Annotated in this window: 102 protein-coding genes and 1 pseudogene (2 of these 103 cut by a window edge); 23 read left to right on the top strand and 80 right to left on the bottom strand. The window is 45.9% G+C overall.

What is annotated here, in order from left to right; genetic code table 11:
* The 3 genes in view from NSB28_RS06875 to NSB28_RS06865 are tightly spaced (at most 60 nt apart) and all read left to right on the top strand, a layout consistent with a single transcriptional unit that may run on beyond the window.
* Positions 1–225: the 3' portion of a LytR/AlgR family response regulator transcription factor gene (locus NSB28_RS06875; RefSeq protein WP_109626180.1), read on the top strand. 510 nt of this gene lie to the left of the window's left edge; the window shows 225 of its 735 coding nt (coding positions 511–735); its start codon lies beyond the left edge, outside the window; its stop codon occupies positions 223–225.
* Between the two features lie 60 nt (positions 226–285).
* Positions 286–561: a type II toxin-antitoxin system prevent-host-death family antitoxin gene (locus tag NSB28_RS06870; protein ID WP_109626179.1), complete on the top strand. Its 276-nt coding sequence runs from the start codon at positions 286–288 to the stop codon at positions 559–561.
* A complete protein-coding gene (locus NSB28_RS06865) occupies positions 554–862 on the top strand; it encodes a type II toxin-antitoxin system RelE/ParE family toxin (RefSeq protein ID WP_109626178.1) in 309 nt (102 codons plus the stop codon). The genes NSB28_RS06870 and NSB28_RS06865 overlap by 8 nt, the downstream gene beginning before the upstream one ends.
* A 135-nt stretch (positions 863–997) precedes the next feature.
* On the opposite strand, the gene ppdK is transcribed toward NSB28_RS06865, so the two are convergent.
* The 16 genes from ppdK to NSB28_RS06785 form a co-directional block, all read right to left on the bottom strand.
* Positions 998–3622: a pyruvate, phosphate dikinase gene (gene ppdK / locus NSB28_RS06860; protein ID WP_109626177.1), complete on the bottom strand. Its 2625-nt coding sequence runs from the start codon at positions 3620–3622 to the stop codon at positions 998–1000.
* A 255-nt stretch (positions 3623–3877) separates the two neighbouring features.
* A complete protein-coding gene (locus NSB28_RS06855) occupies positions 3878–4810 on the bottom strand; it encodes a CAP domain-containing protein (protein ID WP_109626176.1) in 933 nt (310 codons plus the stop codon).
* 151 nt (positions 4811–4961) lie between these two features.
* A complete protein-coding gene (locus NSB28_RS06850; RefSeq protein ID WP_109626175.1) occupies positions 4962–5750 on the bottom strand; it encodes a zinc dependent phospholipase C family protein in 789 nt (262 codons plus the stop codon).
* A 29-nt stretch (positions 5751–5779) separates the two neighbouring features.
* On the bottom strand, positions 5780–6349 hold the full coding sequence (gene scpB, locus NSB28_RS06845) for an SMC-Scp complex subunit ScpB (protein WP_109626174.1): 570 nt from the start codon (positions 6347–6349) through the stop codon (positions 5780–5782).
* A 29-nt stretch (positions 6350–6378) separates the two neighbouring features.
* Entirely contained in the window at positions 6379–7128 is a 750-nt protein-coding gene (locus NSB28_RS06840; RefSeq protein ID WP_109626173.1) for a segregation and condensation protein A, read from the bottom strand.
* Positions 7129–7171: 43 nt separating this feature from the next.
* Positions 7172–7972, bottom strand: a complete 801-nt coding sequence (locus tag NSB28_RS06835; RefSeq protein ID WP_109626172.1) for a metallophosphoesterase — start codon at positions 7970–7972, stop codon at positions 7172–7174.
* Between the two features lie 58 nt (positions 7973–8030).
* The gene (locus NSB28_RS06830) at positions 8031–9200 is read right to left on the bottom strand and encodes a D-alanyl-D-alanine carboxypeptidase family protein (protein ID WP_109626171.1); all 1170 of its coding nucleotides are present in this window, start codon (positions 9198–9200) and stop codon (positions 8031–8033) included.
* Positions 9201–9282: 82 nt separating this feature from the next.
* Complete coding sequence (locus NSB28_RS06825) at positions 9283–9879, bottom strand: putative ABC transporter permease (RefSeq protein ID WP_109626364.1); 597 nt, start codon at positions 9877–9879, stop codon at positions 9283–9285.
* Positions 9880–10067: 188 nt separating this feature from the next.
* Complete coding sequence (gene cls, locus NSB28_RS06820; protein ID WP_109626170.1) at positions 10068–11603, bottom strand: cardiolipin synthase; 1536 nt, start codon at positions 11601–11603, stop codon at positions 10068–10070.
* A gap of 104 nt (positions 11604–11707) precedes the next feature.
* Positions 11708–11884, bottom strand: a complete 177-nt coding sequence (gene rpsU / locus NSB28_RS06815; protein ID WP_006864570.1) for a 30S ribosomal protein S21 — start codon at positions 11882–11884, stop codon at positions 11708–11710.
* Between the two features lie 140 nt (positions 11885–12024).
* On the bottom strand, positions 12025–14664 hold the full coding sequence (gene alaS, locus NSB28_RS06810) for an alanine--tRNA ligase (RefSeq protein WP_109626169.1): 2640 nt from the start codon (positions 14662–14664) through the stop codon (positions 12025–12027).
* Positions 14665–14718: 54 nt separating this feature from the next.
* Positions 14719–14865, bottom strand: a complete 147-nt coding sequence (locus NSB28_RS06805) for a hypothetical protein (RefSeq protein WP_257497602.1) — start codon at positions 14863–14865, stop codon at positions 14719–14721.
* Between the two features lie 20 nt (positions 14866–14885).
* Positions 14886–16118, bottom strand: coding sequence for a tyrosine--tRNA ligase (tyrS, locus tag NSB28_RS06800; protein WP_109626168.1), 1233 nt, complete (start codon positions 16116–16118; stop codon positions 14886–14888).
* A 492-nt stretch (positions 16119–16610) separates the two neighbouring features.
* Complete coding sequence (gene rnhA, locus NSB28_RS06795) at positions 16611–17084, bottom strand: ribonuclease HI (RefSeq protein WP_109626167.1); 474 nt, start codon at positions 17082–17084, stop codon at positions 16611–16613.
* Positions 17085–17094: 10 nt separating this feature from the next.
* Positions 17095–18783, bottom strand: a complete 1689-nt coding sequence (locus NSB28_RS06790; RefSeq protein WP_187374280.1) for a MutS-related protein — start codon at positions 18781–18783, stop codon at positions 17095–17097.
* Between the two features lie 199 nt (positions 18784–18982).
* A complete protein-coding gene (locus tag NSB28_RS06785; protein ID WP_109626165.1) occupies positions 18983–20020 on the bottom strand; it encodes a 3-deoxy-7-phosphoheptulonate synthase in 1038 nt (345 codons plus the stop codon).
* Between the two features lie 227 nt (positions 20021–20247).
* Between NSB28_RS06785 and NSB28_RS06780 the strand changes: the two genes are divergently transcribed.
* On the top strand, positions 20248–20706 hold the full coding sequence (locus NSB28_RS06780) for a precorrin-2 dehydrogenase/sirohydrochlorin ferrochelatase family protein (protein WP_243134882.1): 459 nt from the start codon (positions 20248–20250) through the stop codon (positions 20704–20706).
* Between the two features lie 52 nt (positions 20707–20758).
* Here NSB28_RS06780 and NSB28_RS06775 read toward each other — a convergent pair whose 3' ends face one another.
* The 4 genes and pseudogenes from NSB28_RS06775 to NSB28_RS06760 all read right to left on the bottom strand — a co-directional run bounded on the left by NSB28_RS06775 (position 20759) and on the right by NSB28_RS06760 (position 24654).
* A complete protein-coding gene (locus tag NSB28_RS06775; RefSeq protein WP_109626164.1) occupies positions 20759–22261 on the bottom strand; it encodes a sugar ABC transporter ATP-binding protein in 1503 nt (500 codons plus the stop codon).
* A gap of 45 nt (positions 22262–22306) precedes the next feature.
* Positions 22307–22924 (bottom strand): annotated as a pseudogene (locus tag NSB28_RS06770) (sugar ABC transporter substrate-binding protein); the annotation flags it as partial.
* A 100-nt stretch (positions 22925–23024) separates the two neighbouring features.
* A complete protein-coding gene (locus tag NSB28_RS06765) occupies positions 23025–24278 on the bottom strand; it encodes a uroporphyrinogen decarboxylase family protein (protein WP_109626162.1) in 1254 nt (417 codons plus the stop codon).
* Between the two features lie 52 nt (positions 24279–24330).
* Positions 24331–24654: an L-rhamnose mutarotase gene (locus NSB28_RS06760; protein ID WP_109626161.1), complete on the bottom strand. Its 324-nt coding sequence runs from the start codon at positions 24652–24654 to the stop codon at positions 24331–24333.
* Positions 24655–24843: 189 nt separating this feature from the next.
* Between NSB28_RS06760 and NSB28_RS06755 the strand changes: the two genes are divergently transcribed.
* On the top strand, positions 24844–27129 hold the full coding sequence (locus NSB28_RS06755) for an extracellular solute-binding protein (RefSeq protein WP_109626160.1): 2286 nt from the start codon (positions 24844–24846) through the stop codon (positions 27127–27129).
* Positions 27130–27872: 743 nt separating this feature from the next.
* On the opposite strand, the gene NSB28_RS06750 is transcribed toward NSB28_RS06755, so the two are convergent.
* The 5 genes from NSB28_RS06750 to NSB28_RS06730 all read right to left on the bottom strand — a co-directional run bounded on the left by NSB28_RS06750 (position 27873) and on the right by NSB28_RS06730 (position 34656).
* Positions 27873–28205 carry a type II toxin-antitoxin system RelE/ParE family toxin gene (locus NSB28_RS06750; RefSeq protein WP_109626158.1) on the bottom strand — a complete coding sequence of 111 codons (333 nt, stop codon included), beginning with the start codon at positions 28203–28205 and terminating at the stop codon, positions 27873–27875.
* Positions 28195–28350, bottom strand: a complete 156-nt coding sequence (locus tag NSB28_RS06745) for a hypothetical protein (RefSeq protein WP_257497599.1) — start codon at positions 28348–28350, stop codon at positions 28195–28197. Before NSB28_RS06745 ends, NSB28_RS06750 begins: the two co-directional genes overlap by 11 nt.
* 242 nt (positions 28351–28592) lie before the next feature.
* Complete coding sequence (gene xerD, locus NSB28_RS06740; protein WP_109626156.1) at positions 28593–29477, bottom strand: site-specific tyrosine recombinase XerD; 885 nt, start codon at positions 29475–29477, stop codon at positions 28593–28595.
* 331 nt (positions 29478–29808) lie between these two features.
* The gene (locus NSB28_RS06735; protein WP_109626155.1) at positions 29809–30402 is read right to left on the bottom strand and encodes a stage II sporulation protein M; all 594 of its coding nucleotides are present in this window, start codon (positions 30400–30402) and stop codon (positions 29809–29811) included.
* 87 nt (positions 30403–30489) lie between these two features.
* The gene (locus NSB28_RS06730) at positions 30490–34656 is read right to left on the bottom strand and encodes a DEAD/DEAH box helicase (protein WP_109626154.1); all 4167 of its coding nucleotides are present in this window, start codon (positions 34654–34656) and stop codon (positions 30490–30492) included.
* Positions 34657–34770: 114 nt separating this feature from the next.
* Here NSB28_RS06730 and NSB28_RS06725 point away from each other — a divergent pair, with 114 nt between their 5' ends.
* Complete coding sequence (locus tag NSB28_RS06725) at positions 34771–35406, top strand: DUF3298 and DUF4163 domain-containing protein (protein ID WP_109626153.1); 636 nt, start codon at positions 34771–34773, stop codon at positions 35404–35406.
* A gap of 127 nt (positions 35407–35533) precedes the next feature.
* On the opposite strand, the gene rny is transcribed toward NSB28_RS06725, so the two are convergent.
* The 11 genes from rny to NSB28_RS06670 form a co-directional block, all read right to left on the bottom strand.
* Positions 35534–37051, bottom strand: coding sequence for a ribonuclease Y (gene rny, locus NSB28_RS06720; protein ID WP_392391506.1), 1518 nt, complete (start codon positions 37049–37051; stop codon positions 35534–35536).
* 174 nt (positions 37052–37225) lie between these two features.
* Positions 37226–37846, bottom strand: a complete 621-nt coding sequence (locus NSB28_RS06715) for a regulatory protein RecX (RefSeq protein WP_109626151.1) — start codon at positions 37844–37846, stop codon at positions 37226–37228.
* Positions 37843–38991, bottom strand: a complete 1149-nt coding sequence (gene recA / locus NSB28_RS06710; RefSeq protein WP_187374279.1) for a recombinase RecA — start codon at positions 38989–38991, stop codon at positions 37843–37845. The genes NSB28_RS06715 and recA overlap by 4 nt, the downstream gene beginning before the upstream one ends.
* Before the next feature lie 350 nt (positions 38992–39341).
* Positions 39342–40661: an LCP family protein gene (locus NSB28_RS06705; RefSeq protein WP_109626150.1), complete on the bottom strand. Its 1320-nt coding sequence runs from the start codon at positions 40659–40661 to the stop codon at positions 39342–39344.
* Positions 40662–40691: 30 nt separating this feature from the next.
* Entirely contained in the window at positions 40692–41357 is a 666-nt protein-coding gene (locus NSB28_RS06700; protein ID WP_109626149.1) for an acyltransferase, read from the bottom strand.
* Between the two features lies 1 nt (position 41358).
* On the bottom strand, positions 41359–43371 hold the full coding sequence (locus NSB28_RS06695) for a DNA topoisomerase (protein WP_109626148.1): 2013 nt from the start codon (positions 43369–43371) through the stop codon (positions 41359–41361).
* A gap of 152 nt (positions 43372–43523) precedes the next feature.
* Positions 43524–44609, bottom strand: a complete 1086-nt coding sequence (gene asd / locus NSB28_RS06690) for an aspartate-semialdehyde dehydrogenase (RefSeq protein ID WP_109626147.1) — start codon at positions 44607–44609, stop codon at positions 43524–43526.
* A 138-nt stretch (positions 44610–44747) separates the two neighbouring features.
* Positions 44748–46127, bottom strand: coding sequence for an argininosuccinate lyase (argH, locus tag NSB28_RS06685; protein ID WP_109626146.1), 1380 nt, complete (start codon positions 46125–46127; stop codon positions 44748–44750).
* A gap of 73 nt (positions 46128–46200) precedes the next feature.
* Positions 46201–46860, bottom strand: coding sequence for a DUF3786 domain-containing protein (locus NSB28_RS06680; RefSeq protein ID WP_109626145.1), 660 nt, complete (start codon positions 46858–46860; stop codon positions 46201–46203).
* A complete protein-coding gene (locus NSB28_RS06675; RefSeq protein WP_109626144.1) occupies positions 46829–47482 on the bottom strand; it encodes an epoxyqueuosine reductase QueH in 654 nt (217 codons plus the stop codon). The genes NSB28_RS06680 and NSB28_RS06675 overlap by 32 nt, the downstream gene beginning before the upstream one ends.
* Positions 47475–48512, bottom strand: a complete 1038-nt coding sequence (locus NSB28_RS06670) for a LacI family DNA-binding transcriptional regulator (RefSeq protein WP_257497629.1) — start codon at positions 48510–48512, stop codon at positions 47475–47477. The genes NSB28_RS06675 and NSB28_RS06670 overlap by 8 nt, the downstream gene beginning before the upstream one ends.
* Before the next feature lie 187 nt (positions 48513–48699).
* On the opposite strand from NSB28_RS06670, the gene NSB28_RS06665 reads away from it, so the two are divergent.
* Entirely contained in the window at positions 48700–49695 is a 996-nt protein-coding gene (locus tag NSB28_RS06665; RefSeq protein WP_109626142.1) for a glycosyltransferase family 2 protein, read from the top strand.
* 94 nt (positions 49696–49789) lie between these two features.
* On the top strand, positions 49790–50596 hold the full coding sequence (locus NSB28_RS06660) for a LytTR family transcriptional regulator DNA-binding domain-containing protein (RefSeq protein ID WP_257497598.1): 807 nt from the start codon (positions 49790–49792) through the stop codon (positions 50594–50596).
* 8 nt (positions 50597–50604) lie between these two features.
* Here NSB28_RS06660 and NSB28_RS06655 read toward each other — a convergent pair whose 3' ends face one another.
* From NSB28_RS06655 to NSB28_RS06585, 15 genes are all read right to left on the bottom strand, one after another.
* Entirely contained in the window at positions 50605–52311 is a 1707-nt protein-coding gene (locus NSB28_RS06655) for a hypothetical protein (RefSeq protein WP_109626140.1), read from the bottom strand.
* A gap of 10 nt (positions 52312–52321) precedes the next feature.
* Positions 52322–53737 carry a radical SAM/SPASM domain-containing protein gene (locus NSB28_RS06650; RefSeq protein WP_109626139.1) on the bottom strand — a complete coding sequence of 472 codons (1416 nt, stop codon included), beginning with the start codon at positions 53735–53737 and terminating at the stop codon, positions 52322–52324.
* 30 nt (positions 53738–53767) lie between these two features.
* Entirely contained in the window at positions 53768–56515 is a 2748-nt protein-coding gene (locus tag NSB28_RS06645; RefSeq protein WP_109626138.1) for a DUF4135 domain-containing protein, read from the bottom strand.
* A gap of 71 nt (positions 56516–56586) precedes the next feature.
* Positions 56587–56889, bottom strand: a complete 303-nt coding sequence (locus NSB28_RS06640; RefSeq protein ID WP_109626137.1) for a hypothetical protein — start codon at positions 56887–56889, stop codon at positions 56587–56589.
* 98 nt (positions 56890–56987) lie between these two features.
* Positions 56988–59201: an NHLP bacteriocin export ABC transporter permease/ATPase subunit gene (locus tag NSB28_RS06635; protein WP_109626136.1), complete on the bottom strand. Its 2214-nt coding sequence runs from the start codon at positions 59199–59201 to the stop codon at positions 56988–56990.
* 11 nt (positions 59202–59212) lie between these two features.
* A complete protein-coding gene (locus NSB28_RS06630) occupies positions 59213–61390 on the bottom strand; it encodes an NHLP family bacteriocin export ABC transporter peptidase/permease/ATPase subunit (protein WP_109626135.1) in 2178 nt (725 codons plus the stop codon).
* A 9-nt stretch (positions 61391–61399) separates the two neighbouring features.
* Positions 61400–61873: a hypothetical protein gene (locus NSB28_RS06625; RefSeq protein ID WP_109626134.1), complete on the bottom strand. Its 474-nt coding sequence runs from the start codon at positions 61871–61873 to the stop codon at positions 61400–61402.
* A 364-nt stretch (positions 61874–62237) separates the two neighbouring features.
* The gene (locus NSB28_RS06620; protein ID WP_109626133.1) at positions 62238–62471 is read right to left on the bottom strand and encodes a DUF2624 family protein; all 234 of its coding nucleotides are present in this window, start codon (positions 62469–62471) and stop codon (positions 62238–62240) included.
* Positions 62472–62489: 18 nt separating this feature from the next.
* A complete protein-coding gene (locus tag NSB28_RS06615) occupies positions 62490–63596 on the bottom strand; it encodes a tetratricopeptide repeat-containing glycosyltransferase (RefSeq protein WP_109626132.1) in 1107 nt (368 codons plus the stop codon).
* A 30-nt stretch (positions 63597–63626) separates the two neighbouring features.
* Positions 63627–64034 carry an ATP-binding protein gene (locus tag NSB28_RS06610; RefSeq protein WP_109626131.1) on the bottom strand — a complete coding sequence of 136 codons (408 nt, stop codon included), beginning with the start codon at positions 64032–64034 and terminating at the stop codon, positions 63627–63629.
* On the bottom strand, positions 64034–65677 hold the full coding sequence (locus tag NSB28_RS06605; protein WP_109626130.1) for a PP2C family protein-serine/threonine phosphatase: 1644 nt from the start codon (positions 65675–65677) through the stop codon (positions 64034–64036). Before NSB28_RS06605 ends, NSB28_RS06610 begins: the two co-directional genes overlap by 1 nt.
* A complete protein-coding gene (locus tag NSB28_RS06600; protein WP_187374276.1) occupies positions 65677–67395 on the bottom strand; it encodes an MATE family efflux transporter in 1719 nt (572 codons plus the stop codon). The genes NSB28_RS06605 and NSB28_RS06600 overlap by 1 nt, the downstream gene beginning before the upstream one ends.
* Positions 67385–69013 carry a phosphatidylglycerol lysyltransferase domain-containing protein gene (locus tag NSB28_RS06595; RefSeq protein WP_109626128.1) on the bottom strand — a complete coding sequence of 543 codons (1629 nt, stop codon included), beginning with the start codon at positions 69011–69013 and terminating at the stop codon, positions 67385–67387. Before NSB28_RS06595 ends, NSB28_RS06600 begins: the two co-directional genes overlap by 11 nt.
* Before the next feature lie 13 nt (positions 69014–69026).
* Positions 69027–69323 carry an STAS domain-containing protein gene (locus tag NSB28_RS06590; protein ID WP_109626127.1) on the bottom strand — a complete coding sequence of 99 codons (297 nt, stop codon included), beginning with the start codon at positions 69321–69323 and terminating at the stop codon, positions 69027–69029.
* A gap of 338 nt (positions 69324–69661) precedes the next feature.
* Entirely contained in the window at positions 69662–70468 is an 807-nt protein-coding gene (locus NSB28_RS06585) for a LytTR family transcriptional regulator (RefSeq protein ID WP_109626126.1), read from the bottom strand.
* 175 nt (positions 70469–70643) lie between these two features.
* On the opposite strand from NSB28_RS06585, the gene NSB28_RS06580 reads away from it, so the two are divergent.
* Both NSB28_RS06580 and NSB28_RS06575 read left to right on the top strand, forming a co-directional pair.
* Positions 70644–71411, top strand: coding sequence for an ABC transporter ATP-binding protein (locus NSB28_RS06580; protein ID WP_109626125.1), 768 nt, complete (start codon positions 70644–70646; stop codon positions 71409–71411).
* On the top strand, positions 71404–72204 hold the full coding sequence (locus NSB28_RS06575) for an ABC transporter permease (RefSeq protein ID WP_109626124.1): 801 nt from the start codon (positions 71404–71406) through the stop codon (positions 72202–72204). The genes NSB28_RS06580 and NSB28_RS06575 overlap by 8 nt, the downstream gene beginning before the upstream one ends.
* 86 nt (positions 72205–72290) lie before the next feature.
* Here NSB28_RS06575 and NSB28_RS06570 read toward each other — a convergent pair whose 3' ends face one another.
* The 3 genes from NSB28_RS06570 to NSB28_RS06560 form a co-directional block, all read right to left on the bottom strand.
* Positions 72291–73211 (bottom strand): YhfC family glutamic-type intramembrane protease, encoded by a 921-nt coding sequence (locus tag NSB28_RS06570; protein ID WP_187374275.1) that lies wholly within the window; start codon positions 73209–73211, stop codon positions 72291–72293.
* Positions 73212–73968: 757 nt separating this feature from the next.
* Positions 73969–75597, bottom strand: a complete 1629-nt coding sequence (locus NSB28_RS06565) for a Na/Pi cotransporter family protein (RefSeq protein WP_109626122.1) — start codon at positions 75595–75597, stop codon at positions 73969–73971.
* Positions 75598–75641: 44 nt separating this feature from the next.
* Positions 75642–76094: a hypothetical protein gene (locus NSB28_RS06560; protein WP_148410456.1), complete on the bottom strand. Its 453-nt coding sequence runs from the start codon at positions 76092–76094 to the stop codon at positions 75642–75644.
* A gap of 101 nt (positions 76095–76195) precedes the next feature.
* On the opposite strand from NSB28_RS06560, the gene NSB28_RS06555 reads away from it, so the two are divergent.
* From NSB28_RS06555 to NSB28_RS06535, 5 genes are all read left to right on the top strand, one after another.
* Complete coding sequence (locus NSB28_RS06555; protein WP_109626120.1) at positions 76196–76381, top strand: hypothetical protein; 186 nt, start codon at positions 76196–76198, stop codon at positions 76379–76381.
* Positions 76382–76422: 41 nt separating this feature from the next.
* Entirely contained in the window at positions 76423–76935 is a 513-nt protein-coding gene (locus tag NSB28_RS06550; RefSeq protein WP_109626119.1) for a ferritin, read from the top strand.
* Positions 76936–76942: 7 nt separating this feature from the next.
* Positions 76943–77143, top strand: a complete 201-nt coding sequence (locus tag NSB28_RS06545; protein ID WP_109626118.1) for a (2Fe-2S)-binding protein — start codon at positions 76943–76945, stop codon at positions 77141–77143.
* 164 nt (positions 77144–77307) lie between these two features.
* Entirely contained in the window at positions 77308–77538 is a 231-nt protein-coding gene (locus tag NSB28_RS06540; protein ID WP_109626117.1) for a helix-turn-helix transcriptional regulator, read from the top strand.
* A 93-nt stretch (positions 77539–77631) separates the two neighbouring features.
* Entirely contained in the window at positions 77632–77961 is a 330-nt protein-coding gene (locus NSB28_RS06535; RefSeq protein WP_109626116.1) for a hypothetical protein, read from the top strand.
* Between the two features lie 399 nt (positions 77962–78360).
* On the opposite strand, the gene yicI is transcribed toward NSB28_RS06535, so the two are convergent.
* A complete protein-coding gene (gene yicI, locus NSB28_RS06530; RefSeq protein ID WP_109626115.1) occupies positions 78361–80691 on the bottom strand; it encodes an alpha-xylosidase in 2331 nt (776 codons plus the stop codon).
* Positions 80692–80865: 174 nt separating this feature from the next.
* Entirely contained in the window at positions 80866–81054 is a 189-nt protein-coding gene (locus NSB28_RS06525; protein WP_109626114.1) for a polysaccharide deacetylase family protein, read from the bottom strand.
* Between NSB28_RS06525 and NSB28_RS25080 the strand changes: the two genes are divergently transcribed.
* Positions 81036–81398 carry a helix-turn-helix transcriptional regulator gene (locus NSB28_RS25080; protein WP_109626113.1) on the top strand — a complete coding sequence of 121 codons (363 nt, stop codon included), beginning with the start codon at positions 81036–81038 and terminating at the stop codon, positions 81396–81398. The two genes, NSB28_RS06525 and NSB28_RS25080, sit on opposite strands and share 19 nt — an antisense overlap.
* On the opposite strand, the gene NSB28_RS06520 is transcribed toward NSB28_RS25080, so the two are convergent.
* Positions 81362–82354, bottom strand: a complete 993-nt coding sequence (locus NSB28_RS06520) for an AraC family transcriptional regulator (protein ID WP_109626112.1) — start codon at positions 82352–82354, stop codon at positions 81362–81364. The genes NSB28_RS25080 and NSB28_RS06520 overlap by 37 nt on opposite strands.
* A 159-nt stretch (positions 82355–82513) precedes the next feature.
* Here NSB28_RS06520 and NSB28_RS06515 point away from each other — a divergent pair, with 159 nt between their 5' ends.
* The gene (locus NSB28_RS06515; protein ID WP_109626111.1) at positions 82514–85615 is read left to right on the top strand and encodes a glycosyl hydrolase; all 3102 of its coding nucleotides are present in this window, start codon (positions 82514–82516) and stop codon (positions 85613–85615) included.
* 239 nt (positions 85616–85854) lie between these two features.
* A complete protein-coding gene (locus NSB28_RS06510) occupies positions 85855–86187 on the top strand; it encodes a hypothetical protein (RefSeq protein ID WP_109626110.1) in 333 nt (110 codons plus the stop codon).
* Positions 86188–86229: 42 nt separating this feature from the next.
* On the opposite strand, the gene NSB28_RS06505 is transcribed toward NSB28_RS06510, so the two are convergent.
* A complete protein-coding gene (locus tag NSB28_RS06505; RefSeq protein ID WP_330665351.1) occupies positions 86230–87033 on the bottom strand; it encodes an AAA family ATPase in 804 nt (267 codons plus the stop codon).
* Between the two features lie 141 nt (positions 87034–87174).
* Positions 87175–89151, bottom strand: a complete 1977-nt coding sequence (locus NSB28_RS06500) for a glycoside hydrolase family 127 protein (RefSeq protein WP_109626108.1) — start codon at positions 89149–89151, stop codon at positions 87175–87177.
* A 175-nt stretch (positions 89152–89326) separates the two neighbouring features.
* On the opposite strand from NSB28_RS06500, the gene NSB28_RS06495 reads away from it, so the two are divergent.
* Entirely contained in the window at positions 89327–90136 is an 810-nt protein-coding gene (locus NSB28_RS06495) for an AraC family transcriptional regulator (RefSeq protein ID WP_109626107.1), read from the top strand.
* A 3-nt stretch (positions 90137–90139) separates the two neighbouring features.
* On the opposite strand, the gene NSB28_RS06490 is transcribed toward NSB28_RS06495, so the two are convergent.
* Both NSB28_RS06490 and NSB28_RS06485 read right to left on the bottom strand, forming a co-directional pair.
* Positions 90140–90574: a GNAT family N-acetyltransferase gene (locus NSB28_RS06490; protein WP_109626106.1), complete on the bottom strand. Its 435-nt coding sequence runs from the start codon at positions 90572–90574 to the stop codon at positions 90140–90142.
* A 168-nt stretch (positions 90575–90742) separates the two neighbouring features.
* Positions 90743–92692: a right-handed parallel beta-helix repeat-containing protein gene (locus NSB28_RS06485; protein ID WP_109626104.1), complete on the bottom strand. Its 1950-nt coding sequence runs from the start codon at positions 92690–92692 to the stop codon at positions 90743–90745.
* 219 nt (positions 92693–92911) lie between these two features.
* Between NSB28_RS06485 and NSB28_RS06480 the strand changes: the two genes are divergently transcribed.
* A complete protein-coding gene (locus NSB28_RS06480) occupies positions 92912–93799 on the top strand; it encodes a helix-turn-helix domain-containing protein (RefSeq protein WP_109626103.1) in 888 nt (295 codons plus the stop codon).
* Between the two features lie 14 nt (positions 93800–93813).
* On the opposite strand, the gene NSB28_RS06475 is transcribed toward NSB28_RS06480, so the two are convergent.
* The 6 genes from NSB28_RS06475 to NSB28_RS06450 all read right to left on the bottom strand — a co-directional run bounded on the left by NSB28_RS06475 (position 93814) and on the right by NSB28_RS06450 (position 99269).
* Positions 93814–94362 carry a DUF2812 domain-containing protein gene (locus tag NSB28_RS06475; RefSeq protein ID WP_109626102.1) on the bottom strand — a complete coding sequence of 183 codons (549 nt, stop codon included), beginning with the start codon at positions 94360–94362 and terminating at the stop codon, positions 93814–93816.
* 1 nt (position 94363) lies between these two features.
* Entirely contained in the window at positions 94364–94678 is a 315-nt protein-coding gene (locus NSB28_RS06470) for a PadR family transcriptional regulator (RefSeq protein WP_109626101.1), read from the bottom strand.
* 143 nt (positions 94679–94821) lie between these two features.
* Positions 94822–95679: a DUF6179 domain-containing protein gene (locus NSB28_RS06465; RefSeq protein ID WP_109626100.1), complete on the bottom strand. Its 858-nt coding sequence runs from the start codon at positions 95677–95679 to the stop codon at positions 94822–94824.
* A gap of 13 nt (positions 95680–95692) precedes the next feature.
* Entirely contained in the window at positions 95693–96262 is a 570-nt protein-coding gene (locus NSB28_RS06460; RefSeq protein WP_109626099.1) for a DUF6323 family protein, read from the bottom strand.
* Positions 96263–96505: 243 nt separating this feature from the next.
* Positions 96506–97939, bottom strand: coding sequence for an MATE family efflux transporter (locus tag NSB28_RS06455; protein ID WP_109626098.1), 1434 nt, complete (start codon positions 97937–97939; stop codon positions 96506–96508).
* 175 nt (positions 97940–98114) lie between these two features.
* Positions 98115–99269, bottom strand: coding sequence for a Gfo/Idh/MocA family protein (locus NSB28_RS06450; RefSeq protein ID WP_243134881.1), 1155 nt, complete (start codon positions 99267–99269; stop codon positions 98115–98117).
* Between the two features lie 142 nt (positions 99270–99411).
* Here NSB28_RS06450 and NSB28_RS06445 point away from each other — a divergent pair, with 142 nt between their 5' ends.
* Entirely contained in the window at positions 99412–100275 is an 864-nt protein-coding gene (locus NSB28_RS06445; protein ID WP_109626097.1) for a helix-turn-helix domain-containing protein, read from the top strand.
* A gap of 21 nt (positions 100276–100296) precedes the next feature.
* Here NSB28_RS06445 and NSB28_RS06440 read toward each other — a convergent pair whose 3' ends face one another.
* The 3 genes from NSB28_RS06440 to NSB28_RS06430 are packed head-to-tail and all read right to left on the bottom strand — an operon-like array spanning position 100297 to position 103082.
* Positions 100297–101298 (bottom strand): asparaginase, encoded by a 1002-nt coding sequence (locus tag NSB28_RS06440; RefSeq protein ID WP_109626096.1) that lies wholly within the window; start codon positions 101296–101298, stop codon positions 100297–100299.
* Positions 101299–101329: 31 nt separating this feature from the next.
* Positions 101330–101584 (bottom strand): DUF6171 family protein, encoded by a 255-nt coding sequence (locus NSB28_RS06435; RefSeq protein ID WP_109626095.1) that lies wholly within the window; start codon positions 101582–101584, stop codon positions 101330–101332.
* A gap of 10 nt (positions 101585–101594) precedes the next feature.
* Positions 101595–103082 (bottom strand): alpha-N-arabinofuranosidase, encoded by a 1488-nt coding sequence (locus tag NSB28_RS06430; RefSeq protein ID WP_109626094.1) that lies wholly within the window; start codon positions 103080–103082, stop codon positions 101595–101597.
* Positions 103083–103489: 407 nt separating this feature from the next.
* Here NSB28_RS06430 and NSB28_RS06425 point away from each other — a divergent pair, with 407 nt between their 5' ends.
* A complete protein-coding gene (locus tag NSB28_RS06425; RefSeq protein WP_109626360.1) occupies positions 103490–104410 on the top strand; it encodes an ArsR/SmtB family transcription factor in 921 nt (306 codons plus the stop codon).
* Between the two features lie 24 nt (positions 104411–104434).
* A complete protein-coding gene (locus tag NSB28_RS06420; RefSeq protein WP_109626093.1) occupies positions 104435–105523 on the top strand; it encodes an NADH:flavin oxidoreductase in 1089 nt (362 codons plus the stop codon).
* Between the two features lie 84 nt (positions 105524–105607).
* Here the strand turns inward: NSB28_RS06420 and NSB28_RS06415 are convergent, their stop codons facing one another.
* From NSB28_RS06415 to NSB28_RS06370, 10 genes are all read right to left on the bottom strand, one after another.
* Positions 105608–108193 carry an ABC transporter permease gene (locus NSB28_RS06415; RefSeq protein WP_109626092.1) on the bottom strand — a complete coding sequence of 862 codons (2586 nt, stop codon included), beginning with the start codon at positions 108191–108193 and terminating at the stop codon, positions 105608–105610.
* The gene (locus NSB28_RS06410) at positions 108190–108873 is read right to left on the bottom strand and encodes an ABC transporter ATP-binding protein (protein WP_109626091.1); all 684 of its coding nucleotides are present in this window, start codon (positions 108871–108873) and stop codon (positions 108190–108192) included. The genes NSB28_RS06415 and NSB28_RS06410 overlap by 4 nt, the downstream gene beginning before the upstream one ends.
* Before the next feature lie 123 nt (positions 108874–108996).
* Positions 108997–109998 (bottom strand): sensor histidine kinase, encoded by a 1002-nt coding sequence (locus NSB28_RS06405; protein WP_109626090.1) that lies wholly within the window; start codon positions 109996–109998, stop codon positions 108997–108999.
* Positions 109988–110737, bottom strand: a complete 750-nt coding sequence (locus tag NSB28_RS06400; protein ID WP_330665350.1) for a response regulator transcription factor — start codon at positions 110735–110737, stop codon at positions 109988–109990. The genes NSB28_RS06405 and NSB28_RS06400 overlap by 11 nt, the downstream gene beginning before the upstream one ends.
* Positions 110685–111035: a DUF1622 domain-containing protein gene (locus tag NSB28_RS06395; protein WP_109626359.1), complete on the bottom strand. Its 351-nt coding sequence runs from the start codon at positions 111033–111035 to the stop codon at positions 110685–110687. Before NSB28_RS06395 ends, NSB28_RS06400 begins: the two co-directional genes overlap by 53 nt.
* Before the next feature lie 42 nt (positions 111036–111077).
* The gene (locus NSB28_RS06390) at positions 111078–112076 is read right to left on the bottom strand and encodes a 2-hydroxyacid dehydrogenase (protein ID WP_109626088.1); all 999 of its coding nucleotides are present in this window, start codon (positions 112074–112076) and stop codon (positions 111078–111080) included.
* A 131-nt stretch (positions 112077–112207) separates the two neighbouring features.
* Entirely contained in the window at positions 112208–112465 is a 258-nt protein-coding gene (locus NSB28_RS06385; RefSeq protein WP_109626087.1) for a hypothetical protein, read from the bottom strand.
* A gap of 129 nt (positions 112466–112594) precedes the next feature.
* A complete protein-coding gene (locus NSB28_RS06380; RefSeq protein ID WP_109626086.1) occupies positions 112595–113209 on the bottom strand; it encodes a recombinase family protein in 615 nt (204 codons plus the stop codon).
* Positions 113210–113293: 84 nt separating this feature from the next.
* Positions 113294–115300 (bottom strand): ABC transporter permease, encoded by a 2007-nt coding sequence (locus NSB28_RS06375; RefSeq protein ID WP_109626085.1) that lies wholly within the window; start codon positions 115298–115300, stop codon positions 113294–113296.
* Positions 115293–115343: the 3' portion of an ABC transporter ATP-binding protein gene (locus NSB28_RS06370; protein ID WP_109626084.1), read on the bottom strand. The gene runs 717 nt beyond the window's last position; 51 of the gene's 768 nt are visible here — the last part of the coding sequence; its start codon lies beyond the right edge, outside the window — the gene reads right to left on this strand; it ends in the stop codon at positions 115293–115295. The genes NSB28_RS06375 and NSB28_RS06370 overlap by 8 nt, the downstream gene beginning before the upstream one ends.

Genomic DNA, 115343 nt, shown 5'->3' with positions numbered 1-115343 from the left:
ACCACAGGGGATTTTCTGGAGCTGACAGGCTGCGACTCACGTTTTCTCTCTGTCAACAAGGGAATCATTCTGAATGCCGACTATATAAGCAAAGTCGAAAACAACTGCTGCATCCTGGAAAATGGTGATAAATTTTCAATCCGCATAAGGAACCGGCTGCAGATAGAGCAGGCTGTGAGGGACTATAATTTCAGGAAGATCCGCGGCACGCAGAAACAATATTAAGTTGATATTTTCTCAAAATAACGATATAATATTGATAGAACTTTTAAGGAGGTGTTACTTATGCCAATGATCAGACCAAGCAGCGATCTGCGGAACAAATACAATGAAATCTCTGAATTTTGCAACCAATATCAGGAACCTGTTTTCATCACCAAAAACGGCAGCGGAGATTTGGTTGTCATGACTAATGAACTATATGAACGGTTATGCGGAAAATCCGACCTGCACCGGCTTCTGGATGAAGGTTTGGCAACTGTAAATACAGGACATGGAAGACCCGCCTCTGAGGTTTTTTCTGATTTAGAAAAAAAATTGGAGTTCTCTGCTGATGTATAGCGTAATCATAGATTCCAAAGCCGGCCGAGACCTTGAAGATATCATTATCTACATCACAGAAACCTTAAAGGCACCAGATGCAGCCAGAAACCTGTATCATAAGATTAAACAGGAAATCTTAAATCTGGAACTCATGCCCTATCGCTGCCCTCTAATCGCAGAGCCGCCATATTCCCAGATTGGTGTCCGGAAATTGTTTGTAGAAAACTACATTGCTTTCTTTGTGGTGGATGAAGCCGCACATGAAGTTCATATTTTTCGTATCCTTTATAACCACCGGGAATGGCACGATCTATTATAGCAGCAAAAGGAACTTAGGACATTTATCCCCTCGACAGCCGCCAGGGTCATGTAAGCTTGACTTTGGCTTGTATAAATCCTAAAAATAGGCCCTGTACAAAAGTACAAGGCCTATTAGTTTTTTACCTATTTAGAATTATTTATTATTCAAAGCTGCCTGAGCTGCTGCCAGTCTTGCGATCGGCACACGGAACGGTGAGCAGGATACGTAGTTTAATCCTACCTTGTGGCAGAATTCTACGGATGAAGGATCTCCGCCGTGCTCTCCACAGATACCCATCTTCAGGTTCGGGTTTGTCTTGCGGCCTTTTTCAGCTGCCATCTTAACTAACTGTCCAACACCATCCTGATCAAGTTTTGCGAATGGATCAGATTCGTAGATCTTGTTAGTATAGTAAGAATTCAGGAATTTTCCGGCATCATCACGGGAGAATCCGAATGTCATCTGTGTCAGGTCATTTGTACCGAATGAGAAGAATTCTGCTTCTTCAGCAATCTCATCTGCTGTCAGTGCTGCACGAGGAATCTCGATCATTGTACCAACATGGTAGTTGATATATTCACCTTTTTCTCTCATTACATCTTCTGCAGTAGCGATAACTACTTCTTTAACGAATTTCAGCTCTTTCTTCTCTCCTACTAACGGAATCATGATTTCAGGAACGATATCGTATCCCATCTCATCTTTAACTTCGATAGCTGCTTCGATGACAGCTCTTGTCTGCATCTTGGCAATTTCAGGATAAGTTACAGCAAGACGGCATCCACGATGTCCCATCATCGGGTTGAACTCGTGAAGGTCATCACATTTAGCCTGTACTTCTTCGTAGGTAAGTCCCATATCTTCAGCCAGAGCTTTGATATCTTCCGGATCTGTAGGAACAAACTCATGAAGAGGCGGATCCAGATAACGTACAGTCATAGGACGTCCTCTGAGGGCTTTGTACATAGCCTTGAAGTCTGCCTTCTGGAACGGGATCAGTTCATTTAATGCTGCCTCCCTGGCTTCTACTGAATCAGAAAGAATCATTTTACGGATCTTCGGAATACGGTCAGGATCGAAGAACATATGCTCTGTACGGCAAAGTCCGATACCTTCTGCTCCCAGTTTAACAGCGTTCTCTGTATCAGCCGGTGTGTCTGCATTTGTACGAACCTGCAGTTTACGGAACTGGTCAGCCCAGCGCATGATACGTCCGAAGTTTCCGCCTACAGCTGCTTCTTCTGTAGCGATATCACCTTTGTAGATCTTACCTGTTGTACCATCAAGTGAGATATAATCTCCCTCGTGGAATGTATATCCGCCAAGCTCGAATACTTTATCTTCTTCGCTGATCTTGATCTCTCCGCATCCTGATACACAGCATGTTCCCATACCACGTGCAACTACGGCTGCATGAGATGTCATACCACCGCGGACTGTCAGGATACCTTCTGCTGCATGCATACCTTCAATATCTTCAGGAGATGTCTCAAGGCGGACAAGGATTACTCTCTCGCCTGCTTCATGTGCATTCTTTGCATCATCAGCTGTGAAGTAAACTTTACCTGCTGCTGCTCCCGGAGATGCCGGAAGAGCGGAACCGATAACTTCACCTGCTTTAAGCGCTGCTGCATTGAAAGTAGGATGCAGTAACTGATCAAGTGATTTTGCTTCAATACGGCAAACTGCTTCTTCCGGTGTGATCATTCCTTCGTCTACCAGGTCACAGGCGATCTGGATAGCAGCAGGTGCTGTTCTCTTTCCGTTACGTGTCTGTAAGAAGTACAGTTTACCTTCCTGGATGGTGAATTCCATATCCTGCATATCGCGGTAATGGTTTTCCAGTTTCATAGCCAGGCTCATGAACTGTTTGTAGCATTCCGGCATATCTTCTGCCAGTTTTGTGATAGGCTGCGGTGTACGTACACCGGCAACAACGTCTTCACCCTGGGCATTGATCAGGTATTCGCCATAAATACCCTTCTCACCTGTGGATGGGTTACGTGTAAATGCAACACCTGTTCCTGATGTCTCACCCATGTTACCAAATACCATTGTCTGAACGTTAACAGCTGTTCCCCAGTCTCCAGGGATATCATTCATACGGCGGTATACGATAGCACGTGGGTTGTCCCATGAACGGAACACGGCCTTAACAGCTTCCATAAGCTGGATCTTCGGATCCTGCGGGAATTCCTGTCCGCCCATAGCTTCTGTATAAACTGCTTTAAATCTCTTAACGAGTTCTTTTAAATCATCTGTTGTAAGGTCTGTGTCAAATTTAACACCTTTAGCTTCTTTTACTTCGTCAATGATCTTTTCGAAGAAAGACTTCGGAACTTCCATAACAACATCTGAGAACATCTGGATAAATCTTCTGTAAGAATCGTAAGCAAATCTTGCATTCCCGGTTTTCTTAGCGAAACCTTCAACAGAAACGTCATTCAGACCCAGATTCAGGATTGTATCCATCATACCCGGCATAGAAGCTCTAGCACCGGAACGAACGGAAACCAGAAGCGGATTTTCTGTATCACCAAACATCCTGCCGTTCTCTTCCTCTAACCAATTGATAGCCTCGAAGATCTGTCCCTGAATTTCCTGGCTGATCTTTTTGCCATTGTCATAGTAATTTGTGCAGGCTTCTGTTGTTACAGTAAATCCCTGTGGGATCGGCAGACCTAAGTTAGTCATTTCTGCCAGGTTAGCACCTTTTCCTCCAAGGAGGTTCCTCATTGCTGCATTGCCTTCCTTGAATAAGTAAACCCATTTTGCCATTTTACCAATTCCTCCTAAAATGTATTTGTTTATGTTAGTGCAGGAGAAAATCCCCTACAAAACAACCGCATCTGCGAAATACTCGCACAGTTCTATTTTAACCATAATTTCTGCACTCGTCAAGTTATTGTTGCCGTCGAAATGTATTTTTTTGTATACCCTTTTATACATTTTTAAAAAGACAGGGATGCTGCAAAATGCAGCATCCCCCAAAAAACAGCTATTATCCGCAGCCTCCGACGTATCCAAACAGATTTATGATGTAAATATCTGTGTCCAGTAATTAACTCCTCCGGCGTTCTGATAATATCCCACACCGATGGATGTATAATTCTTATTCAGGATATTTGCCCTGTGCCCCTCACTGTTCATCCAGCCTTTCATAACTTCCTCCGGCGTCTTCTGCCCCCAGGCAATATTTTCTCCTGACATTCTGTATGAGATACCTTTGTCATCAAGCGCTGTGGAGAAACTTCTTCCATCCGGTCTTGTATGTGAGAAGGAAATCTCAGTCTCAACCGCTCTTACCTGGGCGGCGGCAGATATGTCCACTCTCAGTTCCAGATCTCCCAGGCCGTTTTTCCTGCGCTCTTCGTTTACAAGCCTGCCGACTTCCCTGGCAAACTCTGACAGTTCTGACTGAGAAGAATCCGTATCAGGTGTCTCCGGCGATTCTGTATCTGGCGTCTCCGGCTTTTCTGTATCAGGTATCTCCGGCAGGTCTGTGTCCGGTGTCTCCGGCTTCTCTGTATCCGGCGCCTCCGGCAGCTCCGTGTCCGGTGTCTCCGGCTTTTCTGTATCAGGTATCTCCGGCAGGTCTGTGTCCGGCGTCTCCGGTTTTTCTGTATCAGGCGTCCCCGGCTTCTCTGTATCCGGAGCCTCCGGCAGCTCTGTATCCGGTGTCTCTGGCTTTTCTGTGTCCGGTGTTTCAGGCCTCTCCGGTTTCTGGGGCAGGCATGGTATCTGGATGACCGGGCAGTCAACACCTCCCAGATCATCACATTTAATGCCCAGAGATTCAAGCTGTTTTCTGACTTCCGCCGGGCTTCCGGCAACTACCTTTATCTGTCCGTTTGCAAGTCCGTTTAACTGGCTGTAGTTTCCGGCTGTATCAGCAGCCTGGGCATTCAGCGGCAGGATTCCTGCCAGAGTCAGAGACAGCATTGCAAGTACTGTTTTTGTTTTCATGTGTATCTCCTTTCATCTGCTTTATCAATCACGCTGTTACTTATGTAAATATTTACATTTTTGTTACGCAATTAATAAGTTTTTGTTACGTCAAAATCATAACACAGAATCCCGGAGCATGATACAAGTAAATAATGGCAGACCTGCGGGCTTACAGATAATTTCTGTCAAATCTGCAGTTCAGATAGCTCTCATCTTCTATCGTTTCATAAAAATCTTCAATCACTGTAACCGTTTCCGGAATAGCCAGCCTGATGAGCCTGAGCAGCTCTGCCGATCCCTCCATGCAGCGTTTGCTCCTCTTTTTCATCATGACCCTTCCGGATACCAGCTCTTCCGCATTCACCGCACGTGAGACTGTCAGAAGCACTTTCCGTTTGAAGGGATTCGGGCATACTGTAAGTGCTGTGTAGAAATGCATGGACCTGATCGCCTTAACGATCTGCCCTTCATCCAGCCCCTCAAAAGACTCCACGATCACCCTGACACACTCCTTCTGGGGTGAAAGCGCCTTTGCGGGACAGTACCGGAAGGGATTAAAGCCGTGACGCTCCATCAGGAAGCGGTCCAGGTCTGTCTCCAGCTCGTCATGGCCCGCCCCTGTCTCCTTCATATATTCTTCAATATAGGGATGGCAGGTGCTGTCCAGCATATAGTGGCAGATAAATCCAGTCAGATAAGACAGCAGTTCTTCATCCCTGTCTTTTAAGTACCTGGCCTTGCCTTTTCTGAAAAACTCCGCTGCTGCCGCCTCATGCATGGCATGTCCTCTTTCATTGACCTCGTTCTTTTCAAAAGGCCTGTAATAAAACAGCAGGTCCGGGCCGTGCAGGCCGATCAAAAAAGCCATCTTATGCCCGGCTATTACCTGCTTAATCTCTTCTGGAAGCTTCTGATAAACTGCTTTTCCAAACGCATCGTGTGTATATGTCGTCGGCATAGAACACCTTCTCCTTATCTTACTCGATATTATATATTCAGCTTAAGCTGCACTTCCTCTTCCGCCTCAGCCTTAAAATCTTCCAGCTGCACAGGGCTGACAGACGGCAGTTCCTCTAATGACTGGACCCCGAAATGCCTCAGGAATTCTTCCGTAGTTCCAAACATGATAGGCCTTCCCGGTGCATCAAGTCTGCCCAGCTCTTTCACAAGATTATATTCCACCAGCTTATTCACTGCATGGTCGCTCTTTACCCCTCTTATCTTTTCAATCTCCAGCTTAGTTATAGGCTGTTTATATGCAATGATGGACAGCGTCTCCATAAGTACTTCCGAGAGCGCCATCTTCTTCGGCTGTTTCGCCACTCTGATCAGATATTCATACATCTCGCTTTTGGTACACATCTGAAAGGCATTCTCCAGCTCGATGATTTTTATTCCTCTCTCCTCAGACTGATATTTATCCATCATATTATGTATGATCTTTTTTGTGGTCTCCGCATCCAGTTCTATTGCTTTGGCAATCTTCTCCACCTCTACGGAATCACCCATGGTAAACAATACAGCCTCTATTGCCGCCTCTGCATTTTTAATGTCCACATCTGTTCCTCACTTTAAACTTTTGTCTTTTATAACCCTTCTGCTGCAGTTATAAAAATATCTCCGAATATTTCTTCCTGATGAATGAGGATCGATCCTTCCTTCATCAGTTCCAGTATGACAAGAAATGTGATCACCACCTGCATTTTGCTGCACTGGGTCTCTAAAAGCTCTCTGAAATTACATTTTCGGGCATCTTTTATGTAAGTCCTGACATCTTCCATCTTTTCATCCATGTTGACCTCTTCTTTTTCCAAAGTACCAAATTTACTTCGTATAGGGTCTATTCTGGACTCCTGCTTTTTCATGATAGTTTTAAAGACAGAGTGCAGCTTTGACAGGGTCAGGCCGTCAAGGAGCTCGTCAATATCCACCACGGGCCTGTATTTCGCCACCTCTTCAGGTATGGTGGGTACCTTATACATTGTAAAGGCCGCATCTTCCTCCCTGTCCTTAAGCTCATAAGACATGAACTTATAGAGCTTATACTCCAGAAGCTTTTCTACAAGCTCCTGGCGCGGGTCTTCCTCTTCGCCCTCCTCATTGACCTCCTTGGGCAGGAGCATCTTGGACTTGATATCAATCAGCGTAGCGGCCATCACCAGGAATTCACTCATGATATTTAAGTCCTGCCGCTTCATCTCCTGTATATATTCCAGGTATTGATTGGTAATCTCCACAATAGGAATGTCATAAATATTTACTTTGTTCTTATCAATCAAATGCAGAAGAAGATCCAGCGGACCCTCAAATACCTGCAGTTTAACGGGAATTCCCATGCTCATAACCTCTGTCTTCCGTGCCTTTTATCATGTTTTTCCGTCAATCTTTTATCGTCACTGTCACCAGCTCCGGAGGATTATTGATCCTCATCTTTATGGAGTGCATTCCCAGACCTGAACTGACTACAAGCCAGTGCCTCTCTTTCTCATACAGGCCTCTGTCATACTTGGGAAACAGTTCAAACTGAGGGCTGACGATTCCTCCAAACTTTGGAAGGCGGATGAAGCCCCCATGAAGATGGCCCGATAGAGTCAGATCAGCTCCCCAGTCTGCATATGTCAGAAAATGCATGGGGTTGTGGGCAATCAGTATATTGTAAGCATCCGGGTCCGGCCTGCCTATGGTATTCTCCATCTCCCCCACAGAGAGCTGTGCCCTGCTGTGCCTTGTATAGAAACGCCTGTGCAGCTCATATCCATAAATGACTGCCGGCATTCCTTTTATCTTCAGGCTCAGCTTTTCATCCTCCAGGAGGATCACCCCAGCCTTTCTCAGAGAATGGGCATAATACTGGTAAACCCCCTGATATTTTTTTGTATACATTCGAAGGGATGACTCATGGTTCCCATTAGCATAGTAGACCGGATATTTCCAGGCCAGCCTCTGCATAAACTCCAGGACAGGCGTTACCTCAACCTTTTTAGCCGCTGTGAGCATATCCCCTGCAACCACTATCATATCCGGCATGATCGCGTCTATCGTTCTGAGCAGCCTTGAATTGTTCTTACCGTAGGACTGTCCATGAAGGTCGCTCAGCATTACCATGCGGATAGGACTTGTTGGGCCCGGCACCCTCCCGTCCAGGTTTACTTCATAATTTGTTATCTGAAAATTCTTCATATGTTCTCATCCCGTCTTTTTTTACTAGCGCTATACTGGAAAGTATATCACATTTTTATTATGTTGAAAAGCACTGGAATTTATCCCAGGCCTTCTTTAAATAGTCAAGATATCCTGCCTTGTCAACTGCTTCTTCAAAAATAATATCGACTGTGCCTATTTCTTTGCCGTCCAGCATATAGACAGCTTTTCCCGCCGCAGCTCCTTTTTCCACAGGGGCATTTATCTCCTCGTTCATCCTGATCTCTTTAGTGATAGCTGACAGGTCCGCCCCATTTGTATCCAGATACCTGAATTCCCCGGCAAAACGGCAGGCTGCATCCTCCTTCACGCCTTTAGATATCTGTACATTTGGGAGCTTCTCCTCATTGGCATCAGTATACAGTGCACATTTTCCGAACCCATAGCTGAGCAGAGTAGCTGCATTGTTAAATCTGGTCTTAGAATCCGGGGCGGCCATGATCACACTTATCATCTCTATGCCGTCCCTCTCGGCCACGGCTGAAAGACAGAATTTGGCAATACTGGTGCTGCCCGTCTTCAGCCCTTTACAGCCATCATAGCTGCGCAGCAGTTTATTTGTGTTTGTCAGCCCGAATTCACTGCTGCCCTTATTCGTCACATGTGTTATGTTCTCCATCCAGATAGTGGAATAATCAAATACCTGGGGGAATTTTGTGATCAGCTCTCTTGACATGAGCGCTATGTCCCTGGCAGTCGTATAGTGGTCTGTTGACTCTGTAAGCCCGCAGCAGTCCACAAAATGCGTATTGTTCATTCCAAGCTCTTTTGCCCTCTGGTTCATCCTTCTAACGAATTCTTCCTCTGTACCGCCTATCTTCTCTGCCATAGCCACAGCTGCGTCATTTCCTGATGAAATGATGATACATTTCAGCATAGTGTCCACTGTCTGTTTCTCTCCCTCTTCAAGGAATACCTGCGATCCTCCCATGGACTTTGCATGGGCGCTTGTCACCACCTCATCCTCCAGCTTCAGCTTCCCGCTTTCTATAGCTTCGAAAACAAGCAGGACTGTCATGATCTTCGTGACACTGGCAGGGCTTCGCTTCTCATCTGCTGCTTTTTCATAAAGCACAGTCCCCGTAGAGGCTTCCATAAGGATTGCCGCCGGGGATTCAATCTCCGGGCCGTCCTCCGCCGCACTTACCGGTATGGAAATCTGAAGAAGCAGGATACAGGCCAGACACACTGACAAAATTTTTTTCATAAAAACGCTCCTGACTCTATTATCTATTTAAATATAATAAAATCAGGAGCACTTTATTCCTTTTTTCTTTGCAACTGTAAATTTAGTTTCGGCAGAAACTTACAAATTTATTCTTTATCCTTCTGGCCTTATCCGGTACCTCGGGAAATTTCGCCTTGCACAGATGGACAGTAAAATCCACCAGATAATACACCATCAATACGCCCCCCAGAATACAGCCCGTCTGGTAGGGATACAGGTCAGACAGGAACATAACGAACTTATGCAGGAAAGTAAATAATATTAATACATAAAATCCCCAGGCAACTGAACTCTCCAGACAGAGTATCCCCTTATAGTTAAAGGGCTTCTCTGAATAGTCCCACCACACTTCACCAAAAACTGCCATCATCACCTTAGCCACCAGGAATTCCCAGGCCGTGGCCATGATGCCCCCTGCCAGGTAGAGCAGCACAAGGTTGTCCGCCAATGGCCTCAGCAGAAAATAAGCGATCAAAGCGCCAAATCCATAGATCGGACAGATAGGTCCGAATATAAATCCTCTGTTTACAAACCTGCGTCCGCATATGGACATATAAATAGTCTCAACAATCCAACCAAGTATACTGTAAATAAAAAACCACTGTACGATATGATAGACATCCGTACCAGTCCCAAAAAATGCCAAATCCCACGGCATGTCTTTTTCCTCCCTCATAATCCTCTTTAATCTACGCAGACAGTGAGTCTGCCGCAGCAGTCAAATGCATGTTACAAATGCATACCGCAATCTTACCATATACTTGCCAAATTATCCAGCCAGTTTGAAAACCTTAAAGGAATGTTAAATTATTTTTAATAACTATTTCCGATAAAACTGAAAAATCCCTAGAGCAGAGGTGCAAACAGCCTCAGAATGCTCTGCAGCGTCCTGACGGGCAGCGGCCTGCCAAGGCAGAATTCTTTTGTGATTTCCCTGCTCTTAGCCATGGTTTTTATGACGTCCTCTTTTACCTGCATCACAGCTTTCGTCCTGTACATCCAGACTCCGCACTCAAAATGCAGGTAGAGGCTTCTGTAATCCATGTTGATCGTTCCCACCACCGCAGTCTCATCGTCGCAGACAAAGGATTTTGCGTGGAGGAATCCGGGCACATACTCATATATCCTCACTCCCGCATCCAGAAGCTGTTCATAGTAGGACTGGGTCAGAAGGAAGACCATCTTCTTGTCAGGTATCCCGGGAGTCACTATCCTCACATCCACCCCGTTCTTGGCTGCCAGGCAGAGGGCTGTCATCATCTCATTATCAATGATCAGATAAGGTGTGAAAATATACAGGTAGCGCTTCGCCAGGCTTATCATATTCAGGTATACATTCTCACCCACAACCTCCTCGTCCAGAGGTGTGTCCCCATAGGGCTGGCAGAAGCCGTCGCCCTCAAAGGGCTCCGGATGCCAGACATGGGGCATGTAAGCAGCAGCGTCATCTTCCATTCTTGTAATCACATTCCACATTTCAATGAACATGACAGTGAAGCTGGCCACGGCCTCACCCCTGAGGCGCACCCCTGTGTCTTTCCAGTGGCCAAACCTCTTTTTCCTGTTGATATATTCATCCGCCAGGTTTATCCCTCCTGTAAAGCCTGTGTGCCCATCGATGACTGTGATCTTCCTGTGGTCCCTGTTATTCAGTATTACAGACATGATCGGCCTGAAGGGATTAAACGCGGCGCATTTGATCCCCCGCTTCTGGAGGCTTTTGTAAAATTGAGGAGGAAGGGTATTGACACATCCCATATCATCATAAACAAGTCTGACATCAACTCCCTGCTTTGCCTTTTCCTCCAGGATCTTTAGAACAGTATTCCACATCTCTCCCTGGTCAATAATAAAATACTCCATAAATATAAAATGCTCCGCCTTGTGAAGCTCTTCAACAAGGCTGGCAAATAATTCCTCACCGATAGGAAAATACTCCGCAGTTGTCCCCTCGCATACAGGAAAGCCGGCATAATCCCTGATATACCTGGAATGATTGGAGATCCTCAGGTCTTCCTCCTCTAAATGATTTCTCACTCCTTTATTCTCCTGCAGGAGCCCTCTTGTCCTCATAGCCTGTCTGGCCAGCTGGATCTGCATGTTCTTCGCGATCCTGGATTCCCCGAAGACAAAATAGATCACGGCTCCAAATACAGGCAGTGAAAGAATGAGTATCGTCCAGGCCAGCTTGTAGGAAGGGTTGATCCTCTTATTGACAAGCCACAGCACCATAAGAAGCGCCACAGCAGTCATCAGAAAGGAAAGTACCTTGAACTTCTCACCAAGAAATACCATCATCCAAACAAGAGCTGTCACCTGCAGGACAATTGCCATGCCCACATAAAACAATCTGCTGAATATTATTTTTAATATCTTTTTCATAATTCCCTTTTATCCTGCAGGGATCCCGTGTCATAAAACGAAATGCCTGCAATACGAAAAAAACCCCTGGTCCAGCTAAGGACCAAGGATTTCAACTGCACAGTTTAGTTAAATTTACGTTTACGAGCAGCTTCAGATTTTTTCTTACGTCTTACACTTGGTTTTTCGTAATGTTCTCTTTTACGAATCTCCTGCTGAATACCAGCCTTTGCGCAGTTTCTTTTGAAACGGCGTAAAGCGCTATCCAAAGTCTCGTTTTCTTTTACGATTACATTTGACATAGTCTCACACCTAACCTCCCTCCAGTTGTAGATTGTGCATAATACAACTGTATGGGTATTTTTATTGCACTAGTAAGTATTATAGCATATTTTCGCGCTACGTCAACAGTTTTTTCGCAGCTTTTCACAAATTTTTTAAATTATTTGATCTGGCCTTCCAAAAGTACTGCTGCCTCTTTGAGGGCATCCCCGATCTTTTCCGGATTCCGTCCTCCGGCCTGGGCCATGTTCGGCCTTCCGCCGCCGCCTCCGCCGACAATTGCAGCCATCCCTTTAATAAGATTTCCGGCATGTGCGCCCTTTTTCATAGCTCCCTCAGTAACCATGGCAAGAAGGTTTACCTTTCCGCCTGTACTGCTTGCCAGCACAACTACTCCGTCTCCCAGCTTCTCTTTTAACTGGTCTCCCAGATCACGGAGCCCGTTCATATCTACATCCTCAGCCTTTACTGCCAGAAGCTTAACGCCCTTCACCTCTGTCACCTGGTCCATTACATTGCCCAGGGAATCAGCAGCCATCCTGCTCTTTAAGGATTCATTCTCACTGCTCAGAGCCTTCACCTCCGCCTGAAGATGCCTGATTTTTTCAGATACATCCCCGGGAACAGACTTTAACAGGGCTGCAGCCTGCATCAGCTTTTCTTCAATATCTCTGTAATATGCAAATACCCCGTCTCCTGTGAGGGCTTCAATACGGCGCACTCCTGCAGCCACACCAGCCTCTGAGACGATCTTAAATGCTGTGATCACTCCTGTATTGGATACATGTGTTCCGCCGCAGAGCTCTTTTGAAAAATCTCCCATAGAAACAACGCGCACGCTGTCGCCATATTTCTCTCCAAACAGTGCCATAGCACCGCTCTTTTTGGCTTCCTCAATACCCATTACCTCTGTGATAACAGGAAGAGATGCCTGGATCTCCTGATTTACCAGATCTTCCACACGGCTGATCTCTTCAGACGTCATAGGTGCAAAATGGGCAAAGTCAAAACGGAGCCTGTCAGGAGCCACCAGTGAGCCTTTCTGCTCTACATGTGTACCCAGAACTGTTTTAAGAGCTTTCTGGAGAAGATGGGTAGCGCTGTGGTTTTTACATGTGTTCAGTCTGCTCTTGGAATCAACTGAAAGTGTCACTGGATCCCCTGTCCTGAACATCCCTTTTTCCACATAGCCCACGTGGCCGTATTTGCCGCCCAGAAGCTTGATCGTATCTTCCACGACAAATACAGAATCACCTGCCGTGATGACGCCCTTATCGCCTTCCTGGCCGCCCATAGTAGCATAGAAGGGCGTCCTGTTTACAAACACTGTGCCGTGTTCACCATCTGAAAGTGCTTCCGTTATCTCTTTTTCTGTTGTGAGGACAGTTATCTCTGATTCCCCAGTGAGAGAATCATAGCCTGCAAACTCAGTTGTGACAGACGGGTCGATCTCATCATAAACCGTAGCGTCAGCCCCCATGTAGTTTGTCACTTCCCTGGCTTTCCTGGCCTTGTTCCTCTGCTCTTCCATGGCCTCTTTGAAGCCTTCCTCATCTATCTTGTAACCTTTTTCTTCAAGGATCTCTTTAGTAAGGTCAAGAGGGAATCCATATGTGTCATACAGAGTAAATGCTTCCCTGCCGTCCAGCATATCGCTGCCCTTTTCCTTCATATCAGCTTCCAGGCCTGCCAGGATCTCAAGGCCCTGGTCGATTGTTTTATTAAACTTCTCTTCTTCCTGTGAAAGTACTTTGGCGATAAAATCCTTCTTCTCTTCCAGCTCCGGATATCCGTCTTTGGAGCCTTCGATCACAGTGGCGCTCAGGCCTGAGAGAAAGCTTCCCTTTATGCCAAGCAGACGCCCGTGGCGGGCAGCGCGGCGTATAAGCCTTCTGAGTACATACCCGCGTCCTTCATTTGTGGGCATGATGCCGTCAGAGATCATAAATGTGGCAGAGCGGATATGGTCCGTGATAAGCCTGATGGACACATCCTTGTCCTGGTTTTCCTTATAAATGACTCCTGCAATCTCGCATACCTTGTTGCGCAGAGCCTGGATGGTGTCTACATCAAAAATGGAGTCCACATCCTGGACAACTACTGCCAGACGCTCCAGCCCCATACCTGTATCTATATTTTTCTGCTTCAGCTCTTCATAATGTCCTTCGCCGTCATTTTCAAACTGGGTAAATACATCATTCCAGACCTCCATATAACGGTCACAGTCGCATCCCACAGTACATCCTTCTTTTCCGCATCCGTACTTCTCACCACGGTCATAGTATACTTCAGAACATGGCCCGCAGGGTCCTGCACCGTGCTCCCAGAAATTATCTTCCTTCCCAAAACGGAAGATCCTCTCTGCCGGGATGCCGATCTCCTTGTTCCAGATCTCAAATGCATCGTCATCCTCCAGATAAACAGACGGATAGAGCCTGTCAGGGTCAAGTCCGACTACCTCTGTAAGGAATTCCCATGACCACTTCAGGGCTTCTTTCTTAAAATAATCTCCAAACGAAAAGTTTCCCAGCATTTCAAAGAATGTGCCGTGGCGCGCAGTCTTCCCTACATTCTCAATGTCACCTGTACGGATACACTTCTGGCATGTCACCACTCTTTTGCTGGGCGGGATCTCAGCCCCTGTAAAATATGGTTTTAATGGAGCCATGCCGGCATTTATCAGCAGCAGGCTCTTATCATTATGCGGCACAAGAGAAAAACTCTTAAGTGCCAGATGTCCTTTGCTCTCGAAGAATTCCAAAAACATTCTCCTAAGTTCGTTTACACCGTATTTCTTCACAATTATCCTCCTGACGGCAGCCCCCCTGTTCAGGGAGGCTGCTTTTGTTATTCATTATGACTCTTCTTTTTCCGCCTGTCCTGCCGCATCTGCGCTCTTTCTGTCACGCAGGTACTTTCCAAGGCGGATACCCCCAAATGCAACTCCTGCCATTATAACAGCCTTGATCAGAGTCTGCACAAATACAACCCAAAATTCCATGTGAATACCTCCTTGCAAAATCAGTTTGCCTTAACCTGATGATACCCTTTTTTGCCTTTTTTAATCAGGAGTGCTCCTTCTTCATCCAGATCAGCTGTGGTAAACACCCTGTCAAATTCTGTGACCTTAACGTCATTTACCATCACACCTCCCTGAACGATCAGGCGGCGCCCCTCAGAACGGCTGGCTGCCAGCTTTGTATCCACAAGAAGCGTAATCAGGTCTTTTCCCTCATCCAGCTCCTCCTTTGTGTAGAAGGTCGTAGGAATATCCTCTGACTTGCCGCCCTGGACAAAGAGGCTCTTTGCAGCTTTCTGGGCTTTGTCCGCCTCTTCTTCTCCGTGAACGATCTTTGTGATCTCATAGGCGAGCACTTCTTTGGCCTTGTTGATCTGGGCTCCCTCCAGAGCGCCCAGCCTTCTTACCTCTTCCATAGGCAGGAATGTGAGAAGTCCCAGGCATTCCTCAACCTTCACATCCTCAATATTTCTCCAGTACTGGTAGAATTCGTATGGGGAAGTCTTCTCCGGGTCAAGCCATACAGCTCCCTTCATAGTCTTGCCCATCTTGATCCCCTCACTGGTAGTCAGCAGCTTGAAGGTAAGTCCAAACGCGGGCTTCTGCTCTTTCTTGCGGATCAGTTCCACACCGCCGATGATATTGGACCACTGGTCGTTGCCGCCCAGCTCCATCTGACACCCGTACAGCTGGTTCAGCTTCCAGAAATCATATGACTGCATCAGCATGTAATTGAATTCAAAGAAAGTAAGGCCTTTTTCCATTCTCTGTTTATAGCACTCTGCTGTGAGCATCTTGTTTACAGAGAAGTAAACTCCCACTTCACGCAGAAATTCCACGTAATTTAAATCTAACAGCCAGTCTGCATTATTAGCAATGATAGCCTTGTCATCGTCAAAGTCAATGAACCTGGACAGCTGCTCTTTAAAGCGCATGGCATTGTGTTCAATAGTTTCCCTTGTCAGCATGGAACGCATGTCTGACTTTCCTGATGGATCTCCGATCATTGTGGTGCCGCCGCCGAGAAGCGCGATAGGACGGTGCCCTGCCCGCTGCATATGCATCATGGCCATGACAGTCAGGAAATGCCCTGCTGTAAGACTGTCCGCTGTGGCATCAAAACCAATATAAAAAGTTACCTTTTCCTTTTCCAGCAGCTCACGAATCTCTGCCTCGTGAGTAAGCTGCTCAACAAAACCTCTTTCCTGCAAAATATCAAGTACGTTTTCTGACATCTCTCTTCCTCCTGATTGTCTACCTTTTAATATATCATAAGCATTTTTTGATTGCAAGCTTTTGTTCCGCACGCGCAGCTGCGCATCCCCCGGAGGGTTTTTATTCTTAGGAAAGGAAGTTTCCTAAAACAAAAAAACGCCCTTTCTTTTAAATTAATAAAAGAAAGGACGGAAGCTTCGCTTACGTGTTACCACCTTCATTTACAGAAAACTCGCGTCTTCTGCCTCAACAGGTACAGGTCATTGCCGATACCCTGGCGTTTTAACGGATGCCCATCCGTCGCAGCCTACTCTCAGGAAAATGGTCCCGCCGTATTCCTTTTCGGTGCGCAGCTCAAAGATGTATTCACACAAAGTTTTACATGGGCCTCTCATCTGCCGGCGCCTTTCTGTATGCTAACCTTCCTGCTACTTGTTCTTATCACAGCCTTTGCAATCTTTTGCTGATAGGGACATTATAGGAGGGGAATCCATGTTTGTCAAGCCCTATTTTTATACTCCCGGATCAACGATCAGCCCGTCTCCGTCTGCTGCCGACGTAGCCAGTTCATCACACCTCTCATTCTGCGGATGACCGTCATGGCCTTTGACCCAGATAAACTTTACCTGATGGGGAGCCTTTGCCTCCAGCATACGCTTCCAGAGATCAACATTTTTAACAGGCTCATTTTTTCCCCTTTTCCAGCCTTTTTTAAGCCAGCCGTCTATCCAGTGCTGATTAAATGCATCCACCAGATATTTGGAATCTGAATACAGCTCCACCTCACAGGGACGCTTGAGGGCTTCCAGTCCAGTGATAGCAGCCATCAGTTCCATGCGGTTATTCGTAGTGCGGACATAACCCTGGCTGAATTCTCTTTCGTGCAGCACTCCTTTTGAGTCTACATAGTTTAATATTGTCCCATATCCTCCGGGACCGTCAGGATTTCCTCTCGCCGCCCCGTCCGTATAGATTTTTACAAGCATATCGTTCTCCTTACAAGCTCCATTCACCTGTCTCTACAAACTGCTCAGCTGAATGCTCTGCCTTTTTAATAATATCAGGGGAATACCCGATAATGCCCAGAAGCTTGATGGCATTCCTGGATGTGGCCCTGCCTTCATAGAGGCGATAATTAAACAGGATATCATCTTCCTTGACCTCCTCCTGAAAGTGGTAATTATTATAATCCGATTCCAGTATACTTGTCAATTCAATATCATGGGTGGCTGCAAAACACATGATATTTCTTCTTGCCATACTTTTGAGTATCTGGGAGGAGGCTGCGATCCTCTCCACAGTATTCGTTCCCCTGAGCACCTCATCCACAAAACACAGAAGAGGTATCTCATCACCCACATGATCCAATATCCTCTTCAGGGATTTGATCTCCACGATATAATAGCTCTCCTGGCTGATCAGATCATCACGCAGGGCCATGGAGGTATATATCTGATAATAACACCCTTCATAGGAATCCGCCATACATGTGTACACCGTCTGGGCAAGAACAGCATTGATGGCTACAGTCTTCAGGAATGTGGACTTTCCTGAAGCATTGGACCCTGTCAAAAGCACTCCTCTGTCTACAGAGATTGAGTTCTTTACAGGCTCGTCAATCATGGGGTGATATACATTCTCTGCCTGCAGATATGCCTTCCTCGTATTGACAAGCACAGGCTTACAGTACTGTGGATACTGCAGCCTGAAAGAAGCTATAGCCATAGCGCTCTCCAGCATTCCCATACTGTCTGTAAGCTGTTCAAATGCATCAAGATTAGCCTTCAGCTCCACGATCAGAGTATTGAACTGGATCAGGTCCACACGGAAAGTATAATTAATGTAATCGATCAATACCTTTTCCAGGCCTCCGCCTGCATCGCCGCTGCCGCCCGCTATAAAGAAAAAGGAGTTGCGCTTAAAGCGTGACAGCTTCCTTCTGGCCTCTGCCATACTCTTAATATATTCTGACATTTCAGGAGTCTTGATCTTCTCAAGCTTAGCAGCCGCATCCATCATGAGTACTACAGCGCTGCAGGACATGATATACGGCTCAACTTTTCTTTTTTCACTGTAATAAGTGCTCCACCCATAACAAAGGGAGGCGATGATAAGAAGGACTCCGTACTGGGGCATAACAAATGTAAAAGCGACTGACGCCGCAAGCGCTGCGATGCAGATGTAGTTTTTCAGGTTACTGCGCCTTTCCAGCCCAGCCAGATTATATACGTAGTCAAAAATGGAAGTCCGTCCCGTCTTACCTATCCTGGCAAACGCATACTGCAGGTCACTTCTCTCTTTGTCATGCTTTAAAAAGTATTCCACAAGATCATCCCGCCGCTTCAGTTCTTCAGGCGAATATTCAGGGGTCCTGAGCATATTATAGAGGTAGCTTTCTCCCACACATGACCAGGTATTATTCATAAGCATAAAAATATTATCCATCTCCAGGTCGTTCCAGGTGATATCATCGATGTAGAACCCTTCTTTTTTTCTGAGGTTGAAGAAATGAGAGATAGCATCAAATTCCTCATAATCATATTCCCTGTCAGGACGTGCCCCCCAGGCCCTCTTTATCTTCTTCTCCATCCTTTTTCTGTATTTGTAATTGCTGTAGATACAAGCGGCTGCAAACGCCAGAAATCCCAGCACTACAATAAATAATATTGTCATTTCAGTACTCATGAAAACTCCTCCTCGCATCTGTACTATTAGATTAATACAAGAATACATCAGAAGACTTCTGATGTCAAGTATTTATTCCCGCAGGCAACATGGGGCAGTCGGGAAATAGATAGCCCCATATTATAAACCATGAATGGAAATATTTCAATCCTTCGCAGAAAAGCAAAAAAGAAGCGCTGCAGATACAGCGCCCCTACGGTTATTCACACATCTTATGTATTGTATAAATGAGTTCTTCTGATTCATCCCAGCCAAGACACGGATCTGTGATAGATTTTCCGTATATATGGCTGCCCGTACCGATCTTCTGGCTGCCCGGCTCCAGATAGCTCTCTATCATTACACCTTTGACAAGCTCCTTCAGCCTTGCATTCAGATTCCTGCTGTGCATAACCTCTTTTACGATGCGGATCTGCTCCTCATACTGCTTATTGGAATTAGAATGATTTGCATCAATGATCGCTGCGGGGTACCGCAGCTCTCTCTCGTCATACATCTTTACAAGCCTGATCAGGTCTTCATAATGATAGTTGGGAATGCTGTTTCCATGCTTATTCACAGCCCCCCGCAGTACCACGTGAGCCAGCTCGTTTCCCGCTGTCTTCACTTCCCAGCCGCGGTATGTAAAGGTATGGCCGTTCTGGGCCGCCTGCACTGAATTGAGCATAACTGAAAAATCACCGCTCGTAGGATTTTTCATACCCGCCGGCACATCCATGCCGCTGACTGTCAGCCTGTGCTGCTGGTCTTCCACTGAGCGCGCCCCGATCGCCACATATGACAGGATATCTGTCAGGTATATCCAGTTCTCAGGATAGAGCATTTCATCTGCTGCCGTCAGCCCCGTCTCCTCGATGGCGCGGATATGCAGCTTCCTCATGGCAATAAGCCCTGCCAAAAGATCAGGCTTCTTTTCCGGGTCCGGCTGGTGAACCAGGCCCTTATACCCCTCACCAGTCGTTCTCGGCTTATTTGTATATATTCTGGGAATCAGGACCAGCCTGTCTTCTACTTCCTTCTGGACTTTTGCCAGCCTGTTCACATAGTCGCAGACCGCATCCTCATTATCCGCTGAACAGGGTCCGATAATAACCAGAAATTTATCAGATTCCCCTTTGAATACGTCACTGATGATTTTATCTCTCTCTTTTTTGATCTCCCCCACCTTTTCGGACACAGGGTACTGAGCCCTGATCTCCTCCGGAGTCGGCAGTTTTTTGATAAATTCAAAACTCATAATATTTCTCCTTCTTTATCCATGCGTACACAGCCCTGGCACAAAAATACTTCACCCGTTTCCGGGCGCGGGACTGCCGCAGACTCTTTAATGCACTAATCTGCAGAAACATTATAATATAACATCTTCAAAATATCCAGAGCTTTCTTACAATTTTGTATTTGAAAATCTATTTTATTGTGATATTATGGTAAAGGCAGAGCGAATATTATTAGGAGCGTGGAAGAATGAAAGAAGAGAAAAAACCTTATTTCCCCATGTTCGTAGATTTGTCTGAGAAAAATGTAGTCGTGGTCGGTGCCGGCACAATAGCCAAGCGCAGGATCCGGTCTCTCATAGAGTTTACCAATCATCTGTCGGTGATCGCTCCTGAAGTCAACAATGAGCTTCTGGAGCTGGAGACAGCAGGAAAGATAGAGATCCGCCGCAAGAATTATGACAGAGAAGACCTTTATGATGCTGATCTGGTCATCGCGGCGACTAATGACCATCAGCTCAACAATGATATCTACAGTTTCTGTAAATGCATGGGGATCCTGGTAAATGTGTGCAGTGACAAAAACAAATGCGACTTCTATTTTCCCGGCCTGGCAAGGCATGAGAATGTGGTGGTGGGTGTCACAGCCAGCGGCTCAGACCACAAAAAGGCACGGGCTGTCGTAGAAAAGATCAGGACCATTCTATAATAATCATACGGCTGCACCTGAGGTATTTGATCCCGTCAGGTGCAGCCGTGTTTTATGCCAAATATCTGCCGATCTCGGCGCTTATCTGGGCATATCCTTTCTTTCCTTCATTGAGACCAGTGATCTCTCCTGTGATCTTCTGATCTCTGAATACTAGTATCCGGCGTGAAAGCTTAACCAGCTCCGGCATATCTGAAGAAATCAGGATAATGGATTTCCCTTCTTCCTTTGCAAGCTTCCAGATGAGTTCATGAATATGTGCTTTCGCTCCCACATCAACTCCTACTGTAGGTTCATCAATTATCAATATATCACAGTTGGCTGCCAGCCACTTTCCTATACTGACCTTTTGCTGATTTCCTCCTGACAGGTTCCCGACCCTGCTTCTGGAAGATGGGGTTTTTATTTCCATCTTATCTATCATCCCACTAACTATCTCTTTTTCTCTCTTCTCCGAAATCTTGCCGAAACGGTTTTTAATCCTGGACCAGACAGTTATGCTGATATTGCAGCCTACATCTGCATCCAAAATCAGTCCTTCCTCTTTTCTGTTCTCAGTCACATATCCGATCCGGCAGCGTTCGATGCAGTCCCGTATGGATCTGATCTTCACCTCCTGCCCATTCACGAGGATATCTCCTTCATCCATCTTCTCCAGCCCTATGATAATCTTTGCCAGTTCTGTGCGCCCTGAACCCACCAAGCCATAAAATCCGAGTATTTCTCCCTTTTTCAGGCTGAAACTGACCTTGTCAAACTGGCCATATGCAGTAATATTTCTGGCCTCCAGCACCTTTTCGTCCTTGATATCAAGAACGCCCAGGGATTCTGTGGATTCCTCCCGGCCAATCATCATCTTTACTATGTCCTGCCTCTTAATCCCGGCACAGTCTCTGCTGCCCACAAATCTTCCATCTCTGAGGACCGACACTTTGTCACACAGATCCAGGACCTCCTCAATTTTGTGCGATACAAAAATAACGGCCACTCCCTGTTCTTTAAGCTGCCTGATCAGTTTAATCAGATTACTGCTCTCATATGAAGTCAGGGAGGAGGTAGGTTCATCCAGCAGGATATAACGTGCATTTGAAGAAAGCGCCTTAGCAATCTGGATCAGCTGTTTCTGGGCTGCCGTAAGCTGTTCAATCTTGTCCCCCGGATCAATATCCAGTCCTACCTTCTCCAGATAAATTAAGGCAGTCTTATTAATTTTCTTCCAGTCCAGCACAGCGCCCTTCCTGAACTGTTCTATTCTGTCAAGAACGATATTCTCTGCCACAGTCGCATCAGGTATTACCTGGATTTCCTGGCTCACCATATTAATATCATGTGCAACTGCATCCCTGAAATTCTTAATGACCACTTTTTTCCCATCCAGATAGATATCTCCCAGATCCGGCTGGTAAATGCCTGTGATGATCTTTATCAGGGTGGATTTACCGGCACCATTTTCACCCATCAGTGCATGTATTTCACCCGGGCGAAAGGACAGTGATACATTGTCCAGGGCTTTTACTCCTGGAAATATTTTGCTTATATTCTCTAGTTTCAGCATACTGCCTCCCCATCCTCAGCTTTTTGAATAGTTACATTTACGTTCCTATTTTGTCAGATAGTCTGTTGTCAGTTTACTGAGGATATCCTCTGTTACTTTTTCCAGATCAGCCTCATATGTTTCCATGTTATCTTTTGTGACTACCACATTGCCGGCATTGATAAAATACTGGTCGTCTTTCACTTTATATCCCTGAGCCATATACTGCAGCAGCTTACAGGAAATATAACCATGTCCAAGAGGATTCTGTGCAATCGTGGCGTCAATCGTGCCGTTCTCAATTCCATTCATAACGCCTTCATCCGTATCAATTCCGATTGCGTAGATATGTTTGTCCGTCCCCTGCTTCTCATAGTAATCTTCCAGTGTCTGTGTCATACCTACACTGGTGACCATGCCTGTACAGACGATTCCGTCAATTTCGCCTACGTTGGCAGAGAGGGCGCTCTCTATCTTGCTTACTGCCTCTTCCTGTGTCTTAATACCCGCTATTTCCTGAATGATTTTTACATCAGGGTATTTTGCAACAGCTTCTTCTACACCTTCTTTTCTGAGGGCTGTGTTTGGGTCTTCCAAAACTTCCAGGACATTGAGAATGTTTCCTTTTTCACCCATCATCTTAATGACCGCTTCTGCTGCATCATAAGCTGCCTGCTTCACATCTGTTGCGACTGCAAATTTTTCTTAATGCTGCTCTCTTTCCTGATCGTTTCTTTGTTTTTGTTTTTTTCGTTCACGTTTTCTATTCCCCTTTTTGCTGCCTTTACTTTCTGGCATTTTCTACTGCCTTGTACATGGCCATGATATTCTCCGGCGGCACATCCGGCAAAATGTTATGTTCTGTATTGAAAATAAATCCTCCGTCTTTATAAAAGATGTCGATCATCCTGCTGCTGTAATCATATACCTCCTGCGGAGATCCCAGATTCAGTATCCTTCTTGTATTGCATCCGCCTCCCCAGAAAGTGATATCCCTGCCATACTCCTTCTTCAGCCTTGCCGGGTCCATATCCCTGGCTGATGTCTGAACCGGGTTTAGAATATCATATCCCGCCTCTATCAGTTCTGGAATTACAGGATAGATAGACCCGCAGGAATGTAAAAAAGTCTTCATGCCGCTGTGTTCATGCACGTAAGCATTCAGCTTAGTATGGAATGGTTTAAAGAGTGTTCTGTATTTCTCCAGCGACATAAACATGCCCGTGTCCATCCCAAGATCATCGCCAAAACGCAGGATATCTACCACATCACCCACTGCATCGCATACTTTTTCCAGCATGTGCAGATGCCGCTCCATAAGCTGCTCATTCAGCGCGATCACATTCTCCGGATCCGCATATGTATCCATCAGGAAATTTTCCATCCTCCGCAGGAAGGTACCCCACTCAAACAGATTGCATCCGCATGTGATCATAAGCGCCTTATCTGTACTATTCCGCAGTTCCAGACAGCGCCTGCGCATATCACTGTAAAATTCATCCTCTGTGGCAAAATCCCTCTGGTGATCCCACGGACTGTGAGCCATGGCACTCCATAATACCTTGCCCATCTGGCGGTCCAGATCCTCATAGCTGTCCGGATAATCTTCTTTATAAGGGAAATACATCTGGTCGAAACACATTCCCTTATTAGGCATCCTGGCAATGAGGGTTTTTTCAATGTCATATACATTATAGGAGCCATCCGGCAGCTTCTCCGGTTTGAACCAGCTGGGCCACTGCGCCGTATTTCCATTCGACAGCGTCACATCATACCAGTCCTCGTCTTTTGTATTGTATGTCCTTGCTATATCCAGTACATCTGCCCCTATCAGGTCCAGCACCTGATCTTCAGGCAGTGCCACCTGCTGCACCACATCATATATCCGCGTATGCCCCTCCGTCATTCCCAGGTATTTCTTCAGATTTCCATATGCCATGCCTGAAATGCCTGTACTTACATTGCTTCCCAGATCCATGGGCAGATAATCCGGCTCCTTATGTGCGACAGAAGCCATTACTCTTTCTCTTGATGTCATAAATCCCTTCTCCTTTTCACGATTTATTGTCTAAACGTTTAGATTCCGATGTTTAATCAAGATGGTATACTTCCACCATATCTGACCACCATTCTGCATCGGAGGCTCCGGCCATCTTTTCCTGGCAGGGATCCGTTTCTTTCCACCATCCCTGTGTAGCTTCATCTGCCGCCATCTTCTTCATATCTTCCTCAAAATCTTCCCCGTCATATTCAAAATAAGCAAACAGATATCCGTTCTTCAGGTAGATAGAATAATTACTGATATGGCTGGCTTTTATTGCCGCATTCACTTCCGGCCACGGATTACCGTGCAGTTCTTTATACCGCTCTTCCATCCCCTCTTTTAGCCTGATGACTTGTCCAAATCTTTTCATGCCGTTTTCTCCTTTCCAGCTTTTCCGCTTCTGTTAACACTATTATATTTTATATATTTTTGTTTTCAATATCATTTTCAAAATATAAATCAAAACGTTTAGATATATTGACTTGCCTGATTCTCTATGCTACATTTTAATTATGCAGTAAATGCACAGATCTGCTGAATAGTTACGGAGGAAGTACATATGGCTACTTTAAAAGATATTGCACGTGATGCCGGCGTCTCTATTGCAACTGTCTCCTGCTGCCTGAGCGGAACAAAGCCCGTCAAGGCAGAGACCCGGATGAAAATAATGGATTCAATAGAAAAACTAAAATATATTCCCAACTGGTCTGCCAGAAACCTGAAGTCCTTTACTTCTAATCTGATAGGCGTAGTTCTGACAGATATTGACAACCTCTATCATGCAGAGATCTTTAAAGGAATATCTGCTTACCTGCAGAGTCATGGGTATACGGTGAGTGTAGCTTTTTCAAATAATTCACCTGATATTGAATGTGAAAAGATTGAAGACTTTATCAGCCAAAATGCTGCAGGACTTGTCATCATCAGCTGTCAGCCGCAGAATACTGAATTTTTTCGGAGCCGCATCTTAAATTACCAAATACCGACCGTTTTCGTGGAACGCTCCCCGGAAGACTTATTCGTAAACTTTGTAGGCTTTGACAACTATAAAACAACCTATTTTCTGACTGAATCACTCATAGAAAAAGGATATAACAAGACAGCCCTTGTCTGCGGACCTGTTCATTTCTCATCTGAACAGGACAGCATACGCGGATATAAAGATGCCATGGCCTACAGCGGCCTGCAGAGCACCGAAGATTTGATCTGCTCTACGAACATGTCCAAAGAGGATGCTTTTAAATCTGTCCTGACAGCTGTCTGCACTCAGAAGCCGGATTCGATTATTGCGACATCTGAAAACATCGCGCTGGGCACTATAGAAGCATTGAATACTTATGGTCTGAGTGTTCCCGACAGCGTTCAGATCATAACTTACAGTGAAGAATCCTGGAATAAAGCATCACGTCTCCACGGGGTTATTCACACACAGCGCACAGCCTTCCATCTGGGGATATCTGCATCAGAACTGCTGCTCTCAAATATAAAATCCCCTGCCCTTTTTGAGCCCAGGATCATTACCATGCCGGATCCCGTAGTAAATAATCCTTTAGTTCTCCGGGAGCGTTCTTCACTCAGTGCACCTGTCTCCCAGGCCTGCAGCAGCCGTCTGAAAGTGCTTACAGTAGATCTGGCTACCTCACACTCTGTCTCTCTGCTTTCTGACTACTTTACGAGAAAGACAGGGATAGCCCTGGATTTTGATTTTTATCCTCAGGACAAGATGCTTAAAAGAATATCAGAAACAATAGATACAGAAGACGCCTATGATATCCACATGTATGATATACCATGGCTGAACTATATGGTCCAGAATACATTTGTCGCAGATATCTCTGAATTCGTGCGCGGAAAAACTTTTAAAAAAGACACTATTTTTAAAGAAAATATGGATAACTGCAGGTATGAAGGCAATTATTATGGTATCCCGATCATCGGCGGCTCCCAGATCATGTTCTACAGAAAAGACTTGTTTGAAAACAGGGATATACTGAAATCTTTCCAGAACAAATATCAGATATCGCTGCGTCCTCCCAGGACCTGGACAGAATTCAACGGCACTTCACGTTTTTTCACCAGGAGCTTCAACCCTTCCTCACCCACCAGATACGGAACATCCCTTGCCGGAATCACTGATGAAGAGCTGGCTCCTGAAATCCTCATACGCCTTTGGTCATATGGCGGAGTTCTTTGGGACAGCTATAACCGTCCCTGCCTGAACTCCCCCGAAAACGCCAGGGCCTTTGAAAGTATCCTTGAGACATTGCAGACTACAGGAGGCAATCCTTTCACGACTTCCATAGCTGATACAGTAAAGGAATTCTCAGAAGGAAAAACGGCCATGCTCATTACCTACACAGAGTATGCCGCCCAGATCACAAAGAGTATACAGAATAATATCATCGGGCGCATAGGCTATGAGATACTCCCTGGCCGTTGTCCGGCCAGTATAGGCTGGAATATGGGATTGAATCCGTTTACTAAAAATACGGAAGCCGCTTTTACTTATTTCGACTGGCTAACCCAGCATGATACCAGCTTTTATATGACTATCCTGGACGGCCAGTCACCTGTTATTGCTCCCTACCACAGCCAGGAGCTCCTGAAGCTCTATCCGTGGCTGGGTATTACAGAACGAAGCTTTTCTTTCACCCATAAACGGAACGGCCCCTATAAGAACAACACACTCATTATTCCGCAGAATAAAATAGAGGCTATCCTGTGTAATGTGCTGCGCCAGATATTGACGGAAGGCCTCTCCATCCAGGAAGCTCTTGAACTGAACCAGCAGCGTATGAAGAAGCTTTTTCAGTCCTACGGCTACCCAAAACCTCTGTGCAGATAAAAAAGGGCGTCTCCTTTGGGGGCGCTCACTTAGGGATTTGATAAAACATTCAAATTTTTAGTGACACCTTCAAGCGGGTACAAACAGAAAATGACCATGTAAGAGCAAAGATACTCAAGCATGGTCATTTTTATACATTCGATGCAGGATACTTTTTTGAGATACTGCACTCGTTTATATGCCTCATCATATGAGGAAGGGGATTCTTTGTAATAATCAATTTTTCCATAGAGCAGCTGAGTTAACTCTTGTAACTGCGTGTTAAACAAAATTTTGAGTAGTCTACATTATAATCCTTGCCATCAGCAGCAGTGCAGGCAAATTTTGCCCACACTGAATCTTTCGCTAATTCGCCTTCTTTAAAAACATTACGAACGTATTTTCCAATAACACTGTAATTTCTGTGTTTGGCTTTTGATTCAAGTGATACTCCTCCCATTTCATAATTTATTTTTAAAACACCGTACTTATTGATACCTAAGCAATATCATCACGAGCCTCATAGTTACTGTTCACACGTCACCATTCCGCGACGTGTGAATAGTAACCCGGGAGGGCTTTCTTGATTTCCGGCTCCATGGCCTTTATTAAATCCGTAATGGTCATGCTTTTCTTCAGTTTGATTTTGCCCTTTGTGGACTCTGTTTTTTTGCAAGTTCTGTTTTTAATTCATCCATTTTATCCCTCCATGCACGCAAAAAGAGACAGAAACAATGTCCTGTCTCTCTTTTAAAATATAATGATCATATACGGTATGTATCTTTGCTTTTCAGGATACGCATCCAATCCTGTCTGTCTTTTAAGACCCTCAATATTGTGACACATCCCTCCGCACTGTTTACTATGAAAAATATATTATATGTCTCGAAGGGCTTCATACGGATTTCATGGCCCCTGTACCCTAAGCTGATCCCCCTATAGCCAAATGGGAAATTCTGCAGGATACCCACTTCTTTATCATACTTTTCTAAAAAACGGATAGCAGCCTGGGAGTTCTTCAGTTCTTCCTCCATATAGGCCGCCATCTTCCCCAAATCCTCCATGGCCTCTATCGTTTCCAGTATTTTATACTGCATTGTGCCGAAACCTCTCCATTAGTTTTTTCATAGCCTCTTCGTGCGGTACAACTCTTCCATTCTCCATATCATCAATACCTTTATCCAGTTCTTTGTATAATTTTTTTTCCTGGATATCCTCCTGCCGTTCTGCCAATGATGCCATAAAATTCACCTGCTTTCCAAAATAAATGATCCCTTCTTTTCTCACTCTATTATAGTATATCCTTTTTCAAAAAACAATCCTGTCTTTCTTTTTTAGTTATGGCGTTTAGGCGTTACTGTTCACTCCGTGACCAGCAACAATAAATATTTACTCCTTCAAACCGTACTTAAAGGAGATTTAAAACGGCATAGCCGCTGTTAACGACTATGCCGAATTTTTCAAGGGAATAAAACACCTTTTGTTTAACCCCTTGGATGGGCTTTTGCATATACTGATTTGATCTTACTGAATCCCAGATTCATATAGACCTGTGTCGTGGAGATATCCGAGTGGCCGAGCATCTCCTGCACTGACTTTAAGTCTGCCCCATTCTGCACCAGATGTGCCGCAAATGAATGGCGAAGTGTATGAGGTGTGATATCTGCCGTAATATGAGCTTTTACTGCATACTGCTTGATCAGTTTCCAGAATCCCTGACGGCTCATGGGAGAGCCTGAACAATTTGTAAACAGGTACTCACTCTCCTGGCCCTTCAGCAGAAATTTCCTTGCGTCTGTCTTGTATTTTCCCACAGCCTCTTTTGCCGCATTTCCGAAGGGGATCACTCTCTCTTTTTCTTCGTCCCTGCACACTACATACCCAAAATCCAGATTCAGGTCATCTTCTTTCACACTGATCAATTCTGTCACGCGCATGCCTGTGGCATAGAGAAGCTCAAGCATCGCTTTATCTCTGAGACCCTTTGGAGTATGGCAGTCAGGCTGGTCCAAAAGCAGAGCCGCTTCTTCCGCTGAGAGAATCTCCGGTGATTTCTTCTCCACATGGGGAGCCTTAAGATCCGCCGCCGGGTCTTCCTGCATCCTCCCCTGTCCGTATTCAAACCTGAAAAAAGCCCTCATAGAGGCTATATTCCTTGAAACTGTTGAGGCGGAAAACCCCTCTCTCTCCAGATAGAGAATGTAGGAATTCAGATTCGTGGCCGTCACATCCTGAATACGCTCCACTCCCTTTTCTTCTAAAAAAACGCTCAGCTTCTTTAAATCCCGCTGATATGACATAATTGTGCTTGCCGATGCATTTTTGACTTTCATCAGATAATTGATAAATTCCGGTATTGTATTCTCCATAAGCCTGCTCCTTTAAGTCTCCCATTCTTACTTTCAGGATCGCTTCTCCCCCCATGACTCAAAGCGCCTCTGTCCCAGGGAAACTTTTCAGGTTACTGTGAACATGGTAAACAGTAAGCTTTTAAGGCCTCCGACGGACAAAGAAAATCAAGGATACATATAAGTCCCTTGATTTTCCTGACTCGTTCAATATAGTACTATTATATAGGCAATATGGCATAAAATCAAATGGCATTTTTAACTAAATTTCAGCAAGTCGACAAATTCCACCACATGGGCGTTTTCCTGTTTTCATCAATACTATATCTTGTTAAAAAATCTTTCCATTTTCTCAGAAGATATTGAGCAGCTGCCGTAAAACCCACGGATTTACATAGCTTTCCGTCAAAATACCCAAAACAAACAGCAGCAGACAAATTCCGGCAGCAGCCGTATAATCATTGTCCCACTGAAGCCCGGTCACCAGCTTTCCTCTCTGGTATTTCTCGCGCCCCTTCTGGCAGACAAAATAGAGAAATATCAAAATAACTGGAAGATAGATCAGGTTCTGAGGCAGCATGGCGCCAAGGCAGAAGAGAAGCCCTGAGAGGCCCATCTTCATTACAGCCACTGTCATCACAATGCCCGCTGAGAGACCCATCCAGGCCCCATATATAAGAGCCGCCGGCAGCCCCACGGCCGTATACCCCAGCGCCCACAGCAGCACCAGCCATTTTACCCTTCTAAACAGCAGGAAAAAGAACAGCGCGCCAGAATCAATTTGGAGGTATTTGTACTGGCTGATATAATATGTACTGAGTATCCCCGCCTGGCTGATATCCTCCTTCCCCCAAAGGTTCACTCCCAGGATACCTGTCAGGAATCCCGCTGCAAAAAGGCCTCCCAGCAGCCAGAGCGTCTTTTTCTGCAAATGCAAATTCTTCATTCCCGTATCCCCCGGGACATTCTTTATTTATTCATATGATTCACATTTGCGAAACAGTACACCCCCCGCACTTTTCTCGTTTTAATATCAGCGGTACAGCGTGTAATCCTGCATCTCCCGCAGAAATCCTGCATTCCCCAGGAGTGCTCCCAGTTCTTTTGGATATTCTTTTATAGTCAGACGCCTCTTCTCAGGAAACAGGCTTTTATTTTTAAAATCTCTTGCCAGTTCATTTATGACGTCCTCTATCCCGTCTTCTGTATATGTTTCCAGGACTTTTCCCTGTCTTTTCAGCACAGCGGCAGGTTTCCCGCCTTTTAAAGCGACAGCCGTACCCGGCACCCCCAGAAAGCTCTTTCCTTCAGGGTGTTCGGTCACCTTCCCCCATATCAGAGCGGGGTCGGTTCCGTTCAGCCATATGGCTCCGTCGGACGGTTCTCTGAGCGCTGCTGTCAGTGCGTCATATTCCTCACTTCTGATAAACTGTGCCCCCGACATGCCCGCCACAAAATATCCTCTTCTGATCTTCCCCGTATATTCCCATATTCTCAGAATATCAAGCGCCTTCTTCCAGCTTATGTCTCCCGCTTCCTCCCCTGCTGCTGTTCCCATATATGGGCATGCTTCTCTCTCTGACATTGATTTACGAAAAGTCTCTCTGCAGAGGATACCGTTTTCTTTTAAAAATATTTCCAGCCATTCCTCCATGCCCTTCTTTATTACAGGACGGACTATATCCCATCTCCCGGCTGAGAGCAGCATCACCCTGGCATTCACTCTCTGCCTGGCAGTTGCTTTCTTTACCTTGTCCCTGTTCTGCCACTGCCTCACCGGAACAAAGCTGTCAGCGCAGACCAGGCCTTTTTCCGCCAGTGAAAGAAGGACCTGCTGGGCGCTGGATTCCTTTGGGATATCCGTGAGAGATCTCAGGAAGCTGGCTCCTCTTTTTCTAAGCTCCTGATAAATGAGCTTTTCATCTCCTTCCAGATATCCTGCATCGGTCGGCTGGGCATCCCAGTCAATATCCTCATAGCGGCAAAAACTCAGACAGCCTCCCGGCAGCATCTGCCAAAAATAATCCCCCTGGGCCAGAAGAGTGTCAAGCTGCTTCTCTGAATAGTTCTTCACCCTTCTCGGCAGAAGAACCGACTCCCAGAAGCCAACCGGATAGCTTCTCCCGCAGTATTCCTCAAGCACGGCCCCAAGCTGCTCTGTAGAGGGCGCATGTATATGGCTTTTGTCTGCCGCATAGGCTGCATAATTCTCCGGAGGACAGGTGGAGGTCTGCATGCGCAGACTCCTTATGGAATTAGCCCTGGCGCGTTCATACAGCCTGCCATGGTAATAGATTCCTTCATCCAGAACTGCGTCCTTCAAACTGCACAGCCCATCCAGCACCTCTTTTGTTTCCTTTTCCGAAAAGAAGTACCGTTCCCGGATTTCTCCCTCTGTCTGCCCTCCCCTGTAATAAAGCATTCTCCGGACAATATGCATTCCCGCCCTGATATCTTTGCCCTCCAGCGCGCGCTCATACTCCTGCCTGTGTTCTTCAGCGATCCATATACCCGGCTCCAGATAGGCGGCAAGTCCTTTTTCCGCCAGACCTTCCAGCCATTCCACCGGTACGGGCACTTCTCCCGCCATAAAGTCTCCTTCCATCATGAGAAGCGCATGAAGCCCATCTTCGTCCTCCGGAAGCTTCTTCCTCTCCCACTTCTTAGCCAGTTCTTCCCGGGAAGGCTTCACCATCTCAGCCTGTGACAGCTCTTCATACGCCGTTTTGCGCATATCAGGCGTGACAGGCGAATATTCATACATTTCCGCTGCCTCCGCCTGCCATTGGAACGGCAGGGACATGGGCGACGGAGTGTCCAAATACATCTCTTTTACTCGTATGCGTCCCGAACGTATATCCTTTAAGACACTGATCACGCCGTCAATATCCCACTGGTCCTCCAGGCATTCTCTCCTTGTCTCTCTGATCAGCGGGTGGTTCTTTTCACCGGATAGCATCCCCTGCAGCTGTGCACTTTTCAGACGCTGCATCCACAGTGGCTGCCGCCCTCCCTGCTTCATGCCCATCATCAGCGCCCTGGCCGCATTATAGCGGAACGTCATATTAAAAAGAGGCGTCACAGGAAGCATCGCTTCCAGCAATACTCTGACTCTCTCCGGCTCTATCTGGTACAGCAGTCCCTCTGGAAGCTTCTCCCCGTCGTAGGGATAGAGCAGAATACCATCCTCATCATCCACGCTCCCCACATCACGCCCTGTAATGGCCCATGCCGCATGCCTGGCCAGCAGAGACAGGGGTGCATTGACCTGCCTCCCGAACATGGCATGTATCATGACCTGATGGCTTCCCGTACTGTCCCTGTAATGCTCAATCAGAACTGTCCTGTCATCAGGCAGCCCCTCTGCCGCCCCTATCTGCCTCTGCAGGAATCCTGCCGCGTTCATGGCCGCAGCCTCATCCATCCCAAGCCGTTCCAGTTCTTCTGTCAGTCTCTTATCTTCCCAGGCCTTCTCAAGCAGACCTAACATCTTTCCAAATGCCAGGCTTGTCTTCAGCGTGCGTCCTCTCGTCTCGCCCTTCCAGAAGGGGAGCCTGGCCCCTTGCACCGGGGCCTGAGTGACTACAACTGTATCCCTGTCCTGGCGCACTATGCGCCAGGCAAAGGAGCCCAGCATGAACCTGTCTCCTATCTGGGATTCATATACAAATTCTTCATCCAGTTCCCCCAGAATGACTCCGTCTTCCGTTTTAGCCGTATACAGGCCTTTATCAGGTATTGTCCCACCCGCTGCCACTGCAAGCATCCTGCTGTAGGCATCTCCTGCCACCCTGTCGTGTATCCTGTCATACAGCACCCGAGGACGCGCGGGAATCTCACGGCTGTGCTCATAGTCACCCGACAGCATGCCCAGCACATCTCTCACATCATCTCTTTTGACATCCCTGAAGGAGTATGTCCCTGACAGAACCTCCATCACATCATCCACGCTGTATCCGTCTGTGGCAGCCATGGAAACAAGATGCTGGGCCAAAACGTCCAGACACATCCTGGGAGGCTTTGTGTGCTCCACTCCGCCCTGTCTTGCCGCCTCCGCCGTCATTGCGCAGTACACAGTCTCCAGGGCCGTCCTGGGGTACATATACATCACACTCACTCTGTCCGGCCTGTGTCCGGCTCTTCCCAGGCGCTGCATTGTACTTGATACTGTACGCGGGCAGCCGACCTGCAGCACCAGCTCCACGTCTCCCACATCAATCCCCAGCTCCATGGAGGAAGTGGCACACAGAAGCCGCAGGCTGCCGTCCCTCAGCTCCTGCTCTGCCTTTAAACGCTGTTCTTTTGAGAGGCTCCCGTGATGGACTCTGGCAAAACCATCGCCGCCCAGCTGATTTACATAGTAGGCCAGTTTTTCAGCATACCTGCGCCCCTCAGAAAAAGCAATAACGCTTCTGTAGGGCTGGCACTGGCGGTATACGGCAACACCAAGCTCCTCCCACACAGGGTCCTTTCTCCTGCCCTGGGCCGGAGCAGTCCCCACCACTTCAATCCTGATCTCCTTTTTCATTTTAGGTGCGCAGATGACAGCCGGTTCCGGGGCCAGATATTCTGCCGCCAGCTCCAGCGGCTCTATGGTGGCGGAGAGGCCGATACGCTGCAGCTCATGGCCGCAGAGTTTGTCCAGCCTGGCTATGGACAGCATCAGGTGTGCACCCCTCTTTGTATCAATAAGAGCATGCAGTTCATCCAGGATCACCGCTTTCGCTGTTTTTAAAATGGAACACCCCGACTTAGAAGTCAGCATCAGAAACAGGGATTCAGGTGTAGTGATCAGTATGTGGGGCGGATGTTTAATCATCCTCTGCCTGTCTTTCTGTGGCGTATCTCCCGTTCGCAGCCCCACCCGGATCATATCCTCACCATCTCCTCCTGATATGCCTTCCAGAGGCCTGTTCAGGTTCTCCCTGATATCTCCTGCCAGTGATTTCAGAGGTGAGATATAGATGAGATACAGTTCCTCCTTAAGCATCCCCTGCCGTCCCAGTTCATTCAGCCTGTCTATAAAGACCAGAAATGCAGAAAGAGTCTTTCCTGTTCCTGTGGGGGCACTTACCAGCACATGCTTCCCCGCCGCTATAGCAGGCCATGCAGTCTTCTGTACTTCCGTAGGCTCACCGAATGTCCTCTTAAACCATCCTGACGCGGACGGGGAAAAAAGCTTTAGTATATCCTCTCTCATATACACCTCCAAAATTTCATTTACTGTAACTGTTTGGCACCCTCAGATATACTGCAGTCATATATCAGGCAATAGCCGGAATATATTGTCATAACTATATTCTTTGAGGCCGCCATGCAGACAATCCTCCAAAAAACTCTTAAGGACACAATGTACTACGGGAAAATCCCTGTATTTATCTATAACATCAACTATCCATTCTTCAAATCCACATGCAGCAAAGCTCCCTCTCAGCGCATTAATAACTATTACGCATATACTGCAAGACAGACTGAATCTTACTGCCGTACTGTCCTCTATCCCCAGGCTGCGGACAGCGCCAGATATATCCCTGAGAATAATCCATCTTTTAACAGCTTTACTTTAGACGTTAACTATAAGATTACTTATAATGCCGGGTGCATCACAAGTCTTTACCTGGAAAAATACACATATATGGGAGGTGCGCATGGTGAGACAGTCCGCACCTCTGATACCTGGGATTTTAAAACAGGAAGAAGGCTGTCCCTGGGAAATTTTTATCCCCTCTCAGCAGCTTCCCGCCAGCGGCTTTTCATGAATATCGGCGGGCAGATCGCAGAGAGACAGAAAGCTTCTCCTTCTTCCTTTTTTGATGATTATATTTCTCTTCTGCAGAAAACTTTTAATCCCAAGAACTACTATCTGACTCCGGAGGGCTTTGTCATTTATTATCAGCAGTACGATATAGCGCCGTATGCCGCCGGTCTGCCGGAATTTTTATTTCCGTGAGCAGCGGGCCAGGTGAACATGCCTGCATGTGCATTTGACGGCTGCCGCAGGGATCAAAAAAGAACCCCTGGCGCCGTATAAATATTAAATTATACGGCTTCCAAGAGTTCTTATAAGTACTATCCCTTTATTTGGCGTAGTCAACTGCTCTGCTTTCGCGGATCACGCTGACTTTGATCTGTCCCGGATATTCCAGCTCAGCTTCAATCTGTTTTGAAATATCTCTTGCCAGCAATACCATATCTGCATCGCTGACCTGATCAGGAACAACCATTACCCGGATCTCACGGCCTGCCTGAATAGCAAAAGACTTGTCTACTCCCTTGAAGGAGTTTGTGATATCTTCTAACTGTTTTAATCGATTCGTATATGTTTCCAGAGTTTCCCTTCTGGCTCCAGGACGGGCGGCAGAAATTGTATCCGCAGCCTGTACAATACATGCAATCAGGGATTCTGGTTCTACATCGCCATGGTGTGCTTCCACAGCATTAATGATAAGCGCTGACTCTTTATACTTCTTACAAAGGTCTGCACCAATCTGTATGTGGGAGCCTTCCATCTCATGGTCAATGGATTTACCAATGTCATGCAGCAGTCCGGCACGTTTTGCCAATTTGACATCTACGCCGATCTCGCCTGCCAGCAGACCAGATAACTGGGCCACTTCTATGGAATGTTTCAAGGCATTCTGACCATAACTGGTCCTGAATTTCATTCTACCTAATAAACGGACTAACTCAGGATGGATACCATGTACCCCTACCTCTAATGTTGCCGCTTCCCCCTCTTCCCGGATCATGGTCTCAACTTCCCTCTGGGCTTTCTCAACCATTTCTTCGATTCTTGCCGGGTGAATACGTCCGTCTACGATCAATTTTTCAAGTGCAATTCTGGCTACTTCTCTTCTGATTGGTTCAAAACCGGATAAGATAACTGCTTCCGGTGTATCATCGATAATCAAATCCACACCTGTCAGAGTTTCCAGGGTACGAATATTTCTTCCTTCCCTGCCAATGATTCTACCCTTCATTTCATCATTGGGAAGCTGTACCACGGAAATCGTAGTTTCCGCCACATGGTCCGCCGCACATTTCTGAATGGCTGTGACCACGTACTCTTTTGCTTTTTTGTTAGCGTCTTCTTTTGCCCTGCTTTCAAGTTCTTTATATAACTTGGCAGTGTCTTGCTTTACTTCGTCTTCAACAGTTTTTAAAAGATAATCTTTTGCTTGTTCGGAGGTTAGGCCTGAAATTCTCTCCAGTTCCTGTACTCTTTCTTCACTTAATCTTTCTACTTCCTTGCTTTTTCTCTTTAATTCCTCTTCTTTTGCTGATAATCCTGCTTCACGTTTTTCCATTGAATCCGCTTTTTTATCAATTGATTCTTCTTTTGATAAAACACGCTTTTCATAACGCTGCAGCTCTGCCCTACGCTCTCTCGTTTCCTTGTCCAACTCATTCTTAGTCTTTAAGGATTCTTCTTTAACCTCAAGCAGTGCTTCACGCTTTTTAGTCTCCGCAGTCTTTAAGGCATCATCTATTATTTTTCTGGCTTTTTCTTCTGCGCTGCCGATCTTCTCTTCCACTATCTTCTTCCGATAGGCAACCGCTGCAAACCACGTAATAATAGCTACGACCAGAGTGATTACAACAAAAATAACTATTGTTATTGCATCCGGCACAGGAGCACCTCCTTATTTAATTTTCATTGTACAAATACAACACTTTGATTTTATCGTGTTTTGGTTATATTGTCAAGTGAATTCACCTGTTCCGCCATATATTTCATGCAGATTCATTACAATTCACAAATATCCCCGTCATCTGTCCCTGAGTGCTTTCATAACTGCCGGCGATGAAAATCCCTTTCTCATGAGAAACCCGTACATCTTTCTCTGGGCAGCCGCATCCGCATTCTCTCTGTCATAATGCTTTTTGTCAAGCCACTCCCTGATCAGGTCATCCTCTGCCGCCAGTTCCTGTCCTGTGAAGGCATTTTCTATCTTGTCACCTGATATGCCTTTCCTCTGCAGTTCCATCTCGATCTGCCTGCGGCTCTTCTTTTCTTTGTTATATTCTATGTACATGTCCGCATAGCGCTCATCATCCAGATAGCGCTTCTGTATGAGCCATTCGATGGTACTCTCTATAACTTCCTTCGGATATTCCCCCTGCTGCAGCTTCATCCTCAGCTGCGCCTCTGTCTTGTCCGCCGACTCCAGAAGATGCATACATCTCAGCCTGGCACGCTTATACAGCACTTCCCCCAGTATCTCATCATAAGCCTGCTCTGAGAGTTCGCAATCCTTCTCTATTCCATAACGGGACAGCTCGCCCCTGTATAACACAAAGGCAAGCTGTCCTTCAATAAATACTCTGTATTTTCCTCCCGTACCACGGCCTTTTCCGGCTGAAACGGGAATTATGTCTGTTACGGTCATTCTTTATCTCCAGCCTGGGCTGCTGCTGTCTCAGCTGCCGGCGCTGCCTCCCCGGATATATCACTGTCCTTCCGGGCCTCTGTCTTTTTGTCCTTCTCTTCCTCAGCTGCCGCTTCGGCTCCCTCTATCATACCGTAGTGTTCTCTGACTTTCAGCTCCACTTCTTCCATGATGTCAGGATTCTCTCTGAGATATGCCTTGGCATTTTCACGCCCCTGGCCGATCTTGGCATCATTATAGGCATACCATGCACCGCTCTTATTGATGATCCCCAGGTTTGCCGCCAAGTCAAGCACATCCCCCTCTTTGGAAATCCCCTGGCCGAACATGATATCAAATTCCGCTTCTTTAAACGGCGGCGCGATCTTATTTTTTACAACCTTGATCCTTGTATGGTTTCCGACCATCTCCCCGCCCTGCTTCAGTGTCTCGACCCTGCGCACATCCATACGGATGGACGAATAGAACTTCAGGGCGCGTCCGCCTGTAGTCGTCTCCGGATTTCCAAACATAACGCCCACTTTCTCACGGAGCTGGTTGATAAAGATCACGATACAGTTGGATTTACTGATTACAGATGTCAGCTTTCTCAGAGCCTGAGACATCAGCCTTGCCTGAAGTCCCACATGGGCGTCTCCCATCTCACCATCGATCTCTGCCTTCGGCACAAGCGCTGCAACAGAGTCCACGATAATGATATCCACAGCTCCGGAACGCACCAGCGTCTCTGTGATTTCCAGCGCCTGCTCGCCGCTGTCAGGCTGTGAGATATAGAGCTCGTCTATATTTACTCCGATATTCTTGGCATATGCAGGGTCCAGCGCATGCTCTGCATCGATAAAGCCTGCGATCCCGCCCCTCTTCTGCACTTCAGCGACCATGTGCAGGGCAACTGTCGTCTTACCGCTTGACTCAGGACCGTAGACCTCTATGATCCTGCCCTTTGGTATGCCCCCCAGCCCCAGAGCAATGTCCAGGCTCAATGAACCTGTTGGGACTGTCTCCACATTCATGTTCTTTCCTGCTTCACCCAGCTTCATGACGGAACCTTTTCCGTACTGTCTCTCAATATGTGAAAGCGCTGCATCCAGCGCCTTTAATTTATCATCCTGCTGTCCTGGTTTCATTTTACTTTCCTGTGCCATCTTCATTCTCCTTCTACAATTCCTTCCGCCTCTTTTTTTGCAAACCTATGTTCGTTCCTCTGGTAATATATTAGTATAAAACCTCAAAATAGTCAACCTGTTATTTTTATTTTTCGAAAATATTTTCGATTTTATCTAAAGCGCTTCCGTTCCCCTGCCGCGCTCTGCATCTATTATATATTTGAATATACTTATTGTCAATCATAATCAATTTGTGCACTTCATAACCACTTTCGTTCCGCACGCGCAGCTGCGCATCCACCCTAAAAGAACAAAAAAGCGCGCTGTGAAGTATAAACACTTCACATGCACGCTTTTACTGCTTTACTTTCATATCATAAAACAAATTCCTACTGTGATTCCACCCCTGTGTCCACACCTGTGTTAGACACGATCTGGCTGCTTATAGACTGGACAGTAGCTGACGGTGTGTAGGCCTCCTGTCCGTACAGGAACGCATGGAGCTCTTTTACATTCTCGGCAAGATTGATAGGTACGACCACATCTCCTGCCTCATTGTTCTGAGTTGTCTTCTGAAGCGGGAATCCTGTTGTCTCTCCCATATTAAAGCTGGTGATATCCTTGAGCATGTCCATCATATCTGACACATCCAGGTTCGTATACACCATGGGCAGCAGCTTATCAAGCGCAGAGTTAAGGGTAAGGAGGTCTGCGGATTTAGCCTTGGACATAAGCTGCTCAAGAACCTTGCGCTGACGCTCTGTACGCTCGTAATCCAGGCCTATATAGCGGATACGGCAGTATGCCAGCGCCTGCATTCCGTTTAAGTGCTGCATGCCGGGTCCCGGCACGTCGTCACACTCTTTTCCAAGCACATCGCGGCCTTCCACAAGATAACCATTCAGCCATTTTACTTCACCCTCTGTAAGCTCCAGGTCAATTCCCCCGAAGATATCCACAGCCTCAACAATGGCATTAAAGTCAACTGTGATAAACTGTGTGATATTCAGATCCAGATTCTTGTTGAGGACATTCAGGGACTGCTGTGCTCCGCCCGCGCCATATACCTCTGTTACCTTCTGGAACCTTCCGTTTGTATTGTCCAGGTAACTGTCCCTGTAGACAGATGCCAGTTTTATTTCCTTCGTATCATTGTTGATGCTGCACAGCATGATCGTGTCACTGTTTGTACCTGACTTAAGATCGCCTGTCCTGGAATCCACTCCGAAGAAAGCATATGTTGTGTATCCCTTCATCTGCTGTACTACTCCCTGGTCAATATCCTGATTGACAACTACGTCTGTGGGATTAAACTCCGCCTTCTGGATCTTGTTGTACTTCACCCAGAGGAAGAGGAATGCCGCTGCTATCAGCAGTACCAATATCTCAAGCACAAACAGCCATATTCTCTTTTTCTTGCGCTTACTCTTCTTTTTGTTCCTGCCTTGACTATAATCTGCCCTCTGTCCCTGCATATTACCGCCATACGGCTGTCCATAATTCTGGTTTCCCTGAGCTGTTCTTCTGGGCTGCGGTCCTCCATAATTCCCGTATGCCTGGCCATTTCCATATTGCTGGCTGCCCTGGGCGCCCTGACCCTGGCTGCGGCTTTTTCTCTGATTCTGCTGTGGCTGGCTGTTCATAAAAGGATCGTCATTCCGGTAATCCTGGTCTTTCCGACTTCTTTTGGATTCTCTTTCTTCTCTCATGTTTCTTCCTGTAAACCTTTACCCTTTCTGTTATATTTTTTCTACAACTTCTCCGCGTTTTTTGTATATGCTCCCAGCCGGCACGACCTCACGCACCATAGAAAGCGGATAGATATTGCTGTGCGGCCCGATGACTGTACCCGGATTCAGTACAGAACCGCATCCGACCTCAACTTCATCTCCCAGCATGGCCCCAAATTTTTTAAGGCCTGTCTCTATCCTGTCCGCGCCCTCTTTTACAGTCACGAGGGTCTTGTCTGATTTCACATTTGATGTAATTGAACCTGCGCCCATGTGAGACTTATATCCAAGTATGGAATCTCCCACATAATTATAGTGCGGCACCTGGACCTTATTAAATAATACCACATTTTTCAGCTCAGTGGAATTCCCCACCACAGCTCCTTTTCCTACGACGGCGCTGCCTCTGATAAAAGCGCAGTGGCGTATCTCAGCTTCCTCATCGATGATCGCAGGTCCATTTATATATGCCGTAGGCGCTACCTTTGCTGATTTTGCCACCCACACATCTTCCCCCCGCTTCTCATACTTCTCTTCGGGAAGTCTGCTTCCCAGCTCCAGGATAAATGAACTGATCTTTGGAAGCGCCTCCCAGGGATATTCCAGATCCCGGAAAAGCTCCTTCGCGATAGTCTCATCCAGATTGTAGAGATTTGCTATCTTACAAGATTCCATCTTATTTTACACTCCTTTGTTTGTAAAAGGCTGCCGCCGCATCAAAATATGACCTCAGCGCATACTGGTAATTAGTTCCTAAAACCGCCTGAGTCCTGCTCTGGATGAAATCCCGAAGCTTTGTCATATATTCATCCGAAGTGATCGTCCCCTCAGCCACATAAGTCAGCCCTTTCTCCCAGCTGGCGGTCAGCTCCGGGTTCAGCAGGGAACGGATTGAAGCATTTACAACATCAAAAATCATCTCGCCCAGCAATGTGGGGGTGAGAATCTGTGTTTTCTTATTCAGTGCAATATATTTATTTCCAATAAGCTTTTTCAATATTTCTGCCCTTGTGGCACTTGTTCCGATTCCGCTGCCCTTAATCTGGGCCCTCAGCTCTTCATCTTCAATGAGCTGGCCTGCATTTTCCATAGCCAGTATGATTGAACCGGAATTATATCTTTTAGGAGGAGATGTCTCCCCTTCCTTGATGGAAAGCTCCTTCACATCAAGCACAGCGCCCTTTTTTAACTTTTTCAGCGCTTCAATAAAATCTGTATCACAGCCTGTCTCCTCCTCCTGGGAAGGATCTTCCCCTTTCTTAGAGGCCTGCTGGGGCATACCTGCCACCTTCAGATAACCTTCTGAGACCAGAACTTTAAAAGAAGAGAAAAACTTCTCAGTCCCCATCCTTGTCACCAGACTGACTTTCTGGTAAACAGCCGGCGGGTAAAAGATGCTCAGAAACCTGCGCACAATAGCCTCATAAACGCCCGCAGCCGTAGAGGATACGGACCGGAGCGCTGAAAATCCCTGCCCTGTGGGCACTATGGCATAGTGGTCTGTGATCTGTTTGTCATTTACATATCTGGTCCCGGCGATTTTTTTCCATTTATCGCCCTCCATGATCTCCCGGGCAAATTCAGCACCCGGCGCAAAATTTTTAAGCCCTCCGATATTTTTATGGATCTCTTTCGCTGCTGCTGTAGAAAGCACCCTGGCGTCAGTCCTGGGATATGTCACCAGCTTTTTTTCATACAGCTCCTGCACGATTTTCAGAGTTTCATCAGGGCTTATCTTGTACATTCTGGAACAGTCATTCTGCAGCTCAGCCAGATTATAGAGCAGAGGAGGATTCTTATTCTCTTTTTTTCTTTCAATAGAATCCACCGCCGCTGTAAGCGGCTTTGTTTCACTTAGTCTCTCTATAAGCTCCTGGGCGTCTTTTTTCTCTTTAAATCCGTTTTCTTTATAAAGCTTCGGGGAAAGATAATAGGCGGAGCCCTCTACAGCCCTGAATTCCCCGTCAAAATCACGGCCATTATAATGAATCGTATTGAGCACCCTGTAGAACGGTGTCTTAACAAACTGCCTTATCTCCCTGTCTCTTCTGACGATCATGCCCAGAACACACGTCATGACCCGCCCTACGGACACTACAGTGTATTTTGTGTGCAGATAATTGGAAATTGCATTTCCATATTTCAGTGACAGAAGCCTTGAGAAATTAATCCCCATCAGATAATCCTCTTTTGCTCTCAGATAAGCTGCATCCGACAGATTATCATAGGCTGACAGATCCTTCGCAGTCTCTATTCCCCGCAGGATCTCCTCCTCTGTCTGGGAGTCTATCCAGACCCTCTTCTGCTTTTTCCCCTTCACATGGGATTCCTGGGCCACCAGACGGTAGATATACTCTCCTTCCCGTCCCGAGTCAGTACAGACATAGATCGTATCAATATCTTCCCTGTTCAGCAGGCCGCTGACTATCTTAAACTGCTTGCTGACAGAGCCTATCACTTCATATTTGAACTCATCAGGTATGAAGGGAAGTGTGGATAAGCTCCATTTTTTAAATTTGGGGTCGTAGACCTCCGGATAGCTCATCGTCACCAGATGCCCTACGCACCATGTGACGACTGCCGTATCTCCTTCGAGATACCCGTCATGCCTCGACGTATTTATCTTCAAAGCCTTTGCGAACTCCTGCGCTACGCTCGGCTTCTCAGCTATGTATAATGCTTTAGACATTCAATAATCCTTTCAGAAACTTAAGGTATACAGCTTTTAGCTATAAAAAGTTGCACAAACAGATTATACCGAAATACTACCTGTTTATGCAACCCTTTTCTGAGATTATTTTTAGTAACCAGTCCAGAACTTATTTATTACTTATATATAACTTATTTTTTTGTGATGTAGCCCTGTGCCTTTAAGAGTTCGGCACAAAGAACTGCTCCGCCTGCTGCTCCGCGGACTGTATTGTGGGATAAACCGACAAATTTATAATCGTATACCGTATCTTCTCTGAGGCGTCCGATGGACACTCCCATTCCGTTTTCATAGTCCACATCTGCTTTTACCTGAGGACGGTTATCTTCTTCCATATAGCGCATAAACTGCTTCGGAGCACTTGGAAGTTCAAGTTCCTGAGGAAGTCCGCTGAATTCTTCAAGTTTCCGGATCAGTTCTTCCTTAGAAGGTTTCTTTCTGAATTTAACAAATACTGCAGCTGTATGTCCGTTTAATACAGGAACACGGATACACTGGCAGGTGATGACAGGAGATTCTGCTTTTTTGATAACTCCATCCTCGATCTTGCCCCACAGCCTTAAAGGCTCCTGCTCGCTCTTCTCTTCTTCCCCGCCGATATACGGGATGATATTTTCAACCATTTCAGGCCAGTCTTTAAAAGTTTTGCCGGCTCCTGAGATAGCCTGGTATGTAGTGGCAACTACTTCATAGGGTTCAAATTCTTTCCAGGCTGTCAGCACAGGTGCATAACTCTGGATGGAACAGTTTGGCTTTACAGCGATAAAGCCTCTTGTTGTGCCAAGGCGTTCCTTCTGGAACTTGATAACTTCAAAATGTTCAGGATTCACTTCCGGGATGACCATAGGCACATCTGGTGTCCATCTGTGTGCGCTGTTGTTTGACACTACAGGTGTCTCAGTCTTTGCATAAGCCTCCTCAATAGCCTTTATCTCATCCTTTGTCATATCTACAGCGGAAAAGACAAAGTCAACGCTCTCTGCCACTTTTTCCACTTCATTCACATTCATAACGATCAGATTCTTAACTGCTTCCGGCATGGGGGTGTCCATTTTCCAGCGCCCGCCTACAGCTTCTTCATATGTCTTCCCTGCACTTCTTGGGCTGGCCGCCACTGTAACGACCTCAAACCATGGATGGTTCTCAAGAAGAGAGATAAAACGCTGGCCTACCATGCCAGTTGCTCCCAGAATACCTACTCTTAATTTTTCACTCATTTTCAAATCTCCTCACTTTCTTTAAATACGCTCTGCGTATTTGCAGCGAAGCGCGCATGCATCTTGTCTTTGTGCAGCGTACATTTGTCGCCCATGAACAATATACTATAACATCTGCGTCAAAAAATCAAGTTTTTTTTAGTTTTTTAGCAAATAATCTTTTTCCAGGGCGATCACCTGCTTCATGGCTTCTTCTCCGGGAGCCCCGACCGTAGTCCTTTTCTCCACACATGTCTTCAGGCTGATAGCCTCGTAAATATCCTCCTCAAATACAGGACTGATGGCCTTATATTCCTCCAGGCTCATATCATCCAGAGATATCCCCTTCTCAATGCAGTACAGTACAAGCCGGCCCACAATACCATGTGCATCCCTGAAAGGCACGCCGTGGTTTACAAGATAATCTGCTGCATCTGTGGCATTTGTAAATCCATTCTTCGCACTTGCCTCCATGACCTCTTTATTAAACCGCACAGTAGATACCATGCCGTTAAACAGGGCGATACAGCCTTTTACAGTATCTATTGCATCAAAGGTCAGCTCTTTATCCTCCTGCATATCCTTATTATATGCCAGCGGGATACCCTTCATTGTAGTGAGCATAGAAACAAGGGCTCCGTAGACACGTCCTGTCTTTCCCCTCACCAGCTCTGCGATATCCGGGTTTTTCTTCTGGGGCATGATGCTGCTTCCTGTGCTGTAAGCGTCATCCAGCTCTACAAACCTGTATTCATTGCTGTTCCAGATGATTATTTCTTCACAGAAACGGCTTAAGTGCATCATGACCGTAGACAGGGCGCTTAAGAGTTCAATCAGGTAATCCCTGTCTGCCACTGAATCCATACTGTTTAAGGTAGGTCCGTCAAACTCCAGAAGCTTTGCAGTGTATTCCCTGTCCAGAGGGTATGTGGTGCCTGCCAGGGCTCCGGATCCAAGCGGGCAGTAATTCATCCTCTTGTAAATATCAAAGAGACGCTGCCTGTCTCTTTTAAACATCTCAAAGTAGGCGCCCATATGATGGGCAAGCGTAATTGGCTGGGCCTTCTGCAGATGCGTAAAGCCCGGCATATATGTACCTGTATTTTCTTCCATTATGGAAAGCAGGGTTGTAAGAAGCCCCTTCAGCAGGCCGTCTGTCTCCACGATCTCATCTCTGATATACAGCTTCATGTCCAGGGCCACCTGGTCATTGCGGCTCCTGCCTGTATGCAGCTTCTTTCCCGCATCCCCTATCCTGTCTATCAGGTTCGCTTCAACAAAGCTGTGGATATCTTCATATTCATCTGTGATCTCAAGCCTGCCCTCTTCCACATCGGAGAGTATCCCTTCAAGACCGCCCAGAATCTGATCTCTTTCTTCTTCTGTCAGTATCCCCTGCGCCGAGAGCATCTTCACATGCGCCTGGCTTCCCTCAATGTCCTGACGGTAGAATTTCCTGTCAAAAGAGATTGATGCATTAAAATTATATACAAGCTTGTCTGTTTCTTTCGTGAAGCGTCCGCCCCATAACTGTGCCATATTATTTTCCTCATTTCTTCTTTTGATTTGCGTACATCTAAAAAATCGCTTCCAGCGATGGTTGTCTCATAGTCTACCATATTTCAGCTGCCCTGACAAGCGCCTTCGCCCCATATTCCCCCACCACCGGCACATCCTCGGGATGGATGCAATGCGTGACTGCCTCATCAAAAAGAATGTTTATGTTCATGGGAAATTCATCATCACCTTCAAAAAGAATATAAGTGACAGGTATATTTGGAAAAATGTGCAGTTTCACTGAGGCATCCCCATAAGCCGCCGGTTCACCCTGCAGCTTCCTGCCCGCCTCTCTAAACGCATCCAGGCGCCCGGCAAAGGCAGATTTCAAAAGAGGCTCCACCTCACGCAGAAAAGCAGCCTCAAAATGCCCCACCCCTTTTATTTCCCTGAAAGGGAGTTCACGCCCGCTGATGCGGGCCGTCTCACGGGAATAGATCAGATAGTGCATGATGAGCAGCTGCGTATGGACATCCACCTTTTCCAGCGGGTCAGAGCTTCTGCAGATGATCCCCGTCCGGCAGTCTGCCAGGTAGACCTCATCCGGCATGGGGACTGCCGCATACCTGCCCTCCTGCACAAGTGCTAGTCCTGTCCTTCTCAGCACAGCCTCCAGGTCTTCTCTTAAAAACATCTCCCTGTCATGCAAAAGGACTTTCTCATAATTATCCATCTGCTTATCCTCACTCTCCTTTCTGACTTTCATTCGTCTCATTTCTCTTCAGGCTCTCCTGTTTTGAAAAGACACAGCCGCAGTAATTCTGGCGGTACAGGCCGTACATGGCCGAAAGCTCTGTAGACCGCTTGTAGCCGTTCTTTTTCTTAAAATCTGACGGGAGGTATTTCACGCCATATTTTTCCCCCTCCTGAGCACCGATCTCGTTAAGTTTCTGGGCATCCTTCATGGGACTGATCGTAAGGGTTGTAGTATAATAATCATATCCCCCGTCAGCTGCCAGCCTGGCCGCCTCCGAAAGCCTCAGCCTGAAACAGGCAGAGCATCTTTCATGCCCTTCCCCTGTATGCTCAAGACCTTTTACAGCATCATAGAACCTGTCCTTATCATACGGTCCTGAGCAAAAAGTGACAGGATAGCGTGCCGGTATCTCCTTTGTCAGGCGTTCCTGCTCTTTAACACGCTTTTCGTACTCTTCATCAGGATAGATATTGGGGTTGTAATAAAACACGGTGATCTTAAAATAAGAGGACAGATATTCCAGCACATAACTGCTGCAGGGCGCACAGCAGCTGTGAAGAAAGAGGGAGGGAACCCTTCCCGCCCTCTCATTTTCCCTTATGATCTCCTCCAGCTGCCTCTGGTAATTCATTTTATTCATAGACACTCTCCCCGCTTTCCTTCACACTGTTCCCCCTGATGAGCTCACTGTTAGAAAATATCTTAAACTTTGCCGCCACAGGCTCCCTGATCTCTTTTTCCAGAAACATCATGACTGCCTGGGCGCGCTGGGCATGGGCCACCCTGACTGTTGTGAGACGACACTCACCTGTCATGTAACTGGGCAGCTCATCCACGCCTGCCAGGGACACATCCTGCGGCACCTGTATTCCCTTTTTTCTCAGCGCCCTCATCACTCCTATGGAAACCTGATAATTCTCCATAATGAACGCATCCGGCAGATCATTCTTATCAAGATACCGCTCCATCTTTTCTGAGACGTCATCTATTGTAGTTCCTGCCCTTACTATAAGGCTTTCATCGGCTGGAATGCCGTTTTTTTCAAGTCCCATCCTGAATCCTGCCCGTCTCTGGCTAAAATTATAGATATCCACTTCATTTGCAAGATACCTGATATTTTGGCATCCCTGAGCCGCCAGATAATCCACAAGACTGCCAACTGCCGCGGCATTATCTATAGCCACACAGTTATAATGCACATCCAGGTCATTATCATAGATGACCATAGGTTTGCTGATCCTGCAAAATGGCCTGAAATCATCCTTCTCCATTTCAGTGGCATCCAGTATAATGCCAGCCACTTCCTCCTGGCAGGCATCCTCTATCACCCGCTCAATCTCCTCCTCTTTCATCTCCGTATATGTGATTCCCAATGTATATCCGAGACGCTTTGTCTCGCGGTCAAACACTTTAAATACATCCGTCCACAAATCCAGCTCAGAATCCGTGATAATGCCCTTTTTCTTATTCACAATGATGATCTTTATCATCTGCTTTCTGGCAGGAGGGCCATCCTCACTGTCCCTGATGCAGCTCCCCTTCTCCATATCATTCAGGCATTTCAATACTGCCTCCCTGGTCTTTGGACTGACACCCGTCTTGCCATTCAGCGCCAGTGAGACTGTCGCCTTAGAAAGATTTAACTTTCTTGCTATATCAGCTGCTTTCACTTTCAATATAATCAACTCCGGTTTAAACTAATTTATAATTTTTAAACTTAGTTTAAACCCTTTTCCCTCCTGCGTCAAGTTTACCCCTGAAAATCATTTTGGCAGCAGCCTGTTAAAACAGGTGGAAATCTTTCCTGATAACTGATACAATAATAGGAAAATAAACACACTGCCATTTGGAGGAAGTATGAAAATCAGTGTCTGTATTATAGAAAAAAACGAAGAAAATGTGCTTGAGCGCTGCCTGCAGGGAGCAGCATTGTTTGCTGATGAAATTATTGTGCTGGATACCGGTTCTTCAGACAGCAGCCGGGAAATTGCTCTCAGATATACTGATAAGGTATTTGATTATGTGTGGAAGGATGATTTTGCCGCTGCCAGAAATGCTTCCTTTGAAAAGGCAAGCGGCGACTACATAATGTGGCTGGATGCAGATGATGTGGTGGATGCAGAGAATGCGGCAAAGCTGTCCGGGCTGAAGGAGACCCTCAGAGGGAGCTCAGCGCTGCTGATGCCTTATGAACGTCCCGAACACGGCTGTGTATTCTATTATCTTCGCATGGTAAAACGAAGAACAGACAAAAAGCCTTACTGGCATGGTATAATCCATGAGCAGCTAATTGCTTACGGTCCTGTTCAGTTTGCGGACATTCTCATACGCCATGCTAAAATGGGGACACTGGACTATGAGCGGAATATCCGGATGATGGAAAAGCTTTCTGTTGAGGACCTGAAGAATGATTTCTACCTCTGCTGCCAGTGTTTTCTAGACTGCTGTCTTGCCGGGAAGAAAGAACTGTCAGACTATTACTATTCTTTTTGTGATGACAGCGGGGATTTTGACGTGAAGGCGGCACAGTACCTTCCTGTCTGCAATGTTCTTGCCTGGCACAGGAAGGATAAGGACGTCCTTCGCTGGACAGAATTGGCATGGAGAGACTTCCAGCGCCACCCTGTGCACAAGGATATAATGTGCCGTCTCCTTTCTGACGGATTGAAAGCTGCGGAAAGGCAGGGAAATTTCCAGATGTCAGAGACTATCAACAGCAGAGTGCTGGAACTGGATCCTGAGAATCCTGCTGCACTAACGAACCGCCATTCGCTGCAAAGAGTAATGGCACAGATCGGAGCGAAAAATATAAAGATTTTTGATTCCATAATTTCAGCTTTTGCTGATAAATGAGCAGACAAAAACGAATTTTTATAAAGATATTACATGACGCAGGGGCCAAAAGACCCTTTTCCCCCTGATGCCGGATAAATCGGAGGATGCATATATGGGAACCCAGCATTACACAGAAAAAGATATTTTAGACAAATCCAGGGAGTTGATTCATGCTTTTATGAATAAACAGCTCCTTCCTTTCAAAAATTTATTGGACGAAAACTTTGTCTGGGTGGGTGATTATTCTTCTCAGTACATTCAGGGACGTGAAAATTTTCTTAAGACAGTTGAGCTAGAAGCTGCGCTGCCGCCCTTAGAACTGAACCAGGAGGAATATGCCATGCTGACGCATGAGCGGCAGACATGGGTGACTTACGGACGCTTCACAGTTACCGCGCAGGGAATGGGAGACACACCGCTGTCCAGCAAGGTACACTTTACCTTTGTCTGGAAGCAGAACAAAGAGGCGCTGTACTTACTTCATGCCAATGCCTGCCACGTTATAGATGAGCAGGTCCAGGAGACTGCCCCGGAACCTGCTGCTGAGGAATCCACACCACAGGCAAGAGTATTCGACCGCACGAACATTGAAATCCTCTCCGGCGGAAGGATGGAAAAAATCAGGATAAAAGACCTGAACAGCAACGTGCATTTTTTATTTCCCGGCGAGATCCTGTACATGAAATCCGATAACAAGATTACCACAATCTATACCGATCATGATTCCTTTATGGCAAGAATAACTCTGAATGAAATGGAACACCCACATTTTGTCCGCATTCATAACAGCTATCTGGTCAACATCCGCTATATCACAAAAATCCGGCGGTATAAAGCGACTTTGGCCGATGGAACGCAGCTTCCTATCGGCCAGACACGTTATAAAAGTATCCAGAAACAGATTTCCGGAAAGGAATAGATACTATGTTAATCCTGGCTCTTTTTAGTGTAAAGAGTTTTGTCATTTTCACGGTCGGCTGTTCCCTCGTACACCTGGGTACATGCCTCGTCTGAATAGAATGTACTATAGCCCTCTCCCAGTATTATCTGTACTATGCCGCCTTTGCAGACTGACACGGAATATTCTTTTTCATTATCCGTCCCTGGGTCTGCAATCAGGGTGACTGTGCGGGTATCCCCGCTGTCCAGCTGTGCCTTCAGTTCCTCCGAAACCTCATACTTCTCTCCATCATAGGAAAGTTTTGACTCTCTTATCAGTTTTCTTGTTCCATCCGCTTTTTCTATATATTCAAAGCATTCCTGAATCTCATACGTTTCTGCGTCTGCCACGTATTTCTGAACATATAAATCCGTTTCTTCCATCTCTGTAATATTATTGTCGTCCGGATATTCTCTCACAGCATCCTCACGGTTCATAGCAGTTTCCACTGTCAGCATACCGTTTTCTTCCCCTGAGGATATAACCCTCTCCCCCTCAGGTTTGAGACAGATTAAATTGCGGAGCGGCTCTTCGAAATATTTTTCATAGGTGCCGTCCATACACAGACCTCTGAATGGTGCCGCCTGGTCTGCTAAAAACCCGTAAACATCCCCGTTCTCACAAATCTGTACATTGGAATCACCGTCTTCAATAACAGACATATCTGCATCATAATAACAGAAATATATACGTTCTTCATCTCCGTAGTACTCAGTTCCATTGATCTGAATATTAGTATGATTTTTAAGAAGTTCTTCTGTTGCATTCGCTTCATAAATCCTGTTTAAAGGCTCCTCATCCTGCTTTGCCGCATATAAGGTCTGATCCTCGTCAAAATTATCGTTTTTTTCGTGTAATTGTGTACACGCCTCATCGTCATATAGTACATATTCCGCCGGGATCAGCACTGCGGCAGCGACTCCTTTGGGAATGTCCTTTGAGAACGTCTCCTCCTGCTCAGTCCCCGCATCCATGACAAGGGTCATTTTCCGGGTATCTTTACTCTGGAGCATCTCCTGGTATTTTTCCGGCAGCTCATATCTGTCTGCTCCCGCGGTGAATATCTCCTTAACTGCCACGCGTTCTGCTCCATCCGGGGAAACAAACGATAATGTAAGTTCTTTCAAAACAAACGTATCCGGATCCACCAGATACTCAAACTTTGCAGTTTCTTCCTCTTTTAGGCCTAACTCTTTCTGATCCTCAGGACTGTCTTCCCAACTGGTCTCCGTAACGATCTTCCTGCCTTCATCTGTGTTTTCATCTGCAACCACATTTTCCCCTTCGAAAAACACAAAGGTTCCCTCCGGCCTGTTATCGCTCACCATCTGCTCAAATAATGTATTGTCTCCATATAACAGCTCATACAGTGTGTCTGTCTCAGGGTCATAAGAGCATATATTTTTTTCCTTCCCAAAATCCATAATATCAATCTCTCCGGCCGGCCATTCCCGGGCCAGACGGTCCTCATCAACATAAATGAATAGTTTCTCTTCTCCGTCCTCCCCATATGTAATGTCTTCTATACTGAAGCTCCCGTAATTCTCAATCAGATTCTCCGCGGAATTAACTTCACCCAGTTTCCGCAGAATATCTTCATCCTGCCCATTCTGCACTTCTGCCGCTGTTGCCGGTACTGCCGTCATTCCCAGGCAGAATACTGCTGATAATAAAATAATCAATCTTTTTTTCATTTTTTTCCTCCTATTTTTTTGCTTTAGTTGTAATACCCTTAGTCCAGATTATTGCCGTGTTATGATAACCGTCCATGGACCGGGCCAGCTTGTCCAAATAGCCGTTCCTGAAGAAAAGGCATTTGGAGGGATCACTGCCAAACTTGTCTCTTTGCAGTACCACTGCCAATGCCCGGCAGCCTCCGGCACAATAACGGAACCAATTACAGGCTCCGCATTCTCCATTGTGTTTTTTCAAATCACCCAATGTGGTGCACACCTCGTATAAATAATCACCGTCCTGTAAATGAGGATGTAAGCCGTCCTCTTTTACATTGCCCAGGAAACTGCCCATGCTGTCTAATGTTCCGGACAGCTGATGGCATGGATACAGATTTCCGTTGGCCCCTACAGCCACCATCCCCCGGTTGCCCCTGCACACAGGAATGCTGTCCCGGTATTTGCCTGCATCCAGGTCTAAGGGATGTGGACGGTAAGCTTTAATGCGAGGCCAAATATTGACAAACTGCCAGATATCGATCTCCATTTCACAGCCGCTTTGAATGTACTCTGTGCAAAACTGCAGCATCCTGTCATAATATTCCGTCAGCGTAAGACAACTGTCACCTGCATTTTCAAGCCACCTGGGCACCTCAGTAGTACGGATAATTCTCATTTCATCCACTCCCATATCCGCCAGGAGTTTTGCCGTAGGCAGCATAGAATCAACATTCCGCCGGTGTACATTTGTCTGGGCCTTCACCGGGAATCCATTCTCTTTGCACAGACGGATAGCCCGCAGAGCATCTTTCTCTGCCCCTTTGTGATTTCTCATCCAGTCATGGTGGCCTGCTCCATCAAAAGATATCTTCATCAAAGGACGGCAGCCGATCGCCTTCATCTCATCCAGAATCTTCTGGGTGATAAAAAAGCCATTAGTATTCAGTTCTTCAATGTACATGTCATGCTCATATATGCATTCAACGATCTGCATAAAATGCGGATGGAGCATTGGTTCTCCGCCAGTGATGGTAAACGCATTGATTCCGCAGTTTTCCGCTTCACAAATAAGTTTCTTGGCCTCCTCCAGAGAAAATTCGTTCTGGATCCTGTCGTTGCCGGTTGCATTAAAGCAATGGAGACAGTTAAAATTGCACTTCCCCGTCACCATCCAGTTTATAGCCGGAAAATAACGATTGTCACAATTCTTCCATCTCTGCCACTTTGTCAGAGTATCTCCCTGCTTTGCCGGACGGCAGAGCCCCCGCTCCAGCAGTCCTGTAAGAACGGGATTATCCTCAATCTCCTGCTGCCCGTCACACCGCTTCAGAAGATTAAATTCTTCTTCTTTTAACCCGCAGGCGTTCCGCTGATGGCGCACATAGCAGGCATATGGCACCAGCCGCCATGAGCGCAGGGCAATCGTATCACTTAATATGTACTTCATATAGTATAGTCCTCCCAGATCTTCTCTCTTTCATAAAATAACAGAGTTAATGCGATTCGGCCTTGCATAATGCAGTAACGAATAACCAATTCCTGAATAGCCATAAAACAAAGAAACATCTGCACATTTTTCGTATTTCGGCGGCATCAGAGAATAATAACCGTCCCTCTTTGCCGTTGCAGACATGGAGGCAAGAAGGCATCCGGCCTCTTCAGACTTTCCATTCTCTAATAAAAATTCCACAACTGAACTGTTTCCGCAGCAAATATGGTCCATGTATTGATATCCAATTTTTTGACAGGCTTTTTCTGCCCTTTCCAAATCTTCCCGCCGACAGGCAGACTTATCTCCCGCACGGATACATTGCAGCATGGCCAGCCCTATCCCAGGTGCGCCAGAACAAAGTCCGTGCATATATCTCTTAGACACAGCGCTGTCCCGGAAATCAGGCCAGCTTCCGATGTCTTGATCATAGGCCTGATGTTCAAAGGCCAGGGCATCTTCCGCAGCATTGCAATATTCACTGCTGCCTGATAATCTGCCGGCTTCCATCAATGCCATGCCAATACCCGCCATGCCATGCCCCATACCGCTGACCGCACGCTTTTTCCCCAAAGTATCCCACAGGACTCCTTTTTCATGAGGCATATTCTTTGCCTCAATAAGCCTACCGGCACATCTCATTATAACACGCATTCCGGCATCTGTCTGAGAGAATCCCGGCACTGATGCAACTGTATGCAAAAGGCCGGCTGCACCGCTGTATACATCAATATACTTAGCTTCTTCTATTGGCATTTTATCCGTCAGGTTCAGTAATTCCACAGCTATTTGCACAGCCTCCTGTTTTCCTGTATACTCCCCAATCTGCTGCAAAGCTTTTAATATCCCTCCCAGACCGTCAATCAGTCCATATGGGAGAAAAGTTTCCGGAATCCTTGTGGCCTGTCTGATCTCACGCAGCTTGAATTCTACAAGGGAAAGATATTCTTCCACTGCCAGGTTCGCTTTCTTCTGCACGGAATCCTCCTCAGATACGGAGACAAGAGCTGATGCAAACATCGCTATCCCTCCCCACCCATTTGCCAGCCCCATTGAAGAAGTGCATATCCCTCCCTCAGGTGTCCGCATTAACCAGGAGTGTGCGCCGCAGGGAGCCTCTAACATTTTTCCTGCAATCTCCCCGAAAATCCCCTCCGCCCCGGCAATGGCATCCCTTACAGCCATTGGTTCTTCAGCCCTTATAGGCTTATAGTCCTCAGCGGATGGCCTGAGCACATATCCCATTGCGTTCCTGAGCAGGTTTTCCTCAAAACGGAGTTCCTTATCATCAAGCCTGTTCAGGTGGTCCATTGTATTTTCAACCGCAGCGCGGCTTAAAAATCCAGGGCATATGATCCTTCCGTCCCTGCCTAAAAGGTCATATCCGTTACCCGCTGCTTGAAAGCAGGGAATATCATGCCCCCACAGGCTTTCTGTTTCGTTTTCTGCTGCGGCAAGCATATTTTCTGCCCCATGTTCCCTGAATACGGCACTCATCATGGCGGATAACCGCTCCTTTAATGCAGCTGCATCTGATCCTGATGGCTGAAGCAGCTGCTTTAAGATCTTTGCATAGCTGTTTGTATTCCGCAGCAGGATTCTTAAATTTACACCGGAAAATTCTGAAATTGCTTCTGAAATATCATTACGGCATGCCACACACCGCCTGTATCCTTCCCTGAATCCCTGAAAAAAAATATCCTCCCTGCCGCGCACCGTAAACCTTTTCCCTTCCCATACCGGAAGGTTTCCTGCATCCTGGCCCGTATAGTAAAAGATATTTTTTAATCCCCAGACATCCACTGGTACAATGGCGCTGGAATACAGGGAGGCATTCAAATCTGCCGTAAAGGGGTCCAGGGATTGTTCTGTTTCCGGATAGATCTCCGGGTCATTGAATACCCGTATAACAGGCTGCAGCAGGGTTTCCATATCTACCAGCACAGGCTTACAGCCAACGGCCAGCACATTTTCAGCATGGATGTCAGTACTTCCCAATGCGTGCATCAGGGCACAGAAAATACCAAGATTCCTGTAATAGACATTAATTTTTTCCCCACTGTCCACGGGTATGGCATCCATAAACTCACAGAAACCATATCCATTTCCGGCAACACACCGCGGCGCATCAATTGCATCTGAAAAAAGACGGGTGACAATGCCGTAATACATCTTATCTATGCCAATGTCGCGTGGTTTGTAAAGAATTTTGCCGCCTTCTGTGTTCAACAGTAATGTACATCTTCCGCCCCAATGCAGATCAGCCATACCGCCCTGGATGCCAATCAGCTGCCCCGGGTCTGCCCCTCCAAACAAATGCTGCCCTATCTCTTCTCTGTGCAGGGAATAATGCTTCCCCAGTTCAGCCATGAAATCAACAAAATTCTCTGTCATCTGAGGTATCAGTTCCCGCAGCATGGGAACATATTCATAAAGGCACTCAACCCCTTCCCTGCCTATGACTTCTGCTGCATGTCTTTCAGCCTCAGCCCACTCCTCTTTGCAGGCCAGCCTTGAATCTATGGCACACAGAGGATTCTTTTCTCCCAAATATTTTTCTTTCAAAGCCCGGACAGCGGGAGCAGTGACATTCATCAGCCGTCCGGCCAGTATATTTACCGCCGGTTTGGCCGCATAAGGCAGGTGCTTTTTTATTTTGCTCTCAACATTATCCTCTCCTGTTTTTTTATTTCCATAAAGATATGCGAATAAATATTCTTCATCAACTGTACTCATCACTTTGAATCCCCTTCATCAGTTTTAATCAAAATGCTGTACTGCAATTCATATTACAGGCTCTGTACAGATTAAACCTCAAAACCAGCCTTCCGAAGCCCATCCATTATACACATGATTCCCAATGTCATCACGGAAATGCCCGCAGCCACTTCATTGCATCCTCCAGCTACATTTTCCAGTTCTTCATCACTCAGTTCCCCTGTTTTTGTGTTCTGCTCATTTAAAAACGCTATAATTTCTTCTTTTGTAGCCTCTACTCCATGAGCTTTAACAAATTCTTCTATATTTCCAGCTTTGACAGACTCTGCTAAAGCTTTTTTCAATTCATCACTGGATAAAATCTCTTTATAAAGCTGTTCTAATGATTTCATATACGTTCTCCTCTCGCGAAATTACTCCGGCGGAGATTCTTAAGGTTCAATTGACGAAGAATACTTATGCACATATCTTTATATGAAACTGTTCTGTATCAAAAAGCTGCAGCTTTTTCCACGTGCTCCGTACTGTCAAGGCGCTGCCTGGCTACCAGTTCTGCAAAATATCCGTTATTTTCCATAAGCTCATCATACCTGCCATCCTCTATGATTTTTCCTTTGTCCAGGACGATGATCCTGTCACATTGCTGTATAGTGGAAAGGCGGTGTGCAATGACAATACGGGTGCATTTCAGTGAGTCCAGAGACTCTGAAACCTTCTTCTGTGTAAGGTTGTCAAGTGCACTGGTGGCCTCGTCAAACATCAGTATTTTAGGCTTTGGCGCAATTGCCCGGGCGATCATCAGCCGCTGCCTCTGGCCGCCGGAAACACCCCCTGTACCTTCGGAAATCAAGGTATGCATTCCCATGGGCATACGGCGTATATCCTCCGCTATCCCTGCAAGCTCTGCCGCTTCCCATGCCTCATCAAGTGTAAGCTGCGGCGCCGAGATCGTAATGTTTGAGTAGATATCTCCCTGAAAGAGCTTTCCGCTTTGTGTAACTGCGCCTATACAGCGGCGGAGGGATTTCAGGTCAATGGTACTGATATCCCTGCCGTCATAATAAACCGCACCTTTCTGCGGCGTTTCAAAGCCCAGAAGGAGGCGCATCAGGGTTGATTTTCCGCAGCCGGTTTTTCCTACAATGGCAACATACTGTCCGGGACGGATCTTCAGCGACATATTATCTATGACAGGGGGCATATTCTCGCTGTAGCGGAAGGAAACATTGTTCAGCTCGATTCCGCCTGACAGACCAGTCACCACCTGTTTGCCTTCGGACACCTCAGGCGCTGCGTTAAGAAGCGGTTTAACCATTTCCATAATGGGCCTGATCTCAGCCACGGTAAGAGCAATCCCTGCAAGTGAAACAAAAGCACCTGAGACCATTCCATAAGCAGTATTAAATGCGTAATAATCTGCAACAGACACCTGCGATGTTATTGCCATATAGTACATAACGATAGTGCCTGTAAGGGTTATTGCAAGACTGATCACCGGATTGATCTTCAGAAATACCGGCGGATTATAAGTGAGCTCTGCCTGTTTTGCATAAAGCTTTCCCCATCGGGCAAAGGCTCTCTTTTCCGCACCTGCAAGCTTAAGCTTCTGCACTCCTGTGATAAGCGCATAACTCATGCCGCTCTCCTTACTTGAAAGTTCCATCTGCCGCATTGTGATCTTCATCTGAACAAAGGAGGACACAGCGGAAAACACGAGAGTTACAAGGATGATAATCATTGCAGATGCAACCAGTCCAGGCGCATAAATAAATATCTGCGATATATAGATCAGCGAAAACAATGAGGTAAAGCCAGTTATCAGAATAGTTTTCACGATCATTTTGCAGAGTTTGTTGATATACTGTGATCTGCTTGAAAGCTCACCTGCACTGTAATCTTTAAAGAAATCTGCCGGAAGTGAAAGCACCCTCATCATCGTCGCTGCCTGCACGGCAATATTCATTTTTGTGCTGATCCTGGCTGTAAGCATAGTTTTTACAGCATTCATGATCATAGAGCTGACCGAAACGCATACAAGAAATACTGCTATGGCGCCAAGCAGCTGCAGGCTGCCCGAATCGATAACTGTTGAAAAAATAATATTATTTATCTTTGGCAGAAACATTCCAATAAGCGATACTGCAAAAGCTGCAGCGCCAACAAGTGCAAAATCCGCAACCGACAAAGTACCCATAATATAGCGGATAAGTGCCGGAATTCCCATCGACTTCAAAGGAAACGGCTTATAAAACGCTATGCCCTCTTCATCGAACAGCCCTTCGTTTTTTCTATTGATCTTTTTTTGTTCTTTTGTCTTTGAATCTATGTAGACATATCCGGAAAGTCCGGCGGGAATAAGTGCAACCACGCTCCCATCCTCCCGGAGCCTTCCAAGCATTGGGCCGATGGCATCCTTATACCATCCCCCGGACAGCTTCACCGTGCGCCGCATGATCCCATGAGGGTGCATCAGATATTCAAGCTGATCGTTCATATCACTGACATCATCAGGAACCTTGCGGCTTTTAATATGGTAGTATTTCAGTATTTCATCTATGGCATTCTTTGTTACCGTGCGGTCATTTTCCAGCGCTTCCGATATCCTGGAGCCCATAACAGCTCCGGCAATCTTGACAAAGGAATCGCCGAATACCTCATCGTCATTTTGTTTTCTCAGCCTTACCTGTTCATCAAACCATCCCATAGCATCACCGCCTATTCATTTGATACGAGATGAGCATATATGCCTCCTTTGGCATAAAGCTCCTCGTGAGTGCCGCGCTCCACTACCTTTCCGTAGTCCAGCACAATAATCTCATCACAGTCGCGTATTGTCGAAAGACGATGTGCCACGACAATACATGTTATTCCTCTGTCTTTGATAGACCTTACCACATCATATTCCGTCTTCGCATCAAGGGCGCTGGTTGCCTCATCAAGGATAATGATCGTGGGATCCTGTGCAAGTACACGGGCAATCTCTATGCGCTGGCGCTGACCTCCTGAAAAATCCTTCCCGCCCTCAGTCATCATATACTGATATCCGCCGTCACGCTGCATAATGTCTTCGTGAAGCTGTGCATCACGTGCCGCCATTATCATCTCAAAATCCTCAATGGAGCTGTCCCACATTTTTATATTGTTTGCAATAGTATCTTCAAATAATATAATGTCCTGGTCAACCACAGCAAGAGAGCTGGTAAATACACTTCTGTCAATCTTGTCCACAGGCTTTCCATCGAAAAGTATCTCACCGCTCCAAGGCTTATACAGACCTGAGATCAGCTTGGAAAGCGTGGATTTTCCGCAGCCGGAAGTTCCTACAAAAGCAACACGGCTTCCTGTTTTAAGTGACAGGCTAAAATCCTTTATCAGCGGCTCATCAAGCTTGGAATACCCAAAGGTAACATTCTTCATTTCAATGCAGCCCGACAATTTACGGTATTCATCTTCCTCGGATATTTCCTCATAATTGATGTCCGTTGGATATTTCATCACATCCTCAACCCGCTCCATCTCAGTACGCATTTCCTGAAGGACCTGTCCCGAAGAAACAAGCTTCATGGCCGGGTCTGTAAAGGAAGTAAGAAATCCCTGAAAGGCCATGATCATACCAACTGTAAACTCACCATTCATCGTCAGATAGACTCCCAGTATAAGCACGGCGGTATCGGCAAGAGAGGAGACAAGGGGCGGTACTATACCCAGCATCTGGTCCAGCTTCGCATATTTGACCCTTTGGGTATTGACGCTTGCCTGGTATCCTGACCATTTTTCAAAATAACCGTTCTCCGCACCGCTTGCCTTGATGGTCTCGATCATTTCGATCCCTGCCACTGTTGCCCCTGCGAGCTTTCCTGCATCGCGCATCTGTACCCTTGTGATATTAATTCGTTTCCTTGAAATGATCTGTGAAACCAAAAGATTGATGATAATCGATACTACACCCACAATAGTCAGTATAAGACTATAACGCGCCATAACAACCAGATAGAAAACCATCATCACTGTATTCAGCGCAAGAGGAGCAAAGGTATTTACAAGTGTCTCGGCAATAGCGGCATTGGAGGCCGCCCGCTGCTGAATGTCACCCGCCATGCGCTGTGAGAAAAACTCCATAGGCATGCGAAGCACCTGCCACATAAAGGAGGTACTGCCAACGGCGGAAAGTTTGCCGCTGATGCGCAGGGAATATACTGCGTGTATCCATTCCGCCACCAGCTGGACCACCGCAATTCCCCCGAGTGCCAGAATAAACGGGAGAAACCAGTCAGGATTCTTTCCCGGCAGCAGGCGGTCGAGAAATATCCGTGAAAAGGCCGGATTGATAAGTCCAAAAAGCGATGTTATGACAGTTGTAAGCACAACGAAGGCAATTGCTGTGCCTGTGCCTTTCAGCCTGCTTTTAGCAAAGGAAAACATGGATTTTGGTTTCCCGCCGGGAACAAAATCCCCGCCCGGTTCAAACATAAGGCAGATTCCCGTAAAGCTGCTGTCGAATACATCCATGGACACAGAACAAGTACCGCGCGCCGGATCGTTTAGGTAAGCTTTGCCTCCCCTAAAGCCGTCCAGCACAACAAAATGGTTGTAATTCCAATGGATAATGCAAGGGAAAATACCGTTTTTCATTAAGTCTTCCGGCTCATAACGGTAAGCCTTTGCAGTAAAACCATAGCTTCTTGCCGCCCTCAGAATATTTCTTGCGTTGGAACCATTGCGTGAAACGCCGCAGTCAGCTCTGACCTGCTCAAGCGGGACCCATTTCCCGTAATATGCCATTATCATGGCAAGGGACGCCGCACCGCATTCCAGTACCTCCAGCTGCATAACCACCGGCACCCTGGCCACACCTTTCTTTATTGGTGTCTTGATCTTTATTTTCTTCTTCATACAGGCACCTCAATTCAGCACAAAAGAGATGGGGGCTACGCTCTCGGTAATAATTTCAGCCTCGTATATCCCGTCCGGAAGTGAAGATACAAAAGTAACTTTATATACCCACTCGTCCGCCTGAAGCCCACCCTGATGAAGGGCATATTCATCAAGTTCGGATTTTGCCATGACCGGCATTGCCGAAATAGCGGAAACAGTGAATTCCTCCCCGCTGATCCTTACTTTCATCCCTTCTTTAACAGAGTCAATACCCTCTTCTCCCACATAACAGGTTACTGCGCCATTCTCGCACACGCCGACGGCAGGAAGCACAGAATCAAGATGACCAAAAACGCCCCATACACAAACACCGGCAAGAAGAATGATAATTGCTGCAAGCACCATCCAGACACCAGGATTAGATGTATGGATATAATCATTCAGCTGCTCTGGTGATGATACGCGGTCAATACATTTTTTTCTAAAAATATTATTTTCCATAAAAACCTCCCACTATTTGTTGTCGTGTGCCATAAAAGCATATCTTTACTACGCAAACGGGCTGCCGCACCTGTTCCGTGCGTCAGCCCTTCAGCATGTCTATGCTCAATGATGAGATAAAATAAACAACAGTATCCGGCTGCCAATGCAAAGGTATCATCCTTGAGCATATAACTGCTTAAAACAATTCGGGCAATACTTTTTTATGTAACCAATCTTATCATACCAGCATATTGTTGTCAAACTTTTTAATTAACGGTATATAATTCATAATTATCTGTAATTTTCATCTTTGCCAGATTTTCGAAATTTTTTAAAGCAGCGAAGGTATTACTCTTTCGATGCATCCGTCAAATACAGGTATTCACAGATATTTATTGTTGTTATCCTTACGAATATTGAAAATCCCTTTGGGAGCCAGCCCCCCAGTAACATTTATTAATTCATCATCAGACAGTATCCTTGTTTCCACTGCCTCCAAAAACTGCTCTGCCTGTTCTTCGGTGATCTCTATGTCATTTTCCCTGGCAAGTGTAAGCAGTTCCTCCATACTTTTTATATTTTTGATCTTCTCAAGTATTTCACTGTTGATTTTCATAGATACTCCTCCTATTTTTTATTTTTTCAATAATTGCCCATCTGCCTCCCGAAAATAAAGGTCATAAAAGAAAACCTGGGGATTCCCCGGCCTGCTCTTCTTAGCTTTCAGATGGCAGTTATAAGCCCTGGGAAATTCGCCCCGTTCCAGATAAAGCCTGCACAGCATCGTCCATGGGACAAAATCCGCGTACGCAGGATAATGGACACAGTGGTCAGAATAATCCAGGTCTTTCCCCGCTGCTTCCAGAAGATAACCTTCTGCTTCATCCATACGGCCCAGGTCGATCAGAGCTGCACCAAGCGCCACAGATACAAGTTCTTTGGGGCCAATGTCCTCCCTCAATTTCTGAAGCTTTTTCAGGCAGTCTGTCTGCAGCTCCTGCCTGTCCCGGCTTTGCAGAAGGCGGCCTACTGACCACATATAGAAAGGAAGGGCATAATACAGTGTATATGGATCCGTAAGCGTCATATAAAGCTCGCAGGCCTCATCCGGCCTGCCTGCGCCTGCCAGCTCCCGTACATAATATCCTTTATTAAATTCATTCATTACAAATCCTTCGGCAATTTTCTTATCAAAAATCCTCAGATTTCTTCCCGGTTCATTTTCATGGACCTTATCATGAAAAATTCGGATTTCCGTACAGTCAATGGAGGAAGCATGGGCCGGATATTCAATCACTTCATGTATGGGATAAATCCAGCTGCAAGCATACTCGCGGCGGCAGATGCGGTCTCTCAGGCAGCCGCTGCCGCTCCAGAGATCTGAATCTTTACAAACACTTGTATAGAGAAGGAATAATATATCCTTATTGTAAAAATCCATCTTTTTCAATTTAATTAATCTGCCAATATCCTCTTTCTCAATGACATCGTCAGCATCCAGCCACATGACATAATCAGAACTTGCATAGGAAGCTGCCGTGTTTCTGGCACAAGCAAAATCATCACACCATTCCATACTGAAGACTTTCGGGGTAAATTCCCTGGCGATCTCTGCAGACCTGTCTGCCGAACCAGTATCCAGTACAATAATTTCATCAGCAAACAAAGCAGCAGCCCCAAGTATCCTGGCCAACACTTGCTCCTCGTCGCGGACAATTAAACACACAGCAATAGTTTTCATATAAGAACCTCTTTCGGCCTCCTTTTCTGTTTAAATATTTTTTTTGATGCACAGAATATTCTGTCCGTTCCTGTATTCATATGAAATCTCGTCCATACTCTTTTTTACCATGTAAATACCAAGCCCGCCGATATCACGCTCCTCCGCTGAAAGAGTAGTGTCCGGATCTGCTTTGGCAAGCGGATCATACTGTTTGCCGTTATCAATAAAGGTTATTATCACAGAAATAGGGGCCTCCTTCACTTCTATCCTTACTGTTGCCGGACCAGTTTCGGGTTTATATGCATAATGCACAATATTTCCGAACAGCTCGTCAATTGCAATGTCAATCTGCATCTGCGCCTTCATTGGGCAGTCGATAGCTTCAAGCTGTTCATCCACGAATGCGGTAACCTTCTCTATATTTTCCAAGGTCGCATCGATTGTCAATTCTTTCATCACACTACACCCTCACTTTCTGCCATTTTTGCTTTGAACTCAAGGCACAGCATTGTTATATCATCAAACTGCGGCGCCGTACCGACAAAGAGATCTATATCATTCTTTACAGCAGGCAATATTTTACCAGGCGCTTTATCCTTCACAGTATTCAGGATCAAAGAAAGCCTGTCCATTCCATAAAGCTTACCGTCCCCATTTGTCGCCTCAGTCACACCGTCTGTGTATTGGAATACTTTATCTCCAGGACTAAGCATCATGCTCCCTGCCGTATACTTTATTCCTTCCATGCCTGCAAGAACGAACCCCGGATTGATCTTATATGATTCAAAGCCTCCTCCGGCGGGGCAGATAAATGGCAGTTCATGGCCGGCATTAACAAACTTGAATTCCCCTGTAACCAAGTTAAGAACACCTTCGAATGCTGTGATAAAAAGTCCCTCACTGTTAGATTCACAGAGCAGGTTATTTATTTCTGAAAAAACATCGCCTAAATCTCTGCCGGGCTGTGTATGATCCTTGATCAGCGTCTTACCGATCACCATGAACAATGCGGCAGGAACACCTTTTCCAGACACATCAGCCATTACGACAGCAAGATGCCGCTCATCCACCATAAAGAAATCATAAAAATCCCCCCCGACCTCTTTCGCCGGATTCATAGTTGCATATATATCAAACTCCTGCCTGTCTGGAAATGCAGGAAAAATGCTTGGAAGCATGGATTCCTGAATATGCGTTGCAACATTCAGTTCTGCACCTATACGCTCTTTTTCTGCAGTGATATTTTTCAGATTATCTATATGCAGATTCAGATCCAATTCCATTTTCTTGAGTGATTCGCACAAGGTCTGCAGTTCGTCATTTGTCTTTACTTTCAGCAGTGAGATGGGGGACAGCACTCTGTCGTCATCGCCCCTGTCAGATACAAAGGCAGCCGTTGCTGTCGTCATCTGCTTAATGGGGCCGACAAATATCTTATTAAATACAAACATATATACAAAAGCAAAAATAACTGTGATCACAGCCATTACCAGTATGCAGTTAAGCAGGAACGCCTGTCTGTCTCTGACAACCTGTTCCATGGAAATATCCACGCAGACATAGCCTATAAGCTCACCGCCGCTGCTGATATACGGATGTGAAATACTAATGATCCACCCATAATCTTTATTTGAAATGACAGCCGGAACGGTTTCGCCCCGGACAAGCCGGTGGGCTATTTTACTAAAGCTTCCTTCATAATATTCCATATAATAGCCGTAGGGGCAGCTGTCCTTGGAATGATCTGTGTCAAATATAAAGTAAGAGCCGCTTTCCGTTGGATAAATAATATAAAGGTACAAGACATTGTTGCTTTCTTTGATATTGTCAAGGGTTGTTATAATACTTTGATATTCTTGTGATGCCATAGTGCTTTGTGGGTCCGCAAAAGCCACTCCCCTTGAATATTCCAGCATGACATCCTCATCAATCATTGAAATAGCTGTTTGGGCAACATTATTTCCCAGCGTATCATAGTGCTCATCCATTGTTGATTTATATGTAAAGTAACTGACGCATACAAGCACAGTGCTGATAACAAGTGCAAAGAGCACGATACTGCATACTATTTTTGTACGTATAGAATGGATCTTCGGCATTATTTTCCCCCTTCAAAAACTACTGTCAAAGTATTATAGCCAACAAAGCGGCGGTAATAAAAATGCTTTGCCTGATTTTTTATAATTTTCAGTCCTAATCCCTTATCATCATTTTCATCAATATCAAACGGATTAAAATCCTGTTTTGCATTATCTCTGATATGCAGAGTATATTCTCCATGTTCATTCACAAGAGTCAGCTGAAGCAGCAGCCTGTTTCCATTTTCAGCAATCAGGCGGCAGGTTTCATCAACCGCAAGGGAAACAAAGTATGCTTTTCTGGGACTTGCACCGTCGTTTTCTATAAATTGCTGGATCCGTTCGCAGGTGTCCGAAATCTGTTCACAAGTACCTGAAAAGGTTTCGGAAAATACATGGCATCCTGAAAAATCTTTCAAAAGAGATTTCCCGGAAAGCTTCACAAAAAGATAAAACACCCCTGTCACAAGAAGCACAAAAGCCTCTGTAATTGGATAACACAGCCAAAACAAACGATATCCGCCCATGGAAAGAAGAAGACCGCACGGAAGCAAAACGAAAAGTCCCCGCAGCCCCATAATGATATATGAATATTTTTCAAGTCCGGTATTTTGAAGGTAGGCCGATATAATGGAACTGACGCAGGCAATGATAATGCTCAGCATATACATCTGCATCGCGTAACTTCCTATTGACAGATTGCTCTCTGTCACTCCAAAAACACCGCAATACCCGCGCGCAAAAAATATGAGGCTCCCCGAAAAAACAGCCGTTATTGAAATACCGTAAACAAGAGAAAGCTTTAGGCTCTGACGCATGCTGCCGCGGTTTCTTTCACCGAAAAAGGTGGAAACGAGCGGTATCATCGTCAAAACAACAGCATCAGCAATTGCCGTCACAAGCGTTCCCGCATTAACTGTTATGTCGAAAACCGCGACCATTGATTCACCGCCAAGCTTCAGCAGGATATGATTAAAGGCAAGGATGATGATAAACTGATACAAAAACTGTGTGGCAGCAGCAAAACCTGTATAGAAGGACCTTGCCGCCTGTATCAATTTCGGAAATACTATATTTTTCAGTTTCAGCATTCCCTTGCCTTTCACAAGGTGGCTGACACACAGGGCTTCCATGACCACTGCACCGCACACAGTTGACCAGACAGAACCCTGCACACCGGATTTTAGCAGGACAATAAATAAAAAGCCAAACGCACAGTCACAGATATTACCGATAACAAGTGCTGTTGACGCAAGCTTGGGTGCATTGTCAGTATGGACAAAATATTGAAGCGGCGCCTGCATAAACAAAATCGGGGCAGTAATCAGCATCAGCCTGACATAGGACAGCATACTGCCGTACAACTCCATATCCTTTGTACATCCAAGAAGCTTTACAAGAGGCTGCACAAATATCAGTCCAAGAACAGACAGAGCCGTTATCACAAGAAAGTCAATTATAATCACGCTTGAAAAAATCGTGTTGCCCTCTTCTGCTTTTCCTTCACTGAGGGACGATGCAAAATGAATTGCCCCTCCTGATGCAATACCAATACTTATCGTACTGAAAATCATATAGATTGGTGACGCGGCGCCAAGTATAAAAAGCCCGCTTTCATTCATGGTCCTGCCAATATAAAAACTGTCCGCAATACCGCCTGCTGCAAGGCCCAGAGAACTTAAAAGAGCCGGCAGAAAAAACTTTAAAAACAGCCGTTTTTCAAACCATTTATTGTTCACTGCCACAGCCTCCTTTAAAAGTTACCGTATAGGACGGGACAATCTTTGCATGGAGTGACTGCTTGAAACGCCTAAGCCCCGGAATCCCCATATCATCTTCCATATTCGTATATTCATACTTTTTCATTGCCGTAACAGAACATGCGCGGATTACATAAAGGCTTGCCCCTCTGTCGCTGTCAACTGTCTTAGAAAAATGCCCCTGCATGATATTGCTTTGCATCTCTGAAGCAATTGCAAAACTGACATACCTGTCTCCTCGTTTTACAAGAACTCCCCGCAGACCGAGTTTTTCAAAATATTTAATAGCTTCACTTTCTGCAGGATAATCAGCGCCTTTTGACGCATCCGAAATCTCTTTAACAATACTCAGCTTTTCCTTTGTGATAAGCTCGGCCTGCGGTTCCGGCGTCTGAGAAACATAATGGCTTAAATCATTCCTCTTATTATGCAGCCTGCTGCCCTCAAGGTTTTCAAGTATCTGATTTTCCATCATATAATCGCAGTCATCTTCCTGCAGCTCTATTTCAAGATTATGCAGATGCTCCTCTATAGTTTTTGTGTATTGTGTGTCACAAAAACGCAGAGTAAATCCTATATTCAATCTCATAAGTCCCTGCAGGTACCTTATATATTCATCAGACTTTCCCACAGGACAGAAATAATTGTCCTCTCCTTTCACTATAAAAAAGTCATTCCCTATGAATAATCTCAGGTTCATCAGCCTTCGCCAGCAAAAAAGCAGCGAAAACGTAAAGTCAGACAGCTCTGAAGGATATTTATGCCTGATTTCTTCCAGTACGGGCCTGTCAGCAAGTGTAATTTCACGAAAATACGGCTGCCATTTTTCAGCTGCCAGAACTCCGTCCAAAAGTCTGATTTTTAACTCATTGCCTTGAGGTTCCTCACTTGAAGCATATAATCTGCACTCGTCTATCTGAATGGTGACATCATGAACCTTACACAAAATGCCATATCCGCAGAAGGCCCTCATAATATGCGATACCCTGTCTATGCTGTCTGTCTCAGATATAAGCCGGTCATTATCGGTCGGCTCATCCCAGTATTCCCCCCTGCCCTGCTTTATGGCATTATTCCACAGCCTGCCGGGAGACTCCAGAAAAGTATCAAGCAGCTTTACCGCAGTCTTACGTATCTTCTCCGTCAGTGTCACAAGATTTTCATTGTAAGCAAGAGGTATCTTTTCACGAATGATAATGTCGCCTTCATCAAAATGTTCCGCCAGCTTGTGGATCGTAACGCCTGAAGCTCTATCCTTCATAATGGCGACCGGCATCGGCCATGCGCCCCTGCCTTCCGGCAAATAGGACGGATGAATATTCAGCTGCCTGATCGTATCAGACAGAGGAATCAGCCAGGGATACCCGGCAGTAACAGAAATCTCCACTCCCATAGCTTCCAATTTTTTTATATCATCGGCTGTCGCACGAGTCGTCTTATACGGAATACCATGCATCTTCGCAAAACTGCAAATATCTGCCGAATGGTCATATTCGCCGTCTTCGATTGTAAAAATGAACACCAGTTCACAACCATGTTTCAGCAAAACACTCAAACAGTCCCAAAGCGCATCTATTCCGAAATAGGCGGCTTTCATTACATCTCCCCCTTTATTCAACCGTCAGAATTTTTGAGAAACCAGTGAGCTCAAAGACTTCCATGATCGTATCGTTAACATTTCTGATTATCATTTTACCTTGCTGGTTCATTATCTTCTGTGCCCCTAACAGAACACGCAGTCCTGCTGAAGATAAATACGCAAGTCCGCCAAAATCCAATTCAAGCTTCTGAACACCGGCAATAGAAGCTTTTATCTCATCCTCAAGCATGGGCGCCGTTGTTGTATCCAGCCTTCCATCTAATTTCAATGTAAGTTTTGTTTCCTCTAAATTTTTTTCGATAGTCACGATATTTCCTCCTAAGAAAAATATTTTATTTCATTCCACATATTGAGTTCACATAATCACAATTGTGATGTCATTTTTCTTGGAAAATTATATCATTTTCGTCTTTGTTTAGTCAAGTTATTTCGTATTTAACAATTATTGTGCGTATTCAAGAATTTTTAGCTGGATATAAAAATCTTTGATAATCTGTCCAGGCAGTATCCCGGGCAGATCATGGCAGAGGGGACAATAATGATACCCCGGTATTCATGCGTAAATACCGGCAGCGCTGATATGAATAAGTATTTTATTCTCTTTGAAAACAATAAATGCTTCCGTATAAAATATTTTATATTGTATTAAGACGGCTGGAGATATTTTTTCAGCCTCATATATTGACTTCTGCTGACCGGAAGCTCCCGGCCGTCTTTTAGAATAACCTGATAACGGCAGATATGGTGAATAAGCGTGGTATTGACGATATAGCTCTTGTGTATCCGCATAAACGTTTCAGGCAGTTTTTTTTCATTCTCCGCAAGGGTTCCGGGAATCTGGAAACATCCATCATTCGTATAAACTACTGTCCGCTGAAGTGCGGCTTTTAAATAAAAAACTTCGTGAGGGAACAGATAGTGATAATTTTTTTCGATGTCACGGAAGGCCAGCTTCTCGGAATCCGCTTTTCTGGTATCCAGATTCTTCATATATTCAAAATAATTTGTATCCATAGTTAAGGGATCCGGCGGCGTTATGATCTGATTCAGCGGAATGTCCTGTGCATGTGACCCATGGACATGAGCCAATTTTATTTCTCCGCCGATTCTGCGCCAGACATAAGTCCCCCGCACATGTGCATGAATAAAGGAACCGTCCTCCAGTGTGGCATTTATCTTATAGCGTCCATAAACGATCCAGACATTTCTTTCGTGAAAGAGCAGATGAAACTCTTCATCCGTCAGCATGACAGGCGGTTCTTCATATTCTTTTTTTGTTACCCTGCGGAACTCTTCCAGTCCCTCACTCCACTGAAAATCATTGGAGCCAATCCAGACAAAATCATCTGTCATTGGCGTAGTAGTAAATTCAGTATTCCGGTCATAAAAGCTCCTGACATTTTCCAGCGTCATCTGAACAATTTCTGCTTCTGTAATAAATGGCTTTCCCATAATACTCCTCCCAGAAGATAATATGCCCAGTATATCAGAAATAACGCGATTCTGCAAGAATGAGGGGAAAACCAATCTTTCCGGCCCTATGGCGCTTAAACATCACCGACGTGCACAGTAACCCTTTTATTCCCATTTTCATAGAATAAGATATAAGTACAAAAGGAGGTAAAACATGCAATCATTATTAGAACTAGAAGATGTCACTTATGTCTATCACAGTATCAACGGCGAGACTTACGCCTTATCTAATATATCCTTCCAAGTTGAAGATGGCGAATTTATAGCAATCGTCGGACCCAGCGGCTGTGGCAAATCCACGCTGCTTTCTTTGATTTCCGGCCTGCTTACTCCAGAATCAGGAACTATCCTCCTGCACGGACGAGATATCAAAGACTCCAAAACAGATATCGGCTATATGCTTCAGAAAGATCATTTATTTGAATGGCGCACCATTTACAGTAACCTGAAGCTGGGCCTGGAAATACAGAAAAAAGATACACCCGAAAACAGAAAGCACATTGATGAGCTGCTGAAATCCTATGGCTTGTCCAAATTTAAAAACGCAAAACCTTCCCAGCTCTCCGGCGGTATGCGCCAGAGGGCGGCACTGATCAGGACACTTGCATTAAACCCTGGGCTTTTGCTGCTGGATGAACCTTTTTCAGCTCTGGATTATCAGACAAGATTATCCGTCTGTGACGATATCGCATCTATCATAAAGAAGGAGCATAAGACTGCCATCCTGGTTACGCATGATCTGTCAGAAGCAATCAGTGTCGCTGACAGGGTTATTGTACTGACAAAACGCCCCGGCAGGATCAGGAAGATCGTGCCGATCCAGATAGATATGGAAGAGAGAACACCTATGAAATCCAGGAATGCTCCTGAATTTAAGGATTATTTTAATCTTATATGGAAGGAGCTGAACAACGATGACTAGCCCTTCTCTTTCCCAGCAGGAATATTTAAAGGGCCTGAAGCGCCACAGACAATTTGTCACAAATGCCAGAATCCTGCTTTTTGTGGCTTTTATCCTTATATGGGAGCTTTCTGCCCGCTTCGGCCTGATCGACAGCTTTATTTTCAGCAGCCCTGCCAGAATCGCATCCACCTTTATCTCTATGGTAAAAGATGGGTCTATTTTTTTACACGTGGGAATGACGCTTGCCGAAACCCTGTTAAGCTTCCTGCTCGTGGTCATATTCGGTATCCTCATCTCTGTGCTGCTGTGGCTGTGCCCTAAGCTGTCACAGATACTGGAGCCTTATCTCGTCATACTGAACAGCCTGCCAAAATCCGCACTGGCTCCCCTTCTTATTGTATGGCTGGGCGCCAATATGAATACCATAATTGTGGCAGGTATGTCAGTAGCAATTTTCGGAACTGTCCTAAATCTCTACACAGGTTTTCAGGAAGTAGACCCGGACAAAATAAAATTAATCTATACACTGAGGGGAACTAAAAAAGACGTACTCTTCAAGGTAGTGCTTCCCAGCACCATCCCAATCATCATCAGCATCATGAAGGTCAATATAGGCCTTTGCCTTGTAGGTGTTGTTATAGGAGAATTTATCGGGGCCAGATGCGGCCTGGGATATCTTATCATTTACGGCACACAGGTCTTTAAGCTGGACTGGGTGCTCATGAGCATTGTCATCCTGTGTATCATAGCCATGGGGCTTTATGCAATGATCAACCTCATTGAAAAGCTGTATCAGAAAAGGCTGCAATAAGGATTTCAGAAAATTGTAAAATAAAAAAGATGTCTGCTTCCAGGGGCCATGGCCCCTTAAGGAAAACAGGCATCTTTCATCTGCTATTAATCTTTTGGAATATTGAATTTCGGGAACTTTTTCTGGGGAGGCGCATACTTGTTTATCTTCCTTGTCAGATTCTCAAGTTCCTGAGGCATATTCTCCTTCACAAACTTATATGTATAGAAGACCGTCACTGCCGTAACCACCAGATAAAGCGCTTCGGCAACCCAGATACTGCTGTACAGCCCTGCCTGGAACAGCAGATTCGGCACATTATACAGGAATACAAAACCAAGAGCCAGCGCAGCCATATACTTCGGTCCGATCTTGCTGAGCGCGGCAAAGAGCAGCACTGCAACACAGATTATAAATATAACTTTCATCGTACTGTCCAGACCATAGCTCAGATAGTTGACAGCAGGCGCACCTATAAAGTCATATAGCGCCTTTGCCCCCTCCTCGGCCTGCTCAGGATTAGACTCCTTCAGGTCCTGGATCAGCTGTGTCGCGCCTACCTGATTCACAGACATGGCAAGTGACAGGTAGCTGAACAGGTTTGTGGCTGTCTGCATAAAGGCCTCAATCGCTGTAAACCCAAGTCCAAAGAACACGTAACTTCCGAAGCCCGCATTCTTCATAAGAACCTTCGCGCCTATAAAAAGGCCTGCCATCTGAAACGCTGCAAGCACAAGTGACATCACGATCCCCGCAAGTACATTGTTGGACCTTAAGGTATCTCCAAGTCCCGGAATGGCTGCCAGACCAATACTGGCCAGCTGCGGCAGAAGCATCCCCGCTGCCAGAAATACAAGAACACCGTTCAGCAGTGCACGCGGATTAAGCATAAAACGTTTTTTAATATAGAAGAAAAGCGCTATTGGGACAGCAATAATAAGTGCCAGACTGATCCCCATAAACACAAGTGCGATTGACGGCACCGCTTCGGGATTCGCTGAAGCTGCCGCAAATGGTAAAAAAGACATAGAATTCCCCTTCCTGATATACATTTGCCTACAGGCAATAGGGTAACCATACCAAAATTTCAAAAGGATGTCAATAGGGGGAAAATAATCATTTTATTAAATTACTGTTTAATCAAATAACAGAACGCTTTGTGTTGATGGATAGTGAGCTGTCAGGCAGGGCAGGGAAGGGATTCAGGGTTCTGTCCGAACCGCTGCGTCCTGAAACTCTAAGGCTGCGTGAAACGCTAGAACCGCAAAAAGCGGCCGGAAACTCGGTGCGTTTGTCGATACAAACGCCCCTCAGACAGCTCCGGCCTCGAGCGCAAGCGCTCGTTTTTGCTGACCGCGTTCCCCGCAGCCTAAGAGTTTCATGTCCTCACTATAGTCCGCCACCCTGAATCCCTTCCCTGCCCTGTCTGACAGCCTCAAGTTTACCGTCACAAAGCTGGCTGTTATAAACAGACGGGGGGTTTTGTTGGAAAACTACTATGCATATGAAAGAATATAATTAAAATCTTTTCCATGAAGTCTCCAGCTTTAAAACCTGATATTCTCAAGATCTCTAAAACAGTTTAATCCAGCTAACGTAGGACCAATTTGTAGCTTACCAGCTGTCAAAGTAATTAATTGCTTCCACTATGTTCTGGAAATCCAATCAAGTAGTGGCCTCACCCATCCCCCAGCCTCATTACGGGAGCCAGCTTTGTGCCAGTAAACCTTCCTGACGGCTCACTGCCTCCCGCGCAAAGCGTCCTGTTAATCAGCTAACCAGCCATCAAGCCATCTTCTGATACACCTCCGCAATATTCAGCACATGATCCCCTATCCGCTCGAAGTCTGTGAGCAATTCTGAGTACAGGATGCCTGCCTGGGCCTCGCATGTGCTTTTTTGCATTCTCTTCATCTGGCGTTTTAGGTACTCTTCTTTCATATCATCTATGCGCTGTTCTGATTTTGCTGACAGCTCCAGAATCTCCCTGGATCTGGAGGGATCCTGGAAGTCTATATCATCCAGGGCTTTCAGGCATGTTTTTTTCATATCCTTTATTTCTTCCAGGGCTGCTTCGGAAAAGGAGGTATTCCATTTATCCAGGTCTTTGGCATACTCCCCGATATTCATTGCATGATCGCCTATTCTCTCGATGTTGCTGATGATCATATAATAGCCGTTGATATTCTGAGAATCTTCTGTCTTCATCTCTGTAGCCATCAGCTTCACAATATGTCTTGATATTTCACCGTTTAAATAATCTATGTATTCTTCCTGCTCTTCTACTTCTTTCAGTATCCTGACATCTCTCTCTGCCACGGCTTCGAAGCTTCTCTTCACATTCTCTCTGGTAAGGGAGAGCATCCTCGTTACTTCCTGTTCAATCTGTGACAGTACGAGTACAGAGTGGCCCACAGGATATACATGATCCAGGGGCTTGATATACTCCAGCCTCTTTACCGCACTCTCCTCTTCCCTGCGGCCCGGCAGCATTTTTGTGGCTATTGCAGCCATCAGGTTTCCAAATGGCAGCAGAAGCAGCGTGGTGACAATATTAAAAACAGTATGCGTATTTGCGATCTGCGCTATGGGATTGCCCGGAGCCAGCATTTCCATCCAGGAAACGAATGGGGTCGCCATACATATGAGGGTAAACACAGCGGTACCAATGATATTGAACATCAGATGGATGATCGTAGTGCGTTTTGCATTTACTTTTGTTCCAAAGCTGGCCAAAACTGCTGTGATACATGTGCCGATATTCTGTCCGAAAAGTATATACACGGCTCCAGACAGGGGGATCATGCCAGTGCCGGCCAATGCCTGAAGGATTCCTACCGACGCTGAGGAGGACTGGATCACTGCAGTAAATGCTGCACCCACAAGTATGCCTATGAGAGGATTTTTAAAGTTTGTCATAAAGCCCAGGAAAACCTCAGACTCCCGCAGCGGAACCATGGAATCCCCCATCATCCCCATTCCTATAAAAAGAATGCCCAGCCCGGCAAATATCTCACTTATGTGGCGGATCTTCTCATTTTTCACAAACATGATGCAGGCTACACCGGCAAAGGCGATCAGCGGCGCTATCGCCCCCATATCCAGAGCAATAAGCTGTCCCGTGATCGTAGTCCCTATATTCGCTCCCATGATCACCCAAACAGCCTGTTTTAGTGTCATGAGGCCGGAATTAACAAAACCTACTGTCATTACCGTTGTTGCTGAGGATGACTGGATCACTGCTGTGATCACGGCTCCTGCCAGCACACCTTTGAACCTGTTGGACGTAAGCGACTCCAGGACCGCCTTCATTTTATTTCCGGCCGCTGTCTCAAGGCCATTGCTCATCATCTGCATTCCATAAAGGAATAATGCCAGACCGCCGAGCAGCATTAGAATATCTGTAATTTTCATTTTTGTATCTGCCTCCTGATTTTAGTCACAGCCTATGCTGTGAATTAATAATTCTGCAAGACGGCAGATACCCCCTTTTTCCCATCCGACTGCCACACAATATCTATCCTGTGCAGCCGGACATCCCGGATATGAAAGCTGCTGTTCAGGCTCATCATCCAGGACGGCTTCAGTCTTCCCGGCAGGCACAGCAGAAGGCAGGCAAGGCACATCCATATAAGAACAGACGCACTGTATCCACTCTTCTGCTGTACCGCAGACAGCCTGAAATTCGTATGGGTTCCATTTCCCGGCAGGCCTCTCTCCCAGATCATATTCTGCTCTGCCCAGCTTCCCCAGGCCATTAACATACTCTCTTCAGATGCTGCTTCAGAAAAACTATGAGAAACAACAGCCTCCTTTTTATCCGGCATTGTATCATCTGTTTTCAGACATAAAAAAAACAGTCCGCATACAAATATAAGAACTATCATTGTCCAAAACGAACTTTTTTTCACAAAATTTCTCCCTGTTCCACTTCTGCCGCTGTGCTGTTTTCCATTACAGCTGCGGCTGTTTTCTTTAATACCTTCTCCATTTTATATAAGGAAAACATATATTGTCAACAATATCTTTTATTTTTGCAGGCTTGCCCCATGCCATGTATAATGTTATAATATGTCTGTCAGATTACATAGCTGCATATGCAGCGATAGTTAAAACCCCGCAGCAATCCGGGGGATTAAACTTGCAGGCTGCAGGGTATTTGACCCTCGGGGAAGCCGCCAAGGCAAAGCAGGTTTGACTTTGGCCCGCTGCTTGCACAAATAAAGGAGGTCTCATAAAATGCTAGACAAAAAAGTAGCTGATTTGCTTAACGAACAGATAAATAAAGAATTTTATTCTGCCTATCTCTATCTGGATTTTTCAATTTATTATAAGAACGAGGGGCTTGACGGATTTGCCAACTGGTTCAATGTACAGGCCCAGGAAGAGCGTGACCACGCAATACTCTTCACCCAGTATCTTCAGAACAACAGCATGAAGGTAACGCTGGCCCCTATCCCTAAGCCAGACAAGGAGTTTTCTGCATTTGACCAGCCCCTGGCGGCCGGACTGGAGCACGAAAGATATGTGACAGGGCTTATCCATAATATTTATGACGCTGCCTATACAGTGAAGGATTTCAGGACCATGCAGTTCCTGGACTGGTTTGTAAAGGAGCAGGGCGAGGAAGAGAAAAATTCTGAGGACCTGATAAGGAAATTCGAACTGTTCGGCCATGATTCCAAGGGACTCTATATGCTGGACTCAGAGCTGGCCGCACGGGTATATACTGCCCCTTCTCTTGTACTGTGAGGTGGATATGAGCAAAGATAAATACCTCTGTCCCTGTCTGAAGGTGACAAAAAAAGATATAAAGGATGCAATAGCTGAAGGCGCCGGCAGCTTCAAAGATATAAAAAAGGCCACAAAAGCCGGAAAGGGCTGTGGACACTGCGAATGTAAGGTAAAAAAATACGCAAAAAAACAGCTGAAGAAAAAGAAAGAAAATTCTATTTTTTAATCCTCAAAATGGTAATCGGAAGATAGTAAATTAAACGAAAGCGTGCATTTTCTGTATAAGGAATGCACGCTATTTTTGTTGATCCGGGAATAAAATATATTTCACATAGTGTTAGAAATATGTTATAATCAACAGCAGATTATTTCAGTGGAGGCGGTGCATATGTGGCAAAATTAGATAAGTATAAATTTGATAGCAAGATTCATGTTTTCAGGGCTACGAAAAGAATGAGCCAGCAGGAACTTGCCGACCTTGTAGGCGTATCACGTCAGACTATCATACAGCTTGAACGAAATAGATATAATCCGTCAATGCTTTTAGCTTACAGTATTGCAAAGGTATTTAATGTTACCATAGAAGATTTATTCGATTTTCAGGAGGTATTGCCTAAATGATACTTTATGAGCTATATAATACTTGTCGGATAACTGCTGCCGGCATAACTCAAAGTAATAAAGAATGTTAACTCAGGGAGAGGTGGAAATGGAATGGAATTAAAAATGCCAATTATTATTATGGAGCTGTTTAAAAATATGACGTTTATTGTTGTCTGTAAAATACTGCTTTTTGTGCTAACGGCTATATTTATTGTATTTTATTTTTCAAAGGAAGGCAGAGATGAACGGGGACGGGGAATAATTGCCACCTCTTGTGTCAGGGGAATAATCATGCTGTTTGTTCTGTTAAATATATGTTCTTACTATACATATTCAATTACAAGTGACCCTCTGATCTATACTAGTGCAATAACCCTAACATATGACATTACATTGCTTACAATAATTATTAATGCAGCAGTACTGAGGATAAAAAGATAACCCATCGCTGAGATCTAACCTGTTTACAGAATTAATGTAACAGGTTATTGTTTTAAACTTTATGTAAGAAATAATTGACTTATAGTTATAAATAAATTATACTATCAGTAAAGACAGGCAAAACCGTAAATAAAATACATTGTCTGGGAAGGGGGAAGATATAATGGATAATTTATGGATATATATTTTAATCATTTTGCTGGTTTTAGGCGGGGGATGTTCATTGACTGCTACTTGGTGGAGCAAAAAAAAGAAAAATGAGAAAGAAAAATAATTCGGACATTCGAACAGGTCTGTGCAGTAAATGCACAGACCTGTTAAACATTATAGAAGTGCAGAAAAATCACATCGTCAAACGCGGTTTTAAACCAAAATCGCTACAGGGGCAGGTGGTCTGCCTTAAATCTCAATTACGATTTCTTTTTCACCGCCGGGCCTGATTACTGTATCATTTCCATCATACTCATACTCTACCCCTGACACACCAGCTGCCTTCACATTAACAAGACGGACAGTATAAGGACAGGCCGCTTTTGCTGTAAATATTATACGATTCCCCTCTCTGGCTGCCCTGGCCTCTATCTCAGGAGCGGCGTCCATGCCAAACACTGTCACCTGTGCTGCATCTTTCAGACTGTATACCCGAAGCTCTGCCCCATATCCATAGTCGTAGTCGGCACGCGTATCGCAGGCTCCCACAGGCAGAATTGTATTTTCCCTTACCAGAAGAGGAATACTCAGATATCCGTGTATCTCCTCCTGCCAGCCGCCTCCCTCTTTCTCCTCCCCGGTCAGAAAGCTGGTCCATGTTCCCTTGGGAAGATAATATTCTGCCACACTGTCTTCCCTGAAAACAGGAGCTGCAAGAAGGCTGTCCCCCAGCATGTACTGGCGGTCTGTATAATGGCAGGTCCTGTCCCCTGTAAATTCCAGCACCATGCTCCGCATAAGCGGCACACCTGTCCCGGATGTATATACTGCCCCTGCATACAGATAAGGCATAAGTTTTGCCTTCAGCTTAGTAAAAAATCTCACCACATCCACGGCTTCCTCATCATATGCCCACGGCACTCTGTAAGAAGTGCTGCCGTGCAGGCGGCTGTGAGTAGACAAAAGTCCAAAAGCCGCCCACCTCTTATACACATCCGGTGTGGACGTGCTCTCGAATCCTCCTATATCATGGCTCCAGAATCCAAAACCAGACATTGTCAGAGAAAGGCCGCCCCTGAGGCTCTCTTCCATGGACTCATAGTCAGACCAGCAGTCTCCTCCCCAGTGTACAGGAAATTTCTGTCCTCCTACTGTAGCAGAACGTGCGAACAGCACTGCCTCCTTCTCCCCTCTTTTTCTCTGAAGCAGTTCAAAAACAGTCTTGTTATAGAGATATGTATAGAAATTATGCATCTTCACAGGATCTGCTCCGTCATAGTAAACTGCATCTGCAGGTATCCTCTCACCGAAATCCGTCTTAAAGCAGTCAACCCCCATATCCAGCAGGACTTCCAGCTTATCCTGATACCATCTGCATGCTTCGGGGTTTGTAAAATCTACAATTGCCATTCCCGGCTGCCACATATCCCACTGCCATACATCCCCGCCCGGACGCTTCAGGAAATATCCCCTCCTGACTCCTTCTTCAAACAAGGCAGATTCCTGTCCTATATATGGATTGATCCAGACGCAGACGTTCAGCCCCTTATCCTTTATCCTCTTCAGCATTCCTTCAGGGTCAGGGAACACTCTTGCATCCCATATAAAATCTGACCAGTGGAATTCTTTCATCCAGAAGCAGTCAAAGTGGAATACACGAAGAGGAATATCCCGATCCAGCATCCCGTCAATAAAACTCATAACAGTCTCTTCATCGTAATTCGTTGTAAAGGAAGTGGACAGCCACAGTCCAAAGGTCCACGGTGCAGGCAGGGACGGCTTTCCTGTAAGGTCTGTATAACGCATGAGTACTTCCTTCATAGTCGGCCCGTTTATGAGGAAATAATCAAGGCTCTCACCCGGAACTGAAAATTCCACCTTCGTCACCTGCTCAGCCGCCACCTCAAAGGATACCTTCTCTGGATGGTTTACAAACACACCGTACCCTTTATTTGTCAGATAGAACGGGATATTCTTATAAGACTGTTCAGTGCTTGTTCCTCCGTCTTCATTCCAGATATCCACAGACTGGCCGTTTTTAACAAACGGCGTAAACCTCTCACCCAGGCCATAGACCAGCTCACCCACGCCAAGTCCCAGCTGCTGGCGCATATAGGCATCATCACTGCCCTTGTCATATGCGAATCCCTTCCAGTCAGTCTTCATGAACGCCAGATCCTGTCCCGCGCTTTTTGTAAGCTTCTCATTGCCTCTTGTGTATGTCATGGACCAGTTATTTTTCGTGATTGCCAGACTCAGGCTTCCGCTTCTGACTGTTATTGTCTCATCATCCTCTGTCACATCAAGGGGAAGATCTTCATGTATATTTAATTCAAATTCGGGTGATTTTTTCTGTACTCCCAGAAAATGTGATGTTTTTAGACGGAGCACCTCCGGCATAGGGGAAGTGATCTCCAGTGTCAGGTTGATTCCTCCAAGCGTATCTCCCCTGTGATTGATCCTTCCTGTGGGTGCGCAGATAGTCACCTTCGTATCTTCTTTTTTTACAAAATATGCCTGTGCAGGGGCGAAGCATTCACAGCCTTCTTTCTGCAGCCAGCAGCCGTTGCCAAATTTCATCTTAATTTCTCCCTTCTGTCTTCTATGTGCTCTGTGAGCTCATTTTCTGTGGGATGTCCCACTTTCATCTAAGATACATTATAATCTTTTTTTAATATCCGGGATACCCTTAATTTTCAAGATAAAACACTCTAAAACTTAGAGTATTCTATCTCAAAAAAAGCATTTATATGATCATTCACTGCACAGCAGAACTTCTGAATTTGTGCCATAGAAGATGTCGCTTTGGTTACTGATCCTGGCACAGAATTCTTCCAGCTTACCCCAGGTGCCGTCCACGTCAAATTCATAGCTGTGGCCCCATACGTAAAATATGCTGGGTTCTGTGGCATCCAGTTGGATGAATTCTTCAGCCAGCTGCATCAGATTCTTATTATTGTGATGGCAGGTGGATTGAGATCGATGAAAATTATAATAATCAGGATCTGTCCGTCAACCAGATCGCAGAATATCTGGGACTGAACTCTTCGTATCTGGGAGTTGTCTTCAAAAAGATAAATTACTATCCTGTCTCGCAGCATATAACAAAGGTGCGGATGAAGGAAGCCGTCCGGTTACTGGAAAAAGGATGTCACCGGATCACCGATATCGCTGAAATGGCCGGATATTCCGATGTCTTTTATTTCAGCAAAAAATTCAAGAAGATATATGGGTGCTCGCCGAGTGAATATCATTCTAATTCTTCTGCATCAAGGGGACCTGAATGAGTATACTTTTTCCTGTATTCCCCAGGTGTAGCCCCCACGCGCTTTTTAAATGTCTGTACAAAGCTGCTCTCACTTTTCATGCCTATCATGCCCGCGATCCGGCCTGCGGGCATGTCTGTATTTTCCAGAAGAAATCTTGCATTCTGCATTCTCAGCCGGATGATATATTCTTTCGGCGGACATCCCATATATTTGTGGAATTCCCTTGACAGATGGAATTTGCTGATCCCTGAAAAAGAAGCCAAAAAGTCCAGAGAAAGTTCCCTGAAATAATGATTTTCCATATATTGGATCAGATATCTGAGATTCTGCGGCACAGACTGTCCCTCACGCGCATTCTCCGATGTGGACACCAGGATATGTGTCACAATATTACTCAGAAGATTCGATATCTGAAACTCTCTGTAAGGCGAAAACACACTCAGCAGAACTGCCAGCTTTTCCAGCATATTCTGATACTTCCCCGTGACCGGCTCCTTAAAAGCCGGTCCGTTAATGCTGCAGTACTCTTCATAGACGGAACCCATGGGCTTTCCCCTGAAATGAAGGTCACTGTGGACCCATTTTGAACCTGCAGTTTTGTAAAAATGAGGCTTCCGGCAGTCTATAAAAAATCCATCCCCAGGTTTCTGAGGGTAGGATTTCCCTTCATATTCCAGCACCCCTTCGCCCTCATACGTATAAAGGATCAGATAAGAATCACAGTCTTTTCTTTTCGTGTAGTACTTCTCATCACATGTCATGACAGAAAATGTCTGAACGTAATATGAGTGCTCCATTGTGTGCTCACTGACCGGTATAGCAGGCAAGGATTTGATATTCCCGCTGATGGCGAACAGACTTCCCCTGATGATGTAATCAGGCTCCTCTCCCCCAAATGGGTTTAATTCTCTCATATTCGCCCCTGTCAGCGTCTGCTTTGTATAATATGTTGAAAACCTGATATTATCAAACATACTGCATCCCCCTTTCTAAGCCATATCCTCAGCGCCGCAGCTTTCGCAGCAAGATTTTTATATACTTCAGCAAGTTTTAGTATTGTATCTTATATTATAAAATCTTATATTTAAAATGCAAGTATTAATCTCTCTCATGAAAGCAAAAGGAGGCAGTTTATGAACAATCATTTGAAATCAGATATATTAAAGACACCTGACAAGAAATACCGCCCTGATATCCGCTGGTGGCTGGCAGAAGGAATGCACACGGACGTTACGCTGAAAAATGAAATGTCCATGTTGGACGAATCAGGGTTTGGAGCTATTGAATTCCTGGCAATGGATGAACCGGGGGCTGATTCCGCCCTCTACGGATGGGGTTCTGAGGAGTGGGTCCATGATTCCCAGCTGCTTGTGGCTGAAGCCACGCAGAGGTCCATGGGTGTGAGCATGACAAGCGGCACAAACTGGTCAAATGCAAATCTGACAACTATCACGCCTGATGATAAAGCGGCAGCCAAAGAGCTGAACTATGTCACTGAACTGGTAAAAGCCGGGAAAACACGCTCCGGTGAGATCCCCCGTGCAAAGACGGTCATGCCAAATGTACACAGACAGGACCTGGAAGCAGCCGTCGCAGTCAGGAAACTGGGTGAGACAGACGGAAAGCAATATCTTGACAAGGATTCCTTTTATATACTTACAGATAATGTAACTGAGGGGCAGCTGTCCTGGACGGCTCCCACGGACGGCGATTATCTGCTCTTCTATTTCTGGATACATGGTACAGGCCAGACTGCAGGCCCCTCCGTCAGTACCTCCTACACAGTGAATTACATAGACCGCTATGGAGCGGAGGCTGTGATTGATTACTGGGGAAGTGAGATACTGACTCCGAAGCTGCAGGAGGACCTCTTTAAAAATGGCCGGGGCATGATGTATATGGATTCACTTGAGTTATCCACCTTCGGAGCCGGCGGACAGTTCTGGGGATATCATTTTCTGGACGAATTCAGGAGCCGCCGGGGCTACGACCTGACGCCATACCTGCCATTTATCGTCAAGGACGGCGGTATGATGTGCCTGTATTATCACTACCATTATTTTATGGAGGATGAGGTTTTTGCGGAAAAACTTCATAATGACGTCTACCAGACGATGACAGATCTGTATATGGATAATATGCTAAAGCCGCTCCAGGAATGGCTTCACACTGTGGGGATGACGCTCCGCGCCGAGATCTCCTATGGTCTTCCCTTTGAGATCTCACAGCCCGGAAAATATGTGGACGGCATTGAGACAGAATCTCTGGAGTTTGCCTCCCAGATTGAACCGTACAGGAACCTGGCCGGACCTGCACATATTTACAACAGGACATATTCCAGTGAGACAGGAGCCACGATGCTCAATTACATGATGGGGATGGATTTTTATACCCAGATCATTTTCACCCAGTTCGCCGCCGGCGTCACCAAGACTGTCCTGCACGGCTATGCAAGTATAGCCGGCTCAGAAGAGTCCACCTACTGGCCGGGCCATGAAGGGATGTGGCCTGTATTTTCCGAGCGTTTCGGCTCACGCCAGCCCTCGTACCAGCACTATAAGGACTGGACCGGCATGATCACACGCTTCCAGATGCTTCTCCGTCAGGGTAAGCCGCGCATGGACCTGGGGATCCTCCGCCTGGACTACAATTTCAATAATCTGTATTTTACAGGCAAAAATGAGAAGGAACTTTATGAACACGACTTAATGCGCGGAAACGAGGGTGTCTTCTGGAAGGACATGAAGCTTCAGAATTCAGGATATACATGGGACTATTTTGCTCCTCAGATCCTGGAAGAAGACTTCGTTGATTTTTCTGACGGGGAACTGCTCCACGACGGCCCAGGCTATCAGGCCCTGATCATATATCAGACATGCCTGCCCCTGTCCTCTGCCAGAAAACTCTGCCAGATGGCAAAGAAAGGGCTTCCAATCCTGTTTGTAAACGGGGTGACTGAAACTACACGTCCGTTTTCAGATACCTTCCATGCAAAGGCTGCTGCCATTACACCGTTCAATGACGGCATGGACAGAGAACTGGAACACATAATCAATGAGATGAAATCCCTGCCGAATGTCAGGGAGCTGGATGGCCAGGCTGACGTGTATAAGGCGCTTATCAGCCTTGGTATAAGGCCCAGAACTGAATTCGCAGAAGAAAATAAAAATATCCTGACACTGCTGCGTGAAGAGGGCTCCAAAACTTATTTCTATGCTTACAACATGATGTATACTGAAGAAGAGCCCTTCTCCTTCACTGTATCAGTACGGGGTGAGGGAAAGCCTTATAAGATCGACTGCTGGAACGGAGAAATCACAGAGCCGGGATACTATAAGAAAGCCAGTGGGAATACTGTGCTGGATCTTAAACTTGCTCCAGGAGAGGCCTGCCTGTATGTGATCGACATGTGTGAAAATAATGACCTTCATGCGGTCACGCTGAATCCCTGTCATGAAAGCCTGACGTCTGACAGCGTCTCCTCTTCCGGCATGAGCTCAGGCTGCTATACTTTAACAAAAGAAAACGGCCGTTTCCTCGCCAGAGTATTTGAGAGCGGAGAATACAGTTTTACCCTTCAGGACGGCTCACTAAAGAGTTTTTCGGCAGATGTGCCCGACAACATCCCTATCCCTCTTTGGGACCTGTCAGTAGAAGACTGGAATGAAGGTGACAAGGTGACTATCACGGAAGACCGTGGTCTTGGGATCGTCACAAAGGAAGTTTACTACGAGACAACGAAAGACATGCTCCATGCCGGTACAGTAAGCCTGAAACCCTGGAAAGACATCCCCAGGATCGGTCCTGAAGTTTCCGGCGTAGGCTACTATACCGCCAGGGTCACACTCCCGTCTGACTGGTCAGAGGCAAATGGGGTCGTTCTGGAGATCGGCTCTGTCAACGGAAATACTGCAGCCATCTATGTAAACGGACATAAGGCCGGAGCTTTCAATATGCAGTCTCTGCAGGCCGATATCAGTGAGTGGCTTATTCCCGGCGAAAATACCATTCTTGTTGAAGTATCCAGCACACTGAATAACCGCCTGCTTGCAAGAGGATATTTTGACCTTGTTGAAGAAAGGACACTCGTCCGTCAGAATAATGCCAGCAACAGCACAGATACAGAAGACGGCGAGGGAGGCGGCCTGTCCTTTAATATTTCCTCCCAGGTACATGACTACGGCATGACAGGAGACGTTTCCCTAAAGACTTATACCAGAGTATTTATTGATTAAATTCAATCTCATGAATCTCACAGCAAGCTCGCTTGACCCTCCCGGCAGCCGCCAAGGTCAAGTGAGCTTGACTTATTTATATTGATATTTTTATTTGACTAAACAATTGCAACGGTATATGATAAAAGTATGAAAATTTTTAATAGAAGAGGCGATACCAATGGTTATTTATCTGTCACCCTGTCTATTATTGTATTATTGATAAACAATGCAGTTTTATAAAATGGGGAGGTGCAGTTATGAATAAAAACAAGATAAATCTACTGTTTTGTTGGGTAATCACTGTACTATGTCTTATACCCAGTACTTTTTTAGCAGCGTATGCAGTAATGGGCATCTTTCTGGCACAGGAAAAAGCTAATACTATTTTTTTAAATTTTGTTTATCTTGTAATGGCTATACTAGCAGTGTATATTTTATTATATATTGTGAATAGGATCAGAGATAAATCGTTTAATGAGTGCTGGGAAAAACATAAGAAAAAAATATATTTGGATAAGATAATATTGGTTGAAGACATTTTGTTTATTGTTGCTAATTTGTACCATGCATACATACTATATAAAATGTAATCCAAATATGGGATGTTGTAAAAACAGCATCCCATATTTACATCAACAATTAAACTCTTTCTCATGAAGCTTGAAAAAATCATAATATGCCCGGACATTCTCCAGTTCGGTCCAGCGCTTCACATCAACAGGTTCCTCATCCAGGTCATATATCTTCGCACCGCGTATCGCCAGAACAAATGGCGAGTGGGTAGATATTATGAACTGACACTTAAAAAAGCGCGCTGAATCCTCGATAAATTTAACAAGTTCGGTCTGTCGCCCGGGGGAGAGGCTGTTTTCCGGTTCATCCAGGATATACAGCCCTCCCTCTTCTATTTTTTCAGTAAAGTATCGGAAGGCACTCTCCCCGTTTGAATATTCTCTCACGTTGTCCATGAGCTGATTTCTTACAAATTTAGACTGTGTCTTACTTCTGGACAGATTCACCTTTTTTAACTGTTCATAATCCTCTAATGATTTCATCTGGAAATGAGAATATTTGGCATCCATGTATTCTTCAAACAGTTCTTCCCGCTTCCTGTCTATCCCCTCGTTCAGACTTCTGATATTGAGCATATAGTCAAATACATCATCACTTGTGATGATCCTGCTTTTTTCAGGCAGCGGGAAGTGATGCTCTGCTGTGCAAAGCTTCAGATAGTCCGGGTAGAAATTAGATCTGTTATACGCGGACTCCCTAAGTATGCCTGTCTTTTCCGCTATGACGTTCAGGGCTGTCGATTTGCCTGAGCCGTTGCCTCCGTAAAGTATTGTAACAGGTTCAAAATCTATTCTGCTAAAATTGTGGCGTGATAAAATCTGAAATGGATAAAAAGAATCGTAGCACGTCCTTTTTATGTCCATAAAAAAATACCACTCCTGTTCTTCATCGGGAAATTCAAAAGAATTTAAATAAACAGCACTCATTTTCAGCCAGCCTTTCTCATTTTTCCGCTATTATTACTTATTATAAATGCTGTATTCTGCTTTTGCAATACATATCTGCTATCCTTCCAGCGTCCACACCTGCATTCCGCCCTCACTGCGGTTCCCCCACAGATAATACGGCACTGCTTTTATTTTCCAGGCATAGGGGACAGGCCTCTCTCCTGTATATAGGCTGCCGCCTGACAGACAGCGTGCTCCCTCAATATTCAGGGATACATATCTGCCAAGCACGGGATCCTGCTCTTCTGCCGCACTGATCTGTGCATTCTCCGGTATTCTCAGCTGCCAGAGCTGTCCGCCGTTGTCTTCCTGTTCCAGGCAGTATACGACCGGCCCCCTCATAAGGCAGACTCTTCCCTGGTTCTCCCTGACTGCACTGTCCGCATATACCCTGCGTGCTTCCATCTGAAGATCCACCTGGACTGTATCACCGTCTTTCCATTCACGCCTGATGTAGCAATACCCATCCTCCCTGAACACATCTGCTGCCTTTGCCGCTGTCTCCGCTTCTGCTGTTGTTCCTTCTGCTGACAATGCCTCGGTTCCATTCACAAGCAGCCTGTATTTCTCACACCACCCCGGAATATGGACAGCAAGTGTACATGACGCTCCGTTCTCCTGAGGATGGACCGTGTATTTCACAGAACCATTCCAGGGATATCCCGACTCTGTCTCGATCAGTATGCCTCCGCACATTTCTGACCTGTAGCTTCCTCCCAGGAACATGTGGGAATATATTGTGTCACTGCCTTCCCCCCAGGCATATTTCCCTATGGATTCAAGAAGCCTGGCTTCATTGGGCGGGCAGCAGGCGCAGGCATACCACTGGGGCCGCTTGGGAATGACATGTTTATATTCCTTCTGCTCTCCTGAAAGCCCTGGTATTACTTCCAGCGGATTTACATAGAAGAATCTCTTTCCGTCATGCTGCATACCTGAAAGCACTCCATTGAAAAGGCAGCGCTCCATAACATCTGCAAATTTTCCGGAAGGCTTAAGCTCCAGCATTTTCCTGGTAAAAAACACAAGTCCTATGGAAGCACATGTTTCCGCATAGACTGTATCATTGGGAAGATCATAGTCTTTCGTAAATGCTTCCCCATGCACTGTAGAGCCAATTCCTCCCGTAACATACATCTGCCGTCCTGTTACATTCTCCCACAGCCGCAGACATGCCCTGTAAAGTGATTCATCACCTGTCTCTCCTGCCATATCCGCCATAGCTGTGTACAGATACATAGCTCTCACGCTGTGTCCCACAGCCTTATCCTGCTCTCTTACAGGAACATGGCTCTGGTTATATGTGCCGTCGCCGGCCTCTGTACTCCAGAAAGTCCAGCTGCGCTCTTTCATTTCCACCTGGAAATAATTTGGCTGTGTGCCCCTCTCATCAATAAAATACCTGGACAGTTCCAGATACCTCTGCTCACCTGTGGCCCTGTAAAGCCTAAGCAGCGCCAGCTCAATCTCTTCATGCCCGGGTATTCCCCTCGTTTTATCCGGACCAAATCTTCTGTCTATATGGTCTGCCATGCGCCGCATGATGTTCAGGAACTTATCTTTGCCTGTGCTCTCATAATAAGCCACAGCAGCTTCGATCATATGCCCCGCGCAGTAGAGTTCGTGACAGTCAAGCAGGTTCTGCCACCTGTGTTCAGGCTCTTTAATAGTAAAATATGTATTTACATAGCCATCCTCCTGCTGAGCGCCTCCTATCAGGTCTATGACATCATCCACCCGCCGTTCCAGCTCCTCATCCCTTTTGTTCTGCAGGGAATATGCGGCTGCTTCCAGCCATTTAGCCAGATCACTGTCCTGGAAAACAGCTCCATAAAATTCACCTTCCGCTTTTCCAGCGGCTATCCTGAAGTTTTCAATAGCATGGCTCTTCTCTATCCCCGGTATCTCATCTCTCAGTATCTTTTCCTGATAGGGGATCACCACATCTGATACAAGTTCCTGAAAATAAGACCAGAACCCATCTTTAACACAGCAGTCCTTAAGCCTCGCTTCTGTTTCCTGTCGTTTTACCATCACTTATTCCTCCTACTATTTTCTGCCTCAGTCCGGCATACATTCAGTTCATTTATCACTATGTTTTTATTATAAGAAAATCATGTCAAAATGAAATGGACATTCTCTGCAAATCCATGTATAATCCGGTAATATATAATGATAAATCATAACTAGTCATCAGGAGGAAAGATCCATGAATTCTATTGTATATATGTCAACGAAACAGCGCCGCACTATATCATGCTCAAACGTCAATTACAGTCCTGAGGGGATCCTTCACCCTGACCGTGTCATGGATGAGTATGACCTGCTCTATATTACGGACGGCAGCTGGGATATCATTGAAAACGGGATATGCCATCATGTAAAAAAAGACCAGCTCCTGATACTGGAGCCTGGTCTTCGCCACTATAGCCAGGAAAAATGCACACCGCATATGAGAAACATGTTCATCCACTGCAGCCTTCTGCCGGAGGATGGCCTGCCTTCCCCCGACTGCCTGAAGCTGCAGAAAGTAACAGACTGTTCAGCAAATCCAAAGGTTGCAGAATTATTTTCACAGACAGTAGAGACATACTGGTCAGGGCGCAGCCACACATCATTCCGGCTGAGCGCTCTTCTTGAGCTGCTCCTGGCCGAAGTTTCGCTTCCGGATGAAGCCGACTCCCCCTGGATGGATTCCCTGACCAAGGATATCCTGCACCTGTTTTATACATGCCCCCACCGTTTCTTCAGCCCCGAAGCCCTGGCTGAGACATATGGACTGAGTGTACGCAGCCTGTCCACCCGTTTTAAGAAAGCTACCGGCTACACGATCCACCAGTATCAGATCCGGCTGAAGCTGAACATGGCTCATGAGCAGATCCCCGCAAATCCCAAACGTGGAATCAGGGATATCGCCCTCAGCTTTGGTTTTTATGATGAATTCCACTTTTCCAGGCTCTATAAAAGGCAGTTTGGGTATGCGCCGTCAGTGCACAGGGGTATGCACGGAAGCACATGACGTTTACAGCCACTGTATAAAGGCTGTCTTATCCTCGCTGTTAAACCCTGCGCGCCTGTAAAAGTCCAGTGTGCTCTTCTGCTTTGACCCGGACAGAAGCATCATTTTATAACATCCCGCATCTTCCGCAATGTTTCTTGCATAATTTAAACATGATGTGGCCAATCCCCTGTTTCTATAAGCATCATCTGTCACAACATTTTCGATAAACGCATAGGGCCTTATATTCCTGGTCAGATTGGGGATGATGACACAGACACAGGAAGATACAATGCGGCCGTTTTCTTCCGCCACTATAATATGGTGGCAGGGATCAGAGATTATCTGTCCCCATACTTTCTTCAGATGCTCTGAATCCTCAGGCATCTCTTTTTCATGCAGAAACAGATACAGTTCCAGCAGCCCCTGCAGATCACTTTGCACAGCTTCTCTGATCATTTCTGATCCCCTCTTTCTTTACTCACTCGTAACTGTTCAGTACCTTCACAGTTACATGCAAAAATCCATTTAAAATCGCCTTCGACGATGGGCTTTTTGCACCCTTGAATCATTTTCTTACGGTCTGTGCAATAAATGCACAGACCTGCTGAATAGTTACACTCACTCTCAGTTTCCGGGCCAGACAAGTATACGGTTGAAGCCCTCCTTAAGTCCCTCCAGAGGCCCTGCCAGCGGACTTTCCATTCTCAGGCGTCCAGTAAAATCCTGGTCAAATACGATAGAGGTTCCATCAGGATTATCATATGGGGCTTCCGTTATCCTTGGCATCCCAAGCTTCTCTGTAGTATAGATTTCTTCCGGCATATCCAGCATCCCTCTCTCCACATTGATTTCCAGATATGTCCCGTCCTCTTCTTCTATAACCCTGACTGCCGGGTCTTTCTCACTCAGGAAATTCTTTGCTTCCCTGTCAAAGGCTCCGGCTCCGTTCAAATACGCATTTCCATTGATATAAACCGGCTGCTTCACCTGCATGAACTGCTCCATATCGCCGTTTCCAAATGAAGTTACTTTTTCTATATATTCTTCCATCGAAGCCGGATGTCCAGTATATCTCTCCGTGCCGTAAGATATCTCTTCATTGCAGGCATCTTCGTCTCCCCCCAGGAAAATATTCTGGCAGATCCTGTCATCCCCACTGTACACAACTGCTGTCCCCGCCACTTCTGTAGTATGCTGGAAATGATAGGGCGTAGAACGGTCCAGAACATCGATACGGCGCATGGTACCGCAGCAGAGATTATGGATATAGGCGCCGCCCTGCGCTGCATTATCAAAATTGTAGGCAGATGCAAAAATATTATTATCAACAATATAAGGGCCATGGGTAACCTCTACCATCAGATCCCTGTCATTGCTGTAATAAAGGTTTCTACTGACTCTTGCCCCCTGGGCCTGCCAGTCCAGCCATGTGCCAAGTGTACAGTTATGGATTTTATTCTGGATGATCTGCACGTCGATCGCCGCATGGAGCTTAATCCCCGCAATCTCATATCCAAAGAACTCATGTTTGACTGCTATATTGTAAATATGGTTTTGATAGATCCTGCTGAATACACAGCCCATGTGTCCCACTATTCCATTTTGTCCGCAGTCGTATATGATATTATTTCTGATAATATGAGAACCTGTCGTCTCTCTGCTCCAGCCAATCTGCCTTGCCCTGAAAACCGCCTCCATCTGATACTGGTAGCCTGGTTTCCTATGTCCCCTTGTGCACATGTTATGGCCTGTGGAAGCTTCCTTTCCAATGCTGATACCGCTGCACTTTGCGTCATGGATGATATTATTTTCTATGATCCACCCCTTGCTCCAGTTAACGCCTAAAAGCCCCGGCTGGTCAGCAGTGGGAGGTGTCCAGGGGCATGCGGCCTGGGCCATCTCAAAACCGCGCACTGTTATGTAATTCCTTCCTGTCCTGTCAGGATAGAAACAGCATTTGCGCACATTGATCTCAGTCATTTCCATATTCGGGTCTTTACCCTGAAAATTAGCATATATTACGGTATTTTCCTGATCAACTTCTGCATACCACTGGTATATTGATTCCTCCGGGTGAAGCAGCGGTTCCCCATGCTTTGTCCAGGGCGGATTAACTCCCTCTGTGCGCATAACAGGATTTTTTACTTCCTCCAGAGACTTTGCCTCATAAAACGACCTGCCATTCATATATACATCACCAGCATGCAGTGAATCATCAGCCGGGGAGATAAACCAGTCCCCGCCCAGCACTTCTTTATAGGGATTATATTCTCCAAAAAAGCTGTTGGGCAAAACTGCCTTCCAGACATTTCCTTCCACCTGCACCCAGTCCTTTACCAGTTCTGAACCTTTTATCACTGGCTTTTCTCCGGGCGCCGCTTCATAAGTGATACGGCTGATATTGCTTCGGCCGCTGTGCTTCGGCTTCACCCACTCCCGGTAAGTTCCCTCATGTACAACCACACAGTCCCCCGCCTGTGCCATCTCTGCTGCTTTTGATATGGTCCTGAACGGCCTCTCCTTTGTCCCCTCCGCCATGTCACACCCATTGACAGAAACATGATATTCTCTCATTGAAAAACCCTCCTTAAAAATCAGCTGCCCCCAATACAGGCACCTATTAATCAGTACAGTATTTACTGTTAACCTCAATATATCAGAAGTATGCCGCAGAGGCTTTACAATTCTTGCGGGGTTTTTAAAAATTCTTGCGGGATCGCCTTATTGCAATTTCACTATATTTAAGCTATGATATTCGTAACGGCACACATACTTTAAGAAAAGAGGCTTCACATGATAGAACATTTAGATGGTATATTTGAGCGCGTTTCATTCCGGGAGGATCTCACTTTCCGCATTAATTATCTGAAGGTGCATGAGGATTTTCCTGATCACTGGCATGCGCCCTTAGAGATAGTACGTGCTTCCCGGAACTGGTATGAAGTCCGTGCCAATGGCTGCACATACCGGCTTGAGGAGGGGGATATCGCCGTCATCCTGCCCGGGACGGTCCATGCCCTCTGTGCTCCTGCGTCAGGCAGCCGCACTATCTATCTGGCCGATATTGCATTTCTGAAGGAAATAGCCAGCTTTGAGACTCTGCTTGCTCTTTTGCCGCCTGTTACTGTCCTGTCTCCGCTGACAGACAAAGATCTGCACGCAAAGGTCAGCAGCCTGCTCACTTCAATGGAAATGGAATACGAGAAATCCTCCTCCTTTTTTGATCTTTTTATATACAGTTCTCTTATGCATCTGCTGGGCTCCCTGGGGAGGTTTGATGCCTCCGCCCATGCCCCGGAGCACACAGGCTCCGGAAGCGTTCCCAGGTATACAGAACGCCTTCTTTATACATGCAAATATATTAATGAGCACTGCACTGAAGATCTGACCCTGGATCAGGCATCCGGGATAGCGGGTTTTAGTAAATATCATTTTACCCGTCTGTTCAAGGAATTTACCCATATTTCTTTCTATCAGTACCTGAGTCAGAAGAGGATCGCCCTGGCCGAACAGCTGCTGGCCAATCCGGATTACTCCGTTACTGCTGTAGCCCTTAACTCCGGATTTTCAAGCCTCCCTGCCTTTACCAGGATGTTCCGGCAGCATAAAGGCTGCACCCCGACTGAATTCAGAAATATGTATTCCTCAGACTGTATGCATGCTGTCCAGTTTCCCGTTTAAGTTCAGCCATAAACTTATTTTCGCAAAAGCTTCCAATATTTCCAAAACTGATATCCTATAAAAAGAAATATTACAAGATATATAATGAATAATGCAAGAAACACAATTGTCAATATATCGTTTACAGGTCTGTTATTATGGCTCTGAATATAGATATTGGGCAAAATTATTAAAGTAAAAAGAATCAGCGGCGGCAGCATATGCCCTTTTAATACCTGCTTTATCATTTCTGTCCTGGAGGCTTCATCGCAGAATATCTCTTCATCGCCATTCATCTCTGAAGCAGGCTTGCGGAAGTAACTATATCCCCAAAAATCCTGCAGATATTCCCATCCGCAGTCATGGAACATTTGAATATATTCCTCCTTATGTTCAAGTCCGTCCGGATTGTAGTCTAATTGATACACTGTATCTTCGGGTCTGCATCTCTCAAAATGATAAACTCCTATAAAACTCACCCTGACAAATTTCCATCCGTTTTTATGCTGCTGCCTGAGATAATCTTGTTCCTTCTCCCATTCAAAAACGGGAAAATATTTGAATTCCGTTTTTGTATCCTGCACTTTACCTCACCTCCGTCATATTCCGGTACAAACGCTCGATCCGCTTCATTTCTAATGCCAGCACTTCTTTTCCCAAATCAGTAATACAATAAATCTTTCTTTTATCTTCTTCCCGCACGAACTGAATCAGCCCGTCCTTTTCCATCTTTGACAAGCTCCCGTACATTGTGCCCGGGCTTATCCTGACTTCTCCCTGTGTCAATAATTCTACTTTCCGGACAATATTATAACCATGTGATTCTTCCCTCAAACACAGCAATATATAAAATCCTGTTTCCGTCATTGGCACATATACTTTCTTAATGTGGGAATCCATGAAACCACCTCATTTATTTAGTGCGATACATCGCACTGCGATATATCAACTACAGTATAGCACCGGGAAATAGAATTTGTCAACAAAATTAAATCACGTTGTACAGGGAACGAAGTTTCTTAGTTACTACGTTTCTTATGAAATCAGGGAAACACACCCGACAATCCATTCACACCGGCTGCATTCACGATCCTCACAGCATACTCATGAGATGTTTTCAAAAAATATTCTTTCATCTCTTCATCCCCCAGCCGCCCTGTAAGCATGACTATCAGACCGCTGATTTTATTTTCAGCAGATTCACTGTCTGTACTGTCAAAAAATTCTCTTACAGCATTTAAGCCTTCCCCGGAGACTTTCAGACGCGCGACAGGTTCCCCTGCTATCATACAGCCAAGTGATAAAAGCAGTACCTGATAACAGATATTATCAAAATAGATCAGTTCATAATCTGTCATGGTGCGCTGCAGAAGCCCTGCAACCGCACTTCTCTCAAATATCCCAAGGAATCTCTTTTCAATACACAGCCCGCTTATATACTGGTAAATCTTGTCAATGCCGCAGAGCCCATCATCTCTTTCCATTGACGGATAATCAAGGGTCAGCAGATGGTCCTGCGGGCAGAACCTGGCGTCATACCTGAGGAAAAACTGCGGCAGCCCCTTTATCACGGTGTTGTAATAATTCCTGCACCCATAATCTTCAAAATCTTTTATCAGTACATCATACATTTCCCGGGCTTTCTTCGTTTTCTCAATCACCCTCTCATGCCCCTGCCAATAGAGACTGGATGCCGGTGCAGCTTCCCCGCCTTCAGGCATCAGGGACAGACGTTCTCCCTCCTCACCCTCCCGGATGCAATACAGCACGGCTTCCATCAGCATCCGGGCCGTCTCATACGGTACCGAACTGCTCTCCCCGGAAGTATATTTTCTTGTCAGTTTTGCCACAAGCGGAAGCAGTTCTTCCGCTTCATACCCTCTCATATTGTCTTTCTGCATTTTCTCCTCCCCCTCAGCTCCAGCACAGCTCCCTTAAAACCTCCAGATACAGATCCTTATCCCACCTCTTTACCTCATCAAACTTCTCAAATTCATTATGCCCCCCTGTTTTTTCATATCCTCTGTAGCCTGCCCTGACAGCAGATGAGAATATGGTCAGGCATGTTCCTGCCAGGTAATCCAGATCCCCTTCGCATACGGAATCAAATTGTTCTCTCATAAATGTGATAAGTTCATCATCTGTCAGCTTATCACCTGATTCATTTTTAAATTCATAAAAAATCTCCTGAAGCTGCATAAGTGTCTCTGCATATCTGTCCTGACTGATATATTCGGAATCACAAAATGCAAAAATCAATTCCTCCAGTATCCCTTTTCCAAACTCCACCCTCCTGTGTTTCTTCAGGCTGGTATTTCTGGCCTGCACAAGCTCACCTGCCTTTTCCTCAGAAAGCACCAGGCCAAATCTCTCTGTCTTCTCATTGCAGGAAATAACAGCAGCCAGTTCCTGTTTGTCCCTCACCTTCATTAGCTCATAAAAATCCTGTACCCCATCACCTTTTATTTCTTTACTGTTTCCCATTGGCAGCTTCCCCTTTCTCACTTAGAGCATTTTTTACCACACGCTGGTACTGGGAGCCTATTATATGCCCTGTCCTGTATTATTACAAGCCTTGAAAAAAGTGGGATTTTGTGGTATAGTAGATGTAGAAAATGATTCAAGGGTGCAAAAATCCTATCGCCGAAGCCGGCTTACTATGCATCAGGGGATGCTGCAGTTAACTGCAGCATCCCCTGATGTGTACCATCCATATTCCAATATACCTCACGCGGGAATCCCTTCAGCCCTCCCTGCGTGATGCGTCTCCTTCATGCCATCCAGCTTCTTTTCAGCAATCTTTTTCATTAATATGAGTGCAGCTGCCAATGCACACCCTTCTGCAATAGGGAATGCCCACCATATCATGTCCTGGGCATTTTCTAATGTTGTAAACAGATATGCCAGAGGCAGGGCCACTACAACAAGCCGGATAAGGGATATGATAAGTGAACTGACTCCCTGACCGAATGCCTGGAAGATTCCCTGATATGTTATATTGGCTCCCACAAAGAGATATCCAAGAGTAATGATCCTGATGGCTTTTATACACAGCTGGTATGTCTCATCAGACAGTGAGAATATACCCGCCAGACCGGCCGCACTTACCTGGAGCAGGACTGCCCCGGCCAGCATTATAACAAGCGTGTAGATCAGCCCGTATCTGATGCCGTCCTTTACCCTGCGCTTATCCTGCATCCCGTAATTAAAACCTATAATTGGGATCAGGGCATTATTCAGGCCGAAAGCTGCAAAAAATACGAACTGCTGGATCTTGTAATAAACTCCGTAGGCAGTTACTGCTGCTACAGATACACGTCCAAATATGATATTTATTCCATATGTCATGAAGGACATCAGCGCCTGCATGATAATAGCCGGGATTCCAACCTTATAGATCTCACCGATGATCTTCTTTTCAGGTATCAGATAACGTATTCCCGAATTTACATCACGATTGAGCGTATGCTGGAAAACGGCCCCCAGCACAAGTGATACAAATTGTCCTATGACAGTGGCATATGCTGCCCCTTCAATTCCCATTGCCGGAAATCCCAGATATCCAAAAATAAGGATCGGGTCCAGCACAATATTTGTCACCGCCCCCGCTACCTGGGCTATGGTAGAAAGTACCGTCCGGCCCGCCGCCTGGAGAAGTTTTTCATATATCATGAACATGATCACTCCAAAAGAAAGGACCATGCATATCCTCAGATAACTGCTTCCCATCTGCAGTACAACAGGGTCTGAGGTCTGCGTATGCATATAGGCATCGATTCCGAAAACGCCTGCCAGCATAAACACTATATACGTGCAGATTCCCAGAAAGATGGCATTGCCCGCAACCTTGCTGGCCTTTTCTCTGTTCCCCTCACCCAGGCTCTTTGACAATAGTGCATTAATACCCACTCCTGTACCAACGCCTACGGCAATCATGAGCATCTGCACAGGAAAAGCCAGTGTCAGTGCGGTAACTCCATACTCTCCCCTTCCGGCGATCTCGGCAGTATCCTTCATAGAGCTGACAAAATAGCTGTCCACAATATTATAGAAAGCCTGCAGGACCATTGACAGTATCATGGGAACTCCCATTGTCAGCATCAGCCTCTTGACGGGCATCACTCCCATCTTGTTCATTTCCATAGTTCCTTGTTTTTCCATTTCAACCTCCTGAATTTTGTAAATCTAAAGACTGCTAAATAAGTACAAAAAAAATGCGCAAATCCATTCCTGGATTTACGCATTTTGCTACTCGGTATTTTTATTTTATCACCCTTATTTTTTCCCGTCAAGAGTTAATCATCAAACTTTTGTATATCAATTTGTTATTGATTTATTACAAACCATACTCTCTCAATATACTGCCCACCTTTACCGGCAGACCTGACTCCAGGCTGCGCTTCATGGCCTCCAGAATACCGATAGTATGGAAAGCTTCTTCCAGGTCAGGCTTGGGCGTCTCACCCTTCATAAGCTTCCGGGCAAAATATTCAATGTAGTTCTGATATTCCCCCGCGTGATGATTTTCCTTCTCAAACCTGAAATAATAATCGTGCTTCTCGTCAAATGTCTCAGCCCTGTCATGCCTGCCCTCTTCGTCTACTGTCCTTTCGTAATACTTAAACTTGCTGTATCCTCCCCTGGATATTCCCTTAGTTCCCCTTAAGGTACACTCTATTGGAAATTCTACATTTCCGTCAAGGCAGGGACTTCCATATGCACCTTCTATAGTTGCAAACCTTCCTTTTGTATCCCTGGCCACAAAGGTCATGGTATCTTCTGCATTCAGACCATATTCCCTGGTATTCGGGCTGACTGCGCCGTAACCGAACACCTCGTCAATCTCCGGCAGATACCAGGCAGCAAGGTCTACGGCATGTATCATAAAATTGTACATCCAGGAGAACCCAGGCTGTCTGCTCCAGTCTCTCTCCAGAAACCACCTGGAATCATTCTTATAATGAGCCTCCACAGTGATCAGTTCACCTATATTCTGCTGCTCATACATTTCCCTCTGGTATTTCACAGACTCAAAAAACCTGGTGCTCTGCCCCACAAATACATGCTTTCCAGAATTTTTCTGGCATTCCTTCAGCTCCTTCGCCTCATCCAGCCCCACGATCACCGGTTTTGTGCAGATGACGTGTTTTCCTGCCCGAAGCGCCTGCATGATATGCTTTGCATGCAGCTGGTCAGGCGTATAGATACCTATCACATCTATCTCTTTGTCCTCAAGCATATCTTCATATCTGACAGTATACTTGTCCAGTCCGAATTCCTCCATCCTCTGTCTGCACAGCTCCTCATTCAGGTCGCATATATTTCCCAGCTCATAATATTCGCTCTGCTGCACTGCTGATATAATGCTCCTTCCCTCTCCCAGACCTAAAACTCCTAATACCAGCTTCTGATTCTTCATTATGATCGCCCTCTCTTTTCTATGTTCCGGCTTAAACCGTAATATCTGTTTCATGTCTGTAGTATAGCTCATCTCTCCTGCATTTTCTTCCCGCATCTTTCACAGTTTTTATACTATCTTACGATTATAAAATGTTATATTTGATTTTTGGGCCTGATAAAACTATAATAGTTGTATCAAAACTATTGGGCAGTACAGAAATAAGGAGAGTTCCATGAATATCTACCAGGCAGAATTTACATTTGACCCCCATCAACCTTTTCAGGTGCGTACACTCACGCTCCGCCAGAGTGACAACACATCAAATACTTATCACTGGCATTCGTGTCTTGAAATTACAAGCATCCTGTCCGGGAAGGCAGTCTACCACATCCGTGAAAAGTCTTTTTCTGTCACGGCCGGGGATTTTATCATTTTCAATCATATGGAAGCGCATGGCTGGGAGCTTATCAGTGAGCTCATGGAGGTAAATGTCATATTATTTCCCATAGATTTTATCGCAGAGCGGATAGGGAATTTTGATTATGAATTTCTAAAACCATTTGTAGAGTACGGCAGCAGTTTCCAGAATAAGATTGACCACAATGAACCTTCCTGCGCAGGGATGCAGGAACTGCTGGACTCCATCTGCCGGGAGGCCGGGAACCGCCGGACAGGCTATCAGCTGGTGATCAAAGCTGATATATTAAAGCTGCTCACCCTGCTAACACGATACTATACCTCAGCTGCCCCGTCCACCGATACCTTTGAAAACAGGGAGCATGCCATGAAGCGCCTGGAAGGTGTATTTTTTCATCTTTACACTAATTTCGGCCAAAAGATAACATTAGAGGAGATGGCTGCCTCCTGTTATATGAGCCCTACCTACTTCTCCTCATATTTCCGCAGAGCCTGCGGCTGTACCTTCTCCAGCTACTTAAATGGGATACGTGTGCAGCAGGCGCAGAAGCTGCTGCACACAACGCAAAAAGAGATTGTGGATATCGCACTTGAATGCGGTTTCAACAATCTCTCAAATTTCTACAGGATCTACAAAAGATATACAGGGTCCACCCCAGGCAGGGAACGCAGGTCCTGAACTCTTTCTTCAGGCTGCCCGCTATATGCCCAGGATGTCGAAATTTACATTAGAATAGAATAATTCTTCGATCTCCTGCCATGAAGAAGGCTTCTTCCCCAGTATCCATGCCACTTTAGCAAACACGGCTTCCAGATTCATATCCTTTGCTTCCAGATAAGGCATCTCCCCCTCCATGCGTTTGCCGACTTCATATACGGACACATGGCTCCCCTCTGACATGACCTGGGTAGCCAGCACCAGTATCTTCTGCCCCTCAGGGTAGGCATTCTGGCAGGCTTTTAATGTCTCAAAAAGCCTGTCAGGCACTCCGCCTACCCCAAAGCCTTCCAGGATAATACCGTCGTACTGTTTATAAATCTCCTTCAGGATCTCCGGAGAGCTTCCGGGCGTCAGCTTGAGCAAAAATATATTTGGATTCATCCTTGTATCGAAAAGTACCTCTCCCTCCGGCTTTGGCGTGCACACATATCTTATAACACGTTCATTCCGGATCACTGCGATCTCAGGAAAATTAATGCTGGAGAAAGCCTGGTAGCTCAGTGTATTGATCTTCTTCGCCCTGGTTCCCGCAATGGCGCGGCCCCCGAACATAACCTGCACACCTCTCGTGTCTTCTTCCATCATATACTGAAAGCTGTCCCTGAGGTTCATCAGTGCATCTGTGGACTCAAAAGAAATAGGCTTCTGCGCCCCTGTAAGTATCACCGGCTTCTCTGTATTCTGTATCATATATGACAGCGCTGATGCAGTATAGGCCAGGGTATCTGTCCCATGGCAGATCAGAAATCCGTCATAATCTTCATAATTTTCTCTGATGGCTCCGGCCAGCATTCTCCAGTAGCCTATATCCATATTCGTGCTGTCTATATTGCAGACTTCCATGGTATCTACCGTACACAGCTTACCAATATCAGGTATGTATGAGAGCAGATCCTCCGCCCCCATGGCAGGTATCAGGCCATTCTCCCCTTCCATGGACGCTATCGTTCCTCCAGTGGTCAAAACTAAAAAATTCTTCATTCTACCGCCTCATTTCCGCCGCGCCAGTATTTTACCAGAGAGCTGGATTCATAGCGCAGTGACTCATTTTCTTGGCTGCCCGCACTTCTACAAAACATCCGCAGAGACGGCACATCCCATTGACCATATTATCACAATTCTGACAATAATGCAGGCGTTTTTCGTAAAAATCCGACGATATTTTCATTTCTTCCGGAAGGTTGCTGATATATTCCTGTACAGTCCTGTAATACTCCCCGTCATCCATATCTTTTGTCAGGCATTTTCTGCAGAATCTCTTCTCCATCTCTGTATCCTTACTGTCTCTTAACGGTAAAATGTACTACACTGCAGGCGGGCACAGTAAATTTGAAGCCCTCTTTTGTCACTTCTATTCCCTCTGCCCCGGATGGCGCTACGTCCTCAGGATGGCTGAAATCATTAAATGCATTCATTCCGGCACTCAGCACTTCACCTTCCACGGACGCATGTTCTCCCATGCAGCTCCCTGCCAGTATGCACTCCAGAGGATACGCTGTATCTAAGGAAAGATTTGCAGCAGTAATATTGAGCACTCCCTCTCCGTCCTCGGACGCAGATACACTCAGATTCGGGACTGTATATCCGCCCTTTCCTGTCTCCTCTGTCTCTGCGTATACGTCAACCAGCATGGCCTCCTGATGTCTCTTATACATGTCAAAGACATGGTATGTAGGGGTGAGTACCATCTTATCTCCCTCTGTCAATATGACAGACTGCAGTACGTTTACCATCTGGGCGATATTAGCCATCACAACGCGGTCGCTGTGCTCATTGAAAATATTCAGATTAATGGCTGCCACCACAGCATCCCTCATTGTATTCTGCTGATATAAGAATCCTGGATTTGTGCCCGGCTCCACATCGTACCATGTGCCCCACTCATCTACAATAAGGCCCACCTTATTGTCCGGGTCGTACCTGTTCATGATCTGGGTGTGCTTCGTAATGATCTCATCCATATACAGCGTTTTCTTCAGTGTATTGTAATAATCCTCCTCCGTAAAGTCTACGGCGCTGCCCTTCCTGTTCCAGTCTCCGGGAACCGTATAATAGTGCAGGCTCAGTCCGTCCATGAATTTTCCTGCAATCTCCATGACTGTCTCTGTCCACTCATAGTCGTCGCCATTTGGCCCGCATGCGATCTTAAATACTTTATTCTCCCCATAATTGCGCACATATGTCTGGAATCTCCTGTAAATATCCGCATAATAAGAAGGCCTCATATTTCCGCCGCATCCCCAGTTTTCATTTCCGACTCCAAAGTATCTGATCTTCCACGGTTCAGGATGTCCATTCTCCCTGCGCAGCCCGGCCATGGGTGATACACCGTCAAATGTCATGTATTCCATCCATTCGCTCATCTCCTGGACTGTACCGCTTCCCACATTTCCGTTTATATATGGCTCACATCCCACCTGCCGGCAGAATTCCAGAAATTCATGTGTTCCAAATGAGTTATCCTCTACAAGACCGCCCCAATGTGTATTTATCATCTTTTTCCTGCTGTTTTTGGGGCCAATCCCGTCCTTCCAGTGATATTCATCTGCAAAGCATCCTCCCGGCCATCTGAGTACAGGAACCTTGATCTGCCTGAGGGCTTCCACCACGTCCCTGCGCATCCCGTTCACATTGGGAATATCAGAATCCTCACCCACATAGATACCCCCATAGATACAGCGCCCCAGATGCTCTGAGAAATGCCCGTAGATATTTTTGTTAATTTTACTCTTTTTCTTTTCAGTGTTGATAATTAGTCTGCCCAAAGTTCTCCTCCTATTTATTTAAGTGTTTTGTTTAATATTACACTATATACTTTATATTTTGATAATACTATATTGTTCCTGAACTGTCAATAAATAATTCATGTTCAGCAATCCTGTGTGAACAATAACTAAACTTTTACCCTCTCCCTATATATATTTGTTTAAGTATTGACTTAACAATTCAGAGGGCGTTATAATATTTACAGAACATAGAGAGTTACTGTTCACACGCCACCATTCCGCGAGGTGTTTTCGTGCGTATTTTGCACGAAAATCCCGAGTTTTGCAGCGCGAAACGGCGAATTTTGCCGTTTCTGTGCATCGCGGAGCGTGTTACTGGTCACGGAGTTAACAGTACCATAGAGATGCTGCCAGATTTCAGGCACATTTCAGAAAGGATATATAATATGCTTCATTTTCATTCTCTGAATGACGCACTCCCTGTCTTCAAGGCTCTGGGTGCTCCTATGCGGATCCGCATCCTGGAGCTTCTGAGTGAGGCCGGGGACAAGAATCTGAATGATATAGCAAAAGCTCTGGGGCTGACTAACAGCGCTGTATCCCTTCATATGAAGATCCTGGAAGAAGCCGGGCTTGTTTCCATACACACCACTGCAGGAAAGCGGGGATCCATGAAGGTCTGCAGACCGCTGCACTCCTCTCTTCTTGTAGATATGTTTCCCCGCAAATCGGAAGACGCTTCCTGCTATGAGGATGAGATCAGCATCGGCTGCTACTCAGCCTGCCAGATCCGGCCTACCTGCGGAATCGCTACCTGCCGCGAGATCATAGGAGAGTTTGATGATCCCAGGTACTTTCTTTTTCCAGAGCACTATCAGGCAAACGTCTACTGGTTCGGTGAGGGCTATGTGGAATATATCCTTCCAAACCACCTGACGGCAGGCCAAAAGCCCAGACAGATCTCTCTCTCATTTGAGATATCCTCTGAATCTCCCGGCTATAATGATGATTATCCTTCAGATATCCAGTTTTATTTTAACGGTATCTGTCTCGGACAGTGGATCAGCCCGGGAGATTACGGCCTGCGCAAAGGGCGGTTCACCCCCGCCTGGTGGCCCCCGGGCTGCAACCAGTACGGTCTTTTAAAAACCCTGACTGTAAATGAAAAAGGTACATACATCGACGGCGGCAGCAGAATCTCGGGTGTAACCATCCATGATCTGGACCTGAACTACAACAGTACCTTTACCTTCCGTTTTCAGGTATCACCTGACAGTATAAACTGCGGAGGGTTCACTATTTTCGGCAAAGGGGCGGGTGATTATAATCAAGATATTATATTTAAGACATACTATTGCCCCCAATAATGTTTACTGAAAGGAGCATGACTTATGAAAAATGTATTTGAACCGCTGCAGATAGGCAGCATGACAGTGAAAAACCGCTTCCTGCGGAGCGCTACCTGGGAAGCCCTCTCTGATGCGGACGGGCATATGAGCAGCAGCCAGTTAAAAATATATGAAAAGCTGGCCGAAAATGAAGTTGGTCTCATCTGCACAGGCTATGCCCGTATTTTAAAGGAAGAACAGCCAAATGCCGCCATGATGGGAATCTATGATGATATCTTTATCCCAGAATATAAAAAGCTGACTGATGCCGTACACGCCCGCGGATCCAGCATCATGATGCAGCTGGCCTACGGAGGCACAAAAACAACATATAAGACTGAGGGACGCACCATCTTCTCTCCCGGCACTGTGCCGGAGCCATCCACCAAAACTGCAGGCACACCAATGACAAAAGAAGATATCGCCTATGTCACCGCTGCCTACGGGGATGCTGCCCGCAGGGTCAGGGATGCAGGTTTTGACGCCGTAGAACTGCATGCAGGCCACACATACCTCCTGAACCAGTTCTTAAGTCCCTACTTCAACAACAGGACGGATGAGTACGGCGGATGTCTTAAAAACCGTATCCGTATCATAGAAGAGATATATGCAGCTGTACGGTCGGCTGTGGGCCCTTCTTATCCTGTTCTCATCAAGATCACCTGTTCTGATTTTGTGAAGGGAGGACTTGTATTTGATGACACCCTGGAGATCTGCCGCATGCTGTCCGCCATGGGTTTTGATGCCATAGAAGTATCCGGCAATATCCATGGCAAAGCTGAAAACCTGGCCGGCGCCGTATATGATGGAAAAACCATTACCAGAGGTGGATATTTTGTTGAGTTTGCCAAAGATATCGCGGACACAGTAGATATTCCTGTCTTTCTCACCGGCGGCATCCGGGACATCCGCCAGCTGAATAACTGGCTGAATTCAACTTCTATAGCCGGCTTTGGCCTTTCCCGCGCTTTTCTGGCTGAACCTGATCTGATCAGACGCTGGAAGGCAGGAGATGTGACGCCTGCCAGGTGCCTGCACTGTTCCCGCTGCAGGACACCCCATGAAAATTACTGTACTGTTTTCAGGCGTTAACCACAAAAACGCTCCACCTGTATTGCCTCCCGTTCCGGGCGGATGATACAGATGAAGCGTTTTTTTTTCATTATTTTTATTATATCAGGCATTCTCATCCTTCAGCACTTCCACTATGCTTCCGGCCCTGGCCTTTCTCCTGCCGTAAACCATGGTGACCCCCACCAGTATAAAGACACCTGCCACAGCTCCGGTCAAGGCGCCTGCAGGCACGTAGAATGAAAAGGAAACATTGCTCACAAGTATCCTGTGCATCCCCCATATTACAAAAATACTTATGGGCAGCCCATAGACCAGCCCTTTAATTCCGTAGAACAGCCCTTCCATGGTCAGCATTTTCCTAAAGCCCTTCGGCGTCATCCCCACAGACTGGAGCATGGCGAATTCACGTCTTCTAAGCTGCATCCCTGTTGAAATAGTATTCATGATATTGGCCATGCTGACAAGAGCGATCAGCGCCACAAAACCATACAGGAACACACTGATAATGATCACCCCGTTCATAACCTCTTTCTGTTCTGCCGCAACGCTGTTCACCCTTGAACTGACATCCCGGTATTTATTGCATATTGTCCTGATCTCATCTTCCAGGTTCTCATTTTCTCCCATGGTATAATAGACATTTTCCGTCACAAAATACTTGGGCTCAGGAAGCATCTCGCATATTTTATCCAGCGCCTCCATTGAGACTATCACTTGTACAGAATAGACGTCTGTCACATATTTATCTCCAAACGGTGTCTTCCCGCCGCTGACTGCTGCCAGTTTAAGATCGTCTTCCGCAAGGTCTTTTAACCCGTCAGTGACATGAAAATCCAGAATATCCCCTGTCTTCACTCCATTTAAAAGATCCAGCTCTGCAAACTCATGCCCTTTCTTAAAGTTGATCCTGTTTATGAGTATTCCGTTTAATCCATCCCCTGAAAGGGTTTCTTCCGCTATGCCCTGCTCCTGCATATAGCTCCTGAGGCTTGCATCATCCATTGCAAGAAGCTGCACTGAGATATTATATTTTCCATTCTCCTCCGCATATACGGCCGCCAGCTCACTTCCCACCATATCTGCCGGAAGTTCAACCTCTCCGCGCAGCTTCTTCACAGCCACAGCCGAGCCTGCCCCCTTAAGGCCCATCAATTCCTCAGACAGTCTGTCCATAGAGTCTGCATCATCAGACATGCTCACATTAATATCATAAGAAAGCGGAGCCTGTATCATATCATTAGACTTCCTTACATAAGCTGAAAATGTATAAGCTGTCATGAAAAGAAGCACGCTCACTGTCAGAGAAAATACGGTAGTGCGGTAATGGCTCTTATTTCTCTTCAGGTTTTTCAGTCCCAGCTCTCCCTCAAATCCAAATACCAGCCTGGTCAGTTTTGATGTCCTGACGCTCTTTGCAGTTATCTTATATTCCCTTGACTGGCGCAGTGCTTCCAAGGCGGATACCCTTGATGCATGGCGTGACGGTATCCAGGCTGATATAAGAAGCACCAGGGCTGAAAACAATATGATCACTGCGATCCCGCCCCAGGAGAGACTCACTTCCAGTCCCAGATCATTCTGCATCCACTCCCTGAAAACAGGATTGATTATCTTAAAAGTAACCGCCATCCCTGCAATACCTGCTGCCAGACCAAGCGGTATCGCCACAGCTCCCACACATGCGGCTTCGAAAAATACAGAATGCCTTTTCTGCTGCCTGGTCGCTCCCACGCTTGAGAGCATGCCGAAAGTCCTGCTCCTCTCTGCTATTGAAATAGAGAATGCATTGTAGATCAGGGATATTGACCCTATCAGTATAATGATCCCTACCACAGCCGCCAGCATATAGATCATAGTCATAAATGAGCTGTCATTTGAGATTCCTAAGTAGCCCAGCAGCCCTGTATTATATTTAATATCAGATGCGCCCAAAGTATCCCCCAGTTCACCGCTGATGGTATATATCTTATTTCCCAGGCGCTTATAATTATTATAATCTACTGTTACCTCATATGTCCCGTTCCCGGGAAGTGCCTTCTCATCCAATCCGTACATCGCCCTGTAAGCGCCAAAAGCCTCCACTTCCTTGTCAGGAGCCTCAAAAATGCCGACTATAGTGTATTCTTTCTGTTCCTCTACCTCAAAGGTCTCGTCATATCCCCCGTAACTGTAGTTAGTGCCAAGCTCAAACTTCTCACCGTCCTGTTCAGACATCCTTCTGCCAAACGAGACTGTAATGCGGCTGCCAATGGCGCATGCATCCGGATTTTTCAGGCTGAAGGACTCTGATACTATCATCTCAGTATCTGTCTGAGGCAGGCGTCCTTCCCTGATCTGCGTGTTGAAGATATCAAAATTTGTCTCCCCGCTCACATACAGATACGGCTTATTTGTGGCCTCTCCTCCGGGATAGCTGGCATACTTCCCCACAGTGCTGATTCCATAGGATGCTACCTCTTCAGACTTTCCGGCCCCGGCCGCCTTATCAGCCGCCACGCCGAAGAATCTTGTCTCCCACTGGCCGCCGCTCTCAATTGTATGGCGCAGGAGCATATCCTGAGCGGAGCATACTATAACTATGACAGCTGAAAGCATGGCTACTGAAATCACCGCCCCCAGTATGGTGACCCATGTGCGCCCTTTGTTTCTTTTCATATACTGAAGTGTGACCCGGTCTATTACTTTCATTTGCGGATCACCTCGTCTTTCACAACCTTTCCGTCCTCAATGGCCAGAATACGGTCCGCCTGAAGGGCGATCCTCTCATCATGGGTGATCACAAATAATGTCTGATGCAGTTCCTTGTGGAACTCTCTGAGCAGTCCCATTATCTCCACACTGTTCTTGCTGTCCAGATTGCCTGTGGGTTCATCTGCCAGCACGATTGCAGGATTGTTCATAAGCGCGCGTCCAATGGACACTCTCTGCTGCTGTCCGCCGGACAGCTGGTTTGGAAGATATGTCCGGCGCTTCTCTAATCCAAGTTTATTTACAATATTCGCATATGCCTTGTGGTCTACCTTCCTGCCATCAAGAAGCAGGGGAAGCTGCATATTCTCTTCTACATTCAGAACCGGGATCAGATTATAGAACTGGTATACAAGCCCAATCTGCCGCCTTCTGAATATTGCGAGTGCAGTTTCATTCAGGCTGGTAATGTCCGTGTTGTCTATGATCACTTTGCCTGAAGTGGGCGTATCCACCCCGCCCAGAATGTGCAGCAGTGTTGACTTTCCTGAACCGGATGGGCCAATTATCGCTACAAACTGCCCTTCCTCCACTGAAAAAGAGACATCATCCAGGGCTTTGACTGCTGTCTCTCCTTGTCCATAAATCTTTGACAGGTGTTCTACTCTTAAAATCTCCATTTTCATCCTCCTGATAAAGCTGTATTCACATCGCTGATCAGCTGTGTTTCCTTTTATGGCTTAAGGATACAATATGAAAATGACAGCTTCGTGACTTTCATTCTTACAATTTAGTCACAAACATCAGACCACCCGTACCTGATAAAACTTTATAACAAACCTGGTACCCTTCCCTCTGGTGCTCTCCAGCCATATATCGGCATTCTGGCGCACGAGGATAGCCTTTGACATGGCAAGGCCTATTCCCACGCTGTCAGGCCCGGCATTTTTTCCTTTATAGAACCTGTCGAAAATGTAGGGGATATCCTCTTCCTCTATGCCCTCCCCATTATCCTCAACAACTATCTTCACATCCAGCACCGTCTTATGGCAGGAAATCTTTATCCTGCCCCCTTCCGGCGTGTGTTCGATACAGTTTTTAATAATATTTACAAGAGCCTCTGCTGTCCAGTTTTTGTCTGCCGTAATAAAAATATCGTCTCCGCAGTCTGTTTCAATCTCCTGGGATTTCAATTCAGCCGGTATCAGCATTGGACGAAGCGCCTCCTTAATGAGGTCCCGGACGCTGATCTTCTCCTTTTTAAAAGTGACTGCCTGTGCGTCTATCCTGGAGAGCTTCAGCAGGGAAGTAACCAGCCATTCGATCCTTTTGAGCTGGTTTAAGATATTTCCGAGACATTCCTCCCTTTTCTGGCCGGGTATATCCGGCATGGACAATACGTCTGTCATTACATACATGGAGGTCAGCGGAGTTTTCAGCTGATGGGAAATATCAGAGAGTGTATCTGCCAGATATTGCTTGTCCTTCTTCAGAAGCTCAGACTGTTCAGCCAGTGTCTTTGTCACCTTATAGATATCATTTTTCAGGATGCTTAATTCACCCTCTTTATTATCCCTGATGTCCATGGTAGGATTTCCGCTGTAAATGCCTGCCAGGTAATCAGACAGCTCCTTTATAGACCTGTACCTCTTCCTTGTAAAAATCAAAAATGACACATAAAAAAAGAGAAACGCAGCACCTGCCGCCAGGCCTGCCTTCACATCAAAGCTTCCTATGGCAGCGCAGACGGCAGCCCCCGCCGCTGCTGAAATAAGGAAAAACATCTTCGCCCCTCTACTTTCCATTTTCCCCCTCCTCACGGAGACGGTATCCCAGCCCTCTCACTGTCTCTATATATCTGTGATTTCCTCCATCCGGCTCCAGCTTTTCACGGAGTCTTTTCATATACACTGACAGAGTGTTGTCATTAATAAAGCTGCCGTCGACATCCCAGATACCTTCCAGCAGCTGGTTTCTTGTAAGCACCTGTCCCCTGTTTGCGAGCAGTACAAGAAGAAGCCTGTATTCCAGGGCTGTGAGAAATATCTCTTCCTGGCCCCGCATCACCCTGGCCTGCTTTGGATATACAGTGACATCTCCGATCCTGGAACTCTCTTCTGCTGCCTGGGCCTTACCGTACTGCCGGAGCGCCCTTTTCATCCTGCTGACCAGCTCCCTGATACGGAATGGCTTAGTAATATAGTCGTCCGCTCCCATATCAAGTCCCCTGACCACGCTCACCTCATCATCACAGGCTGTAAGAAACAGGACAGGCGCCTCCCATCTGGCCTTTATATAATCGCACAGCTCATAGCCGCTTCCGTCCGGCAGGGACAGATCAAGCAGATAGAGCGCAAATCCCTCCCTGTCCATTTGTTCCAGCGCTGACCTCTTATCCGGGCACAGCACGGCCTCAAACCCGTCTCCCTCCAGAGAATATCTGAGTCCCTCCGCTATCGTCCTGTCATCTTCTACAATTAATATCCTCATACTATTTTCCTGCCTTTTCACTGCTCCCGCCTGAAGATCCATTTCTCTCTTCATTCTTTATTTCCCAGTGGATCAGGAATGTCAGAAGTGCCCTCAGGGCAATGATGCTGGCCACGATAAATATCTCCTGCACTTCCCGCACCACCACAGTACGCAGGATCTCGCTGCCCACTTTGAATTCCAGCCCCATTGCCATCCCCTTTGCCAGATTCAGCCTTGTCTGGGGATTTCCCTTGATATAGTCAATAATTCCCCTTACACTGGAAACCGCGATCACTAAGACACCTGTATATTCACAGAGCAGGATCGCCAGCTCAACGATCTGGTTCAACAGTTGATTTAAAAATTCCATTATCTCTCCCATTTTAACTTTATCCTCTTTAGTTTTTATTTTTTACTGCCCATGGATCTCATTGCCGCTGCTTTTTCCCTGGGCAAATGCAAGCGCATTGTCTAGTGTAGTCTGGCTGATCGCCCTCAGAGCCTCTCTTGTGAAGAACCCCTGGTGGGAAGTCACCATCACATTTGGAAATGAGAGCAGTCTTGCCATAGTGGAATGCCCAAGTATCTGGTCTGACATATCCTCATATACAGAACCAGTCTCCTCCTCATACACATCAAGACCTACAGCAAAGAATTTGCCGTCCCTGATACCCTGGATCAGATCTGCTGTCTTGATCAAACCTCCCCTGGAGGTGTTCACCAGGATCACGCCATCCTTCATCTTGCTGATAGTTTCACTGTTGATCAGATGATAATTAGATTCTGTCAGAGGGCAGTGCAGGGAAATCAAATCTGACTTTGCAAGAAGCTCATCCAATTCTACATATTCAAGAAAATCCAGTTCTTTATTATGATACATATCATATCCGATCACCTTCATCCCAAACCCGCGGCAGATCCTGGCCATCGCCGCTCCTATCCTGCCTGTGCCCACGATACCCGCTGTTTTTCCGCTCAGGTTTACTCCCATCAGTCCACTGAGGCTGAAATCATTTTCCCTGCATTTAATATATGCCTTGTGCATATGCCTGTTAGCAGTCAGAACAAGAGCCATGGCATGCTCTGCAACTGATTCCGGCGAATATCCCGGCACATGCATGACAGTTATGCCAAACTCCCCTGCTTTTGCCAGATCCACATTGTTGTATCCTGCACAGCGCATCAGGATCAGCTTTACTCCGCATTCATGCAGCAGCTCTATGGTGCGTGTCCCCAGATCCATATTGACAAATGCACAAACACCGTCCCAGCCGTCCGCCAGTCTCGCTGTCTCAGCTGTCAGGTTCGGCTCGATAAACTTGAACTCCAGCCCGCCATACCTGCTATCCTCCAGCAGTGCCGTAAAAAATTCTTCATCATATGGTTTTGTTCCAAAAAATAATATTCTCATTCAGACGTACCTCCTTTTTCTATAAGGTTGCCCAGAAATTATCATATCATAACAAAAAGAGACGGGCAAGCCTGCAATTGGCCGTCCGTCTCCCAATCTTATCCGTTACTGACCGGAGTTGGCAGTAACTCTTATTCTTTTTCAAGCAGTCTGTCATAAATATATTTTTTCGCATCCTTCTCACTTTTAAATTTGACCTTTGCTCCAAAAATATACATAACTGCCTCATTCCATTCAGCCAGTCCGCAGGCACCCTCCGGAATCTGAAGTATCACTTTGCGTATCCTGCTTATCCCCTCTTTAGTAAAATCGTCAATATTTCTCAGATCAGAGACATAGCATCCCAGTTCTCTTGACAACAAGTCTAACAGTGATTCCTCTCTTCTCATTATGCCTTTCCCCCTCCTGGCTCTGTCAAACAAAGTAGACTTTTTTTGACTCTTTGGCAGCCTGCTCTATTTGTGTTTCTTCAAAGTTATTTTCCCAGATATTGTCACAGTACCATTATACATATTCTGTCAAAAAAAGTCTACTTTATTTGAATTTTTTTCCATTTTTATCCAGTGCAGAAATGTCTGGTGGGAGATTCCCAGGATCTTTGCCGCCTGTCTGCTTGATACCTCGCCCTTCTCCCACGCTTCCTTCCACCTTGGCAGATCCTCGGGTATAGGCTTTCTGGGTCTTCCGAACTGGACTCCCCGCAGCTTTGCCGCCAGGATCCCTTCCGCCTGCCGTGACTTTATATTTCTCCTTTCATTTTCTGCCACAAAACTCAGCAGCTGCAGTACAAGGTCTGCTATAAATGTTCCGAGAAGGTCTTTCCCCTTCCTTGTATCCAGAAGGGGCATATCCAGCACATAGATATCCACCCTCTTTTCTTTTGTCAGTATCCTCCACTGTTCAATGATCTCCTCATAGTTCCTCCCCAGCCGGTCAATGCTTTTTATGACCAGCAGATCACCCTCTTTCAGCTTTCTGACCAGCCGCTTATAGGAAGGCCTGTTAAAATCTTTTCCGCTCATCTTGTCCATATAGATGTTTTCGGGCAAAACAGGCAGTGCCCGCAATGCGAGCAGCTGCCTGTCTTCATTCTGGTCTTTCGATGATACTCTGATATATCCGTATGTTTTCATATGTCTGACTCCTTTCTCTAAACATATGATAACGGATAATCCTTCCAAATTAATTTCCAATTTATGGCAATTGTTTACCGCCTCCTACTCTGTCCCCACGATCTTTACATAAGTTCTGGATGTCAGTGAAAATACAATGGTGTAGACTACAGCAAATATCAGGATAGTCACCGCTGTACAGAGCATGAAAAGGGGCGTATTATAAAGTCCGAATATCCACAAAAGCTTATTTATAATGTTAAAAGCAACACAAATGTGTACGATAGCTATCAATAGCGGCAGGAAGAATACAGACAAGATCTGGCTGTGGATACATTTCTTCACTTCAGAAAGGCTCATACCTACCTGCTGCATGATCACATATCTCTCCTTATCCTCATACCCCTCCGATATCTGTTTATAATAGATGATCAAGGCAGTTGCCATCAAAAACAGTACTCCGATAAAAATACCGATAAATAAGAATCCGCTGATAAAGGATCTCATTTCCTGACCCTCAGAAATACCTGAATTCACGCTAAAATAAACCTTCTGGTTAATATTCTCCTGTTTAACAAATCCTTTGAAATCGTCATTAATCAGAAGTGTGTCAAATTTATTTCTGCTCTCCTGACTCCCCTGAATGTCCATCCCCATATATTCTTCTTTTCCAATCAGGTTCTGGTCTATTCCTGCAGTCAGCTCATCTATTATACTTTTGTCAGAGAACACCACTACATAGTTCTTCTGTGAGCGCACAAGCATGCGCTTTACGATCTCACTGCTATCTTTCTCTTCTTTCACATGAAAACTGCGTCCGTCAAGTGTAAATTTTTCCTCCCCGTATGCCTTGAGATTCCCGCTTATAATCACCTCATCTTTTCCCAGAGACTCATTTTTGCCCTCCACTTTATTGTACTGTTCCAGGTCAGTCATGATTATGGCGTAATCATTAGGCGCGTCTCCTGTCTGCTGACCGGACACAAATTCTGACAGATCATCTCTGCTCCTTTCTGCATATACTCTCACATGAGTAAAATCTATCATGGGTCCAAAAGAGACATCCGCTTCTTCAGCCTTGCCTTCCAGATAGCTGTAGAGCTTTTCAGCTATTCCTCCCTCCGAACCTACCATATAGACCCCTATATCTTCCGGAAAGAGTCCTTTTAAAAGATCGGACATGCCTACATTGAGGCTGACAGTTGTAGATACAGCCAGCAGCACACCTGTACTCAGGATACATATATTAGCCAGTCCCACGGCATTCTGCTTCATCCTATAGAGCATTCCTGACACAGTAGTAAAATGCCTGGGCTTATAATAAAATTTTTTATTCTTTTTAAGCATTTTCAAGACTGCAATGCTTCCTGTAGTAAACAGCAGATAAGTTCCTCCCATAACAAGAAGTGTAGCTATAAAGAATTCCATGATGGCTTCTACCGGTGTTTCAACATGGAGAGCAATATAGTAGCCTCCTCCTAAGAGTGCAAAACCTGCAAAAGCAAGTATCCATCTGGCCTTTGGCTCCTTCTCACCCCTCTTGTCCCCGTGAAGGAGCTCTATAGGCCTTACTCTGCCGATCTGAAAGAGATCAGACACAAGAGTTGCCAGAAATACAGCGCCAAACAGAGTAACTGTCACCTTTACTGCAAGACGGGAAAATTCTATGGTAAACGGTGCGGTTGTCTGCACCATCTTCAGCAGTATCAGAAACATCAGCCTGGAAAAAAGGCTTCCCGCCAGAATTCCCGCAGCCAGGCAGAAAACTGCTGTAAAAAACACTTCAAAAAATAATATGCGGCCTATGTGACGTTTCTCCAGTCCAAGGATACTGTACAGACCCAGTTCTTTTTTCCTTCTTTTCATAAGAAAGCTGTTAGTATAAAACAAAAACACTACTGCAAATACCCCTACGATCACTTCGCCCAGGATCAGCATCATTTTAAGGCTGATATTTCCCGGCATGGAATCAATGCCCGGATTATCGATGATTGTCATCATCATGAAAAACATCATGATCGTACAGATCGAAGCTATCATGTAAGGAAGATACATCCTTCCGTTTTTCCTGATATTTGTAAGGGCCATCTTGGGATAAAAACTGTTACGCATCCTGCTCACCTCCTGAACTGAGCACAGTAAGCGCCTGTGTTAT

This window comes from Murimonas intestini (assembly GCF_024622195.1).
Taxonomy (GTDB): domain Bacteria; phylum Bacillota; class Clostridia; order Lachnospirales; family Lachnospiraceae; genus Murimonas; species Murimonas intestini.
The sequence above is the reverse complement of the archived record's forward strand: the minus strand, read 5'-3'. Positions and strand labels throughout refer to the sequence as shown.

Excerpts from the sequence above, each read along its gene's own strand:
- NSB28_RS06655 (WP_109626140.1), bottom strand. The coding sequence starts at position 52,311 with ATGAAAAAAAGATTGATTATTTTATTATCAGCAGTATTCTGCCTGGGA.
- rnhA (WP_109626167.1), bottom strand. The coding sequence starts at position 17,084 with ATGCTTGTAAAAATCTATACGGACGGGGCGGCGAGAGGAAATCCTGAC.
- NSB28_RS06440 (WP_109626096.1), bottom strand. The coding sequence starts at position 101,298 with ATGAAGAATTTTTTAGTTTTGACCACTGGAGGAACGATAGCGTCCATG.
- NSB28_RS06550 (WP_109626119.1), top strand. The coding sequence starts at position 76,423 with ATGCTAGACAAAAAAGTAGCTGATTTGCTTAACGAACAGATAAATAAA.
- NSB28_RS06420 (WP_109626093.1), top strand. The coding sequence starts at position 104,435 with ATGAAAAATGTATTTGAACCGCTGCAGATAGGCAGCATGACAGTGAAA.
- NSB28_RS06570 (WP_187374275.1), bottom strand. The coding sequence starts at position 73,211 with ATGTCTTTTTTACCATTTGCGGCAGCTTCAGCGAATCCCGAAGCGGTG.
- NSB28_RS06435 (WP_109626095.1), bottom strand. The coding sequence starts at position 101,584 with ATGGAGAAGAGATTCTGCAGAAAATGCCTGACAAAAGATATGGATGAC.
- NSB28_RS06460 (WP_109626099.1), bottom strand. The coding sequence starts at position 96,262 with ATGGGAAACAGTAAAGAAATAAAAGGTGATGGGGTACAGGATTTTTAT.
- NSB28_RS06525 (WP_109626114.1), bottom strand. The coding sequence starts at position 81,054 with ATGCAGCTGGCTGAAGAATTCATCCAACTGGATGCCACAGAACCCAGC.
- NSB28_RS06485 (WP_109626104.1), bottom strand. The coding sequence starts at position 92,692 with ATGAGAGAATATCATGTTTCTGTCAATGGGTGTGACATGGCGGAGGGG.
- NSB28_RS06765 (WP_109626162.1), bottom strand. The coding sequence starts at position 24,278 with ATGACATCAAGAGAAAGAGTAATGGCTTCTGTCGCACATAAGGAGCCG.
- NSB28_RS06405 (WP_109626090.1), bottom strand. The coding sequence starts at position 109,998 with ATGGAAAGTAGAGGGGCGAAGATGTTTTTCCTTATTTCAGCAGCGGCG.
- NSB28_RS06790 (WP_187374280.1), bottom strand. The coding sequence starts at position 18,783 with ATGAGTACTGAAATGACAATATTATTTATTGTAGTGCTGGGATTTCTG.
- NSB28_RS06835 (WP_109626172.1), bottom strand. The coding sequence starts at position 7,972 with ATGAAGAATTTTCAGATAACAAATTATGAAGTAAACCTGGACGGGAGG.
- yicI (WP_109626115.1), bottom strand. The coding sequence starts at position 80,691 with ATGAAATTTGGCAACGGCTGCTGGCTGCAGAAAGAAGGCTGTGAATGC.
- NSB28_RS06870 (WP_109626179.1), top strand. The coding sequence starts at position 286 with ATGCCAATGATCAGACCAAGCAGCGATCTGCGGAACAAATACAATGAA.
- NSB28_RS06735 (WP_109626155.1), bottom strand. The coding sequence starts at position 30,402 with ATGAAGAATTTGCATTTGCAGAAAAAGACGCTCTGGCTGCTGGGAGGC.
- NSB28_RS06825 (WP_109626364.1), bottom strand. The coding sequence starts at position 9,879 with ATGCCGTGGGATTTGGCATTTTTTGGGACTGGTACGGATGTCTATCAT.
- NSB28_RS06830 (WP_109626171.1), bottom strand. The coding sequence starts at position 9,200 with ATGAAAAAAATTTTGTCAGTGTGTCTGGCCTGTATCCTGCTTCTTCAG.
- NSB28_RS06705 (WP_109626150.1), bottom strand. The coding sequence starts at position 40,661 with ATGAGAGAAGAAAGAGAATCCAAAAGAAGTCGGAAAGACCAGGATTAC.
- NSB28_RS06630 (WP_109626135.1), bottom strand. The coding sequence starts at position 61,390 with ATGAAGAAGAAAATAAAGATCAAGACACCAATAAAGAAAGGTGTGGCC.
- tyrS (WP_109626168.1), bottom strand. The coding sequence starts at position 16,118 with ATGTCAGAAAACGTACTTGATATTTTGCAGGAAAGAGGTTTTGTTGAG.
- NSB28_RS06730 (WP_109626154.1), bottom strand. The coding sequence starts at position 34,656 with ATGAGAGAGGATATACTAAAGCTTTTTTCCCCGTCCGCGTCAGGATGG.
- NSB28_RS06785 (WP_109626165.1), bottom strand. The coding sequence starts at position 20,020 with ATGAGTTTTGAATTTATCAAAAAACTGCCGACTCCGGAGGAGATCAGG.
- NSB28_RS06805 (WP_257497602.1), bottom strand. The coding sequence starts at position 14,865 with ATGGAATTTTGGGTTGTATTTGTGCAGACTCTGATCAAGGCTGTTATA.
- NSB28_RS06580 (WP_109626125.1), top strand. The coding sequence starts at position 70,644 with ATGCAATCATTATTAGAACTAGAAGATGTCACTTATGTCTATCACAGT.
- NSB28_RS06500 (WP_109626108.1), bottom strand. The coding sequence starts at position 89,151 with ATGGTAAAACGACAGGAAACAGAAGCGAGGCTTAAGGACTGCTGTGTT.
- NSB28_RS06855 (WP_109626176.1), bottom strand. The coding sequence starts at position 4,810 with ATGAAAACAAAAACAGTACTTGCAATGCTGTCTCTGACTCTGGCAGGA.
- NSB28_RS06470 (WP_109626101.1), bottom strand. The coding sequence starts at position 94,678 with ATGGATTCCCACATTAAGAAAGTATATGTGCCAATGACGGAAACAGGA.
- NSB28_RS06700 (WP_109626149.1), bottom strand. The coding sequence starts at position 41,357 with ATGGAATCTTGTAAGATAGCAAATCTCTACAATCTGGATGAGACTATC.
- NSB28_RS06840 (WP_109626173.1), bottom strand. The coding sequence starts at position 7,128 with ATGGGAATTCCCGTTAAACTGCAGGTATTTGAGGGTCCGCTGGATCTT.
- NSB28_RS06665 (WP_109626142.1), top strand. The coding sequence starts at position 48,700 with ATGAAAATCAGTGTCTGTATTATAGAAAAAAACGAAGAAAATGTGCTT.
- NSB28_RS06660 (WP_257497598.1), top strand. The coding sequence starts at position 49,790 with ATGGGAACCCAGCATTACACAGAAAAAGATATTTTAGACAAATCCAGG.
- NSB28_RS06510 (WP_109626110.1), top strand. The coding sequence starts at position 85,855 with ATGAATAAAAACAAGATAAATCTACTGTTTTGTTGGGTAATCACTGTA.
- NSB28_RS06390 (WP_109626088.1), bottom strand. The coding sequence starts at position 112,076 with ATGAGAATATTATTTTTTGGAACAAAACCATATGATGAAGAATTTTTT.
- NSB28_RS06775 (WP_109626164.1), bottom strand. The coding sequence starts at position 22,261 with ATGCTGAAACTAGAGAATATAAGCAAAATATTTCCAGGAGTAAAAGCC.
- NSB28_RS06650 (WP_109626139.1), bottom strand. The coding sequence starts at position 53,737 with ATGAAGTACATATTAAGTGATACGATTGCCCTGCGCTCATGGCGGCTG.
- NSB28_RS06585 (WP_109626126.1), bottom strand. The coding sequence starts at position 70,468 with ATGGGAAAGCCATTTATTACAGAAGCAGAAATTGTTCAGATGACGCTG.
- NSB28_RS06620 (WP_109626133.1), bottom strand. The coding sequence starts at position 62,471 with ATGAAAATCAACAGTGAAATACTTGAGAAGATCAAAAATATAAAAAGT.
- NSB28_RS06505 (WP_330665351.1), bottom strand. The coding sequence starts at position 87,033 with ATGGACATAAAAAGGACGTGCTACGATTCTTTTTATCCATTTCAGATT.
- rpsU (WP_006864570.1), bottom strand. The coding sequence starts at position 11,884 with ATGTCAAATGTAATCGTAAAAGAAAACGAGACTTTGGATAGCGCTTTA.
- NSB28_RS06635 (WP_109626136.1), bottom strand. The coding sequence starts at position 59,201 with ATGGGATGGTTTGATGAACAGGTAAGGCTGAGAAAACAAAATGACGAT.
- NSB28_RS06425 (WP_109626360.1), top strand. The coding sequence starts at position 103,490 with ATGCTTCATTTTCATTCTCTGAATGACGCACTCCCTGTCTTCAAGGCT.
- recA (WP_187374279.1), bottom strand. The coding sequence starts at position 38,991 with ATGGCACAGGAAAGTAAAATGAAACCAGGACAGCAGGATGATAAATTA.
- NSB28_RS06865 (WP_109626178.1), top strand. The coding sequence starts at position 554 with ATGTATAGCGTAATCATAGATTCCAAAGCCGGCCGAGACCTTGAAGAT.
- NSB28_RS06615 (WP_109626132.1), bottom strand. The coding sequence starts at position 63,596 with ATGAAAACTATTGCTGTGTGTTTAATTGTCCGCGACGAGGAGCAAGTG.
- NSB28_RS06445 (WP_109626097.1), top strand. The coding sequence starts at position 99,412 with ATGAATATCTACCAGGCAGAATTTACATTTGACCCCCATCAACCTTTT.
- NSB28_RS06725 (WP_109626153.1), top strand. The coding sequence starts at position 34,771 with ATGCAGACAATCCTCCAAAAAACTCTTAAGGACACAATGTACTACGGG.
- NSB28_RS06490 (WP_109626106.1), bottom strand. The coding sequence starts at position 90,574 with ATGATCAGAGAAGCTGTGCAAAGTGATCTGCAGGGGCTGCTGGAACTG.
- NSB28_RS06695 (WP_109626148.1), bottom strand. The coding sequence starts at position 43,371 with ATGTCTAAAGCATTATACATAGCTGAGAAGCCGAGCGTAGCGCAGGAG.
- cls (WP_109626170.1), bottom strand. The coding sequence starts at position 11,603 with ATGAAAAAGATATTAAAAATAATATTCAGCAGATTGTTTTATGTGGGC.
- NSB28_RS06645 (WP_109626138.1), bottom strand. The coding sequence starts at position 56,515 with ATGAGTACAGTTGATGAAGAATATTTATTCGCATATCTTTATGGAAAT.
- NSB28_RS06715 (WP_109626151.1), bottom strand. The coding sequence starts at position 37,846 with ATGACCGTAACAGACATAATTCCCGTTTCAGCCGGAAAAGGCCGTGGT.
- NSB28_RS06395 (WP_109626359.1), bottom strand. The coding sequence starts at position 111,035 with ATGGAATTTTTAAATCAACTGTTGAACCAGATCGTTGAGCTGGCGATC.
- ppdK (WP_109626177.1), bottom strand. The coding sequence starts at position 3,622 with ATGGCAAAATGGGTTTACTTATTCAAGGAAGGCAATGCAGCAATGAGG.
- NSB28_RS06520 (WP_109626112.1), bottom strand. The coding sequence starts at position 82,354 with ATGTTTGATAATATCAGGTTTTCAACATATTATACAAAGCAGACGCTG.
- NSB28_RS06745 (WP_257497599.1), bottom strand. The coding sequence starts at position 28,350 with ATGGCATCATTGGCAGAACGGCAGGAGGATATCCAGGAAAAAAAATTA.
- NSB28_RS06575 (WP_109626124.1), top strand. The coding sequence starts at position 71,404 with ATGACTAGCCCTTCTCTTTCCCAGCAGGAATATTTAAAGGGCCTGAAG.
- NSB28_RS06535 (WP_109626116.1), top strand. The coding sequence starts at position 77,632 with ATGGAATTAAAAATGCCAATTATTATTATGGAGCTGTTTAAAAATATG.
- xerD (WP_109626156.1), bottom strand. The coding sequence starts at position 29,477 with ATGGAGAATACAATACCGGAATTTATCAATTATCTGATGAAAGTCAAA.
- NSB28_RS06380 (WP_109626086.1), bottom strand. The coding sequence starts at position 113,209 with ATGAAAACATACGGATATATCAGAGTATCATCGAAAGACCAGAATGAA.
- NSB28_RS06415 (WP_109626092.1), bottom strand. The coding sequence starts at position 108,193 with ATGAAAGTAATAGACCGGGTCACACTTCAGTATATGAAAAGAAACAAA.
- NSB28_RS06565 (WP_109626122.1), bottom strand. The coding sequence starts at position 75,597 with ATGAAAATTACAGATATTCTAATGCTGCTCGGCGGTCTGGCATTATTC.
- NSB28_RS06450 (WP_243134881.1), bottom strand. The coding sequence starts at position 99,269 with ATGAGCTATACTACAGACATGAAACAGATATTACGGTTTAAGCCGGAA.
- NSB28_RS06850 (WP_109626175.1), bottom strand. The coding sequence starts at position 5,750 with ATGCCGACGACATATACACACGATGCGTTTGGAAAAGCAGTTTATCAG.
- NSB28_RS06755 (WP_109626160.1), top strand. The coding sequence starts at position 24,844 with ATGGCTACTTTAAAAGATATTGCACGTGATGCCGGCGTCTCTATTGCA.
- NSB28_RS06610 (WP_109626131.1), bottom strand. The coding sequence starts at position 64,034 with ATGAAAGAATTGACAATCGATGCGACCTTGGAAAATATAGAGAAGGTT.
- NSB28_RS06455 (WP_109626098.1), bottom strand. The coding sequence starts at position 97,939 with ATGGAAAAACAAGGAACTATGGAAATGAACAAGATGGGAGTGATGCCC.
- NSB28_RS06640 (WP_109626137.1), bottom strand. The coding sequence starts at position 56,889 with ATGAAATCATTAGAACAGCTTTATAAAGAGATTTTATCCAGTGATGAA.
- NSB28_RS06625 (WP_109626134.1), bottom strand. The coding sequence starts at position 61,873 with ATGGAAAATAATATTTTTAGAAAAAAATGTATTGACCGCGTATCATCA.
- NSB28_RS06515 (WP_109626111.1), top strand. The coding sequence starts at position 82,514 with ATGAACAATCATTTGAAATCAGATATATTAAAGACACCTGACAAGAAA.
- NSB28_RS06410 (WP_109626091.1), bottom strand. The coding sequence starts at position 108,873 with ATGGAGATTTTAAGAGTAGAACACCTGTCAAAGATTTATGGACAAGGA.
- NSB28_RS06465 (WP_109626100.1), bottom strand. The coding sequence starts at position 95,679 with ATGCAGAAAGACAATATGAGAGGGTATGAAGCGGAAGAACTGCTTCCG.
- NSB28_RS06375 (WP_109626085.1), bottom strand. The coding sequence starts at position 115,300 with ATGCGTAACAGTTTTTATCCCAAGATGGCCCTTACAAATATCAGGAAA.
- NSB28_RS06385 (WP_109626087.1), bottom strand. The coding sequence starts at position 112,465 with ATGAGAAGAGAGGAATCACTGTTAGACTTGTTGTCAAGAGAACTGGGA.
- NSB28_RS06595 (WP_109626128.1), bottom strand. The coding sequence starts at position 69,013 with ATGAAAGCCGCCTATTTCGGAATAGATGCGCTTTGGGACTGTTTGAGT.
- NSB28_RS06495 (WP_109626107.1), top strand. The coding sequence starts at position 89,327 with ATGAATTCTATTGTATATATGTCAACGAAACAGCGCCGCACTATATCA.
- NSB28_RS06675 (WP_109626144.1), bottom strand. The coding sequence starts at position 47,482 with ATGAATAAAATGAATTACCAGAGGCAGCTGGAGGAGATCATAAGGGAA.
- NSB28_RS06545 (WP_109626118.1), top strand. The coding sequence starts at position 76,943 with ATGAGCAAAGATAAATACCTCTGTCCCTGTCTGAAGGTGACAAAAAAA.
- NSB28_RS06680 (WP_109626145.1), bottom strand. The coding sequence starts at position 46,860 with ATGAGACGAATGAAAGTCAGAAAGGAGAGTGAGGATAAGCAGATGGAT.
- argH (WP_109626146.1), bottom strand. The coding sequence starts at position 46,127 with ATGGCACAGTTATGGGGCGGACGCTTCACGAAAGAAACAGACAAGCTT.
- NSB28_RS06605 (WP_109626130.1), bottom strand. The coding sequence starts at position 65,677 with ATGCCGAAGATCCATTCTATACGTACAAAAATAGTATGCAGTATCGTG.
- NSB28_RS06750 (WP_109626158.1), bottom strand. The coding sequence starts at position 28,205 with ATGCAGTATAAAATACTGGAAACGATAGAGGCCATGGAGGATTTGGGG.
- NSB28_RS06780 (WP_243134882.1), top strand. The coding sequence starts at position 20,248 with ATGAAAGAAGAGAAAAAACCTTATTTCCCCATGTTCGTAGATTTGTCT.
- asd (WP_109626147.1), bottom strand. The coding sequence starts at position 44,609 with ATGAGTGAAAAATTAAGAGTAGGTATTCTGGGAGCAACTGGCATGGTA.
- NSB28_RS06760 (WP_109626161.1), bottom strand. The coding sequence starts at position 24,654 with ATGAAAAGATTTGGACAAGTCATCAGGCTAAAAGAGGGGATGGAAGAG.
- NSB28_RS06400 (WP_330665350.1), bottom strand. The coding sequence starts at position 110,737 with ATGAAGAGAGAAATGGATCTTCAGGCGGGAGCAGTGAAAAGGCAGGAA.
- NSB28_RS06480 (WP_109626103.1), top strand. The coding sequence starts at position 92,912 with ATGATAGAACATTTAGATGGTATATTTGAGCGCGTTTCATTCCGGGAG.